Consider the following 115,343-nt stretch of genomic DNA (forward strand, 5'->3'; position numbering starts at 1 on the left):
GCAAGCACCTCCCGCACGACCTCGCTACTGCCACGCTGTGCAATTCTGTGCTGAAAACAGTCTTGCAAAGCCGCAAACATGGGGCGTTTTCCCAGACAGGATGCGAAATCGGCATAGTCAACTTCATGCGGCGACACCTCCGCAGGCAGCGAATAATGCGTGTGCCAATGCTCAAAAAATTCCTCCAGCCGTTCCGCACTGGCACCCATGGCAGCCAATGCCGTCAGGGCCATAGGGCAATGATTGGTAGTTCCCCGCCCGCCCAGGGCAAATTGACGGTTTTCATCAAGAAGGTGGCGCAGTACAGGATAGGTCGCTAAAGTTTTCATACATAGTCACCATAAAATGATTGTGTGAAAACAGTATGCAAGTTAAAGTAAACTTTAAGTCAAGGAATTTCTTCTAGAGAAAAATGACTACCAAGGCAAATAACAATCTGATCAGCATAGGTGAGTTGGCGATACGCTCCGGCATGGCTGCCAGCGCCTTGCGCTTTTACGAATCGCGCGGCCTGATCAACAGCGTGCGCAGCGGCAGTCAGCGCCGTCACTTCGCCCGGGAAGTACTGCGTCGTGTCGCCTTTATCAAGGCAGCGCAAACAGCCGGTCTGACACTGGAGGAAATAGAAAGCACCCTCGCCAGCCTGCCGGATCAAAGAACACCGACCAAACAGGATTGGGAAAAGCTCTCACGTTCATGGCAGGGCTTGATACAGAAGCGCATAGATGACCTGACCGCCTTGCGCGATCAGTTGACATCCTGCATAGGCTGCGGCTGCCTGTCACTGAAATCCTGCGCGCTGTACAATCCTGAAGACATCGCAAAAACCAGAGGTAATGGCGCCCGGTATCTGCTGGGAGACAAACCGGGCAAGCAGCAAAATTCGAAATAAATTCCGGCTTTTACTCCGTATCAGCGTCCGCCATATCCGTACTGGTACCCAGCAGGCTTTGCGCAGTATCGGACGGCAAGGCTTCCACACTTTTCAATTTACGTGTCATCTGGCGGGTTCTGACTTCTGCCTGATCGATGTTCCTGGCAGCTTTTTCCAATGCCATCTTGGTCGCGGTCAATACATCTGCAAATTTGCCGAATTCTGTTTTGACTGCCCCCAGCACTTGCCAGACTTCAGATGAGCGTTGTTCCAGCACCAGACTGCGGAAGCCCATTTGCAGGCTGTTCAACAGGGCCGACAAGGTTGACGGTCCGGAAATCGATACGCGACAGGTACGCTGCAAATCATCTGCCAGCCCTGGCCGACGCATGACTTCGGCGTACAGGCCTTCGGTAGGCAAGAACAGGATGGCAAAATCTGTCGTCAACGGTGGTGACAGATATTTTTCAGCAATCGTTTTGGCTTCGCTGCGTATGGCACGTTCCAGTTCTTTGCCAAACTGGGCTACCCCTTCTGCATCTGCCCGTTCAGCAGCATCCAGCAGACGCTCATACTGTTCTTTGGGGAACTTGGCATCAATCGGTAACCATACCGGTGCCTTGTTATCTTCTTTGCCGGGCAGCTTGATGGCGAACTCCACCCTCTCCCCTGTGCCAGGCACGGTTTCCACATTTTTTGCATACTGGTCTGGCGTCAGCATCTGTTCCAGCACCATTTCAAGTTGCACTTCACCCCAGGTGCCGCGGGTTTTGACATTCGTCAGTACCCGCTTGAGGTCACCGACACCGATAGCCAGTTGCTGCATCTCACCTAGGCCCTGATGTACCTTGTCCAGGCGATCAGATACCAGTTTGAATGATTCGCCCAGACGTTGCTCCAGTGTTGCGTGCAATTTTTCATCCACAGTCTTGCGCATCTCTTCGAGCTTGCCTGCATTGTCTGCCTGCAGTTGCTGTATCTTTTGTTCCAGCGTGGTACGGATTTCGTTCAGGCGTTGCGCATTGGATTCCGTCAGGCTTAACAAAGCCTGATTCAGACTATCACCAAAGCGTTTCAGGCTTTGCGCCTGCTCTTCCCGTCCAGCCTGTCCCTGCAAGGTGAAAGCCTGACGTATCTGTTCCAACTGTAGTGCATTGGTCTCGTTAAGCTTTACCAATTGCTGAGAAAATGCATCGACCTGCGTCTGTAAAGTCGCCCGCACTTCATTCATGCGATTGGCGTTAGATTCTGTCAGACTAAGTAGAGACTGATTCAGGACGTCACCAAAATGCTTCAGCCCTTTTGCCTGTTCTTCACGCGCCACCTGCCCCTGCAGGGTGAAGGTCTGGCGTATCTGTTCCAGTTGCTGGGCATTGGTGTCGTTAAGCTTGACCAGTTGCTGAGAAAACGCATCAATCTGGGCATTCTGAAAAGTCGCCACACTGGTCAACTGTGCAGCCAAAGCCTGCTGCAACTGAGTGAAGTTGCTACCCAGTTCCTGACGGCTGGTCTGTGCAGTCAGTTGCATCTGCTCACGCAGGGAACGCTCACTGCGCTCTTGCGTCAACTGTGCCTGCTGCTGCGTTTGCAGCAACTGGTCAAGGATGGTTTTCAGGTCAGCGGCATCACTGCCAGCTTTGCTGCGCATCAACACCAGGATAACCAGTACCATCAACACCAGCAGTGCGAGGAGAATAACGGTTTCAAACATGCTCATAAAGATTTTCGCGCCAGGGAAAAGATAGTAAAGATGAAATGGCTAGCCTGGATGATTTCGCATCCAGTCTGCGGTCTGGTAAAACGACTGCATCAAATGCAGTTTCAAGTCTTCGGCCACACCCTGATCTTCCATGGCCCAGGCCATGCAACGCAACCACTGATCGCGTTCACTGCTGGCAATCGCATACGGTAAATGACGGGCACGCAGACGCGGATGACCAAACTGTTCAATATACAGATTGGGGCCACCCATCCATCCCGACAAAAACCAATACAGCTTATCGCGTGAACCATTCATCGGTGAAGGATGCAGAGCCCGTATGCCAGCAAATTCTGGCTCCAGTTCCATCAAGTCATAAAAACGGTCAACCAGTGCCCGCAGCTTATCGGCCCCGCCGATCAATTCATATAAATTGACCTGTGCTTCTTCATTATTTTCAGTATAAGTACTCATTAACACTTCCTGCCATTCCTGCGATTCCTGCCAATCATGCCTGCAAGGCGGGTCTTTGCTGCTGCATCCACAATTGTACGGTTGGCCTTTGCCATTGCTTATGCGCAAAATTGGCCAGCTTTTCTGGTACATCGTCACCATGCATGACCAGTCTGTTGATCATCAATGCCAGGTCAAGATCGGCAATACACCATGTGCCGAACAGATTATCTGCTCCCTCTTTCAACAGCGATTCGCCAACCAAAAATAATTGTTGTGCCGCCTCTTTGGCAGCATCTGACAAGGGAGCCAGACGACTGCCATAAAAAATGACCTGGGTATTGCGTTCAACCCGTATCGGCATCAGGGCGCTGCGTAACCAGGCCTGTATTTGTCTCGCTCTTGCCCTGTCCCTGACATCCTTGGGGTACACCGTAATACCGGGAAAAACATCATCCAGATATTCGGTGATGGCGGATGACTCGGACAAGGCAAAGCCATTGTGCACCAGGGTGGGTACACGCTGCGTCAGGGATTTCGCGGCATACTCACCGGTATGCTGTGCGTTGGCATCCAGGTCTACGGTATGCACATCAAATTCGAGTCCTTTTTCATGCAGAGTCACAAAAACCGACATGGCATAAGGACTGGTAAATTGTGCATCCACGTACAGCTGCAAAGCTTGTTTTTCCATTGCAAATCCTAAAATTTTATTTTAATTGCACCATTCAGTACCATCCAGCACCTTCCAACACCAATCAGCTCTCACGCAAGCTAAGCAATGGTGGTTGATTCAGTACATTGCGCAAGCCCAGCCATCCGCCTATCGCTGCACAGGCTGCACCTATCAGCAGACCGGCCAGCCAGACGACGGGCGAGAAAGTCCATTCAAAATTGAAGCTGAAACGTGCCAGCGCCCACCCGATGGCAGAAGCGCCAGAAGCCGCCAGCGCACCGGACAAGCCACCTATCAGCAAGAATTCTATCCACTGCGCCTGTGACAATTGCTTGCGCGTTGCCCCCAGCGCACGCAGCAAAGCTGCCTCACGCATACGTACATCCTGCGAGCCGGCCAGGGCTGCGTACAAGACCAGCACGCCCGATGCCAGCGTGAACAGGAACAAAAATTCAACCGCTGTAATCACCTGATCCAGTACATCCTGCAATTGCTTGATCATGCTCCCGACATCCACCACAGTCAGGTTGGGAAAATCCAGCATGAGGCGATTGACAAAAGTCTTGTCGGATTCTGGCAGGCGGAAAGCCGTGATCCAGGTCTGCGGCGTATCCGCCATCGCCCTGGGGTTGATGATGACGAAGAAATTCACCCGCATGGAACCCCAGTCCAGCTTGCGCAAACTGGTAACGGCGGCGCTTACTTTTTGTCCGGCAACGTCAAATACCAGCTTGTCACCCAATTTCAACTTCAGGGTTTTGGCTATGCCCTCCTCAACCGAGGCTTCGGCCTGGACGGCATTTGCATCCCCCTTGCCATCATTCTTGTTCTCATCAAACCAGGCACCGGCCGTGATCTTGTTCAGGGCCGGCAATTCATTCATGGTAGACAGATTGAATTCACGTTCCACCATGCGTTTGGCCTGATCTTCGGCGTAGCTGTTACCGCCGATGGCGCGGTCGTTCACCTGTATCAGGCGACCACGTATCATAGGGTACATGAGTGGCTTGCCAAAGTTTTGCAGTCTCGCGTTGATCTCGTTTTTCTGATCAGGCTGGATATTGATGACGAACTGGTTGGGTGCATCCGCCGGTGTGGCTTTTTTCCATGCAGTGATCAGATCAGCCCGCACCACTGTGAGTAATAACAGGGCCATCAGGCCCAGTGCCAGCGACACTACCTGTATGATGCTGGCGCCTGGCCGTCTTTGCAGGGCCGTAATGGCAAAACGCCAGGCAGAATGGTTGAACACGGGGCGCAGGCGCTTCAGCGAAGACATGCCCAGCCAGGCAACCAGGGCAAATACCAGCAGGCCTGTCAAGAACCCGGCGGCTGTCATCAAGCCCAGTTTGACATCTGCAGTCTGCCACAGCAGCAAACCAATGAACATGCTTAAACCCAGCACGTAGCTGACCAGGGTCATGGCCTTGGGCGCGTCCTGCTCGCGCCGTATGACGCGGTTATGCGGCACATTGCGCAATTGCAGTATAGGGGGCAAGGCAAAACCTACCAATAGCAGCAAGCCGGTGGCAATGCCCTGGAAAGCTGGCAAAAAGTTAGCCGGTGGCAAATCCTTGGTCACCAGTTTGCCCAGCCATTCAAGCAATACATAATGTCCGGCAAAGCCCAGCGCTACACCGGCGGCACTACCCAGCAGACCCAGCATGAAAAACTCTATCAGATACATGCTGGTGACCTGATTTTGCGTAAGCCCCAGGCAACGCAGCATGGCACAGGCATCCAGGTGCCGCAGCATGAAACGCCTTGCCGCCATGGCAATGGCAACCGCCGCCAGCATGGCTGACAACAGGCTCACCAACGACAGGAACTGATCTGCCCTGTCCAGGGTGGCACGCATTTCCGGCCGCCCTGATTCCAGCGACTCCAGGCGCACGCCTTTCAGTTTTTCGGTTTCTATGCGGCCTTGCAATTCTTTCTGGTAGCTGGCGATAGCTTTGGATTCACCCGCGATCAACAGGCGGTAAGTAACGCGCGAGCCATTCTGTATCAGGTTGCTGGCAGGGATATCTTTCAGCGATATCATGGCACGTGGTGCAAAATTCATGAAGCCGGCACCGCGATCGGGTTCCGACGCTATCGTCTGGGTAACCGTCAATTGCAACTCACCCAGCTTGATTTTGTCACCCAGCTTGAGATTCAATGCCGACATCAAGGCGGGATCCACCCATGCCGTGCCGGATTGCGGCACCTCGCTGGTGGCAACTTCTGCCTCGCCCTTATTCAGTTTCAAATTGCCGCGCAAGGGGTAATCATTGCTGACCGCTTTCAGGGACACCAGCTTGGATATGGCATCGTCGCCTTTGCCTGCCAGCGCCATGCTGGGGAAAACCAGGGTTTCAGCAATCTTGAAACCGCGCTTTTCTGCCTCGACGCGCCATTCGGGATTGATGGGCTGATCTGCCCCCACCAGCAAATCCGCCCCCAGCAACTGATGCGCATCACGGTTCAGTCCGCTGCGCATGCGATCGGTAAAAAACCCGACCGAAGCCAGAGAACCAACGGCAACCATCAGCGCTATCAGCAAAAAGCGCAATTCACCGGCACGCCAGTCGCGCATCGTCATACTGAAAGAAAGTCGGAACATATTTACCTTGTAGTATTACCCTGCATCACAACCAGAACCCAGGCCACCAAGACAACAGGGCGAGTTCCGACCATCCTTTTACACTGTTAGTTCACTGTCTTTTGTACAAGACGCAGACTGTCCAGATTGCCTGATCAGCAGGCTGCGAACAGCGCTGTAAGTTCAGAAGTGGTGATCCGGATAGAAAAACTAAAGCCTTTGCTGCCAACTCTGTCGATGACATTGACAGTCATGCAGTCAGCGCCTGTGCAAAATCAGTCAGCAAGTCCTGGGTATCTTCGATACCAACAGAAACCCGGATCAGCGAATCAGCGATACCCATGCCGGCACGACGTTCCGCACCCATTTCAAAGAAAATGGTATGCGCAACCGGAATCACCAAAGTACGTGTATCACCCAGGTGCGTGGCATTGATGGCCAGCTTCAGGCGATTCAGGTAATCGAAACAGTCAATCTCGGGCTTCAGTTCAAAACTGAACAAGGCACCATAGGCACGAAACAAATCCGTCGCCAATTGATGCTGGGGATGAGAAGGCAAGCCAGGGTAATGTACCGCAGCCACCCGGGGATCCGCTTCCAACATGCTGGCCAGCGCCATGGCATTCGCGCATTCTCTGTCCATGCGCAAAGCAATCGTTTCTGCGCCCACGGCAATCTGATGTGCCGCATCTGGTGACAGTGAAGCACCAAAATCACGCAAAGCCTTGGCCCTGACCTGTGACATGCCCTGCATCTGAGCAGGCTGCTTGCGGAAATTAAGCGCAATATTCGGATAAGCAGCCCAGTCAAACAGACCTGTATCCGTCAGAGCGCCCCCTAGTACATTCCCATGGCCAGCAATGGATTTTGTCAGGGAATTGATGACCAGGCCAGCACCGACAGTTTTAGGCTGGAACAGGTAAGGCGACGTCATGGTGTTATCGACCACAAACAAAATACCCTTTTCACGACACAGATCACCGATACGCTTCAGATCGGCAATCTGGGTACGCGGATTGGCAATGGTTTCAACAAACACCATGCGGGTTGCCGGCGTCAGTGCGGCTGCGATATGTTCAACACTGGTAGCATCCACCATGGCGACGTCAACGCCTTGAGCATCAATGGTTTGCCACAGGCTATTGGTATTGCCAAATAAAAAAGAAGAAGAAACCAGGTGATCGCCCTGGCGCAACAATGCCTGAAACACTGCGCCAATAGCCGCCATGCCGGTGGCAAATGCGATACTGGCGTAACCGCCTTCCATGCCCGTGATTTTTTCTTCCAGTGCAGACACCGTAGGGTTGCCCTGGCGGCCATAACGATAGCCGGATTGCTTGTTCTGGAATACGGCTGCAAGATCACGCGCATCCTTGTAACCGTACATGACGGAACTATGGATGGGCTTATGGACAGAGCCATGCTCTATTTCTTTTTGACGATCACTGTGCAGGATGGTGGTGGTAAAGCCGTAGGTCGGTAATTCGCTCATGATGCTGGACTGAAAGTAGGAAAGTAAATCGGGTTCCCAGAGTGTAACCCATAAGCCCGCTTTTCACTCTCCAGCCCTGCAATCCGTCAAAAAATGGTGGCTATCCGGCCAAAAATGTCTCTATCAGTTCTGCCAGTTTTTCCGGCTGATCATGATGCAACATATGTCCTGCATCGAAGATCATTTCTTTTTGTAAATGTGGAATGTGTGCGAGGCGACGGTCGATTTCTATGCGCGCCTCTTCTTTCGGCCCCATCCAATGCCAGACATTGGTGTCATCCGCCTCCATCCACAATACCGGCGCAGTTATCTTTTGCCAGCATGCCATCACTTCCTCTACCCGATACAACAGCGGGCTGGTTTGTTTATGCGCCGGGTCACCCAGTATTTCCCAGCAACCGGCACTGGTTTCCTTTGCCCAGTGACCGGACAGGAAGGCGGCCCGCTCATCCGACAACCGGGGGTTGGTTTTCTGCAAGCGGGCAGCCACCTCCGCCGGGGATGCATAGGTGCGTAATTGTGGTTGATCCTGCAACTCATCCAGCCATTTCCTGTAACGGCCAGGCGCCTGTTTGGGGTGCGTGACCGGCATGCCAAAGCCTTCCAGGTTAATCAGCTTGCTGACTCTTTCCGGTCTGACGCCTGCGTACAGGCCCGCTACATTGCCCCCCATGCTATGCCCCAGCAAATTGACAGGTTCATCCTGTGAAAAATGCCGCAACAAGGCATCCAGATCACCCATGTAGTCAGGAAACCAGTAAGTATCGGCCTTCGGCGATTCGGTCAGACCAAAACCACGCCAGTCAGGGGCAATCACATGCCACTCCTGCTTCAGACACTCGACCACAAACTGGAAGGATGCCGATACATCCATCCAGCCATGCAGCATCACGATTTTGGGTGCGGCTTCCGGCCCCCAATGGCGCACATGGTATTGCAAACCACGGATATCGAGATAGGAAGAGCGTGATGGAGGAATGGAAGTGGAAGGCTTCATGGCAATTTAAATTTTTTCATCAAGAAAGACAGACAAAGGACCGCCGGGCTGTCGCAATATCAAGTAGCATGGCATGCATGTCATACAGGTATGATGCAGGATGCTACGAAGACAGCAACAATAGAACGACCGTTCGATTATTATAACGGAGACAGGATGAAGCAGTTGGACAAACGTAAAAATAGCAATGAAATTGATCACTATGCAAAGCTGTACCATGATTTCAGGTGGCAAGTTCCAGACCATTTCAATATCGCCGAAGCCTGCTGCCATCGCTGGGCCGGGCAGCAAGGGCTGATCGCCATCCTGTCAGAAGACAGCGAAGGAAATCAGCGCAGCCTCAGCTATACAGAACTGTATCAACAGGCTAGCCAGCTTTCCAATCTGCTACGTCAGGAAGGTGTACAGCGTGGCGATGTCGTCGCCTGCATCTTGCCGCAAAGACCAGAAACCGCGATCACCATCATGGCCTGTCTGCAGATTGGGGCCATCGTCATGCCGTTGTCCTTCCTGTTTGGCCCTGATGCGCTGGAATTTCGCCTTAAGCACAGCCAGGCCATAGGCATAGTCCTGGATAGCAGCGGCATCAAGGCTTTTGAAGAAATTCGCATGCAGTGCCCAGACCTGAAAACTGTCATCAGCATCGATTGCCCCGGCAACCAGGATTTACCTCCCAATATAGACTGGCACACTCACTTGCCAGCCATGCCTAAACGATGCGACATCGTGCGCACCCGCGCCAGTGATCCCGCCATTCTGATCTACACCAGTGGCACGACTGGTGCGCCCAAAGGTGCACTGATTCCTCATTCCGCCATCATCGGCAACCTGACCGGCTTTGTCGCTTCGCAAAACTGGTTTCCGCAAGAAAATGATGTGTTCTGGTCGCCAGCAGACTGGGCCTGGACAGGCGGGCTGATGGATGCCCTGCTGCCCACCCTGTACTTCGGCAAACCCATCGTTGGTTATCAGGGGCGTTTTTCTGCCGACACCGCCTACTATTTGCTGGAAAAATACCAGGTCACGAATACCTTCCTGTTTCCCACTGCCCTGAAAATGATGATGAAGGCAGATGCTGCACCAAGGGAGAAATACAAGCTGGCACTGCGCGCCATCATGAGCGCCGGTGAGGCCGTCGGCGATGCCGTATTCAACTGGTGTGAGCAGGCACTGGAAGTGACGCCTAACGAAATGTTTGGCCAGACCGAGATGAATTACATCGTCGGCAATAGCCATCAATTATGGCCGGCACGCCCCGGCAGCATGGGACGTCCCTACCCCGGCCACCGGGTCGCGGTGATTGACGATGAAGGCAAGGAAACCGCTACCGGCGTAACAGGTGAAGTAGCCATGCATCGCTACGACTTGTACGGCCATCCTGATCCGGTATTCTTTCTGGGTTACTGGAAAAATGATGAGGCCACGCGGAATAAATTTACTGGCGACTGGTGTCGCACCGGTGATCTTGCCCTGCGTGATGCCGATGGTTACCTGTGGTATCAGGGGCGAGCCGATGACATGTTCAAGGCTGCCGGTTACCGTATAGGCCCGTCCGAAATAGAAAACTGCCTGGTCAAACATGCTGCCGTTGCCAATGTTGCAGTCGTCCCCAAACCGGACAAGGAAAGAGGCAATATCGTCAAGGCATACGTAGTCTTAAGTAAGGGCTACGATGCTAGCGACGCATTGATTTCAGAATTGCAAAACCACGTGCGTGGCAAACTGGCACCGTATGAATATCCGAAAGAAATCGAATTCATTGATGCCCTGCCCATGACCACTACAGGTAAAATCCAGCGCCGCATACTGCGCTTGCGTGAAGAAGAAAGAGCCAGGCAAACAAATTAAACGCCAAATCGAAACGGGTCAGTGCTGCGCTGCAATCGTGGTACTGACCAGGCTGGCGACCTGATCTGCCACTTCGCCTATCAGTTTGCCGTACTGCGTTGAATTAAACGCAGCTCCGCCAAACACATGCTCGCGACCTATCGCCACATCACCGGCTACAGTCCTGGAAAAATCCTGCCGCGCCAGCAATATGCCCGACTGCGTATCATAAATACGGAGTTCAATTTCAATCGCCCGCGTCTTTTTTTGCGTCAATCCAAACAGATTGGTATCGATCTTTGTACCCGCATTGCGGATTTCACCCGCCACCACATACCGGCTGGCATAGGTAGCGCCCATTTGATTCAGCAGCTTGTTAGCCGGTACATCCTGTTGCCAGTCAAAAGATAAAAGATGCGGAGCTGTACGTATTTGCCATGATGTATTCTGCGCCAGCCGACGCGCCACCTCTCTGGGGAAGCCCTGCGCAATATCATCCACGTCCTGTAACTGTATCGGTTTGTTGACAGCAAAACCTGTCAGCACCACAGCGGTAGAGGGTGGCAAACCGGGACCGGCCATTTGTGCATGGGAGTGCGCAGTAAAGAATACGCCGCTTAAAGCAAGCACGATACGGTTTGCCATTGAGAGTGAGAGTGCCATTTTTTTCCCGGTCTGGAGTATTGCTACTGATTACGACAGTATTAGCAACAACTTTAAGCATCCATTACAATCAGCATTTATCAACCACGAATGACAAATGACGTCTATGAGTTCAGCCTTGAGAATCAGTTTGGTCAAATCCGGTGATGCTGAAGCGGTATTGGCCTTTGAACAGGAAAATCGCGCGCATTTTGAACAATGGATAGCCAGTCGTGGCGACGCCTTCTATCATCTGGATGAAGTACGCTCCAGCCTGCAACAGGCTCTGTACGCAGCCAGTATCAAACGGGAATTTCATTTCCTGGCCTGGCTGGATAATGAAATCGTGGGCCGCATCACCTTGCGCGGCATAGAAACCGAGCACTATCACAAAGCCATACTGGGCTATCGCTTCAGCCAGCGCCATGGCGGTAAAGGTTTTGCCACCGAAGCCGTAGTGGCCGTCGTCAGCACGGCCTTCAGCGATTTAAAGCTCAAGCGTATCGAAGCGGTCGTCATAGAAGACAATCTGCCGTCACAGGCCATCATGCGCAAATCCGGCTTTCGGGAATATGGTCATTCACATTCATCGGTGTTCCGCAATGGCGTATGGATGGATATGCTGCACTATGAATGCCTGAATCCTGCATAAGCGCTATTTTTGCGGCTCAGGACCCTGTTTTTGCAATTCATCGCAAAACGGCTGCCAGCCAGGATGAATCGGGTAATACTTCATCATCAACTGCTGCAACACATCATGTTGACGGCAACCATTTACCCGATTACCCCTGTTCTGGAGAGCAACCATGCGCCGCATTTTCCTGCAATCACTGTTACTGCCCGTCTTCTTATTCAGTGTGTCCGCTTTTGCGGATGAACAAAACCGCACGCTTCCTGCCTTTAAATCCATCAAGAGCCGCAGTGCTTTCAACCTGCAGGTAGAAGTCGGCAAGACACAATCCATACAGATCAGGGGCAATGAGAAATTTCTTGCCAGCGTGGTCACCGAAGTCTATGGCGATGAACTGGTGATTTCGTACAAGGAAAAAAATTCCATCAAGGTGTCAGACAATGCTCAGGTCATCATTACCGTACCCGAGCTGGTCCGCTTCAAAATGGAAGGTGCGGGTAAAACCACACTGAACAATATTTCCGGCTCCCACTTCACTCTGCTGTATGAAGGCGCCGGCATGCTGACCGCCAGTGGCAAAGTAAAATCTTTTACCCTGAAAGCCCAGGGTGTGGGTCTGGTAGAAGCCAAAGACCTGATCGCCGAGCAGGTTGATGCCAGCGTGGAAGGTGTGGGCGCCGTATCCGTCAACGCACGTGACAACCTGAACGCATCGGTACAGGGCATAGGCACGCTGACTTATTATGGCCGTCCGCGCAATGTCAGCAAATCGGTCGAAGGCATAGGCAGCGTGCGCGCTGCAGACTGAAGCCAAAATTATCGCGACGCCATATCCTTCAGGGCCTGCAATTCGTCATCATCAAAACCAGCCGCTTTTCTGGCTTTCAGGTTGAACGGGCCGCGCAGGGTTGGTGCCTTGTAGCGCAATGCCATTTCGGCATAGGTGTTGATGGTATCCAGCCCCTGCTGTCTGCACAGCGTCTTGTACCAGTAATTGCCTATGGCGACATGGCCGATTTCATCATGCAGGATAATGGCCAGAATATCTGCCGCTGCCTGATCACCCGCCTGAGCCAGCTTAGCCATGACGGCGGGGGTCGCATCAAGGCCACGCGCTTCCAGCGTACGTGGCACCAGTGCCAGACGCGCCAGTAAATCAGCGCTGGTTTTCTTCGCCATTTCCCACATGCTGTTATGTGCAGGAAAATCGCCATAGCAAAAACCCTGTACGCGCAAATGCGCTTCCAGCAACTGGAAATGATAAGCTTCTTCTTTGGCGACTTTCAGCCAGTCGAGATAGAACTGCCTTGGCATGGATGGAAAACGCCAGATAATATCGGCCGCCAGATTGACCGCATTCAATTCTATATGCGCCAAGGCATGAATCAGAACCGCCCGCCCCTCTACCGTAGTCATTGCCCTGCGCCCTACTTTACCGGGCGGCACCAGTTCCGGCCTGTCCATGCGGCCAGGTATACCCATTGGTTCTGCCAGCACGGCATCAAAAGCAATCACAGGTTCGGCCGGTATGGCATGAATGGCGTCACATTTACGCATGGGGTGCGGTTCAAGCAATGCGGCAAGCGCAGCCGCTCTCAATTCAGAACTCGACTCCATGCCCAGGGCGTTCAAGTCACTACTTATTTCATTGGCAAGTTTATAGGTCATATATAGCTGAAGTCAGGCAGGCGGGTGCCGGGCAGTTTACAATACGGGATTCATCAATGCGCTATTTTACGGAATAACCATGCCCATTTACCAACTTGGCGAAATTGCGCCTGATATCGATGCCTCTGCCTATATTGCCGACAGCGCCAATATCATAGGCAAAGTAAAGATCGAAACCAATGCCAGTGTCTGGTTTGATGTCACCATACGCGGCGATAATGAATTGATTACCGTGGGTGAAAACAGCAACATACAGGAAGGCTGCATTTTGCATACCGACCCTGGTTATCCTATGACCATAGGCAATTACGTCACCGTCGGCCACCAGGCCATGTTGCATGGCTGCACCATCGGTGAGGGTTCACTGGTAGGCATACAGGCCGTTATCCTGAATGGTGCAAAAATCGGCAAAAACAGCCTGGTGGGTGCAGGCGCACTCGTCACTGAAGGCAAGGAATTCCCGGACAATTCACTGATCATAGGATCACCCGCCAAAGCCGTCAGAACCCTGACGGAAGCAGATATTGCCGGTCTGCGCCGCAATGCAGACACTTATGTCCAGCGTGGACAAGCATTTAAAACACAACTGAAACGCATCGCCTGACCCGGCCACAACCATAAAGCAATGAAGCAATGACTGATACCTTACAAAAATTCATGTTCGAACACGCCGGCGTACGTGGCGAAATGGTAGAACTGAACGACACCTGGCAACAAACACTGGCACGCCACACCTACCCGCGCGCGGTACAAACCATACTGGGTGAGTTGATGGCAGCATCGGCGCTGCTGACAGCCAATCTGAAATTCAACGGCACCATGATCATGCAGATTCATGGTGATGGTCCGGTCAAATTGCTGGTGGTTGAGTGTGATGCAGAGTTGAAGATGCGCGCCACTGCCAAGCTCAGCGAGCATGCCGACATCGCCGAAGATGCCACACTGAGTGACCTGATCCATGCACATGGCCAGGGCCGCTTTGTCATCACCCTGGATCCAAATGACAAAATGCCTGGTCAACAGGCATACCAGGGCATCGTACCGCTGGATGGCGACAGCATTGCCACCGTTATCGAAAACTATATGCAGCGTTCAGAGCAACTTGACACCAAATTGTGGCTGGCAGCCGATGCGCAGGTATCGCGTGGCATGTTGTTGCAAAAGCTCCCCAAAACGGGCGGTGCCGAAGCGCAGGTTGAAGATGAAACCGAAGCATGGAACCATGCCGTCATGCTGGGCGACACCCTGAAACAGGAAGAATTGCTGAGCACCGATATCGCGACGCTCATGCACCGCCTGTTCTGGGAAGAAACCCTGCGTGTTTTCGACCCACTGCACCCACAATTTCAGTGCAACTGCACCCGCGAAAAAGTCGGCAATATGCTGAAAATGCTGGGCGAAGAAGAAGTGCGCACCGCCATCACGGAACTGGGCAAACTGGACATCAATTGTGATTTCTGCGGCAAACACTATGGCTTTGACCCCGTCGATTGCGCCCAGCTGTTTGTCGCCCCCACGGTCGCCGAAGGTACGCAAGCACCTGCCGAAATCAAACACTGATAGCACTGAAGGGCTGAAATCCAGCGCCTGATATAGACTCACATTAGCTTCACACTAGCCTGACGCCAGCCTTTGTCGTCAGGCTTTTTTGTCCGTTTTTTTGTTCGTTTTTTGTCCGTTTTTTTGTCACCAAGCAGCCTTTCTACCTGGCAAAAATCTCATCAACATCAACTATTAAACAAGTACATAAAAATAAATCTTGACCCTGACGTTATGTAAGGCTTTATAGTTTTCATCAGAAAGGAGATCAAGCATGTTACTGAAAATTGGCGAACTGGCCAGCCGCACTGGTCTGACCATACGCACACTGCATCATTACGACAAGATAGGCTTGCTGACGCCTTCGGCACGGTCCGAAGCTGGATATCGTCTATATGACCGTGCCGACATCAAAAGACTGCACCGTATTCAAGCCCTGCGTCGCCTGGACTTGTCGCTGGCGGAAGTTGCTGACGTCATCAACGGAGAAAATGCTGACCTGCAAAGTGTGATTGAACAGCAGATCACCAGCCTGCAGCAGCAAATCGCCCAAAGCATGGGATTGCACGACCGCCTGCAAGAACTGTCCACACTGTTGAAAGCCAATCAGGAACCCAATCTCGAGTACTGGCTGTCCACGCTGGAAATGATGAGCGTGATAGGCAAATATTTCAGCCGTGACGAAATCACCCACATGCGTGCGCAGGAGCAAGATCATCAGGGCATACTGGATGGTGCCATGCGCCCCCTGATTGAAACCGCCCGCGCCTTAATCGATCAACAAGTTCCACCATCCGATGCACGGGCCATGGCCATGTCCAGGGAATGGATAGCGACCATGGGCAGACTCATGCCGGATGCACATCTGCTCAACAAATTTTCCCAGATGCACAGGAATGAACCTTCGCTGCAATCATTAAGTGGCGTGGATGACGAGATGTTGGACTACATCACTTTATCGTCAATCGAAGTCCGGTATGCCATTTATCGCAAACACCTGAGTGAAGAAGAGTTGCAATATTTCCGTGCATCCTTCTTCAGGAATGCCAATGCCTGGACTCAGGTGTTTTCCGACTTGCGGCAAAAAATGGCGCAGGGGCTACCGCCAGAACATCCGGACAGCCAGGCCATCCTGGTCCGATGGCGCGTGCTGTTCATGGAAGCCTGGGGTCAGCATTTGCCGACCGTCATCAAAGTCAGGGCCATCCATGAAAAAGAACCGGAACTGGGCATGGGGGGCGGCTTGACCCCAGCCTTGCTGCGCTATGCACGCGAAGGCATGGTGATCCTGGACGCCAACAATACACAATCAAAAAATAAAAACACACGAAAAAAATAATCATGGAAACCACGCAAACAACGTCACAGACAACATCACAATCAACATCCCAGCCAGCATCCCAACCAGACGCACGCAAAGCCATTTTCAAGGATGCCAATTTTCGCTGGCTGATCGGTGGTGGCATGCTATCCATGCTGGGTGACCAGTTCACCCTCATTGCCCTGCCCTGGCTGGTACTGAAGATGAGCAATGACACGCTGATACTCGGCATCGTACTGGCCCTGATCAGCGTTCCACGTGCGCTCTTCATCCTGATCGGTGGTGCCGTGGTAGACCGTTATTCACCCAAAACCGTCATGATGCTGACCAAATACATCAACACCGCGCTACTGGGCATACTGAGCCTGCTGCTGTTTATCGGACACCTGGAATTATGGATGGTGTATGTGCTGGCGCTGGGGCTGGGCATTTCCACCGCCTTCAGCATCCCATCCGGTACATCCATGTTGCCCCGCGTAGTGCCAGGCGCGCAACTGCAATCCGCGAATGGCATCATGCTGGGCTTGCGTCAGTTCACCATGTTTATCGGCCCGGTACTGGCAGGCTTGCTGATTGCCCTGTTTGGCACACAGAATGCCGCCAGCCCGGATACGGTTAGCGATGCCCATGGTCTGGCTGCAGCTTTCCTGTTTGACTGTTTCAGTTATGCATTTTCTGCCTGGACACTGAGTAAGGTCACGATGAACACATCAGTGCCCACCAATCAGCCTGGTCAGCAGGCAGGTGGCGGAACCCTGGAGTTATTGCAATCCGTCCTGGCAGGCTTGCGCTACTGCTGGAATGAAAAGCAGTTGCGCAGTTGCTTCATTTACTGGGCGGCGATTGCTTTCTTTATCATGGGGCCAATACAGATCGCCTTGCCCGTCATGGCCAATCAGCTCAGCAATAGCGCAAGCGCGCTTGGTCTGCTGGCCGGTGCGCACGGTGCCGGTACACTGCTGGGCATGGCATTGTCAGGCATCAGACCGGGACTGCGTTTTGGCAATCTGGGTCGTACCATCCTGTTGATAGACTTCATCGTCGGCCTGCTGTTCATTCCCATGGGGCTGATCAATGCCAGCTGGCAGGGTGCCGGCATCTTGCTGGCCGTGGGCACCCTCGGTGGCTTCCTGCATGTGGCGGTATTTACCTGGATGCAAAGGCAGGTGCCGCCACAGATGATAGGCCGCGCCATGAGCATGTTCATGTTTATCTTCATGGGCATAGGCCCGGTATCCGCCGCCTTCACCGGCTGGCTGATGCGCAGCGTCACCATTCCTCAATTATTCATGAGCAGCGGTATCCTGCTGGTAGCGATAGTCTTGCTGGCGTTGCTACTCAGCCCCATGGCTGAAGTCAGTGACCGCCCCACATCGGTCTGAACACGAAACTGTCTGCCAGGGAATTACAGCCTGGTCCACATCCTTCACATCCGCCAGCGCTGACTACGGCAAAGAAAAAAGCCATCTTGCTCAAAGCAAAATGGCTTTTCATGATGCTACAAGACTGATTCAGCGCTAGTCTTGCTTATTTGTAGGCACCGCTGCCTACAAAATAATTGTCCACTTTTTCCACATAAGTCGATTTCATTTCCAGTACCTTGGTCACCGGATTTGGCCACTGATAGTCAACCCAGCCCTTGCCTTTGCTGTTGATGACAGCAATCATGTCCTTCACTACAAAACGATCGCCCACTTTCAGGTCGATGAGGTTTTTACCATTCATTTTCGGGTTATTGCCATGGCTGAGATTCACGCCATTCAAATCATATGCAAAGAGGTACAAATCACGGTCGTGGAAATCTTTGTTAGCCGTGTTGGCAAACTCAGCAAACGCTTTTTCCTTGCCGTGTTCCTTGATATAGCTGATGCCTTTTTTGACCATGGCCATCGCCTGCTCCGTGGTACCGCGCTCTTCTGCAGCCATGCCAGGAGACATGAAGCCGGTGACCAACAAACCCAACAGCAAAAATTTACTCAGGAATTTCATTTGCTTCTCCATAAAGTGGCCCGTCAAATTTGACGACCAAGCCAGATTAAGTTTGAAATTGCCTGAATGCAAGAAAGATAGATACCAAGACACAATTTGTATCAGTCCATGTAGCAATTGCGGGAAGAAGTGTGAAACTGCTTTGGCAGCAAAAGAGAACAAAGAACAATATTGCAAAAATTTAAATAATGATGCATTATTGACAATAACAATGAAATGAATAACCCCATGTAAGAGATCATCAAATTGACAGTCGCAGGGAGCATCGTTGCAAACCTATTCTGACCACCAAGCTGTTTCCCAGGAAGCTGATGTCATGAGCGGTTTCCTGCCCTGCGGTATTTTCGACACTGAAATGGCCAGCCCTGCTGACCGCTGGACAGCCTGGCGCGACAGCATTGCGGTGATGTTTGATGTCGGCTCTCCTCCCTGTGCTGAATCGCATCCCCTTTTTGCTTCAGTCAATGCCTACCATCTGGGCGCCATGGTATTTGGTGACGCCCGTTATTCACCACAAGCCTTCCAGCGTTCGCGCAAAAAAATCGCTGGAGATGGACTCGATCATTTTCTGGTTCAGTTATATCTGGAAGGTGGCTATACAGGTGAAATCAATGGCAACCACGAGATCGTCATGCGGCCTGGAGATATCTGCATTCTTGATCTGGGCCAGTCGCTGAGTACCCGCACGACCAGTTCACGCACACATACACTGGTGGTGCCGCGCAGCGCCATGGAGGCAGTGTTACCTGATGCCAGTGTATTACACGGTGCAGTGTTAAAGCGTGAAAAAATCCTGGGCAAACTGCTGGCGAATCATTTCACCTCGCTCTATCAACATTTGCCTGAAGCCAGGCAATCACAGGCAATCTCTATTGCCGATGCCGTGACCGGCATGATCGCTGCATGTTTCCGGCCCACCGCTAACGCACTCAATGTTGCGCATGGACAGATCGACATCAGCATACTAAACCTGATCAAACATCATATCGAAAAACATCTGAACGAACCATCACTCAGTCCGGACACCCTGGCACTTGCCTTTCACGTTTCACGAACGACACTGTATCGCTTGTTTGAGCCCTTCGGCGGTATTTGCACCTATATCCAGAATCGACGTCTGCAGCGAGCTTATACGGCGCTGAAGCAGGCACCAGACAAACCGCGCTGGATTTACGAAATTGCTTTTGCCTGTGGCTTCAGGGATGAAGCGCATTTCAGCCGCAGCTTTCGCCGTGCTTTCGGTATTTCGCCGCGCGATGTACGTGCGCAACAAAGCTACTGTTACTCGAATCAGACAGTTGCCCCCTGGAGTGCACACAAGAAAGAAGGTGACTATGCAGACTGGATTACCCGCCTGGTTACCCGCAACTGAACGGGGCAAGGCATAAACATGAGCGATCACTCTTCCACATGCTGCCCAATCTCGATAACCCATTTCTGATGACGGGGATCCACTCTCCCCCCCCTTGGTTCAAGAGTCAGGTTTTTGACTCTTTCATGGCCCGTACATACAAGTGCGTTGCGAACTTGCACCAGGAAAGTACCCTGAAATAGCCAGCGCTGGGTATCACTATTGCGATTTGGCGTGTTGATGCAAAGTCTCTGGTGCAATCCCTGCGCAACGTCCAGTGCGAGCCCTGTTGCGTTGTGTAACAGCATCCCTCTTTCAAAATCAGCCGTCCAGCGCTGTTTTTTGCTACCCACGTCGGGAATTGCTGTCACCAGTGATCCCGGAGCGGCACCCATGCAGGTAAATACATGATCAGTGTCAGGATTCTTGATGGCAAATACTTCACGGGTCAGCTTACAAGAAAAATTCTGATGAATTGGCGGTTTGTTTTGCCCTTGAAACGCCTGAAAAGACTGGCCACTTCCACGCGTATCCAGAGTAAAGGCTTCGCCGCTTGCCTTCTTCATGGCCAGGATGTTTTCTTCAGGATTGAAATGCAGATAGAGACGTACGGCCTGCCCCCTGTCTTGAGACATTTTAAATACAGGGCCAGATCCAGAGCCTCGTGCATAAGGGCTCTCGGTCAGATACCAGGTATGTCCTTGAATCTGAGCCGCAAGACAAACACCGAGACGAGGATTGTGACTATCGACAGCAACAATTTCCAAAGGAATTTGGTGGGGCGCAGGAACATTAAAAAAAGCAACGCCCTCGCGAACCGACCTGCCCGACAAGCGATATGCCCGCGCTGAAAAAATCGTTGAAAACATACGGATTTCGACATAGATACGTGGCCCTGCTTCCAATACGCTTACCTTGTCCATCTCCACTACCTCCATTTCAATCAACTAACTGACGGTAGTTGTTATGCATCAGCTTACGTTCAACCAGTGTGAAGGTGCTTCCTTCAGGCACATCGGGGAACAGGGTATTGAAGGTTTCGGCGGGCATGATGCCTCTGAATTCCAGAAGTAAGTTGGCGAAGTCACGGTTTAGATTTGCCGCATAATCATCGTGGTGTCGTGTATCTTCTGTCAGGATAATCTCGTTATCCAGCTTCAGCTTTGCTTTGCTGAACTCCCTGTCGAGCCTGATTATCTCGGTAACCGCTGCCGGAGATGCTATTTGCAAGTCTTGCGGTAATCTATCGAGGATGGCCTGCACCTGATGCTGACGTATCGCTCCGTCCGAATGGTCTTCCAGATGGATGCGCGTCTGATGATTCATGATATCGCGTGTCAGTTGCTCTGAGCGCTTCAGGCGATCCATCGCTTCATTCGTATCACCCGCCAATGCATTGATCACCAGTGCAGTTGCCAGAATGGCGGCAGCGGACTCTGTCACACTGCCATAAAATCCGTAAGCCCAGTAGCTGGCCGAGAAGCTCGGCGGCCAATTAACAGGGGTGTAATTGAATGCCCCTTTTCGGGAAGCCCATAAAATCCGGTTGCAGGCTTGATGACAGACACCATGTACGCCGTAGATAATACCAGCCCAGGATTGCGGACTATAGCCGCGAAATGGTTCGTCAAGACTTGCCCAGTAAGCATCCCAATCCGCTACCTTCCAGTCATCCCCTGGAAAAAGTTTAAACTGCGCCATCCCCAATGCTACCGACAAGTTGGCAGGAAGCTCCTGCCCCTGAGGTTGTGATCCTATGATCCAGGGCGACCATAATTCTGCAGGGTATACAACGCCCCTGTGGCCGCGCTCTTCTTCCCTGAGCGCAAATGAACCAAAGCAAGGCATCGCGTATGTGCTATCATTTTTTTTGGCAATGGCAAACGTATGTTGCGCAATGCCAGGGCCAATAAAATTGTAGTAACCTGCTCTAATGGTACAGTCAAAGAAATTCCCCTGGACAGTACTTTCTGGTTTATTCGACATGGTAAAACCCCCTCTGATTGAGTTAAATGCCACTCTGGTTTCGTACTTGCAATCCCGCGCTCCAAAACACCTCCAGACCTTTGTGCAGTCGTCCTGTTTATGTGTCGCCGGAACGACCTCGCACCATCCTTGATGGTTTGCCTGCTATTCCTGGCATCCTTGCCAGCGTGATGGGCAAATAGAATACAAACGCGCCGATTTGAGGATATATCAGGAATACCCCGGCCGATTTGACCCCGCGTCCCAATTTCCTGGACGTGCGTTCCATTATGCTTTGCTTGTTTTTGCACAGACATCGCAAGTCGGTTTCAAGCATTTTCCGGACTTACTTCATCAATAGAGATGTGGCAGCAAATGACCAGGTCCAAGACAGACAATCCGGAATTATCCTGGGCCCCCAAGACATGAGTGACAGGCGTGGCAAAAACAGCAAAAAACCAGAAATCAGGTACTTGCTCAGCCGCCTTACGTTTCAAATTACCAGGATGCAAGAAAAAGTACGCGTCAGGACACAAGCTGCATAGCGCTGATGTTTAACGATGGGGGGGAGATATACAGAACTGCTTTGACAGCAGGAGAAATAAATCAGAGTTGGCGAGCCTGGTCTGCGGCACTTGCGGGAAATGACTGTGGCTGCTTCGTTCCCGACCTGACCAGATTGGCCATGCCGCAATGCGCAGGGGCCCGCCAAAACGCATTATAACTGAACACCAGCAAACTTGCAGCAATTCAGTACAGGCGGACAGCGGACGGGCAAGCGGTTCTTGCTTCAAACTGCTTTTCCCCCATTTCATTCCTGCCACGCGGCATTTCGTCACATAGCTGCACAAGCCTGTTTATACTTAATAACATGATATCTACCCTGCATGTCGATCAGGGGCCTGGCACTTAACAAAAGCCCGCTTAACAAAAACCTCATTAACAAGAACCTTGGAAGAAGGATAAGTCGATGGAACTCCGTATACAGCACCTGTCAAAAAAATATGCCAATGGCGTACAAGCCCTGAACGATATCAACCTCACCATACCAGCAGGCATGTTTGGGCTGCTGGGGCCAAATGGTGCTGGCAAATCCACGTTGATGCGTACCCTGGCGACCTTGCAGGATGCCAATTCCGGCACCGCCACGCTGGACAAGATTGATATTCGTGAAAACAAAGACCAGATCAGACGGGTGCTGGGTTATTTGCCGCAGGATTTTGGCCTTTACCCCAAGGTCAGCGCCTATGATCTGCTGGATCATTTTGCCCTGCTCAAGGGCCTGGACAACCGCAAGCAGCGCAAGGAAGTGGTGGAAGCCTTGCTGCATCAGACCAATCTGTACAAGGACAGGAACAAGCATCTGGGTGGTTATTCGGGTGGTATGCGCCAGCGCTTTGGTATCGCGCAGGCATTGCTGGGCGACCCCAGGCTGATCATCGTTGACGAACCCACAGCCGGGCTGGACCCGGAAGAGCGCGTGCGCTTTCACAATCTGTTATCCGATATCGGCAGCGAAAAAATCGTCATCCTGTCTACCCATATCGTTGAAGACGTATCCGATTTATGCAATCACATGGCCGTCATCAATCAGGGCAGCGTCGTCCTGACCGGGCAACCATTGCCATTGATAGAACAGATACAGGGAAAAATCTGGAAACGGTTTATAGAAAAACCGGAACTGGCCAACTACAGACAGCAACATCAGGTCATTTCCAGCCGCCTGACTTCAGGCCGCACGCTCATTCATGTGTATGCCGACTCACAACCAGACTCTGGCTATGCACCGGTATCTGCCAATCTGGAAGATGTCTATTTTGCGGCGATGGCGGGCTTATTCTCCGCCCAGTCGACAGCAAAGACACCATCAGCAGACCTGACAGCTGTGCCGGCAGCCTGAGGAGCATCCATGTTAACGATACTTTTATTTGAACTGCGTCAAAAATGTCGCAGTCTGTCCAGCTACGTATATTTCCTGATCTTCTTCAGCCTGGCAATGTTGTGGATGGCAGCCGCTGGCGGTACCTTTGCGTCCGCCTCCATCGATTTTGGCGGCAAAGTGTTTATCAATTCACCAGTCGCTGTTTTCCAGAGCATTACCTTTCTTGCCTATCTTGGCACGAGTACAGTAGCCGCCATCATGGGCCAGGCAACACACCAGGATGTGGAACACCATACCTGGCATTTCTTTTACAGTGCACCGATTTCCAAATTTCAGTACCTGGCCGGGCGTTTTCTGGGTTCGTTGCTAAGCTTGCTGATCATCTTTTCCGGCCTGGGTCTGGGTGCCTGGCTGGGATGTTATTTGCCGGGCATAGAAGCGGTGCGACTGGGGGCCATACATCCGGCTGCTTATTTCCTGCCGTATGTGTATTCGGTCTTGCCCAACTTCATGATCTTTGGGGCGATTTTCTTTACCCTGGCCACTCTCGGCAAACGCATGATGCCGGTATATGTATCCAGCGTGGTACTGATCATAGGCTATATGATTGCGCGGTCCCTCATGCGCGATATCGACAACAAGACCCTGGCTGCCCTGCTTGATCCTTTCGGTTCCGCCGCTGTCAGCAACCTGACGGAATACTGGAGTATTGCCGACAAAAATAGCCGCCAGCTCAGTCTTGAAGGTATGTTCCTCATCAATCGCCTTCTATGGGGAGGCGCAGGTTTGATCAGTCTGGCTTTCTGCTACTGGCGCTTTGATTTCAAGGCTATTTCTACCGCAGAAAAACAAAAGAAAAAGAAAGAGAAAGAGAAAGTAAGCACACATACAGCCCCGACAAACCAGGCAATGCTGGTCAATCTGCCTAAAGTCATCCCGGTATTTTCATCTTCCAGAAACTGGAAGCTGCTACTGGCAGAAAGCTGGCTGAATTTACGCGAGTCGGTCAAGAACGTGTATTTCATCGTCGTGCTGCTGTCTGGCGTTTTATTCATGTTTGCGGTGTCCAGTTCGGTGACCAAGATGTTTGGTACATCGACCTATCCGGTAACGTATGCAGTGCTGGAATTTCTGGGCGGTACATTCAGTTTATTCATGCTCATCATCACCACTTTTTATGCGGGCGAACTGGTCTGGCGCGAGAGAGATGCGCGCATCGCCCAGTTACTGGATGCATTGCCGGTGCCGGGATGGTTGCCATTCACTGCCAAACTGTCGGCGCTCATCCTCATGCAGGGCATCATGCTGCTTGTGCTGATGGTGTGCGGCATGCTGATCCAAACCCTCAAGGGCTACACCAACTATGAAATTGGCCTGTATGTGCACCAACTGTTTCTGGTGCAATGGCCTGAATATGCGCTGATCGCGGTGCTGGCGATGTCGCTGCAAGCCATTGTCAATCACAAGTATCTGGCTTACTTTTTGATGATCGTGTATTACATTGCCTTGATCGCCCTGCCTGCACTGGGTATAGAACACCCCATGTTGCGCTATGCGACGGTGCCGTCCACCGTGTATTCCGACATGAACGGTTATGGCCATTCATTAGCGCTGTCACGCTGGTACCTGCTGTACTGGAGCGGCGCCGGCCTGATCCTGATCGCCTGTTCCTTACTGATGTGGGTACGTGGTACCACCACCGCATTCAGCCATCGTCTGCGCATGGCCAGCTTATCCATCAATGTCGGCAATAGCGGCCTGATGCTGGGTGGCACTGCACTGTTCCTGTTTGCCGGCACAGCCATTTTTTACTTTAGCAACATACTCACGCCCTACAAAAGCCAGTATGAAAAACAGGCTGAAAATGCGACATTTGAAAAGAACTATAAACAATATGCCACACAGCCACAGCCACGCATCACCGATGTCAAACTGAACGTTGATATCTATCCAGAAACCCGCACGGCGCAGATCAAAGGCGACTACCAGTTGATCAATCGCAGCAACACTGCCATCCAGGAAATTTTCATCATGGAATCGGATGATGCACGCATCATACAGATGAAGCTGGATGCCCCACATGAACCACGCATACAAGATAAAAAAGTGGGCTTTTACAGCTATCAGTTGCGCCAGGCCTTGCAACCTGGAGAAAAGCTGAAACTGCATTTTGAAATTGAATTCGCTCCAAAGAATTTCCTGGGCATGAGTTCGGGCGATACCGTCATGTACAACGGCAGTTTTTTCAACAGCACACTGACGCCGCATATAGGTTACCAACCAGCTCTGGAGCTCAGTGATGACAAGGCCAGGCGCAAACATGGGCTGCCAGAAAAAGAAAGGATGGCAGAAAGGGATGACCCGAAGGCATTAAGCAATAGCTACATCGCCAATGATGCAGACTGGATCAATTTTGATGCCGTGGTATCCACCAGCGCAGACCAGATGGCGATCGCACCAGGCAGTCTGAAGCGTGAATGGCAAGAAAATGGACGGCGCTATTATCACTACGCGCCAGAGCAGGCCATACTGAACTTCTATGCCTTTCTGTCTGGCCGCTATGAAGTCAAACGGGCACAATGGAAAGATATCGCCATTGAAATCGATTATCACAAGGGACATGCCTACAATCTTGATCGCATGATAAAGAGCGTGCAGAATTCGCTCGATTACTATACGACCAATTTTGGTCCTTATCAGCACAAGCTGGTCAGGATAGTCGAATTCCCGCGCTATGCCACGTTTGCACAGGCATTTCCGAACACCATTCCGTATTCAGAAAGCATAGGTTTCATCGCCCATGTGGATGACAAAGATCCGCTTGAAGTGGACTACCCTTTCTACGTCACTGCCCACGAAGTGGCCCATCAATGGTGGGCGCACCAGGTAATTTCCGGCAATAGCAAAGGTAGTACCGTGCTGGTTGAAACCCTGGCGCAATACTCCGCGCTGATGGTGATGAAACATACCTATGGCGAGGCCGCCATGCGCCGCTTCCTGAAATTTGAACTGGATCGCTATCTGAAAGGACGCAGCCAGGAAAGGAAGAAAGAACTGCCACTGGCATTCAATGAAAGTCAGAATTACATCCACTATGCAAAAGGCAGTCTGGCCATGTATCTGTTGCAAGACCAGATAGGTGAGGACAAGGTCAATCAGGCATTGCGTACTGTCATTGCCCAGTATGCCAACCAGGGCGCACCTTATCCCAGCAGTGCGGCACTGGTGGATGCATTGCGCAAGACTGCCCCGGCTGACAAACAGGGTCTGATTACCGATTTGTTTGAATCCATCATCCTGTTTGAAAACCGTGCCATGACAGCCACTGCCAAACCGCTGCCAGACGGACAATATGAAGTTGCTTTGCACGTCACCAGCAATAAACTGAAAGCCGACGAACTGGGTGTGGAAAAAGAAGTCCCGCTGCAAGACTGGATGGACATAGGTGTAGACGACAAGGACGGTAAACCCTTGCTGCGTGAACGCAAACTGATCAATCAAAAAGCCATGGATTTCAAAATGATCGTCAAAGGCGTACCGGCCAAGGCAGGTATAGATCCTGACAATAAATACATAGACAGAAAGCCCAGTGACAATATGATCAAGCTTGACATGTTACCGAAGTAAGTCCACTGACAGTAGCAAGTAAAGAGCTGGACATCAGTCAGCTCTTTACTTGTGCAGTACCATTCAGGCAGGCAAATACAAATAATATTATTTAATTAACAAACGAAAGTATTACGGCAAATCTACTCCAGCCCACCAGGAAAAATATTTTCAAATTGTCTTCTCATTTGAGAACTTTCAGACCAAAATACTGCCCAAGCCTGGGGTGCAATTTAAACAGCCATCAAAACAATTCCCCAGACTCCCACAGCATTTTGTCATCTATCCATCAAATAGAACTGGACGTTACGCCATGCATAAACATCTTGTCCGCAACCTGTTCGCTGTTGCACTGACCCTGCCCACCTTTGCCTTTGCCGCTCACCCAAGTGAAACCGAAGCCGATCGTTGGAATTTGAATGACATGTACCAGACCAAGGCTGACTGGGACAAGGATGCCATGACCCTGGAAGTGCAGTTAAAACAATTGCAGACTTGCAGCGGACATCTGGGCGACAGCGTGGCACGTTTCAAGACTTGCCTGGATTTGAATTCGGATATGCTGAAACGCTTTGCCCGTCTGTCCAGTTATGCATTTCAATACCGTGACCAGGATACTGGCAACAATGCCGGCATGGATCTGGGCCAGCGCTCCGATATTTTGGGCAGCAAGGTAGATGAAGCCAGTTCATTCATCCGGCCAGAAATTCTGGCCCTGGGGGATAAAAAAATCCAGGCTTTCCAGGCCAAGGAAAAGGGCTTGCGTATCTACGCCCATCAACTGGACGATATCTTGCGTTCAGGTAAGCATACCCTGGATAAAAAAGGCGAAGAAATTATCGCCACCTTTGGCATGGCAACCAATACTGCCAGCGCTGTTTACACCACCTTGTCCAATGCAGAAATGCCCTGGCCCAAGGTCAAACTGTCCACCGGCGAAGAAGTACGCATAGACCAGTCTGCCTACACCAAATACCGCGCCGCCCCGAACAGGGCTGACCGCCAGCTGGTATTCGATGCGTTCTGGGGGAAATGGAAAGAATTTGAACGCAGCTACGGCGTCACTTTTTATGAGCAATTAAAACGCGATTCTGCCTATGCCAAGATCCGCAATTATCCAGATTCGCTGACGCAGGCGCTGGACAACAATAAACTGCCAAGGGAAGTCTATGACACTCTGGTAGAGCAAACCCGTGCCAACCTGCCTACCCTGCACCGCTATTTCAAACTCCGTGCAAAACTGCTGGGCGTGCAGGATCTGCGTTATTTCGACATTTATCCACCGCTGGTATCCGGCGATTTCAAATACCCGATTGCCGAAGGCGTCAAGCTGATGCTGGAATCCGTCAAACCTTTGGGTGATGACTATACCAAAGCCATGGCAAAGGCCACCACAGAACGCTGGATGGATGTCTATTCACGTCCACGCAAGCGCTCTGGTGCCTACATGAATGGTGCAGCCTATGATGTTCATCCTTACCTGCTGCTCAATTACAATGATGATTATGAGTCAGTATCAACACTGGGCCATGAATGGGGACATGCCATGCATTCCTACCTGGCCAACAAACACCAGCCCTTCATCAGCGCAGACTACCCTACCTTCACGGCAGAAATCGCATCCACCACGAATGAAGTCTTTTTGCTTGATCACATGCTGAAAATCGCCAAGAGCGATGACGAACGTTTGCTGTATCTGGGATCAGCACTGGAAAACCTGCGCGGCACCTTCTTCCGTCAAGCCATGTTTGCCGACTTTGAACGTGAAGTGCATGCCAAGGTCGACAAAGGTGAATCACTGACTGGCGAAGCACTGAGCAAAATCTATGGTGATATCCTGAAAAACTATCACGGCGACAAAGAAGGCGTGATGAAGATAGACGATACCTATGCCATTGAATGGGCATATATTCCGCATTTTTATAACCGCTTCTATGTGTTCCAGTATGCAACATCGATTGCTGCCGGTTCCATGTTTGCAGATGAGATATTGAAAGGTCGTGCAGGTGCCCGTGACAACTATCTCAACATCCTGAAAGCAGGCGGTTCTGCCTATCCGTATGAACTGGTGAAAAAGGCTGGTGTTGATCTGGCTTCCCCCGCCCCTTACCAGGCAGTGTTTGCGCGCATGAATAAAATCATGGATCAAATCGAGGCTATCAAAGCCAAACATTAAATTCCTTTTTAGCCGAGTCATCTCACATCCCCCATTTCCATGGGGGATGCTGCCGCAATCATGACTAATCATGACTTCTTCCTGGCCTGGAGAAGCATGATGCCCAAGTACAAATGGAATACATCATGCAAAAGAAACTCCTGTTGATTGCCTTGTCCCTGCCCGGTCTGGCTTTGGCAGCGGAAGGAATGTGGACACTGGACAATCTGCCCATGAACAGACTACAGGCTGAATATGGTTTCAAACCTGGTCCGGAGTGGATAAAGAACACCATGCTGAGTTCGGTCAAACTGCCTGGCTGCTCTGGTTCTTTTGTCTCCAAAGATGGCCTGGTAATGACCAATCACCACTGTGCATCCGGCTGCATAGAGCAGTTATCGACTGCCAAACAAAACTATGTCAGCAATGGTTTCCTGGCAAGAAAACACAGTGAAGAACAGGTTTGCCCAGCCATGGAATTAAACCGGCTGGAAGACATCACCGATGTGACCGAAGATGTCCGGAAAGCGACTGCCGGCCTGGAAGGCACATCCTTCAAACAGGCACAGAACGCGATCGAAGCCACGCTGACTGCCGCCTGCGTAGGTGACGACAAGGAAAAAACCCGTTGCGACGTCGTTGACCTTTACCATGGTGGCCGTTACCACCTGTACAAATATCATCGCTATGCCGATACCCGCCTGGTATGGGCACCTGAAAAAGCCATTGCCTTCTTTGGTGGTGACCCGGACAATTTCAACTTCCCGCGCTATGACCTGGATATCGCCATGCTGCGCGTCTATGAAAACGGCAAACCGGCAGATATCAAACATTATTTCCCATTCAGCAAAAATGGTCCGCAAGAAGGTGAAATGAGTTTTGTCACAGGTCACCCTGGCTCTACCCAGCGTCAACTGACCATGGCGCAACTGATCAGCCTGCGTGATATTGGTCTGGTCGACAGCTTGCAGCATACGGCAGAATTGCGCGGTGTCGTCACCCAATACCGCAAAACCAGTCCGGAAGCGGCGCGTACTGCCGACCAGGCACTGTTTGGCATAGAAAACCGCTACAAGGCTGGCACAGGCAGGTTACAAACCCTGCTTGATCCTGAATTCATGGCGCGCCAACAGGCAGAAGAAACTGCGCTGCGTCAGTTCGTCAATTCCCGGCCAGAACTAAAAGAAAAAATCGGTGGAGCATGGGATGCGATTGCCAGGGCACAGGACAGCTATCGCCAACTGTTCAGAGTCACCAACATGACTGAAGGTGCAGAAGCCTTCAACAGCAATTATTTCCGTCTGGCGCGCATGCTGGTGCGCGCTGCCGAAGAAAAAGCCAAGGCGAATGCCGAACGCTTGCCAGAATTTATCGACACGCGCCTGCCCGCCGTACAGCAAAACCTGTTTTCCAAAGCCCCCATCTACCCTGAATTTGAAAAACTCAAACTCACACACTCTTTGACCAAAATGCGCGAAGACCTTGGTGTGGACCATGCCTTCGTCAAACAGGTGCTAGGTAAATTATCGCCAGAGCAACTGACTGATAAATTGATCGATCGCACACGACTGGCCGACGTTGAATACCGCAAAACTCTGTGGAATGGCGGCAAGGAAGCCATTGCCCTGTCGGATGATCCCTTCATCAAACTTGCATTGGCTGTCGAGGCAGAATCACGTACGTATCGCAAACGCATGGAACAGGAAGTACAGGCAATCGTGCAGAAAAATTCCGAGTTGATTGCACAGGCACGTTTTGCACAATCGGGTACCAGTGTTTATCCAGATGCCACGGCCACCTTGCGCCTGTCGTATGGAGAGGTCAAAGGCTGGGATCAGGGTGAACACAAAATCCGTCCCTTCACCAATTTTGCAGGTGCCTTTGAACGCGATACGGGTGCCTATCCATTTGCCTTGCCTGCGTCCTGGCAAGCAGCAAAGGGCAAGCTGAACTTGCAGCAGCCCTACAATTTTGTGACCACCAATGACATCATCGGCGGCAATTCCGGCAGCCCTCTGATCAATCGCAATGGCGAAATCATTGGCCTGGCTTTTGACGGCAACATCCATTCCCTGGGCGGTGCTTTCTGGTATGACGGCCGCAGCAACCGTACCGTTGCCGTGCACAGCGGTGGCATACTGGAAGCCATGGACAAAATCTACAATGCCAGGGAATTACTGAAAGAACTGACGGGCAAATAAGCCAGTATAGACAAACATATACAAACATCGGCTGGCATAAGAAAAACCCGCCGCATCAAGTTAAAACCTCGTTGTCCTCAACGGCAACGAGGTTTTTCATCTGTGCACTTCGCCACAACTTATCGTCTGTTTTGATCCTGATCAACAGCGTGCGGCCTCCTTGCTAGTAAAGTAACAAGCAAAATAGCAAGGAGGCTCGCCATGTCTGTCAGGATGATTTACCCCGCTTCACTCAGCATCATACAAGACGAGCACGAACACCTGTCGTCCGTGATACAGGGCATGCGTTACTTTGTAAGAAAAATCGAGGGTGGCGCCAATGCGCCTGATCTGAAGGTCTTCCGTGCCATGCTGTACTACATCATGGAATACCCAGAAAAGGTCCATCATCCCAAGGAAGAGCAGTATTTGTTTGCCAAAATCAAGGAAAGAACCCATCAACTGGACAATGAGCTGGATGCGCTCACTGAGCAGCATGAAAAGGGAGAATTACTGGTACACCGGCTATTCCACGCTCTGCTTGACTATGAATTTGGCGGCATGCCAGCCTTTGCCCATTTCCGTGATCTGGTCGAGCAATATGCGCAGTTTTATTTCGCCCATATGCGGGCCGAAGAAGAAAAAATCATACCTATCGCCAGACAGGTGCTGAATGATTACGACTGGAAGGAAATCGATGTAGCCTTTCTGCAAAACCGTGTACATCCAGGGGATGCCAGTGCACGCTATAAATATGAGGAATTATTTTCACTGATTGTCAATATCACACCCGCCCCTATCGGCGTGGCAGATCCACTCTGACATCACGGCATTCAGTTCCGGCGCGAAGACAAGACAATGCCACCGACAATACACGCAAAAGCCACGACATGAAACAGATGTGGTGATTCACCCAGAAAAGCAGCCGACATCAGGGCAGCGAACAAGGGTGTCAGATTATTGAAAAAGGCGGCCACATTCGGCCCTACCCGCTGCACACCCAGACCCCAGCAGCGAAAAGCAATCACCGCCGGACCAATCGCCACAAAAGCCAGTGCAGCAAACAACATGGGGTTCCAGTGTATGGTGGGCTTCATCAGCGTCCATTCTGCAGCAGAAAAAGCCGCCGACCACAGTACGCCAAAACTGACCTGCGCCAACAAAAAATCGGCCCAGTGATTGCGTAATTCACCATCGTCGCCACGCGTCAGCAACCAGCTATATAGCGACCAGGCAATGGTGGCAATGATCATGAACAGGTCGCCAGGCACCAGCCGCAAGGCCAGTAACTGCGCCAGTTCACCCCGGCTTAATACCAGCAAGACACCAGCGATGGAGATGGCCGCACCCGCCAGTTGCCAGCGCGTGACTTTGGCCTGAAAAAACAGGCTGCCGACGATCAGCATCCATACCGGCATGCTGGCCGCAACCAGTGTCACATTGATGGGAGATGAACTCTGCAAGGCCAGGTATTGCAAGGCATTGTACAAACCAACACCCAGCAAACCCAATACTGCATAGCGCTGCCAGTTGCGCCACAAAGTGCTGTCGCGCCGATAGATGCGGAAGGCCATCGGCAACAAGATTAAAAAAGCCAGCACCCAGCGTATGAAGTTGAGAGTAATTGGTGGCAGCATCTCATGAATCATGCGCCCGACGATGGCATTGCCGGACCATAGTAAGGGCGGCGTGACCAGCAGGAGTATGGTAGAAGGCGTCAGTTTATGATTCATGAATACGCAGTAAATCCAGCAATTTGACAGGCAATCAAAAACCGCCTGTAGTCGGTGATCAGTGATCTATATTCAGCAATCAACCCTCAGCATACCGCAAGCAAACAAGCTTTGCCTGCGGTCATGGCAGCGTGGACTATCGTTGCAGGCTTTCCCACACTTTTTGCAGCCGCTTGACAGACACCGGCATGGGTGTACGCAGTTCCTGAGCAAACAGCGATACCCTCAGTTCTTCCAGCAACCAGCGGAATTCCAGCAGTTTTGGGTCAGCATCCACACCAGTCTTGCGTGGATGACGCTGCCATGCCTGGGCCACACTATTCCATTCTGCCAGCAATTTCTGGTCACGCGCAGGATCGGCGCGCAGCTTGTCCATGCGTACCGTGATGGCTTTCAGATAGCGGGGAAAATGCGATAACTGAGTGAAATCATTGTCCGCAATAAAATGCTTGGTCACCAGCATTTGCAACTGTGTCTGCATATCGGCAGCCGCCTGTGCATGGGCCTTGATGCCTTGCAGCTTCTTGGGCAAGCCATGGTATTCAGCCAGTATCTGCGCAGCCGTGCGGGCAATTTCATTGGCCAGCAAATTCAACCTTGCCTTGCCTTCATCACGGCGTTTATTGAATTCACCAGAATTGGCAGGCAAAGGGCTTTGCAGGAAAGCGCTTTCTATCGCGACCTGGATAATCTGGTCACGTAATTCTTCCTGCGAACCCAGGGCCATGAATTGCATGCCCATCTGCTGCAAGCCAGGGATATTTTTTTCCAGAAACTTGATCTGCTCTTTCAATTGCAAGGCAAACAGGCGTCGCAAACCTATGCGATGTACACGAGTCGCCTCATCCGGATCATCAAACACTTCAATATGGCAATGCGTAACTTTATCCACCAGTGCCGGATAACCGATAAGTGTTTGCTTGCCCTGCTGAACTTCCAGCAATTCGGGCAGGCTGTCAAAGGTCCAGGCTGTAAGATTTTCCTGTTTTAATGCAGGTACTGCGGCGCTCGTCTGAATGCTCGCAGTCGCAGGTTTGCCAGCATTGCGGACTGACTGGTCTTCTGCGACAGCAATCTGTTTGGTCACAACTGGATTTGTATCCAACAAGGCCAGTTTCTCGGCGCTGGCAATGCGCTGAAAACTCTCGCGTGCCTGGCCACCAAATTCTGCCCGCAGACTGGCCAGGTTACGGCCCATTTCCAGTTGGCGACCATGCTCATCGACGACTTTGAAATTCATCGTCAGATGCACGGGTACAGTCTCGAATTTGAAATCCGTGGTCTTGCACAACAAGCCTTTTTGCTCGCGTATGTCGGCAATCACGGCATCAAGGAAATTGCCTTTACCAAAATCATTGCGCTCACAAAAACCACCCGCATACTCAGGAATGGGGACGCAATGACGACGTATCTTTTGCGGCAAGGATTTGATCAGCAAATGCACTTTTTCTTTGAGCATGCCAGGCACCAGCCATTCGCAGCGGTCTGCCGATACCTGATTCAAAGAAAATAAAGGCACAGTCAGGGTCACGCCATCGCGTGGACTGCCCGGCTCAAAGTGATAACTCAGTTGCAATGCCACACCCGACACCTGCATGGTCTTGGGAAACAAATCCGTTGTCACGCCTGCTGCTTCATGGCGCATCAACTCGTCCTTGTTCAGGTACAGGAGCTTGGGATTGGCCCTGGTCGCTTCTTTATGCCATTGTTCAAACAGGACTGCGTTCCAGACATCGGCTGGCAAGTGCTGATCATAAAAAGCCACGATCAGTTCTTCATCCACCAGCACATCCAGGCGACGCGATTTGTGTTCGAGGTTTTCTATCTCGCGTACCAGTTTCTGGTTATATGCGAAGAAAGGAGCGCGGGTATCAAACTCGCCTTCGACCAGGGCGTCGCGGATGAACATCTCCCGTGCTTCTGCCGGATGGGTCAAGCCATATTGCGTGCGGCGCTGACTGTATACAACCAATCCATACAGGGTGGCACGTTCAAAGGCAGATACCTGGCCGGCGCGTTTTTCCCAACGCGGTTCACCATAGGATTTTTTCAGCAGATGTTCACCGATTTTTTCCAGCCATTCTGGATTGATCTGGGCAATACAGCGTCCATACAGGCGTGTGGTATCCACCAGTTCAGCCGCCATGATCCAGCGTCCGGCTTTTTTGGCCAGAGTAGAACCGGGCCAGATATAAAACTTGATACTACGGGCACCCAGATAATGCGCTTCTTCATCCGACTTGTAGCCGATATTGCCCAGCAAACCCGTCAATAATGAAAGATGCAATTGCTCATACGTAGCTGGTGCCTCATTCAAACGCCAGCCCTGTTCCTTGACGATGGTCAGCAACTGGGAATGCACTTCACGCCATTCACGCAAGCGCATCTGGCTCAGAAAATTGGCGCGGCAATTATCTTGTAGCTGACGATTGGTTTTCTTGTGCTCGATGGCATCTTCAAACCATTTCCAGATTTTCAGGTAAGACTGGAATTCAGATTTTTCATCGGCAAATTTCTTGTGCGCCATGTCTGCCGCAGCCTGCGCTTCCATGGGGCGGTCGCGCGGGTCTTGCACCGACAAGGCAGCAGCGATGATCAGCACTTCCTGCAAGGCCTGGTTGTCACGGGCAGCCAGAATCATGCGCCCCACACGCGGGTCCAGCGGCAGTTTGGCGAGTTGCCTGCCAACCGGTGTCAACTGGTTGACTTCATCCATCGCCCCCAGTTCTTGCAAAAGCTGATAACCGTCAGCAATCGCCCGGCCTGGTGGCGGCTCGATGAAAGGAAAAGTTTCAACATCAGTCAGACGCAGCGATTTCATGCGCAAGATGACGGCAGCCAGCGATGAGCGCAAAATCTCGGGTTCGGTAAATTTTGGCCTTTGCAGGTAATCCTGTTCATCAAACAGGCGTATGCACACACCAGCCGCCACACGGCCGCAACGGCCAGCACGCTGATTGGCTGCCGACTGGGCCACCGCCTCTATCTGCAATTGTTCGACTTTATTCCTGTAACTATAGCGTTTGACACGTGCTAGGCCAGCATCAACGACATAGCGTATGCCAGGCACGGTCAGCGAGGTTTCTGCCACATTCGTGGCCAGCACGATGCGACGTGCATTCGAAGTCTTGAATACCCTCTCCTGCTCCTGCGCCGACAGGCGGGCGAACAGCGGTAAAATCTCTACATGCGGTGGATGGTGTTTGCGCAAGGCTTCGGCAGCGTCACGAATTTCACGCTCCCCCGGCAAAAACACCAGCACGTCGCCAGAACCGACACGGCACAATTCATCGACGGCATCGGTAATCGCCGTCATCAGATCGCGCTCTTTATCTTTTTCGGTATCCTGTATGGGGCGATATCGCACTTCTACCGGGTACAAACGACCTGACACTTCGATCACGGGAGCGGGTTTGGGCTCCGTCCCTCTGGTATCGGCAAAATGATTGGCAAAGCGCTGCGCATCTATCGTCGCAGAAGTGATGATGATCTTCAGGTCACGGCGCCTGGGTAATAATTGCTTCAGATAACCAAGCAGAAAATCAATATTCAGGCTGCGTTCATGCGCCTCATCGATGATGATGGTGTCATATTGCTTTAACAGCGGGTCGGTCTGCGTTTCTGCCAGCAAGATACCGTCAGTCATCAGCTTGACCGATGCGCCCTTGCTCAGGGTATCGGTAAAACGGACTTTAAAGCCTACATGCTCACCCAGCGGTGAATTCAATTCTTGCGCAATACGCTTGGCGGTAGACGACGCAGCAATCCGGCGTGGCTGGGTATGACCGATCAGGCCTTTTTGACCACGTCCCAGTTCCAGACAGATTTTGGGTAATTGTGTGGTCTTGCCTGAGCCTGTTTCACCACAGACGATAATGACCTGATGCTTTTGCAAAGCCTCGGCAATTTCTGCCCGCTTGCCGGATACCGGCAACTCTTCTGGGAAGGTGATGGGTGGCAAGACATTGCGAAAAGGTAAAACCGGCTCTTCTTTGGCTGGCGCAGCTGGTCTTTGTCGATTATTGTCCCTGCGGCTTTCTATGCCACCATTGGCACCATCGGTACGATCAGTACCACTGGCACGTTCAGGCCGCGGCCTGGCTGATTGCGGGCGCGCCCCTTGCTGTCGCCCCTGTTGCACTTTGGGAGGACGATCTTGTCCAGCGCCGCCAACATTGAGATTGAGCGGCTTGTTTTCCGGTACTTCAGACTTCGCGGTGGTCTCACGCAATTGTTGTCGAAGCTCTCGCAATCCCGATAAACCATCTATCGCACCGGGCATTGCTTTTTTGGGGGAGTTTTTAGGTGTTTGATTTGAAGACATAGCGCTGCGCATTATCCCAGATTTTTACGCTGCACAGGAAATGTTGCACTGTTTGCCATAACACTGCCACAACACTGCGATATCACTGCCGCCTCACTCCTGTCAAAACAATAATGCGAATCAGTGCGTATCGGCCTTGCAACAAGCATCAAATCATATAAATAAATCCCCTCTTTATTTATCCTATAATGAATCAAACTAGAATTTGAGACGGCGACCACCTTGAGTCTATGCAGCAGTTTGTATAGCTATCTAGTAGTCTGAAGTAGCCCGGATTCCTGTCTAAATAAAGAACCTGTTTCATCAACAAAAATGAAATACGTTTCAGTCAAAATCCAGCCGCGTGAGGATTAAAATGAAAACCTGGATTATCCTGCTCTTTGCCAGTTTGCTGACCGCCTGTGCCAGCCAGCCCAGCCAAAAATTAAGCGGTCTGCAACTAAATGATCAGGGCTTTGGCCCGGCATCGACATCCATCAATGCCGAAGATGTCATGGCGCTCAGCAAGGAAATGCATGCTTACCTGAAAAATGATATTGCTACCCAGCTACGTGGCAAATCCCCGCAAAAAGCCCTGTTTGACGCACTTTCGACCAAAGGTCAGATCAAGCTTGAATACGATGCGGAAATGACCCGCAATGCGGCACAGGCCTTCAGCGCCCGTTCCGGCAATTGCCTGTCACTGGTTCTGATGACGGCAGCACTGGCAAAAGAACTGGGTATGGATGTGCAATTTCAAAATGTACTGATGGATGAATCCTGGAGCCGTAACAACGATATTTACTTTGCGGCAGGACATGTAAATATCGTACTGGGAAACAAATCGGGATTCCGGCACTCAACCCAGGAATACAGCCAGTCCATGGTGATCGATTTCCTCCCGCCCAGGGATCTGCGTGGTCAACGTGCAGAACTGATACGTGAAGCCACCGTCATTGCCATGTACTTCAACAATCGTGCCGCCGAATCCCTGGCACAACACCAGGTCAACGATGCTTACTGGTTTGCCCGCGCCGCCCTGATGAGCGACCCTGACTTCATTGCTGCCTACAATACCCTGGGCGTGGTGTACCGCCAGCATGGCGATCTGGCTTTATCTGAAGTTGTATTCAAGCAGATTCTGAGCAAGGAAAGAGAGAACACCATGGCGCTCAGCAACCTGATCGAAGTATTGCGCAAGGCTGACCGTCTGCCTGAAGCACAACTATATGCCGACAGACTGGCAAACTTGCAACCGAATGCCCCCTTCCATTACTTTAACCGAGGCCTGGCAGCCATGGATCGCGGTGAATATGCCGAAGCCAAGGCTCTGTTCAAACGGGAAATCAAACGTGACCCGAATTATGACGAATTCCATTTATGGCTGGCACTGGCGCATTTAAAACTGGGAGAAACCCCGGATGCAATAGCAGAACTGACACTGGCGCAGGCCAACAGCACCACCCGCAAGGCCCAGAATTTATATGCCGGCAAACTGGAAAGGATCAAGGCTGCTTACCATTGATTCACTCATTAAGCACACACCAAGCCATTCAGAGCTACCCTATCAGGCACATCCTGACACCAGCTCAGGAGCCTGATTGACAACAATGTTGAATTCGACCACGTTGGATGGTCATCTGTTTTCTCGTCTCAGATTATAATTGGCGGATGGAAAATCCCGTTCAATTCGTTCAATGGCTGCGCTCGGTCGCGCCGTATATTCATGCCTTCCGTGGGAAGACCTTTGTGGTCGCCTTTCCCGGTGAGCTGGTCATGGCAGGTGCACTGCCGGTTCTGGCCCAGGATTTATCACTTTTACATGCACTTGGCATTAAAGTTGTCATAGTCCATGGCTCGCGACCCCAGGTTGCCGAGCAACTGGCCCTGCGTAATGTCGAAGGCAGCTTTCATAATGGCATACGCATTACCGATACCGCAGCGCTGGAGTGTTCGAAAGAGGCCGCCGGTGAATTGCGCCTGGATATTGAAGCCGCATTCAGTCAGGGCTTGCCGAATACGCCCATGGCACATTCTGCCATCCGCATTATTTCAGGCAACTTTGTCACGGCCAAACCGATAGGCATCGTGGGCGGGGTTGATTTCCAGTTAACGGGTATCGCCCGCAAAGTGGCGTACGACACCATCCATCGCATTCTGGATGCCGGCAATCTGGTACTGCTTGGCCCGCTGGGTTTCTCGCCCACCGGCGAAGCCTTCAATCTGACCATGGAAGACGTAGCCGTATCAACCGCCACAGCCTTACGTGCCGACAAACTGATTTTTATCACCGAAACACCAATGATGGTGGATCAGGACAATGATGAAATCCGCGAATTGTCATTCATGCAGGCCGAGCAAGAGTTAAAAGCCAACTATTTGCCGCCAGACTCTGCTTTTTATCTGGAACACGCCGTCAAGGCTTCACGTGGCGGTGTCCCACGGATACATATTGTGCCCTACAAGATGGACGGCTCGGCCCTGCTGGAATTGTTTACTCATGATGGCGTAGGCACCATGGTGTCATCAGAAAACCTGGAAAGCCTGCGCGAAGCCACGATTGAAGACGTAGGCGGCATCATCAAGCTGATCGAACCGCTGGAAGCCGATGGCACCCTGGTGAAACGTGGACGCGAGCTGATAGAGCGCGAAATCAATTATTTCTCAGTGATAGAGCATGACGGCGTGATCTTTGGCTGCGCCGCCCTGTACCCTTTCCCGTTCGAAAAAATGGCAGAAATGGCTTGCCTGACCGTCAACCCCGATGTACAAAGCCAGGGCGATGGTGAACGCATCCTCAAGCACATGGAAAAACGCGCACGCCGCGCTGGCTTCCACAGCCTGTTTGTGCTGACTACACGCACTGCACACTGGTTCCTGAAACGTGGTTTCGTCAATGCCTCATTCGATGATTTGCCCAAAGACAGGCAAAAAATGTATAACTGGCAACGCAAATCACTGGTTCTGATCAAGCAACTCTAAGACACCCTAAGCAACCACAGGTCACAGGCCGTATAATCACGCTGTTTTCGAGATTTAGCAAAAGGAGTAACACCATGGCCCGTACGGTCCACTGCATCAAATTAGACAAAGAAGCCGAAGGTCTGGATTTTCCACCGTATCCAGGTGAACTGGGCAAACGGATTTATGAAAGCGTGTCCAAAGAAGCCTGGGCTGCCTGGCTCAAGCATCAGACCATGCTGGTGAATGAAAACCGCCTGAACCTGGCCGACACCCGTGCCCGCAAATATCTGGCAACCCAGATGGAAAAGCATTTCTTTGGTGATGGTGCCGATGCTGCTTCTGGTTATGTACCGCCAACTGACTAAATGCCTGACTGACATTCATCAGCACCCAGCAAAAAGCCCGCCATAGTAAGCGGGCTTTTTGCTGGGACAAAGCTTCAAGCTGGTAAAATTAAAACTGCAAGGTTTTAACGCCTTCACTGGTACCCAGCAGGCAAACATTGGCGCCCTGCTGTGCAAACAGCCCTACGGTCACCACACCAACGATATTATTAATCGTCGCTTCCAGCGCTACCGGGTCTGCAATCTGCAAGCCATGTATATCCAAAATCATATTGCCATTGTCCGTCAACAAAGGCTGGCCATCTTTCAAACGCAAACGGGCTTCGCCACCCAGGGCATTGAGCTTGCGGGTGACGACGGCGTGCGACATCGGTATCACTTCTACCGGCAAGGGGAACCCACCCAGCTTGTCCACCAGCTTTGAGCCGTCGGCGATGCAGATAAATTTTCCAGCGACCGAGGCCACGATTTTTTCACGTGTCAATGCGGCACCACCACCCTTGATCATGGCACCCTGCGGGGTAATTTCATCCGCACCGTCAATATACACAGGCATGGAGACTACATCGTTCAAATCCAGCACGGTAATGCCATGTCCACGCAGACGTGCTGCGGTTGCCTCGGATGAGGCCACTGCCGCCTTGATCTTGTGCTTGATCTTCGCCAGTTCATCAATAAAAAAATTGGCTGTCGAGCCGGTGCCGACACCCACTATGTCATTTTCAACCACATAGGCTATGGCAGCCTGGGCCACTGCCAGTTTTAATTCATCTTGCGTCATGGTGCATTTCCATCAAAGTTAATCATTTGCCCGAATTTTACAGGACAGGCTGATCTTCTTTGCAGATTCTGGATGAAATTGCGTCAAACCGGCCACAGGGGTGCGTCTTCCATCAGCGCCACTTGCTCGCGTAATTCCAGTATGCGGTCTTGCCAATACCTTTGGCTGTTAAACCACGGGAAAGCCGCCGGAAAGGCCGGATCGCTCCAGCGCTGCGCCAACCAGGCTGAGTAATGAATCAGACGCAACGTGCGCAATGCCTCTATCAGGTACAACTGGCGGCTTTCAAATTCAAAGAAATCTTCATAGCCAGCCAGGATATCCGTCAATTGCCGCTGCATGTCCTGACGGTCACCCGACAGCAGCATCCATAAATCCTGTATGCCCGGACCCATGCGGCTATCATCAAAATCCACAAAATGTGGGCCAGCCTGTGCACCGGATTCCAGCCACAAGACATTCCCAAGATGGCAATCGCCATGCAGGCGTAATGGCTGCACGTCTCCGGCACGCTCGTAACAGCGCTGTATCCCATCGAGCGCCTGCTGACTGACACTTTCATAGGCGGGCAACAGATCAGGCGGGATAAAGTCATGCGCCAGCAGCCAGGCACGTGGCTGCACGCCAAAGGTTTCCGGATTAATAGCTGGCCGCTCGCGATAGCTGGCAAGGGCACCTACGGCATGAATACGGCCAATAAAACGCCCCAGCCATTCCAGGGTTGCGGCATCGCCGGTTTCCGGCGCACGGCCACTCTGCCTAGCAAACAAGGCAAAGCGAAAACCCTGGTAATGGCGCAGGCTGCTGCCGTCAGCCGTCTGCATTGCACCAACTACCGGAATCTCATGTTGCAATAGCTCACGCACAAAATCATGTTCTTCATTGATGGCAGTATCCGTCCAGCGCAAGGGGCGGTAAAATTTGACGACCACAGGTACATCGTCTTCCATGCCTATCTGGTAGACCCGGTTTTCATAGCTGTTCAGGGCCAGCATGCGGCCATCGCTGCGCAGACCGCTGCTTTCAACAGCGTCCAGCACCAGTTCTGGCGTCAAACCGGCAAAAGAGTCTGGGAGATTGGTATTTGTCATGTTGGCTATTGTACGTGTGCCAAAGCCTGTACGGCACAAAAGACCTGCACAGCCAGCAAACAAAGCGCTAAACTGCCGGTATTTTCAATATCCAATTCAAGAGCGATCCATGCATCTCGACGAACCCTTAAGCGACAAAGAATTCAATGAACTCGACAAATTCCTGATGTCGGACAAGGTCGGCGACGATGGCATGACCATGGACGCCCTGCACGGCTACCTGACCGCCATCGCCCTGGGGCCGGAAATGATACCCATGGCAGAATGGCTGCCACTGGTATGGGGCTTGCCGGATGCGGGTGAACCCAAGTTCAAGAATGAAAAAGAAATGCAGCGCATCACCGGTCTGGTGGCACGCTTCATGAATGAAATCCAGATCACCTTTGAAGTTGCGCCACAGGAATATGAACCGCTGTTCTGCGTCATGGAACAAAATGGCAAGGAACTGATTGATGGCGAAACCTGGGCCTGGGGCTTCTGGGAAGGCATGCAACTGCGCGAAGAAGCCTGGGAAACAGCCTGGGCATCGGAAGAAGTCGGCCCCTTGCTGCAGCCTATCTATCTGCTGGGCGCAGAAGAAATCGAAGAAGAAGAATTGAAATTCGTCGATACACCAGAAAAATGCCATGAACTGGCATTGACGCTGGAAGCATCCATCCCGACCATACGCCGTTTCTGGGCCCCCTTGCGTAAATCCGGTGTGACCACCGTCAAGCGCGATACCCCCAAAGTCGGCAGAAATGACCCTTGTCCATGCGGCAGCGGCAAAAAATACAAAGTCTGTTGCGGTGCCGATACTGATAACGAGCCCACGCTGCACTGATCAGTCCAGCACTGTTCGTCAGGCAAACACGGCGCTGGAGGGAAACCTCTAGCGCAAAACCGCCCTGCCAGCATGTCTTCATGCTATTTTTGTGTTCCTCAATTCGATGCTGGAGACCACAATGAGCTTGCAAGAACAATTCAACCAGGCACTGGCCGATTCCAAAAATCTGCCAGAACGTCCGGACAACATGACCCTGCTGAAAATCTATGCCCTGTTCAAACAAGGCAGCGGTGGCGATGCTACTGGCGATCGCCCTGGCATGACCGACTTTGTCGCCCGCGCCAAGTTTGATGCCTGGGCAGAACTCAAAGGCACCACCCAGGAAGCCGCCATGCAGCAATATGTTGATCTGATCAACGATCTCAAGGATTAAACCGCTGGGTTCAGCCAGTCTCGCGGCCTGCCTTCGGTCAGGCCAGCGATCAGATTGTCCGCAGCACGATTCGCCATTGCCCGCCGGGTTGCCTCTGAAGCACTGGCAATATGCGGTGTCAGCACCACATTTTGCAGGGTCAAAAAGTCTGGATGGAATTTGGGTTCGTTCTCAAACACGTCCAGGCCCGCTGCTGCAATACGCTGCCTGCGCAGGGCTGCGATCAAGGCCTGGTCATCGACGATACCGCCACGCGCCAGATTGACCAGGGTTGCGCCGGGCTTCATCAATTCAATTTCAGCCGCGCCTATGCAATGATGCGACGCTGGCGAATATGGCAAGACCAGCACCACATGATCGGCCTCGGCCAGCAATTCTTCCTTGCTGACATACCGGGCATGGTTCGCGTGCGCCTCCTGTTCAGCACTCAGCCGTGAACGGTTGTGATACACGACCTTCATATCAAAACCCATGGAACGCCGCGCTATCGCCTGCCCTATCCTGCCCATGCCGATAATACCCAGGGTGGCGCCATGTACATCCGCCCCCAGGAAAGAGTCATAACGCCATTTGGTCCACTTGCCAGCGCGCAGCCAGTGTTCAGATTCCGTCACCCGCCTGGCCGTCGCCATCAGCAACGCCCAGCCAAAGTCAGCAGTCGTTTCATTCAAGACTTCCGGTGTATTGCTGGCCATGACGCCATGCGCAGTACAGGCAGGCACGTCAATATTGTCGTAACCCACAGCCATGCTGGCGACCATCTTCAGATCTGGCAACTGCTGCAATAGCTCCGCATTGATTTTGGCACTGGCCGTCGCCAAGGTACCAGCCTTGCCCTTCAACTTCGCAGCCAGCTCAGCAGGTGTAAAAATCACATCATCCTGATTCGATTCGACTTCAAAGTATTCCGAAAGACGGGTCAATACTTCAGGAAAAATAGCGCGCGTAACAAGAATGGCGGGTTTCATGCATATCCTTTTAATAATAAAACAAGACGAAAACACATCCGGCTTGCTTAGAATTCACTTTAGTCGTTCTAGCATCATAAACCTTTCCTCGATTTTTCTCATTTGGCCTTGAGGCTTCGATAGATAAATTATCAAATAGACATTTTCCTCAAAACCTTCTAGATGGCAACGGAAAAGCACGGGAATTCGGCGCGCATCCTTTACGGATTGGTCAGTGGAAGAAGGAAATCCTGGAGAATGCTGGCGCGTTGTTCAACAACAGGCGTAGCCCAAGACCCACCGATGAAAGCAGCCCGGAGGATAAGCTGTACGGCGAGATTGAGTAACTGAAGAATGCCGTGAATTGCCTTAAAAAGCTGGGGTAATGAGCCAGGAAGCACGTTTGGGCTTGATTGAACACGAGCACGCAAAGCTGCTGCTGATCCGTCAATGCGAATTAGCGGACGCGCCTCTTGCGAGCGTGCACCGCCTAATTAAGGCAACAGCGACAACGAAAGGCCTCAGGAAATGCGTAGAACGGGGCAGCGCCGTGCAGTTGACGAAGTGAAAATGAAGACCGTTTAAATTATCCGGCAAAGTGTCTTGACTAATGGATTCATTTTAGTCACAATGACAAGTGACATTTTAGCAACAATCAGCTATGATCGGCACCATCTATCTGTCACGATTGGTTGTTCTGGGACCGATTACCATTAGTGTCCGGTAGCGCAGCATGATTCTTTGTTGAAGTTGCGGATATCTCGCCTCGGCCAACTTTAGTGTTTGGATCAAGAGATTGATCCTATCTACACAGTTACCTATATCGAGATCGATTGAAGGCCTCAAGGTAATAACTTTTGTAAGGGGTACAGAATGACAAATGTATCAAAATCAACAGCCACTTCTGCAATCGCAGTAAGCCGACGAAGCTGGTTCGACAAGATTTTCGGAAAGCATGACGAACTCAACGACGTATGGCGAATCAACACCTTGTTATTACCGTTGCTTGGCATCGCCATCTTCGCTGCAGGGTGCGTGGGGTGGAACGCGAACGCGGTCGGCCCCGTATTGTTGTGGGTGTTCGCGTCCCTGGCGGCAGGTGGCACTGCTGGCTTTCTCTTTGGAATACCCAAGTCGGGTATTTCAACAACCGCTCCGGCTTCTGCCAGCTCACATGCCGAAGCAGTTCCTGAAGCGACAAACACCTCCATGAGGGGAGATGCAACGCAACGAGCGCGACCCAACACAAATTTGGAAGAGGTTTCAGATTGGCTAACGAAAATCCTTGTCGGATTAACTCTGGTGAATCTCAAAGATCTGCAGACAGAGGTAGGTCGTATCAGCCTAAATGCTGCAGCGGCCATACGACCGCACCCCACCGCTTCGGATGTCTCCATCGCTACGGCGCTCGTCGTCGGGTTTGCCTTGATGGGATTTCTAGCGGCCTATTTGTACACACGACTTTTCATACAAGGCGCCATCGTTCGCTCCGACGATCAAATGGGTCAATACAGGAACGCGGTCGCGCGTGCGGAGCAGATCGGTCAGCAATCGTCCGAGTCGAACTTCGATGCTGAAGTCGCAGTTGCGGTCATTCCGTCGGCAGCCAGCTTGAGCGCCGCTCAGGATGTCGCAGATGCCGCCCCGCCGAATCGCCCCGAGCTCGTGCTGCAACCATTACGCCAATTGGCCAGCCAATATGAAATGCTACGACAGACTAAGGACTATTCCCGCGACCGAACACAGCAAATGACAGAGATCGTTAATCGAATGCGACCACACGCGATCGCTGCTGCGCCATATATAGACGAATTAATCCAAAGCACGTCGACTGGAGATCATCTGGCCGCGACGGTCATTTTGCAAATGAAGTATATGCAAGACCGTATGGAATGGCTGGTGCGACGATTGGTCGAGGAACGCGCATTTATTGGGTATCAGGCAGCAAGCGCGTTGCTCGCTCGCGTACGCGTAGCAGGAATTCCAGAATGCAAGGATATCCAGTCAGCGACGGCGAAAGCAAAAGAGGAACGGTTGCGAATGGGCGTCACTGAAAAAACGCTTGATCAGTTGATTGACAAGATTCTGGCAGTGCAATGAAGCGCCGCAATACTAAAAAAAACGTGATGTTACCTAAACTGCGTAGGCCACGCGATTTTCTACTTCCAGCAGAAAAACAGTCTTGGGCCGAGCGCCTTCGTCGTGTCCTGCTAGTGATTTCCCGTGAGCTCAAGGGGCCACCAGGAATCCACCAAGCCAATCACGATACTGTGCGCCGTACATTGATTGGCATGGGACCCGACAGCGATAAAAAGCGTAACGAATCCGGTGCCCGCATGGTTGTCAACCTTTCCTCTGTGAATGTCCCCGACTTCTGCCGTCACGGGTATAAGAATGTCTATGACCGTCAGGCGAGCCAAGTGACTGCAGCTCCACGGATATCACAACGTCGACAGCGAGTAGATCGCGCGCTGCCTATCGGGCCGACAGTCGAACCGAAGGATATTTATTATGGAGCGGTCGAGCTCGCCGGAGCCGGCATACGTTATTACGGCGATGTTTGCCTTGTCCTTAAGCCCGAGGCCGTCCCCGCATCAACCGTGATTCTGGACAGGAATTCCTTCGATGTTGATCGGCCACCTGTCATTAATCGAATCAGTTCTCAGCCGCTTAATCTCCAGGAACGTGCTCGAGCGTCGCTGTTATTATCGTGGTCGGGTACATGGGAGCGCGATCTGGCTGCGATGACGACGATTCGACTACATTCAATAGGTGCGACCAGCACACGTAGATGGACAATTGGACAAATCGCTCGCACGTTAGTAGATGACGAGGACTATCTCGAAGTGCTCAAGCAGGACAGTTTTAACGTCAACGACATTCAGGAGGCGCGGCTGTTTTCCGCCGATGTTGCCCTTGACGCCTATATCTCTACGCGGACAAGTAATGTGCGCTTTGAGGCCTTGATTTGGCGCCGTCGTCGCAATCAGGCCGAGGCCGCGCTGCGTGAGGCCGGAATTCCCGTACGTGTGGTGGGAAACCATGGCCGTGAAAGGAGCTAACAAGTGGTAGCAATGCAATCTGAACAGACCTCATCGCTTTGGCACTTCGACGCATTAGACTCGCTCGCGGGTATGGCTTTCGTGAGTCGCACAGATACGAATAGCGACAATGATAACGTCGTGTTTTTTTGCCCACCAGCCTTTCAGCCGGAATTGGTCGGTCGATCTTCTATCGCACTGGGTGCGACCCGAGGTAGCTTTCAGGGCGGACTGATCATCGAGGGCGAGGAAGTCGGTTTTCCATCGCTCGCCGCTGCCGGTGAATTCGTCCGCCGCGCTTACGTCCGGGGCTCAGCGGGGGATGGTGGCGAGCCAGATGCGGGTGGTGAACCGAAAAACTCTGGACCAGACCCGCAGGACCCCGCCCGGGAAAAATCAGAGCGACCCTCGCAAGATCCCAGCCCCGCGTTGACAGCGCTCGTTACCGATATGGTTCGTTTTCGCGAATCCGTCGCAAAGTGCAAATTTGGTGAAATCCATCCCATGGAGTGGAGCACGCCACCAACGTCCGCCACGAATATGAGGACCAGAGACATCCTGATCAGTGGTGCAGCACATATCTTCTTCGACATCTTCTATCAACGGCCTTCGATCCCATGGAACGATTTACGGCACTCCATTTTTCAATTCGGCACGATTCTCTGGACAATGGGACTGAGATTGTCGGACTTAAAAGAGCAACTCGATAGATTATATCCAGGTTTTCATGGTGGTTATTTACTGTTAAAAATACAGATTCAATTGGAACATAGATGGCGCAAGGCACCGTGGAACTTGTATAGCGCCGACCCGCTTGAAATTCTCAGCCAATTGGCGGCTCCTAACAACGTGACTAGGGTGCTGCGTCCGGACGACCTGCTGGCTTGGCTGAGCATATTCCTTGCGACCCCCGATGATGCATTGGTTGCGATGTCACCTAGCGAAGGTTTTGAGCGCGCAACTTTCGCGGCGGCAGTGATAGTCAACCAGCGAGATGCATGGCCACTTTGGCTCGAAACAGATGATCGATCGGCGGCTATCAGCAAGCTTGAGAACAAAGCATTAACTTGGCTACGAGAACACCTACCTCAAGTAGCTTACTGTAAGGCATTCGAAGTGGCGCTTGCATCCATGGGGCGTCAGCGGTAAGTTGACCACTCAAATCGCGTGGCTTTTGTACGTCGCAGGCGAAGGACGAATTAAAGAAAAATTCACTATCAGGATTAAACCTTTCAATTTTGACATGCTTCAACACGGCGGCAGCTTGGATACGATACTTCTATCACAAACAATGCGGTTACCTGAATGCCTGATAGTAGCCTGGCCTAGGGTCGAGTTATTCTTGAAACGGCCGTTGATGATTTTGATGCCGCCTTGACACGCAGGTAGAAAATTTGCGCGCACCCTTCTAAATGCCAGAAGCTCTTTTGCGTCACAGCAATAGTTTTAGACTCGGCTATCCCTTCATGCGAAATTAACTTAATAGCCACACAATGACTGAAACGCTGACATGTTGATGAATGCTTTTTTTGAACCTGTTCATTTGTACAAAAATACCTATATTCGAGCACAAGACACAAATACCAGGGCGGATTGACCTAAACACCTGTCTGAATATTCACAGAAGAATATGATGCACATCAAGGCAAATTCTGCTGCTGTCTGGCAGCATGGCACATCTGCCATGCCTGCTTGAGACCAGTACCGTCTGGAAAACCGCCACAGCAAGCCTGTATTTGCTTATGCGCAAACTATATAAGCCTGATTTGTGGGAACTGCTAAATTGCCTTAAAATACAAGGCTTTGCAGCCCTGCGCCTATTTTTGCGCTTTGGCTGTGCCTAAATATCGAATTTTAGATTGGACTGTTATGACCCACGTTGTGACCGAATCCTGCATCCGCTGCCGTTATACTGATTGTGTGGATGTGTGCCCGGTGGACTGTTTCCGTGCTGGCCCGAATTTCCTGATTATTGATCCGGATGAATGCATAGATTGCGCCGTTTGCGTCGCAGAGTGTCCTGCCAACGCCATTTTTGCAGAAGAAGACGTGCCGGCAGATCAACAGCAATTCATCAAGATCAATGCCGATCTGACACGCAAATGGCCGTCGATTACCAAGACCGTTCCACCTTTGGCAGACGCCGATGACTGGAAAGATGTCAAAGACAAATTGCAATACCTGGAAAGATAAGTATCAGGGAAATCAATACGGGCTTTTGCTAATCGGCTCAAACAAATCCGCAATATCAGGAATCATCTCGTCGTATGGAAAACAAACAAACTACTGCGGCCAATGCCGCCATTGAAGCAGATGCAGTCATCATCGGCGCAGGTCCAGTTGGCCTGTTCCAGGTGTTCGAACTTGGCTTGCTTGAAATAAAAGCACACGTTATTGATTCGCTGGCTGTCGTCGGCGGTCAGTGCGTTGAGCTGTATCCGGACAAACCGATTTACGACATCCCTGCCGTACCGGTCTGTACCGGACAGGAACTGACAGACAATCTGTTGAAACAGATAGAACCTTTTGAACCGACCTTCCATCTGGGTCAGGAAGTAACCCTGGTCGAACGCCGTGAAGATGGCCGTTTTGATCTGGAAACATCGACAGGCACACGTTTCATCACCAAAACCATTTTCATCGCTGCCGGTGTTGGTTCCTTCCAGCCACGCACTTTGAAAGTCGAAGGCATAGAAGCGTTTGAAAACAAACAGGTCTTCTACCGCGTCAAAGATCCTACCCAGTTCCATGGTAAAAACCTGGTGATCTGCGGTGGTGGTGACTCTGCCCTTGACTGGGCGCTGAATCTGGTCGGCAAGGCTGAGTCCGTGGTGGTATTGCACCGTCGCGAAGATTTCCGTGCTGCGCCTGCGTCTGTCGCCAAGATGAAAGAATTGTGCGACAACTATGAAATGCAATTGACCATAGGTCAGGTCACAGGCATCGAAACCAAAGATGATCTGCTGTCCGAAATCAAGGTCACTGGCGCCGATGGCGTGACCCGTCGCATGCCGCTGGACACTCTGCTGGTCTTCTTTGGTCTGTCACCAAAGCTCGGCCCTATCGCCGAATGGGGTCTGGACATAGAACGCAAGCAATTGAAGGTCGTGAACACTGAAAAGTTCGAGACCAATGTACCCGGCATTTTTGCGGTAGGTGACATCAATACTTACCCAGGCAAGAAAAAACTCATCCTGTCCGGCTTCCATGAAGCGGCCCTGGCTGCTTTTGGTGCTGCACCGTATATTTTCCCTGACAAGAAAATCCACATGCAATACACCACGACTTCACCAAAGCTGCACAAGATCCTGGGTGTGGAAACACCGGTTTTCGATTAAATCGACGGCCAGCCAAACAAAAAAAAGCGCAAAGAAATTTCTTTGCGCTTTTTTGTTTTTGACAGCGAATCATTGTTCACAGTTGCACTCCATACTGCAACCGCATGCCATCAATTTATCGGTACATAGGATTCTGATTCCCTGAATTGATGGGCAATCTGATTAAATTCATCCGAAATCTGCAGGAAGGCTTCCAGGATGTCCGGATCAAAATGACTGCCACTCCCCTTGCGCATGATATCAATCGCTTCCTCGTGGCTGAATGCCGGTTTATAGACGCGTTTGGAGATCAGGGCATCATACACATCTGCCACTGCCATTAAACGCGCAGACAGCGGTATGGCATCACCTGCCAGGTTTTCCGGATAGCCTGAGCCATCCCACTTTTCCTGATGCGAATAGGTAATTTCACGGGCAAACTGCAGAAACTCATTACTTTCACCCAGATAGGTCTCTACCGAAATGATGGTTTCGCGGCCATAGACGGTATGCAGTTTCATGACTTCAAACTCTTCAGACGTCAGCTTGTCCGGTTTCAGCAAGATATTGTCTGGTATGCCGACCTTGCCGATATCGTGCAAAGGCGCAGATTTATACAGTAGCTCTATATTTTCATCTGTCAGTTCAGCATGAAAACGCGGGTGATTCTGCAATTTGCGCGCCAGCGCAGCGACATAGTTTTGTGTGCGCCGGATATGGTTGCCTGTTTCATTATCGCGGGTCTCGGCCAGTGAGGCCATGGCCATGATGATGGCGTCCTGCATCTTGCCCAGCTTGCGGGTGCGGTCTTGCACCAGGCTTTCCAGATGCTTGTTCTGGTCTTGCAGCAAATGGCGTGCACGTACCAGATTAAGCTGGGTTGCCACGCGCGCCAGTACGATGGGAGGACTGATAGGCTTACTGATGTAGTCGACCGCCCCCAGGCGCAAGCCCATTTCCTCATCCTGCACCTGGCTCTTGGCCGTCAGAAAGATGATGGGTATGTCCGCCGTAGCCGGATCAGCTTTCAGGCGACGGCAGGTTTCATAGCCATCCATTTCCGGCATCATGACATCCAGCAGTATCAGATCAGGCCCGGGCAGGCTGGATGCGATCTGCAAGGCCTTCAGGCCATTGGTGGCAATCTTTATCTTGTACTGGTCTTTCAGCAAACCCGACAGCAGGGAGATATTGTCCGGCGTATCGTCGACAATCAACACTACCTGCTTCGCATTATGGTCGAACATTTCACTCATGTTTTACCCCGATTGCTAGTATCGCTTCCTGTGAAGCCGATAACTCCGGATTGATTCATCAAATCAAAGTATTTCATAACCGAGATTTTTTGCGTTGTTAGTCAACAAGTTCAGGGCTACGTCATAGTCGAACTGCCTGACTGCCCGCATGATCTGTTTATGCACATCGACGCCAAACGCACTGGCGATCATCTCTCCTGACTCTAACAGCAAGTCTACCGCCTCGCCATCGTAATCTCGCAACAAATTGCAACATTTGACCAACAGTTGCTGCATGACGTCATGGTCAACCGGTACCAGCTCAACGGCTTTCACTTCGTTTTTGTTAAGGGATTTTTCTTGCGCCAAAACCTGATCGATTGCTGAAATGGCAGCATGCAGGCGGACCTCGCAATCATCCAGCACCGGCCCCAGCACAGACAGGTCAACCTTCTCATGCAACATCAGTTCCAGCTCGGCAGCCAGTGGCTGTATCTGCTTGACGCCGATCAGGCCGGCAACGCCTTTCAGCGTGTGTGCCAGGCGCTCTGCCAGCAAATTATCGCGACTGACATACGCTGACCGCATCTGCCCCACCACACCGCGCTGATCATCACAAAAACGTGACAGCAATTCCAGATAAAAAGCCCGGTTACCCAGAGTACGACTCAAACCTTCTTCCGTGTCTATGCCATCGATATGCAGGGTACTGCCAGCGTCTTGCGCAGGCACCTGTACGATATCAAAATTACTGCCAAACACATGATCCTGGCACCAGTGCGAGATGGCCTGATACAGCTCCTTCGGATTGATCGGCTTGGGCAGATGGGCATTCATGCCAGAGGCAAAACAAAGCTCACGCTCTTCCACCATGGCATGCGCCGTCATTGCGACAATGGGCAGCACATCAAAGCGTTTGTCGGCACGAATCAGTTTGGTCGCTTCATGCCCATCCATTTCAGGCATCTGCACATCCATGAAGACCACGCCGTAATAATCCGGCCCGGCTTCACGCAGGGTATTCACGGCAATCTTGCCATTGCTGGCAACATCAACGGCGATACCTGCTGCCTCCATCAATTCCATGGCAATTTGCTGATTGATTTCATTGTCTTCCACCAGCAGCACCCGCAAATCCGTATATTTGGGTATCAGCACGCCATGCGCACTGGGGATGGCGTAACTCGTGCTGGAAAACAGCTCTACGATGCAATCAACCAGGGTCGATGCATTGACTGGCTTGGTCAGGAAACCATCGGGGATGGCAATATCGTCGCGGTAACTGACTTCTTCCATGCCATGCGCGCTGACCAATACCATCAGCGGTATCGGTTGCAGCGAGCCATCGCGCTTGAGGTAGGTGATCAGTTCAAGCCCATCCATTTCCGGCATGCGCAGGTCAGTAAATACCATACCGTAGGGACGTGTCACATTGCATTCCCGCACCGCCTGCAAGGCAGCCGCACCACTGGTGACGACGTCAATATCAACAGGCAGCTCCGACAGTATCTCCTGCAATATTTCTGCCGCAGGCAGATTATCATCCACGATCAGAATACGCATACCATTGATGGCTGCCGGTATGACCTGGCGCTGGACGATGGGTTCGGCAATACCAAACCAACCGGTAAAATGCACGCAAGTACCGACGCCGGCTTCGCTGGTAAGGGCAATTTCCCCTCCCATCAATTCGACCATGCCTTTGGAAATGGATAAGCCCAGGCCGGTACCGCCAAATTTGCGGGTCGTCGATTCATCTGCCTGGCTGAATGGCCGGAACAATTTATCCGATTGCTCTTCAGTCATACCGATGCCGGTATCACGCACTTCAAATCTGAGCTTCACCTTGCCATTCACTGCCTCCAGCAATTGACAGGTGACGAAGATTTCCCCCTTTTCGGTAAACTTGATGGCGTTATTGATGAGATTGATCAATACCTGGCCCAGGCGCAAAGGATCGCCATTCAGATAGCGCGGGATATCCGGTGGCGCACGGAAAAGAAATTCCAGGCCTTTTTCATCCGCCTTGTCAGTGGTCACTGCCGAGATATTATTGAGTACCTCATCCAGATCAAAATCAACCTGCTCCATGCTTAACTTGCCAGCCTCGATTTTTGAAAAATCAAGAATGTCATTGATGATACCCAGTAAGGAAATCCCGGCCTTGTGGATTTTATCGACATAATCTTTTTGCTTGGCATTCAAGTCTGTCCGCAATGCCAGATGGGCCATGCCTATAATCGCATTCATGGGTGTGCGGATTTCGTGGCTCATATTGGCCAGGAACATGGACTTGGCTTCTGTCGTTTCTTCTGCATGGCGACGTGCCATTTCGGCTTCTTTCAGCTCATTTTGCATATGCAGTGTCTGCAGACGTATCTGCTCTGCCATGCTTTCCTTGAGCTGGGATTCCAGCAGCTTGCGCTGCGTGATATCCGATACGAACGACAGCGTGGCTGGCCGCCCTTCCCAATCGATCAGTACGGCGGACAATTCGGCCCAGATAATCGACCGGGTAGTGTGATTCTGTATGCGGAAGTGGTAATACTGCTCCACATTTTCACCGCGCAGACGCCGGGTATGGTGATCGATCACCATCGGCCTGTCATCCGGATAAATCGCTGAAATAAAAGACAATTGTGCCAGTTCTTCGGCACTGTAACCTGTCAGGCTCTGCACGCGAGGGTTCGCAAATACGATGCGCCCATCCTGCACGACCAGGATACCTTCGGTCACATTATTGATCAGTTGGCGATAATGCTGCTCGGACTTGCTGAGATCTTCTTCCAGTTGACGGCGGGCAGAAATATCCATTACCACCCAGACCGTACCATGGGCAAGATTATTTTTATCGACTGCACGACCAGAAAAATGCACCCAGAAGATATTGCCATCACTGCGTCGCATTTTCAATTCAGTTTCGTAGGCTTCACCACGCAACACCGATTGATTGACGGCCGCACCTGATTCCAGATAGGCTTCACGCGATTCGTAGAAAGATTCCAGCGAGGCGCCCAGCACCTTGTCACGCTCAACACCGAATATCTGGCACAGCGGGGTATTCACCCATTGAACGCGGCCCTGATTATTCAGGAAGACCATACCGACGATAGAATTTTCCAGCACGGTTTCGCGCTCGGACAGCATACGCTTGAGTTCATCTTCAAGCTGCCGCCGTTCCACCATCGATCGTTCAGCCATGCGCCTGGCCAAATCCGCTTCTTTCAGTTCATTGCGGATATGCAGGGTCTGTACATGTACGCGGGTAGCCAGACCCTGGGCCTTGGCGAACAAATCAAGATACCGCTTTTGTTCGTTGTAGGCTTCTTTCCAGTCTTCCATCTCGGTGAAGATTTCTGACAATTCCTTGATGGCACGCAGTGGCATGTAGATATAGCCGTTACCACCAACTTCATCGACAGCATGTCGCAAATCACGAATGGCTTCAGGATAACGCTTGTGACGCCTGTGCAAATGTCCGCTGACCCACCAGCTATAAGGTTTCAGATGCTTGTCTTCAAAACTGCCAAGCAGGGACATGGCGGTTTCACTGAGTTTGTCTGCCTCATTCAGTTGACCACGCATGGCCAGCGTATAGGCAGCAACCGACAGACAAAAGGTGCGACTGGCAGTGTCAGAATTATGGCCGGTCTGGATATCACCTATGTAATCGGCGATGGTCTGGTAAGCCTCTTCATACTTGTCCAGCGACACCTTGCACAGGGCCAGCATGGTGGATACAAAAGGTGCCAGCCAGCGTTCAGTGGAATGAATGGCGATATCCCTGGCTTCCTGCAGCAAGACTTCTGCATCTTCGGCATTACCGCTGACGTAGAAAATTTCGCCCAGGTTGGCGGTTACCTGTGCCACCCGGTTGGGTATCTGCAGGCTGCGCGCATCGTTCAAAGCGGTATAAAAATGACGGATGGCTTCTTCGGTATACCCCAATTCCTGCGAGAGTATGCCCAGCATGTTGTACACCACAATAGAGATACGGCTGGCACGCATGCGCAAGGCTGGCACGATACGCGCATGACACAAGGCATAGGCATCCTGCACATTGCCTCGCCTGCGCCAGACGGCAATAGTGCCGAACAACGCAAATGCCATGCCTTCATGTTCATCAACCGATTCAAACAGGGTAGCGGCACGCTCAAAAACAGGTGCAGCCAATTCCAGACGGTCGTCAAAATAATCGGCAAAAGCATCGATCAAATCAGCAGCGATCAATGATGCGGGGTTACTCTTGATACTTTCCTGATGACGCATCCCGGCAGCCACTTTGCGGCCGTCCTCAGGAATATCACGCATCAGGTCCAGCGCATCAAGACAATGCTCGCGCCAGTGAATTTCTGTTAGAGAACTATCTTTACTCATTCTGCTCAGCTCTTCAGAAAGAAATCATGCCATCCCACATGGGTGTGACCAGTCATGTTGCCAGTCTTCATCTTGTCCATATTGTCTTTTATTGTCGTTACTTGTCCGCCCCGCAAATACAGGGCCAACAGGACGATACAACACTGGACACTGGACTTTTGACATTGTATTTGTATATCTACAAGACAAACTCATTTATCTGCATCTTTTCCCGCCATGTGTATCTTCGTTGGCACCAGCTCATGTGGGCGGGATTGGCAGCGACATTAAAACCTGCACATACAACACAAATTTGCCTCCGAACCGCGCAAGGCTTTCCGCTTATTTTGAAAAAATAACTTGGATTTCAACTTTTCCACAAGAAATAATTGTACATAAATCAATAATTTAACACTAATTCACAACATCAAGTTATGCAAATACTTTGGCGGGCCACAAATTTTTAAAACTGGTTTATGATGCATTGCAACAGTTTGACTTAAGTGTTTTTCTCAGCCACTACATTTCAGCGACAGCCAGGTCTGTGGCAAGAAATAATTGATGGCACCCTATTCGAAAGATTCACTATGCTTTATCAACTTCATGAGCTCAATCGTGCGTTTCTGAATCCACTGACACAGTGGGCAGAAGCCTCATCCAAACTGTTTACCAACCCTGTGTCGCCACTGGCACACACGCCTTATTCGCAGAGAATCGCAGCTGGCTATGAGTTGCTGTTCCGCCTGGGCAAAGATTACGAAAAACCGGAATTCGGCATCACCTCCACCACCATTGATGGTCAAGAGGTCGAAATTGCGCAAAGCACTGCTGTCATCAAACCTTTCTGCAAATTGCTGCACTTCAAAAAAGTGCTGAGCGACAAGGAAAAAACCAAACTCAATCAACCCAAGGTATTGCTGGTGGCACCATTGTCCGGCCATCACTCAACACTCTTGCGTGATACCGTGCGTGGCCTGCTGCCCAAGCATGACGTGTATATCACCGACTGGACAGATGCACGCATGGTGCCGCTGTCTGCCGGCGCTTTTCATCTGCATGACTATATCTACTACGTCCAGGATTTCATTCGCTTTTTGGGTCTGGGTACGCATGTCATTTCCGTCTGCCAGCCTACCGTACCGGTACTGGCCGCCATTTCGCTGATGGCAACCGCAAAAGACCCGATGCTGCCAAAGACCATGACGATGATGGGTGGCCCGATTGATCCACGCAAATCACCTACCCAGGTCAATAATCTGGCGACAGAGAAAAAATTCTCGTGGTTTGAAAATACCGTGATTTATAGCGTCCCGGCTAACTATCCTGGCTATGGCCGCAAGGTGTACCCTGGCTTCCTGCAGCACACTGGCTTCGTTGCCATGAATCCGGATCGCCATGCCCAAAGCCACTGGGATTACTATCAGCATCTGGTTCAGGGTGATGATGAATCGGCAGAACAGCATCGCAAGTTTTACAATGAATACAATGCCGTACTGGACATGCCCGCAGAATACTATCTGGAAACCATCAAGACCGTGTTCCAGGAATTCCGCCTGCCAACCGGAACCTGGGAAGTCGAGGGCAAACTGGTCAGGCCGCAAGACATCAAGAATGTCGCCCTGTTCACAGTAGAAGGTGAACTGGATGATATTTCAGGTGCCGGTCAAACCCAGGCTGCCCATGATCTGTGCAGCAGCATTCCTGCCAGCATGAAACAGGATTATGTGGCACCTGGTGCCGGTCACTACGGCATTTTCTCTGGCCGTCGCTGGCGCGATATCATCTGTCCGAAAATTGGCGATTTCATCAAGCAACACTCCTGATCGCATCAGGCAGCATTAATCCATCACAAGCAAAGCCACTGTCTGTAAAGCCAGTGGCTTTTTTGTTTGTCGGCCTGCGGCTTTCGGCGGATAATCACGGCTCTCCACCGTTTTTTTATGATGCCCGTGCCACTTTCCCTTGCCGACCAGTTAGAAAACGCATTGCCGCAAACCCAGTGCACCAAATGCGGTTACCCAGCCTGCCGCCCCTATGCAGAAGCCATTGCCGACGGCACAGCCAGTTACAACCAGTGCCCTCCCGGTGGACAGGAAGGCATACAGCGCCTGGCACATATCCTGGGCAAACCACTGATAGCACTGGACACCAGCCATGGTCATGAGCGCGAACGCCCGGTTGCGGTGATAGAAGAAGCCTACTGCATAGGCTGTACGCTGTGTATACAGGCCTGCCCGGTCGATGCCATCATCGGTGCGCCAAAGCAGATGCATACGATTATCACCGCACTGTGCACCGGCTGCGATCTGTGCGTGGCACCCTGCCCGGTCGACTGTATCAGCATGCTGCCGCTAACATCAGGAAAAACCGGCTGGGACGCGTGGAGTGCAGAGCAGGCCAGCCACGCACGCCAGCAATTTCATTTCCGGCAGCAACGCTTATTAAGAGAAAAACAGGACAATGATGAGCGACTGGCAGCCAAGGCGGCGGCCAAACTGATCGCACTGGAAGCAGAACCGGCACTCAGCCCGGAAGAAATCGCCAGCAAGGAACGCAAGAAAGCGATTATCGCTGCCGCTATTGAAAGAGCACGCCTGAAAAAATTGCAAACCCAGCCCGAGGACAATAAAGAATGAATGCGGCCAAACGTCACGCCATTTTCACCCGCCTGCAGCAACAAAATCCGCATCCAACCACTGAGCTGGAATACACGACACCGTTTGAACTGCTGATTGCCGTTTTACTGTCAGCACAGGCAACCGATGTCTCGGTCAACAAAGCCACGCGACTGCTATACCCGGTCGCCAATACCCCCGCCACGATTCATGCGCTTGGTGTGGACGGCCTGATCCCCTACATACAGACGATAGGTCTGTTCCGCACCAAGGCCAGGAACGTGATCGAGACTTGCCGCATACTGATGACTGAGCATGACAGCGAAGTTCCACGCGAACGCGAAGCACTCGAAGCCTTGCCAGGTGTGGGCAGGAAGACCGCCAATGTGGTCATGAATACCGCTTTCGGCGAGCCTACCATCGCGGTCGATACGCATATCTTCCGCGTATCCAACCGCACAGGCATTGCACCCGGGAAGAATGTCGATATCGTCGAAGAAAAATTAATGAAGTTTGTACCGGCAGAGTTCAGGCTGGATGCCCATCACTGGCTGATTTTGCATGGACGCTATACCTGCATCGCCAGAAAACCCAAGTGCTGGAATTGCATGATTGCCGATCTGTGTGAATTCAAACAAAAGACGCCGCTACCTGAAACCGTATGAAATCACCTGATACACACGCCAGGTAAGTACATCAAAACAAAGAGCCTGCATCAACAGCAATGCAGGCTCACTTCAATACTAGCCTTCCGGCAAGATCATCAGACGATCTTGCAAGCCTCATCAAAACTCAAACGTGGTGAACGTGGGAACAATTGCTGCGCATCGCCATAACCCAGATTGCAAATGAAGTTGACCTTGACACTGCTATCGGCAAAAAAAGCGGCATTGAGCTTGTCTGCATCAAAACCCGACATCGGGCCACAATCCAGACCCACTGCGCGCGCTGCCAGCATGAAGTAAGCACCCTGCAAGGATGAATTACGGAAAGCCGTCGCATCGATTGCTGCCTGATTACCGGCGAACCAGGAACGGGCATCAGCGTGCGGGAACAACTGTGGCAGTTTTTCGAAAAATTCCATATCCATGCCTATGATGGCAGTCACTGGCGCAGTTTTGGTTTTTTCAAAATTACCCTGAGAAACGCAAGCCAGGAATTTTTGCTTTTCAGCGTCAGATCTGACGAACACGATACGTGCAGGCGAACAATTGGCAGAGGTAGAACCCCACTTCATCAAATCATATATTTCCTGCAACTGCGCATCTGTTACCGGCTTGTCAAGCCAGGCATTATGTGTACGAGCAGTAGTAAACAATGTGTCAAGCGCTTCTTTGGATAACATGGGCTATTCCTTTCAAATAATGAAAGGATAATAACCGAAGTCGGTGAAAGCTTCAGGGCAGCAAAATAAAATACCTTTTACAATAGCGGCACTTACTATTTTGGACTCGTTCATGTTCACCCCCAGCCAGCACGATGTACGCCGTTTTTTTTGTGAAACCTTCCGCAAAAGCCATGAAAGCCTGGTGCTGACACCGCTGGAAATGATTGCTGCCGACTGGATTAGCCAACATCCGGAATATGCGGAAGCCCTGAGCGATGTCGAAGCCGCCCTGGAAACCGATTACAGCGTTGACCAGGGACAAACCAACCCCTTCCTGCATCTGTCCATGCACCTGTCGATTGCCGAACAGATTTCTGTGGATCAGCCACCCGGTGTCAGACAAGCATTCCAGATTCTGGCAAGGAGAAACAATTCAGAACACGAAGCCCATCATGAAATCATGGAATGCCTGGGTGAAATGATATGGAATTCACAAAGAACTGGCCTGCCACCAGATGGACAAGCGTATATTGATGCCCTGAAAAAACGCTGCAGTTAAATACCCCAGCAAAAAGGAAAGCAGCTATACAGGTTCCGAGAAAAACCGGAAGCCAATAAAAAAAGCGAAGCATCAGCTTCGCTTTTTTCATGCCTTATACAGCAAAATTACTTCAACTGATCATTCAGCAACTGCAGGATTTTCTCTGCAACAGGGGACGTATCAACCTTGCCGTCATTGCCATGTACCGATACGTGGCTGACTTCACCATTCGGCGCATTCTTCACAAGAATACGGTATTTCTGTGCATTCTTGGCTGCATCGCTGGAAGAACCAAACGAGAACAGTTTAGAGAAGAAGCCATCGCTGGCACCCTTGGTTTTGGCATCAATGTCCTGATCAATATAACGGACAAAGTACAGACCTTGTGAGCGATCCCTGTCTTCCACTGTAAAGCCGATGCGATCCAGTGCCAGACCAACCCTGCGCCATGCGCGGTCAAAGGCTTCATCCACTTCTACGTAGGTAGAGCCATCTGCCTTCAGCAATTTGGCATGAGCAACGGCTGGTGTGCCTGGTGCTGCTGCCGTTACCGCGACTTTGGCTTTTTCACCATCGGAACCCAGACGTACCATCAAACGCGACAGGAATTCAGCTTCCAGGCCCGGATCAACCGGACGTGGCGTCCAAACCGTACTGTCTTTTTGTGTACCAACCAGCACCTCTTGCGCACCGCGATGGCTGATGTAGATTTCTACTTCACCATTCGCGCCACGTTCAATGCGGGTACGGAATTTATCACGCTCACCAGTTGAATACAGCGAATCCAGCACCTTGCCCAGGGTATTACGGATAATATCCTGAGGGATTTTTGCACGGTTTTCAGCCCAGTCGGTTTCCATCACACCGGCTTCCTGGTTTTCCACATTGATGAGGAAACCCAGCTCTTGCCAGAAATCCTTCAGCTGTGGCCACAGCGCTTCAGGTGTGTCCTTGACCACCAGCCAGCGCGTTGTACCATTGCGCTCTATGCGCATGTTTTGTACTTGCTTGACAGCAATTGCGCCACTACCTGTACCGACAGCGGCCTTATTGCCTTTTTCCAGGTTGTAGCTGGATGCTGTTGCACTACTCTTGTTGGCTTCAGGGATAGAGAAACGGTTATCACGACGAATCTGAGTCAAATCTGGCGGCACCTCCAGGGATGCAGTCGTTGCCTTACTGGCACTTCTGTAATCAATGCGATTCGGTTCAAGGATGTTGCTGATTGAACTACAGCCAGTCAAACCTAGCAGCGCAACAGCGCCGATGATCCCGTTTTTAGCAACAAAGCTTTTTGCCATGTGAAAGTCCCTACGAATTATTATCAATTAAAACTGCATGAAGCAAACTGACAGGATTCCTGCCTGTTCAGGGGAGATCATTGTAATACACCTGACTCGCGCAAAGCAGCACGAACGGTTTCATGATATTGCGCAGCCATGGGAACCAGCGGCAAACGAATCCCGCTTGGGATCAATCCCATTTCAATCATCGCCCATTTCACTGGCAGAGGATTAGGTTCTACAAACAATTTATTATGCAGAGGCAGCACGCGGTTATTGATCGCAATCGCCTCCTTGAGATTACCGTTCATGGCAGCAACGCACAGCTCATGCATGGCCCGCGGTGCGACGTTGGCAGTCACCGAAATGTTACCCTTGCCACCACAGAGCATCAACGCCATGGCAGTTGCATCATCGCCAGAGAATACAGCAAAAGATTCAGGTGCCAGACGGATCAGGTCAGTGCCCCTGGCGATATTTCCAGTCGCGTCCTTGACACCGATGATGCCAGGAACCTGCGCCAGTCGCAGTATGGTTTCATTCGACATGTCGGCAACGGTTCTGCCAGGCACGTTGTATAGAATCACGGGAATATCTACCGATTCAGCAATTTTTTTGAAATGCTGATACATGCCTTCCTGGGTAGGACGGTTGTAGTATGGCACTACCTGCAGGGATGCATCCGCACCAGCCTGCTTGGCAAATTTGGTCAGGGCGATGGCTTCTTCAGTCGAATTGCCGCCCGAACCGGCGATGATAGGAATACGCTTGTTGGTATGTTCAACCGCAACACGTATCAATTCGCAATGTTCCTCTACAGAAACCGTCGGTGACTCACCAGTTGTTCCGACAATGACAATGCCATCCGTACCTTCGGCGATATGCCAGTCGATCAATTTGCGCAGACAAGGCAAATCGAGACTGCCATCTTCATGCATGGGGGTTACGATCGCAACCAGACTTCCCTGAATCTTTGTCATGTTAATGCAAGAAAAAAGTAAAACCCTGATTGTAGCGGATACGCTGATAATCTGGGCGCAAATAGCTGGAATAAGCCTTTAAACTTGTAGGAGAATGTTTCAAAGTCTGTCCAAACCCCTGGTTTTTCCGATTTTTCTGGCACAAATACGCTGGATCATGGCTGGTTTAGGCTGTTCAACATAGCCTTCTTCATAGGCAATCACATGCATTGCCACCTGGGCATTAGACCGGATTTGCGCAAGAAGTTCGCCTTGCTGTAATAAAAAGGCAGGATTTGACGGCTTGCCAAATTGTTCGTTACCGGCAGCAAAGGTTTCATAAATCAATACACCACCCGGGGCAAGGCTGCCCAGCATGGCAGGAAACAGGGGCCTGTGCAGGTAATTACAGACCACGATGGCTTCAAAAGCGTTTTCTACAAATGGCCAGTTATCGTGTTCAACCTCCGCTTCCAGATCATGCAGCATGGTGCGGGCACCAGCAGCCTCAAGCATGACGAAACCCTGACCGTCCCTGTCGAGTGCCAGTACCTCATAGTTTTTTTCAAGCAGGAACAGGCTATTCCTGCCACCACCACAAGCCAGATCCAGCACAAGCCCGGCAGGCAACAAGGCAATATGTCTTTGCAGCCAGGCAGAAGGCTCACCCATGATGCACCCCACTTAACCCAGCAACAGAAGAAACGGTGTAATCAATACCTGCAAGATCACATTGCCCGCTACCATCAGGGGCAACATCCAGTATTGCAGCAAATGCAGCAACGCCAGACCCATCACGATGAAGAAGCAATATGGTTCCACTTTGGCGAACTTATATGCCATCTGATGCGGCAGCAGGCTCAGCAAAATCTGCCCACCAGCCAGTGGCGGAATAGGGATCAGGTGGAAGGCAAACATCGCCAGATTGGTCAACACACCTGCCTGTGCCATTTGCAAAAAGAAAGCTTCTTCCACTTGCATGGTCCGCAAAATCACCGACAACAACAACAACCATGCAAAACCCATGACAAAATTGACCGCCGGACCAGAGAGAGCGATCCATTTCAGGTTTTTCTTGGGATCCCGCAACTGCCCGTAATTGATAGGCATGGGCTTGGCATAACCGAACAGGAAGGCACCGCCGGTCGCCAGATACAGCACCACAGGAATGACGATGGTGCCCAGCGGGTCGATATGCACTATGGGGTTAAAACTCAGACGCCCTTGCGCCTGCGCCGTAGTATCACCAAAGTGACGCGCCGTATATCCACGCGCTGCCTCATACAGGGTAATGGCAAAAACCACCGGCAAGGCGTAAATCAATACGGTTTGTATAAGTTCATTCATGAATAAGCTCTAAGATGTCACTGGCAAACAAAAAAAGGGGAAAAGCAGGCATTACAGACCAAACAGGGCCACGTCTCCCCTGCCCTGGCGCACCAGTTCGGGAGAATCAGCCGTCATGTCGATCACTGTGGTGGGCACCAGACTACAGGCACCACCATCAATCACCAGATCAATCAACTTCTCAAGGCGCTCGCGTATCAATTCAGGATCGGTCAAGGGCTCTGCTTCATCTGGCAAAATCAGGGTCGTACCCAGCAAGGGCTGCTTCAATTCTTCCAGCAGAGCATGGGTGATATTGTTTTCCGGCACCCGCAAACCTATGGTCTTGCGTGAAGGATGGCTAAGGCGACGCGGCACTTCCCTGGTCGCCTCCAGAATAAAAGTATACGGTCCTGGCGTTGCGGCTTTCAGCAGGCGGTACTGGCGATTATCAACTTTGGCATATTGCGCGATTTCGGACAGATCACGGCACAGCAAGGTCAGATGATGTTTTTCATCGACATTACGGATCTTGCGCAGCCGCGTTACCGCGTCCTTGTCATCCAGATGGCACACCAGCGCATAGCAGGAATCCGTAGGCAGGGCAACGATGCCGCCATTGTCGATAATCTGCGCTGCCTGCTTGATCAGCCTCAGTTGAGGATTGTCCGGATGAATTTGAAAAAATTGGCTCATAAAAATAAGAAAGGCGGTAGCTGTGCTACCGCCACTAACAGTCGTTCAATCAATCAGCGCATGTTCTGTAATGCAGCAATACGCTCTTCCATTGGTGGATGCGTGGAAAACAAAGCACCCCAACCCGGTTTATCACTGATGCCAGACGCCGCCATCGATTTCGGCAACTCCCCAGGGGCCATACCACCCAGCCTCGCCAGTGCATGTATCATAGGCTGGCGATTACCCAGCAACTGGGCTGAACCCGCATCTGCACGGAATTCGCGCTGACGCGAAAACCAGGCAACAATCATCGATGCCAGAATACCGAACAGGATTTCACACACAAAGACGGTGATCATATAGCCGATGCCGGGGCGGTCATTATCGCCATTGCGAAATACCGCCTTGTCGATTGCATAACCCACCACCCTGGCCAGGAACACCACAAAGGTATTCACCACACCCTGAATCAGCGTCATGGTCACCATATCACCATTGGCAATATGCGCAACTTCATGACCCAGCACGGCCTCGACTTCTTCCTTGGTCATGCCTTCCAGCAAACCGGTAGAAACCGCAACCAGGGCAGAATTCTTGAACGCACCTGTCGCAAAGGCATTTGGCTCGCCATTGTATACCGCAACTTCCGGCATACCAATGCCAGCCCGTTCAGACAAAGCTTTGACCGTATTCACCAGCCATAGTTCGGTTGAATTTGACGGAGTATCTATTACCCTGGCACCCGTTGACCATTTTGCCATGGGTTTACTGATCAGCAAGGAAAAAATGGCGCCTGTGAACCCGACCACCAGGGAAAACACCATCAGCGTGCCCAGTTGCAGACCGTTCGCCGTCAAAAACCGGTTAACGCCCAGCAGGGACAACACAATAGACATGACGGCCATCACCGCCAGATTAGTCAGCAAAAACAGTACGATACGCTTCATGACTCACCTCACTCAGGAAACTACATAATTCATGTCCTGCAAATAAGGCCAATCCGGGGAAATTCAAGTCATACCCATGTTTCCCAGACCGGTTTCGCCATCGATGGCAAGGCAGGCAGGCATCCAATATCAATTTCCGCATCTTGCGGGGAGTGAAAATCCGATCCGCGTGACGATAAAAACCCGTATTGCGCAGCAATTTTGGTGTATTCATCGTACTGGTCAACAGTATGACTGCCGGTGACAGTCTCAATTGCCAAACCGCCAAGATTTTTGAATTCTGTAAAGAAGGCATCAAATGCCAGCGGGGTAAGGTCATAGCGGCCGGGATGGGCGACGACCGCCACGCCGCCGGCATTGCGTATCCAGCCTACCGCATCACTCAACGTGGCCCAGCGATGTGGCACGTATCCCGGCTTGCCTTCGGCAAGGTAATGCCTGAATACATCTGACACATTGGCACTGGCCCCTATTTCAACCAGGTAACGGGCAAAATGGGAACGTGAAATCAAGTCCGGGTTACCCACATATTTCAATGCACCTTCATAGGCATTCAAAATACCGGAACGGCTGGCCAGCTCTGCTGCCATATCACGCGCCCGGCTTTCACGGCCGGAACGGGTTTTTGCCAGGCCATCCACCAGACTCTGATTGGTTTCATCAATATTCAGGCCGACAATGTGTATGGTTTTACCAGCCCAGGTAACGGAAATTTCGACGCCGGGAATGTAACGCATACCCAGATCAAGGGCAGCTGCACGCGCCTCCGGGATACCCCTGACTTCATCATGATCAGTCAGGGCCCACAACTTCACCCCATTGGATTTGGCTCGTGCAGCAAGTTGCGCAGGAGCCAGCACGCCGTCAGAAATGATGGAATGACTATGAAGATCGGCGTTGAGTTCTGAAGATAACATGATGAACAAAAAGGAAACAATGCGGGCAAGCCAGCGAACCAGGCAACCATGCAACACTCCAGCCTGTGAAGCTATTGTACTCCGGCAATCGTGATCGTGCTGCACCGCACGATCCACCTGCCCTTCCCGCTTATTTCCTTACAGCTTCATTTCCACGCGCAAGGTCCAGGTGGTGTAGGTTTTAGAGGTATTGTAATCAATACGATTCACGGTCTCTGAATTGACGATGCTGCCACTCTGGTAATCATTTGCCCGCAAATTATTGGCAGACAGACGCATTTGCAGATTAGGATTGAATTTCCACAAGCCATACAAATCCAGCTGACGCTTGATACCGGTGCTGGTAATCTGGCTATTGCTGTTTTGTATATCGTAGGCTGGTGTCCAGTTAATACTGCCACCGACAGTCAGCGGAATGCCCGTTGGGCGATAATCCAGACCAAAATTTGCGGTCTGCTTTGGTTGCTGATCAAGGCGATTATTCGGCCCCACGATATCATCCACGCTAGACCAGAAACGACTATAGTTACTGCGCACGTCAAGAGCCGGGCCATCAGGGAAAAATTCCTGCAACTGGAATTTCGCTTCCAGCTCGATGCCTTTGGTATTTGCGTGGCCGATATTTACAGGAGAAGACACCCATTTCTTGGTTAAGCCATCGGGTTGCAGCACTTCCTCAGTCTTTCTGCGTATCAGATTATTGATATCACGAACAAAGAAATTGGCACTGATGATGCCAGCACGCGTCAGATAATGCTCAAAAGCGAGATCAATGCCCTTGGATAATTCCGGCTTCAAGAATGGATTACCTGTACGGTCAGGGCGATAGTAGCTGTTCTGGTTGGAGGTGCTCGGCAAAGCAATCAAATCGTTCAACGCGGGAGCTCGATAGCTTTGAGTCAGACTAGCCCTGATCTGATCTTTACCGGCACCGGGAATACGCCAAACACCGTGCAGCAACGGGCTCCAGACACTGCTGGTATTGTCGATTGCCCGTCCGGCTGAAGTGCTGCTGGTCTTAATTCCCTCCCAACGCAAACCTGCATATGCGGAGAACTGTGGATTGATATCGAACTCATCCTGTGCGAATACCGCCAGGCGACGGGTACTGGCATCCAGATTATCACCAGATTCAGCAAACTGCGCCTTTCCATTGTCCAGCGAAATGCGCGTCTGGCTACGCTTGCCTGCCTCCATATCCCAACCGGCTGCCAAAGTATGTCCCTCACCGTAAGGCATGGTAAATTTACCGCCGGTATTGAGACTGCTGTCGCGGGTATTATTAACATCGCTGATCAGGTCAAGCTGCTTGCCGTCTTTATCAAACTGATAGCGCAAGGAATTGCTATCCATCTTGCCCAAGCCACCGCCAAATTTGATATTCAGCTTGGCATTGCCTTCAAACTTATGCTGCCAGTTGCCAAAGCCGCGCAAGAATGTTGTTTCTGCATGTGCGGATGAAGTTGCCAACGCAAAATCCCCGTTAGTGGCCGTGCGCTTCGTACCCAATGGGTCGGATGGATCGACTGTATAGTGATCGATCAAATTAACATTACTTTGCGTACTGGAATCACTACGCGAATTCATCAGGAATGGCTGCACCATCAAGGTGTCGCCATTTTCAAACTTATAATTAAAACGCGGCGTCAAATGGATGCCCGTAGTTTTTCGGTAGGTTTGATCATATTGATTCTGTATCAAGGTCTCCAAACCGTCTTTACTTTGCCCAACGGAATTGGTGTACGTACTACCATCATCGTGCTGGCGATTCTGAAAAACGGAACCACTCAAGGCATACGATAAACTACCAATTTCGCCAGGCACAGTCAGCGACACATTGGGTGCCAACCTGCCCTGTTCATAGCCCATCGATAATTTCAGATCGATATCTTTTTGCTTGTACTCTTCACGCAAGACAATATTGATGGTGCCGGCAATCGCCTGCGTACTGAATTCAGCAACAGCACCACGGATAATTTCTATACGCTCTACCTGATCCGGTGTCAGACCATCCATCGAAAAACCACGTGGTGCCCGTTCACCATTGATGAGTATCTGGGTATATCCGTTGCCCATGCCGCGCATACGGATATCACCACCACGGCCTGGACGTCCGCCTATGGTTACGCCAGGTAATCTTTTCAATACCTCACCCAGGTTGCTGTCGCCATTGCGATCCAGCTCTTCACGGCCAAAAATCATCTTGGCGGCAGTGGATTGACGACGCTCTTCCAGGTCGGTACGGCCTCCATTGATGGTTACTTTTTGAACATTATCCTTGCTGGCAGCATCTGTTTTTTTAAGTGCCGCGTTTTCCTTGGCATTCTTGTTTGGATTGGTTTCTTCTGTATTCTTTTGTGGCTCTGGCGGTGTTGATTGCGAATAGGCAAAAGGTGCGACGGAAAAAACACCCGCAATCGCCAGCGTCAAACTACTTAATTTAAATTTAGGATACATAAGTTTCAAACATATAAAAATAACGTACTGCCCTGGTGCAAGGAATTTTGCGCTCTGGGCAGATTGTATTTTTAAGCAAGGCTGAATACCAGCAATAGCCGTGCATTTATTGTATTGAAATGAAACAGGAAGGCAATTCCCGTTACTTTGCGATACCCTACGCACGCAACGGGAAATAGAGGGAATCCGGGCTTACATCACAACAGGGAAAGACCCTGATCCTAGACGGGTGCAGACGGGTGTTATGGGTATCAATATGTGCATCAATCCAATCAAATATATGATCGGATTGAATCGGATGGATTCAGGCTTTGCGAAAACGCCACAAAGCCAGCAAGCCAAATAACAGCGTAAAAAGCAATTGCACCCCAATGGCTGGCAAAGCGGCATCCAGGCCCAACCCACGCCAGGTCATGGCATCCAGACCATCGACTGCCCAGCGGGTTGGCACAATCAGGGTCAGACTCTGCAACCACTGCGGAAACATGAAAGATGGCATCCAGGCACCACTTAACATGACCATGATCAGTGTCGCAAAAACTGAAATGCCACGCGCAGCTTCCGGGGTTTTACCAAAAGCGGCGATCAATAAACCAAAACTGGCAGTCATCAAAGAAAATGAAATCGCGACGCCGACAAATCCCGGCAAGCTACCCGCGATATGCACCTTGAACACCACGACTGCAACAGCAAAAATAAAACTGATGAGAAAAAAAGCAATCAATGCACATGACAATGCGCGGGCAATCAGCAGTGTATTCAAACCTACCGGGGCAGCCAGCAGGCGATTCCACAAACCCAGGCGCCGTGCCAGCAAAACACCGATGCCGGCGTCAATCGCCATGAACAAAATAAACTGCACGCTCATACCGGCAAAGGAATGCGCATAGCCGTTGTATTTAGTGGTAACAGCATCGCCTGCGATCATCGCCTCATCTTTGGTGGTAAAAGGCATGTTTAAGCCTCCTGCTGCTGCCCCAGTCTCATTGGCAGCCTTGGGTTCTTTGCTGGCGGCATTAGTCTGATTTTGCTGACGTGACTGAAACTTTTTAAGACTGCCAAGAAAATCGTGTAACTCTGCCTTATCCGGATTTTGTTGACTGCTTTTTTCCAGTTCCTGCATGCTCTGGTCTACGAAGGCCGTCCCACTTTTACCAGAGAACATTTCAGCACTGACACTTTGCATGACCTGTTGCGTCAACATGCCTTTGACCATGGCAAGCACGGCACTCTGCGATGGATCATAAAACACCGGCAGTTCAGGTTTGTTTTTGGCGCCAAACAAGGCACCGCCAGCATGTTCGCCAAATTTTTCAGGCAGTACGATGGCGACATTGATTTTGCCTTTGAGTACCATTGCCTTGGCTTCTTCCAGTGGCATTTCCTTAACAGAAAGAGATGCTTCTTCCTTGAGCCCTTTGACTATCTTTTGACTGATAGGATGGTTGTCCTGCACGACCAATGCCACCTCTATCTTGGCTGCATCTTTTGAGCCAGCGCCGCCGGTGATAAAACCGAAGAAAGCACCTAGCAGAATGGGCATCAGCAAATTCAGCATCAAGGCGCGGCGATCTGCCATAAACAGTATCAGATCTTTCCTGATCAGTGCGAGCAAGGCGGTCATGTTTAGTCCTTAGAAAATCGCTTGAAAATTGAAACCGGCAAATGTAAAACGGCAAGGTGACACAGCAAGGTGATGCGGCAATCAGGCCGCGCATCAGTCACGCAGGCTGCGACCAGTCAGGGTTAAAAACACGTCTTCCAGATTGGTTTTGGCTGTCGCAAAATGGGTGGTTTTATATGCATGCCTGGCTAGCCAGTCCAGCAAGCCCAATGCCACATCATGCTCTACCAGTGTCACATCAAGGCGCTTGCCCTGATCTGCCAACAGTACGCTGTTCACACCATCCAGCACACTGAGCGCCGCCACATCGGCTTCACTCATTTCCCTGACCAGATCTACTGACAGGGCCGCTTTGGCAGGCAGACGCCGGTACAGGTCTGCCGGGGTTTCATTGGCAATGACTTTGCCATGATCAATGATGACGATATGGTCGGCCAGTCTTTCCACTTCTTCCATGTAATGGCTGGTATAGATCAGGGTACGACCCTGGCTTTTCAGCACTTCCAGGCTATCGAAAATGGCATTCCGGCTTTGCGGGTCGACACCAACCGTAGGTTCGTCAAGGATCAGCAATTCGGGATCATGCAATAAGGCAGCGGCGATATTCAAACGCCGCTTCATACCACCAGAAAAAGTGGATGGCTTGTCAGCGGCGCGGTCAGCCAGATTGACCAGCTCCAGTACAGCATCGCAACGTTGCTGCAACTTGCTACCCGACATGCCATACAGCGCACCAAAGAGTTTCAGATTTTCTCTGGCAGGCAGGTCGTCATACAGGGCCAGATCCTGCGGCACCAGGCCAATCTTGAATTTGACGGCATTCTTGCCCAAGCCCATGGGCAATCCATCAAGCTGCACACTGCCCTGCTCTGGCTGCAACAAACCACAAATCATGCTGACGGTGGTCGATTTGCCTGCGCCGTTTGGCCCCAGCAAGCCCAGGGTCTGCCCCCGCGCAATAGAAAAGGAAATATCATCAACAACCTTGCGCGCGCCAAAAGTCTTACTCAGATTGCGCACATCCAGCAGGGGTGTGGTCATGGCAGACATCCTTGAAGTAGTGATAAGGGATGCTGGCAATGGTAATTCATTCAATGCTTTTTCAGCAAGCACGAAGCAAAACTGTGGCTTACTGACACAATCATCTCCGACGTCAGACAAGACAGACAACCCACCAGGCGTAAAAAAACCTGCCCGTTTTAAAGACGGGCAGGTTTTTTCAGATTTTGTTGCACTTAGTCTGCGGTCGCCAGATTCAGGTTCAACTGTGAACGCAACAGGTCTTCTGGTTCTGCACGCGGGCTATTGCGTGCAGCTTCCAGCTTGTCCAGATAACCGTCGGTCACATCACCTGTGATGTAAAAACCATCAAAACAGGATGCCTCGATATTTCTCAGTGAAGGATTCACATCAGAGATGGAACGCTTCATGGCAGCGACATCCTGATACACCAGGGCATCTGCCGTGATTTCACGGCAGACTTCTTCTTCACTACGACCATAGGCGATCAATTCGCTGCGGGTAGGCATGTCGATACCATACACATTAGGGAATTGCACTGGCGGTGCAGCAGAAGCGAAAATCACGCGTTTGGCACCTGATTCACGCGCCATCTGTACGATTTCGCGGCTGGTTGTACCACGGACGATGGAATCATCAACCAGCAACACGCTCTTGCCCTTGAATTCAGAACCGATGGCATTCAACTTTTGACGCACCGATTTACGGCGTACGGCCTGACCAGGCATCATGAAGGTACGACCGATGTAACGGTTCTTGATAAAGCCTTCGCGATAATCAAGATTGAGTTTCAGTGCCAGTTCCATCGCTGAAGGACGGGAAGAATCAGGGATAGGCATGACGACATCAATTTCGCCATCGCGGAACTGGTTGCGTACTTTTTCTGCCAGGTATTCGCCCATTTTCAGACGTGTCAGGTAGACCGAAGCACCATCGATGATGGAGTCAGGGCGAGCCAGATATACGTATTCAAATGCACAAGGATTCAGGCTGGGGTTATCAGCACATTGCTGGGTATGCAGCTTGCCATCCATGTCGACGAACAAGGCTTCACCAGGTTCAACATCACGCAGGAACTTGAAGCCCAGACCTTCGAGGGCAACAGATTCGCTGGCGATCATGTATTCAGCGCCGCTTTCGGTTTGCGAAACACCGACGCACAGAGGACGGATACCATAAGGATCACGGAAAGCCAGCAAGCCATAGCCAGAGATTTGTGCGACTACGGCATAAGAGCCACGCACGCGCCTGTGCAGCATGGAAACCGCACGGAACAGGCCTTCCGGATCCAGCGAATAACCACTGGTGACTTCCTGAATCTGATGCGCGAGGATGTTCAGCAAGACTTCAGAGTCAGAATCGGTATTCAAATGACGGCGGTCATTTTTAAACAACTCTATCTTCAACTCTACTGCATTGGTCAGATTACCGTTGTGCGCCAGCACGATACCAAAGGGCGCATTCACATAAAACGGTTGCGCCTCTTCTTCACTGGTGGAGCCAGCAGTTGGATAGCGCACCTGGCCGATACCGACATTGCCCGGCAGCGAACGCATATTGCGCGTACGAAAAACGTCACGCACCAGACCATTCGCTTTATGCATGGCGAATTTATTGCCATGATTGGTCGCTATACCAGCAGCATCCTGGCCGCGATGCTGCAGCAACAGCAAGGCGTCATAAATCAATTGGTTGACGGGATTATTTGAGAATACGCCTACGATGCCACACATGGTGGACTCCTAAAAAAAACAATTAAAACTTTACGTGCCCGGATATGGATTCGGGCAATAGCGGCAGGATGGCAAGTGCAGCAGCTTCTGCTATCGGACTGAGCACAGCCCCGGTCCAGAATGCCTGCTTGGGAATGGATGTCATTCCGCATACCAATACTGCCGCCAACACCAGCACACAGCCGCGTGCCAGTCCAAACAATCCACCCAGGCCACGATCTGCCAGCGTCAAACCGCTAGCCTTGATCACGGCATCAAACGCCATGATGATCAGCGCCATAATCAGGCGCACACCGATGAACAGGGCAATAAAAGCCACGATCAGGCGTAATATCTGCCCGGGCACTGCCTCTGGCAACCAGCCAGCCAGCGTTTCACTGAAGGCATTCGCCACCACAAAAGCGACCACCCAGCTCACCAGCGACAAAATTTCCTTGATCAATCCGCGCAAGGTACTGATAACAATAGAACAAACCAGCACCAGTATGACGAGATAATCAAACAGGGTCATTGCAGATCCGGCCTAGTTCGTTGGTATGCTGGCATTGATGCCCAGCTTGCCCAGTTTGGCGCGCATTTTATCTGCTTCTTCTTTCGAGGCGAAAGGCCCGACCCGTATCCTTGTCACTTCGCCATTGGTCGTCACTATCTTTTGCGTATAGGATTTGATATCAGCGGCTTTCAGCCTGCTTTGCAATTCATCCACTTTAGCTTGCGTAGAAAAAGCACCAGCTTGCACCGTAAAGGATGACTTGGCTACAGCTTCTGCCGGTTTGCTGACTGGTGGTTTGGGCGGTGTTTTTCCTTCCAGTATGGCGAGCGCACGTGCGGCATCGTCATCAGCATTACCTGGTTTGGCAACGACTGGCTTGGTCTCTGTTTTCACTTCAGCTTTTGCAGTTGCCTGATCTTTTTCCGCAGGTTTTGCCGTAGCGGTGACAGGTTTAATCTCAGTTTTTGGCTCAGATTTGGCTTCTGCTTTGGCGACAGGTTTAGTGTCAGCCTTAGGTTCGGGTTTGACTTCCGGTTTCAATTCTGGTTTGGCCGGCTTTACGGTAGACAACTGCGCAGCCGCAGGCGGATTGCTAAGCCTTGCAGGTGGATTGGTCACCGTTGCAACGGCAGTGTTGGTTGCATTGCTTATATTGTTTGGCGTTTTATTTTTTGGCAGAGGTGCCGGCTCGATAATTTCTTCTACCGGTTCATTGGCAGCAAGATTCTTCGCCCTTGGCGTTACCACTTCGGCAGAGGCAGCTGCGTTGCCGTCAAAAGCTTTGTCTTTTGATGGAATACGGATATTCACATCATCAGCCAAAGGCTTGGGGTCAGAATCAAGAATCATCGGCAAGCCTATGATGGCTGCCAACGCCAGCGCAACTGCACCAATCAGGCGCCGCCTGGCCCGCTTTTTCTCAGGCAGGATGGGGTCATCAGTCTTGGCCTTGCGCCTGGATTCGGTCTTTTTAGTGCGCGAACGTGTCTGAATACTCTCTTCTTCGGCGCGAGAGCGGAATTCGCCACTTTCCGGAGCTTCGGAAGTTTCCTGCTTCTGTGTAAAACGCGAGAGCAAACCCATGTGCAAATTTCTGGTTAGTTAGCCAACTGGTCGATCATTAACAAACCAGTTCGCAAAAACATCAATGGAGTGCCGAACGACGGGCGCGCATCACACCTGCTACCGTCAGAAAGGATCCAAAGACCACTATTCTATCATTTTCACCCGCTTTGCTGATGGCCTCTGCATACGCCTGCTCTGGCGACTCGAAACTGGTGACCGTTTTTTCAGGATCAGCCAGTACACCGGCAGCAATCAATTTATCTTTCAGTACATCAACTGGGGCCGCTCGCGGCAAAGGCAAGGCCGTAACACACCAGTGATCCACTTTATCTTTCAATTGAGCAATCACACCATCGATATCCTTGTCCAGCATGGAACCGAATACCGCATAGGTATAGGCATGAAAACCCATATTGTCCAGATTTTGCGCCAGGGTCGCAGCCGCATGCGGATTATGCGCCACATCCAGCACCACAGTCGGACGGCCCGGCATGACCTGAAAACGGCCCGGCAAATCCACCATGACCAGGCCGGTACGCACTTCCTGCGCACCGACTGGCAATTCAAGCTTCAGGGCTTCCAGCGCGGCCAGCACGGCAGATGCATTCAGCAACTGGTTGGCACCACGCAGACTGGGATAAGCAAGCGAATTGCGGCGCTGGCTGCGACCAGCAAAATTCCATTGCTGCTTGTCGCCGTTGTAATTGAAATCACGGCCAAACAGCCACAGATCAGCACCTATGGCTTGCGCATGGTCAATCAGCGATTGCGGCGGCAAAGGGTCACCGCAAATGGCTGCCTTGCCGGGACGGAAAATACCGGCCTTTTCAAAACCTATCTTTTCGCGGGTATCGCCCAGATAATCGACATGATCGATATCAATACTGGTAACGATGGAGACATCGGCATCAATGACATTCACAGCATCCAGGCGGCCACCCAGCCCTACTTCCAGTATCACCACATCCAATTTGGCATCAGCCAGCAATTTGCAGATTGCCAGCGTAGTAAATTCAAAGTAGGTGAGCGAAATATCGCCACGTGCTTCTTCAACGGCATTGAAGGTGGAGATGAAAACATCGTCCCCGACCATTTCACCATTGATACGGGCACGCTCATTGAAATCCAGGAAATGTGGCTTGCTGTACAGGCCAACACGGTAACCAGCCTGCATTAACACTGCTTCCAGCATGGCGCAGGTAGAACCCTTGCCATTGGTGCCAGCGACCATGATGACGGGGCAATCATAGTGAATTGCCAGCTTGTTTTTGACCGCAGCAACGCGGTCCAGGCCCATATCGATTTCTTTGGAATGACGGGTTTCAAGTACGGCCAACCAGGCAGCCAGAGTGACGGGTAAATTTGTCATAAGATAAAAAAAGCCCGAACAAAAAATGCTTCGGGCTTATTGGATATTCACTATAAATCAGGAGGATACTGCTTCAGCTGGCTGGTTTTGCAACAAAGCCAGCAAACGCGCAATCTCTTCACGCATTTTGCGACGATCAACAATCATGTCTATCGCACCTTTTTGCAGCAGGAATTCGGAACGCTGGAAGCCTTCTGGCAATTTTTCACGCACGGTATTTTCAATCACGCGCGGGCCGGCAAAACCGATCAGGGCCTTGGGTTCAGCAATCACCACATCACCCAGGAAAGCGAAAGAAGCAGATACACCACCCATGGTAGGGTCAGTCAGCACCGATATGAAAGGTAATTTCTTTTCTGACAATTTAGTCAGCATGGCCGTGGTCTTGGCCATTTGCATCAGGGACAGCAAGCCCTCCTGCATACGTGCGCCACCAGTCGCAGTGAAGCACAGGAAAGGCACTTTCTGCTCCAGCGCTGCCTGTACACCACGCACGAAGCGCTCACCAACCACAGAACCCATGGAGCCACCCATGAATTCAAATTCAAAACAGGCAGCAACGACAGGCACCGCCATGATGGAACCACCCATGACGACCATGGCATCTGTTTCACCCGTGGTTTCCAACGCATCTTTCAGACGATCCGGGTATTTTTTGCTGTCTTTGAATTTCAGTGTATCAACAGGCAAGACTTCCTGGCCGATTTCATAACGGCCACCCGCATCAAGCAAGGCATCCAGACGTTCACGTGCGCCTATGCGCAAATGGTGGCTGCACTTGGGGCAAACATGGATATTGGCTTCCAGATCAGAACGGTAAAGCACCGCTTCGCAAGACGGGCACTTGACCCACAAACCTTCGGGAATCGATTTACGATTTGCAGATTCCGAGCGTTGTATACGCGGTGGTAACAGTTTTTCTAACCAACTCATGTTTTCTCCTTATGGCCGCCAGGCTATCTTTTTAACAACCCGGCATCAGGTTCATTCTGGTAAAAGAACCAGTCAGGCGCGTATTTTACTCGTCCAAAGCCTGTCTGACACCAGAAATAAAGCTTTTCACTGCAGCAACAGCATTTTCACGCGGGGTATTTTCCAGTTCCTGGATGATGCGCGAGCCTATCACCACCGCATCTGACACCGTGGAAATGGCTCTGGCAGTGACACCATCGCGTATACCAAAACCCACGCCCACCGGCACAGTGACATGCTTTTTGATACGCGGGATCATGGCAGCAACCGCATCCAGATCCAGTGCACCAGACCCGGTAACCCCTTTCAGCGATACATAATACACATAACCACTGGCAATTTTGCCAACTTGCGCAATACGCTCATCGGTCGAGGTGGGCGCCAGCAAGAAGATGGTATCCATACCCTGTTGTTGCATTTTACTTGCAAATTCTTCACATTCTTCCGGCGGATAATCGACTACCAGCACGCCATCAACCCCCGCCTCGGCAGCCCTGGCGATGAATGTGTCCTGCCCCATACGCTCTATGGGATTGGCATAACCCATGAGCACAACTGGTGTCTTTTGATTACTTTGCCGGAATTCGCGGACGAATTGTAATACATCCCGCAAACCAACTCCAAATTGCAGCGCCCTTTCAGAAGCACGCTGAATGACAGGTCCATCTGCCATGGGGTCAGAAAACGGCACGCCCAGCTCAATAATGTCGGCCCCGCCCTCAACCAGGGCGTGCATTAGCGGCACGGTTAATTCCGGCGCAGGGTCGCCTGCGGTGATAAATGGGATCAAACCTTTTTTATTGCTGGCCGCCAAAGCAGCCATGGTATTTTGAATTCTTGACATCTTGTCGGTCCTTATTTGATGCACTATCGATGCGCTATCGGCAAGGCGATGGCATCAGTCTCAATTTTTGACGGGGAAGACATGCAGGCCACATCTCAACATGCGGCCTGCATGTTGGCTCAAAGGCTAATCAGAACTTCAAGCCCGCCCGCTCGGCTACTGTATGCATGTCCTTGTCACCCCGACCGGACAGATTCGCCAGCACTATTTGATCCACGGGCAAAGTCGCTGCCAGCTTGGCTGCATAGGCCAGGGCATGACTGGATTCCAGTGCAGGAATAATGCCTTCGATGCGACAACAGTCATGAAACGCCTTGAGCGCTTCATCATCGGTAATGGTCACGTATTGCGCACGACCACTTTCTTTCAACCATGCATGCTCTGGTCCTACACCTGGGTAATCCAGCCCTGCCGAAACAGAATGGGTTTCGATGACCTGGCCATTTTCATCCTGCAACAGATAGGTGCGGTTGCCATGCAAGACGCCGGGTGAACCTGCTGTCAAAGAAGCAGAATGCTTGCCACTTTCCAGCCCCTCGCCTGCCGCTTCCACACCGATGAGCTTCACTTGTTTGTGATCAATATACGGATAGAAAATACCCATGGCATTCGAGCCACCGCCAACGCAAGCCACCACATGGTCTGGCTGACGCCCGGTTTGCTCAGGCATCTGCCACAAACATTCTTCACCGATGACGGACTGAAAATCCCTGACCATCATGGGGTAAGGATGCGGACCAGCCACCGTACCTATGATGTAAAAAGTATTATCGACATTCGCCACCCAGTCACGCATGGCTTCATTCAGCGCATCTTTCAGGGTTTTGGAACCGGATTCCACCGGCACCACGGTCGCACCCAGCAACTTCATGCGGTAGACGTTTTGCGCCTGACGCTTGACGTCTTCCGAACCCATGTAGACGACGCATTCCAGACCAAAACGGGCACAGATCGTCGCAGTGGCCACGCCATGCTGGCCGGCGCCGGTTTCAGCGATGACACGTGGCTTACCCATGCGCTTGGCCAGCAATGCCTGGCCGATGACATTATTGATCTTGTGCGCGCCGGTATGATTCAAGTCTTCGCGCTTGAAATAAATTTGCGCGCCCCCCATCAGATCAGACCAGCGTTTGGCGTGATACACAGGTGACGGGCGACCAACGAAATACTTTAATTCATTGCGAAACTCAGCCAAAAACTCAGGATCATTCTGGTATTTGGCATAGGCTTCTTTGAGTTCTGTCAGCGCATGAGTCAGAGTTTCGGACACAAAAGTACCGCCGAACTGACCAAAATGACCACGCGCATCGGGCAAATGGTATCCGGCTGACTGGTAAATTGCCTGACTGGCGATAGGTTGATGCCCGAACTGAGCATCCAGAGACTGGAGTTCTTTCATTTTCATTCCTTCAAACTGGCTTGAAAGCGATGCACTGGGTTTTACCCAAAGTGCCATCACTATTCCTGATTGTCTGCCAGACGCACTGCCGCTATAAACGCACGCACGCTGGCTTCATCCTTGATACCCTTTGCTGCTTCCACACCACTGCTGATGTCGACCGCAAACGGGCGAACCTGACTAACTGCGCCAGTCGCGTTCTGTACGCTCAAGCCACCACTTAAAACGACCCGAGGCGCGAGCTCTTTTGGAATGAGAGACCAATCAAAAACCTTTCCACTACCGCCGAACCCATCAACATAGGTATCAAGCAATAAACCACTGAATAAAGGACTAGCCTTACGATAAGACTGCTCACATTTTAGCAAATCCCCGGCTGTTGTGTCAGGTTTGACGCGATAAGCACGAATAAAAGGACGATTCACACTGGCAGCCAGGCTGGCACATTGTTCAGGCGTCTCATCACCATGAAATTGCAACAACTGCACAGGTGCCTGGCTGACGATAGCCTGCAAGCCAGCTTCATCGATATTAACGAACAAGCCTACCGACATCACAAATGGCGGAATTTCCTGCAACAGAGCACCAGCCGATTCAGCCGTGACAAAGCGTGGGCTGGGTGGATAAAACACAAACCCCAGCGCATCCGCCCCCGCCGCAACAACGGCACGCACATCTTCGACCCTGGTTAAACCGCAAATTTTGATTCTGGTTCTGGAATGCATTGACCTACCTTTGAACTTTGAGAAAGCTTACACCGTTTCAATAACTTTACCTTGATCCCTGGCGGGCGGACATAAATTTTTGGCAAAGCCTGAAAATAAAAATCGGCGGGATCAAGAAAAAACACTTCTTGATCCCGCCGATTTAGCTGTTTGGCCAACATCGGATGAAGGTCCAACGCGGCCCAATTTTGTCGCCTAGTTTCTGATCTCCAACGCGCGATTCAAACTGAGCGCGGCTATCGAGCATGCTGCACCGGACAACAGGTAGAGGCTGACATATTCCAGTCCGAAGTGTGAAGACAGCCCCAGCGCTACCAGAGGGGCAAAGCCTGCCCCGACCAGCCATGCCAGATCAGATGTCAATGCAGCCCCAGTGTAACGGTATTTGGGAACAAAATTAGAGGTCACAGCGCCCGATGCCTGTCCGTAAGACAAACCCAACACGGCAAAGCCCAGCAGAATAAAAAGATCCTGCCCAAATTCACTACCCCCCAACAAGGCTGGCACGAAACCGCTGAGCACGGCAATCATCAGTGCCAGCGCAAATAACATTTTACGACGGCCAATACGGTCGGCAATCAAGCCAGACACAACAATCCCCAGGATCATGAATATGGCGCCTATCATCTGTATTTCCAAAAACTCACTCAGCGAACGCTTGGAATAAATCGTGATCCATGACAATGGGAACACAGTGACCAGATGAAACAGTGCGTAGCTGGCCAAAGCCGCCAGTGCGCCGATGAGCAGGTTACGACCTTGTGAACGGGTCATCTCGACAATATTGGTTGGTTCCAGTTCACGCTCATCCAGCAAGTGTTTATATTCATTGGTGGAAACCAGGCGCAAGCGGGCAAATAAAGCAACTACGTTGATTGCGAACGCGACATAGAAGGGATAACGCCAGCCCCATTCGAGGAAGTCTTCATTCGATAAATTAGCGACCATGTAGGCAAATAAACCCGCAGCGATCATAAAACCCACTGGCGCCCCCAATTGCCCCAGCATTGCATACCAGCCACGCTTGTTTTCTGGCGCATTCAGCGCCAGCAGGGAAGGCAAACCATCCCAGGAGCCGCCCAGCGCTACGCCCTGCCCGATACGCAACACGGAAAGCAACACGATAGACGTTGCGCCAAGATGTGAGTATGTCGGCAGAAAAGCGATGCCAGCGGTAGATACGCCAAGCAACACGAGGGCAATGGTGAGTTTGGCTTCACGCCCCAGTCGCCGCTGGATTTCCATAAACGTCACCGTGCCGAACGGACGCGCCAAAAACGCAAATGAAAAAATCACGAAGGCATACAGAGTGCCTTCCAGTCTTTGTTCAAATGGAAAGAAAACCTGGGGAAAAACCAGCACCGAGGCCAGTGCATAGACAAAGAAGTCAAAATATTCCGAAGCTCGCCCGATGACGACGCCGATGGCGATTTCGCCGGGTGCAATTGAGGAATGATCAGATTTGGTGTTTCTGGTATTCCTGCTTTCAGTAGCTGCTGCTATATAGCTGGAACTGGCGTTGGAGGACAGTTCATTTTCATTGGTACTGATGCTGGCCATGATGGTCCCTCACATTGTCTCAAAAAATCATAGTCTGGCTCCTGTGCGATCTTCTTTTCTGATGCTTATTTGAAAACTAGGACAAAACGTCCAATCGCCAAGGCCTTTTTGTAAAGGTACATTAGCACAAATTTCTATAATCATTGACCTATCTCAATATGATTCCCTTATTTGCACGGCGCGGATTTGCTGTTTTTTCTGCAATTTTGTTGGCAGGTTGCAACACGGTGGTAATGAATCCGTCAGGCGATATCGCCTCTCAACAAAGCCATTTGATATGGGTATCTACCCTCCTGATGTTGCTGATCATCGTGCCAGTGATCTTTCTGACCATTCTTTTTGCCTGGCGTTACAGAAAAAATAATACCTCAGCAAAGTATGAGCCAGACTGGGATCACTCCACCCAGCTTGAACTCGTGATATGGGGGGCACCGCTGCTGATCATTATCGCCCTGGGCCTGATTACCTGGATCAGCACGCATACGCTGGACCCTTATCGCAAACTGTCGCGCCTGGATGAAAACCGCCCTCTTCCTGCCGATGCGAAGGTTCTGAACGTCGAGGTTGTGGCGCTGGACTGGAAATGGTTGTTCATCTACCCCGACCTAGGCATCGCCACAGTCAATGAGTTGGCGGCACCGGTGGACATGCCTGTGCGCTTTAAGATCACTGCATCCACTGTCATGAATTCCTTCTTTATTCCTGCGCTGGCTGGCCAGATCTATGCCATGCCGGGCATGCAGACAACACTTAATGCCGTGATTAACAAGCCTGGTGAATTCGATGGCTTTTCAGCCAATTACAGTGGCGCTGGCTTCTCTGACATGCGCTTCAAGTTTCATGGCATGAGTAATCAAAATTTTGATCTGTGGGTACAGGCTGCCAAAGCGAAAGCACAAACGCTGGACCGGACAACTTATCTGGCGTTGGAAAAACCAAGCCAACGTGACCCGGTACGTCACTACGCCAGTGTTGATGCAGATTTATTTCATGCCATCCTGAATCGTTGCGTCAGTGCAGGTGAAGTCTGCATGGACAAAATGATGATGAGTGATGCCAGGGCAAATGCCAAAGCTTATGCGGCATCTGATGCAAAACTGGATTTCAGCAACTTATTCACTCAAGGTCTGGAACAAGACAACGCAGCACGCGCAGCACGCCTGGCCTCCTATATTGACGCTGTAGATGCTGATATTTGCAAAGCATCTCCTCTTATCATCGGAAGTAAATAATGCAAGACCATATCGATTTGACGAAGCTCATCTTCGGCCGTCTCTCATGGGACGCGATTCCCTTTCATGAACCTATCCTGCTGGCAACCTTTGCCGCTGTTGCTATCGGTGGCATCGCAGTTCTTGCGGCGCTGACCTATTTCCGTGTTTGGGGTATGTTGTGGCGTGACTGGTTTACCAGCATCGATCACAAAAAAATCGGCATCATGTACGTCATTTTTGCGCTGGTCATGCTGCTGCGCGGCTTTGCTGATGCCATCATGATGCGACTGCAGCAAGCACTGGCGTTCGGTGATTCTGCTGGCTTCCTGCCACCACACCACTATGACCAGATCTTTACCGCGCATGGCGTGATCATGATCTTCTTTGTGGCGATGCCGCTGGTGACTGGTTTGATGAACTACGTGGTACCGCTGCAAATCGGTGCACGCGACGTGGCGTTTCCTTTCCTGAATAATTTCAGCTTCTGGATGACGGCATTTGGCGGCGGCCTGGTAATGGTGTCGCTGTTCGTAGGTGAATTCGCACGTACTGGCTGGTTGGCATATCCACCGCTGTCAGGCATCATGGCCAGTCCGGACGTAGGCGTGGATTACTATATCTGGTCATTGCAGATCGCCGGGGTTGGGACTTTGCTTTCAGGGATTAACCTGATCGCCACTATCATTAAAATGCGCGCGCCAGGCATGACGATGATGAAGATGCCTGTATTTACCTGGACTGCACTGTGCACCAACGTATTGATCGTTGCTGCTTTCCCTGTCCTGACCGCAGTATTGGGCATGTTGTCACTTGATCGTATGTTCGGCACCAATTTCTTCACCAATGATCTGGGCGGCAACGCCATGATGTATGTGAACCTGATCTGGATCTGGGGTCACCCTGAAGTCTATATTCTGGTATTGCCTGCATTTGGTATTTTCTCTGAAATCGTATCGACATTCTGTAGCAAGCGTTTGTTTGGCTATACCTCGATGGTGTATGCGACCGTGGTGATCACCATCTTGTCTTATCTCGTATGGCTGCATCACTTCTTCACCATGGGATCAGGCGCGAGTGTGAATTCCTTCTTCGGCATTACGACCATGATTATTTCCATTCCGACCGGAGCGAAGATATTCAACTGGCTGTTCACGATGTACCGTGGCCGTATCCGCTTTGAATTGCCGATGTTGTGGACCATAGGCTTCATGATCACTTTCGTCATCGGTGGCATGACAGGTGTATTGCTGGCGGTACCGCCTGCCGATTTCGTTTTGCACAATAGCCTGTTCCTGATTGCGCACTTTCATAACGTCATTATCGGTGGCGTGCTGTTTGGCATGTTTGCCGGCATTAACTACTGGTTCCCAAAAGCTTTTGGTTACAAGCTGGATGACTTCTGGGGTAAATGCTGTTTCTGGTTCTGGACCATAGGCTTCTATTTCGCCTTCATGCCCTTGTATGTACTTGGCCTGATGGGTATCACAAGACGCTTGAGCCATTTTGAAGATCCATCCTTGCAGATCTGGTTCCAGATCGCTGCTTTCGGAGCTGTCCTGATTGCCCTGGGTATCGCTTCCTTCATCGTCCAGTTGTTTGTCAGCTATAAGCGCCGTGAATCTCTGCGTGACCTTACGGGTGACCCATGGGGTGGCCGCACACTGGAATGGTCGACATCCTCCCCACCTGCTCCGTATAACTTTGCCTTCACACCGAAGGTCTATGACAACGATGCCTGGGCTGATATGAAGAGCAATCAATATGTTCGTCCAACAGATGGCTTTGTAGAGATACATATGCCCAAGAATACTGGTGCCGGCTTCATCATTGCCTTATTAAGCGCAGTGTGTGGTTTCGCCCTGATCTGGCAAATGTGGTTGCTGGCAGGCCTGGGCTTTGTTGCCATGATGGCTGCGATCATCATCCATACCTTTAATTACAAGCGCGACTATTACATCCCTGCTGCCGAAGTCATCCGTACTGAAGACGAACGCACCCGCCTGTCAGGTGTCAGCTATGTCTAATACCGCAACTTTTCCCAACGAGGGCACGAACGTGAACACCAGTGCAAGTTTCCAGGTTGGCAGGCATGCCAGCAGCGATTTTTATGTCAAGGAACATCATCCGGAAAACGGCACCCTGCTCGGTTTCTGGCTCTACCTGATGAGTGACTGCCTGATTTTCGCCTGTCTATTTGCGACCTACGCAGTATTGGGTCGCAACTACGCAGGCGGCCCTACAGGCGCAGAATTATTTGATCTGCCGCTGGTGGCCATAAATACGTCCCTGCTGCTATTGTCGTCTATCACGTATGGCTTTGCCATGCTGGAAATGCAGCGCAAACGCCTTAAAGCCACGCTGATCTGGCTTGCCGTTACCGGCTTGCTGGGCGCAGGCTTTATCAGTCTTGAACTGTATGAATTTGTGCACCTGATACACGAAGGCGCAGGTCCACAGCGCAGCGGTTTTCTGACATCGTTCTTTGCCCTGGTCGGCACACATGGCTTGCACGTGAGCTTCGGTATTATCTGGCTGATTACCCTGATGTTCCAGATCGGTCGCCATGGTCTGACGCCAGAGAATGGCAGACGTCTGATGTGCCTGTCGATGTTCTGGCATTTCCTGGACGTGATCTGGATCGGTGTATTTACCTTTGTTTATTTGATGGGAGTCTTGCCATGAGCGCACACCAGGAACACATGGCGCATGATCATCATGATGATCATCACGGACATACACACGTCGACCATGGCAGTCTGAAAAGCTATGCCACAGGATTTTTCCTGGCAGTGGTCTTGACAGCCATCCCATTCTGGCTGGTGATGGGAAAAGTCATGAACAAATCAAGCACCACAGGCATAGTCCTGCTGGTATTTGCAGCGATACAGATCGTGGTACACATGGTGTATTTCCTGCACATGAACAGCAAATCCGAAGGTGGCTGGACCATGCTGGCGCTGCTGTTCACTGGCATGCTGGTATTTATCATGATGAGCGGGTCGCTATGGGTGATGTACCACCTGAATCACAATATGATGCCCGGCATGATGCATGAATCAGAAACAAAGCCAGAATCGATTAATGCCACACCCATGTCCAGACCAGCAGCGTCATTGACACCGGTAGCCGACAAAATGAAGCCTATGCCATCCATGCAATGAATGCGCCTGGTCAAGGAATAGCGGACAAAAAGGCTGATCTGGTGTCAAAAGCAGATCAGCCCAAACATCTTGCCCGTCACTCCAATGTATTCAGACTGGCCTTCACAGTCTGCATGTTTGCGATTTTTTCAGGCTTCATTTCACTTGGCACCTGGCAAATCCTTCGCCTTCAATGGAAACTTGATCTGATAGAACGGGTTGAACAACGTGTACACGCAGCACCAGTACCCATTCCCGATTTTTCTCTATGGCCACACATCAATGCAAGCGCCGATGAATACCGTCACGTGCAGCTTGACGGCGTTTTTCTTCATGAAAAAACGGTACTGGTACTGGCCTCCACAGAATTGGGTGGTGGCTTTTGGGTCATGACTCCGCTAGAGACCACAGATCAGGCCACGGTCCTGGTCAACCGTGGTTTTATCCCGGAAAAAATGGCTGCGTCTTATCGCACAGCATCAACAAAGAATCAGGCTGACTCTTCTCGTGCCAGCACCATTCATGTCACGGGGCTATTACGCATGACAGAACCGGGCGGAGGTTTTTTGAGAAAAAATGATCCTGACGGCAATCGCTGGTATTCACGCGATGTACTTGCCATTGCAACAGCAACTGGCTTAACAAAGTCTGCCCCCTTCTTCATCGATGCCGATGCCAGTCTGGTAAACGATAAACGTGATACACAGCAAAATGACGGCTCAGCCAACACACCTGTTGCAGGCTTGACCGTGATTCACTTCCACAACAATCATTTGGTTTATGCCGCTGTCTGGTTCTTGCTGGCAGCCATGACGGCAGCAGCCTGGGCTTATGTCATCAGGGATAGAAAAAATGTCAGCAACACCAGCACAGGAAGCGCAGCATAAATCAGGCTGAAATTGCAAATTTAATATACCGCCCATGATCTGGTAGCATGTTCTGAAAAGCACAATCACCGGACATGGTAAACATGATAAAAAAAATAGTTCCATACAGCATTGGGCAAGGAATAGTGGCTAAAACCGCAACTGAAACACCCGCAAAACAGGCCGCCATTGCGATAGCCTACGAAAACTCGGCTGGTCACAAGAATATGCTGCAGCTTATTCAATTGCGCTGGCTTGCCGTGTTTGGTCAGTTATCTACCATTTTGATCGTGATGTTTGGCTTTGGCATACACTTGCCCCTGGTCAAAATGCTGGTTGTGCTGATCTGTCTGATAGGCTTCAACATAGCCAGCCATCTGCGCTGGCACGAACGCGTGTATGTGACCAATGGTGAACTTGTGTTTGCCTTGCTGATCGACGTATTCAGCCTGACTGCACAACTCTATTTTGGTGGGGGCACATCGAACCCCTTCGCTTTTCTATATCTACTGCAAGTGATTTTAAGTGCAGTCTTGCTGGAAGCCTGGTCAACCTGGATCATCGTCGTCATCACCAGTGCCTGCCTCGCCGGACTATCGCTGTTCTCTGAACCATTGTCTCTGCCGCCTGGTGAAAACGGTGGCCTGTCGCGTTTATATATCGCAGGGCTACTTATTTGCTTTATGCTCAATGCTGCCCTGCTGGTTTTCTTTATCACCCGCATAGGCCGCAACCTGCGTGCGCGAGATGTTCAACTGGCTGATCTGCACCAAAGGGCTGTGGAGGAAGATCATATCGTGCGCATGGGCCTGCTTGCTTCTGGTGCAGCACATGAATTGGGCACGCCTCTGGCGACGCTATCGGTCATCCTGGGTGACTGGCGGCGGATGCCAGAGTTCAAAAAAAACCCCGAGCTACTGGAAGAAATCAGCGAAATGGAAACACAACTGCAACGCTGCAAAAGCATCGTCAGCGGCATCCTGCTGTCTGCCGGGGAAGCGCGTGGCGAGTCTGCGGTCAAAACGACGATCAATACTTTTTTAAATGATCTCACCAAAGAATTTATATCGACCCGGACTATCGTCTCATTTGGTTTCGATAATCAGATTCAGGAAGATATTCCCATTGTCTTTGATACCGCACTCAAACAAATGGTCTGTAACGTACTCGATAATGCCCTGGAAGCCTCGCCTGAATGGCTACGCATGGAAGCCAGGCGTCATGACGATTCACTGATATTTACCGTTGTCGATCATGGGCATGGTTTTGATCCGGCCATCCTGTCACGCATAGGGGAACCATATCAATCCACCAAAGGCCGCCCCGGCAGCGGCCTGGGCTTGTTTTTTGTCGTCAATGTGGCACGCAAACTGGGTGGTCAGGTCACCGCATCCAATCGTGCAGAAGGCGGCGCCATCGTACAATTGAGCCTGCCACTTTCAGCGATCAAGCTGTAGCCGGAATTTTCCATTAAGATTGGTGTTGACGGAAAATACGCTACAGGCAATGGAATAGCACGTTGGATACGCCGTATCGAAATCACGGTTTAACTTCAGGAATTTTTTTACTATGTCAGAGAGTCGTCTGCTACTCATTATCGAAGACGATACAGCTTTTGCCCGTACGCTGGGTCGCTCGTTTGAACGGCGCGGTTACACCGTCTTGCACGCAACCAGTAAAGAAGATGCTGAAAAATTATTGTCCGACCACAGGCCTGCTTACGCTGTCGTTGATCTGAAATTGAATGGGCATTCATCCGGCTTGGCATGCGTGCAGCTTTTGCGTCAGCACAATCCCGACATGCTGATTGTCGTCCTCACCGGATTTGCCAGCATTGCGACTGCGGTGGAAGCCGTCAAACTGGGGGCTTGCCAATATCTGTCCAAACCCTCCAACACCGATGATATCGAAGCCGCCTTTGGACATATCGCTGGTACAGCAGAGGTAGAAATTACGAATCGCTCTACCTCCATCAAAAATCTGGAATGGGAAAGAATCCACGAAGTACTGGCCGAAACCGATTTTAATATTTCAGAAACAGCCCGCAGACTAGGCATGCACAGACGCACACTGGCACGCAAGCTGGAGAAGCAAAGGATTAAATAGCTGACCATAGACGCTATCTAGCAATTGCTTTTTCAAGCAATATAGCTTGAACGAACTGCACTGATTTCGATCATTTTTGAATCTTTAAAGCACGCGCTTATTTCGCAAAGCAAGTCCACTTTTGCCAAAAAGAAGTCCTTATAATCAGAGAAATAGCGAATTACAAATACAATCATTGGTTAAAATAATAATGGCTAAGTTAATTTTGAACAACTAACGCCTTCAATCTCACTATCAACATGTGAAATATCAATACAGATTCAATCAAGCTAAGTCTTTCAGCGTTTCCAGATCAATCTGCACGGAAGCATCACCAGCTGACATCCAGATTTGTCCGTCCTGTATCGTGCATTGCAACTGCATATTGCGCTGCGCGAGTTTTTCCAGCGCCTGGCTTTGCTCTGAAGGTATATTCATGACACGCAAATTCTTGGCGCGGTCAAGACGGCTGTTCATTGCCTTCCACCAGATATCACTGGCGCTGGCAAAACTGTAGACGATGACCTGTTCTGAACGGCCACAGGCTTTCAGCAAACGCCGGTCGTCCGGCTGGCCAACCTCTACCCATAACTGTATGGCATCAGTGTAATCCTTCAGCCAGATATCGGGTTCTTCAGTGTCGGATATACCCTTGCCGAATTCCAGGCGTTCTGCCGCATGAATGGCAAAGGCCAGCACACGTATCATCATGCGTTCATCGGTTTCGGATGGATGGCGGGCGATCGTCAGGTTATGGTCGGCATAATAGCCACGGTCCATGTCCGAGATATTCAGGTCTGCCTTGTAAATGATGGATTTGAGCGCCATTACTTGAACACCACCGTTTTATGGCCATTCAATAAAATGCGATGTTCAACAAAGCATTTGACGGCACGCGCCAGTACCACGCATTCAACATCACGACCGATGGCGGTCAGGGTTTCCGGTTCCATGGAATGATCGACACGCTCTACGTCCTGTTCAATGATGGGGCCTTCATCCAGGTCGCCAGTCACAAAGTGCGCCGTAGCGCCTATCAGTTTGACGCCACGTTCATGCGCCTGATAGTAAGGCTTGGCACCCTTGAAGCTGGGCAGGAAGGAGTGATGGATATTGATCGCCCTGCCCTTCAGCGCATCGCATAACTGCGGCGACAGTATCTGCATGTAACGCGCCAGCACCACCAGTTCAATATCGTTGGCAGCAACAATATCCAGTACTTTTTGTTCTTGCGCACGCTTGGCTTCTGCCGGTGCACCGGCTGCCAGAGGCAGGTGATGGAAAGGAATGTTATAACTGGCCGCCAACTGATAAAAATCGGTATGGTTGGATACGATGGCCTTGATCTCTACCGGCAACAAGCCACTTTTGTAGCGGAACAGTAAATCATTCAGGCAATGCCCAATCTTGGACACCATCAGCATCACGCGCGGCTTGTGATGCGCATCATGCAATTGCCAGCTCATCTGCATGCTGCCACCCAGCACGGCAAAGTCTTCGCGCAAGGCGCTATCGCTGACCGTATTGTCTTCCACCGCAAAATGCACGCGCATGAAGAAGGTAGCCGACTGCGCATCACCAAACTGGGCCGAGTCAATAATATTGCAGCCATGATGGGCCAGGAAACCCGATACGCTATGCACAATGCCGCGTTGATCGGGACAGGATAAAGTCAGGATATATTCTGGTCGTATGCTCATGATTTCAGTGGTATGGCCCGGATATATAGCTACCTGGGGCCGAAAACAAATTAAATTCGTAAATTTACTAACAAGCTTAAAGATTAACCGTCTATTGTCGCATGATCGGCGGCATAATTCATAGAACCTGCTTTCAATTAAATAATCACAACAAAAAGCACGTTCGTTCTAATTAATGTATAGTCACTCTTCTGACGACCCCATTTTGATTCAGGCGCATATAAACGCATATAGACGTATATATACACATTCAGGCTGGCTCAAACGCAAGCCGCATAACCTCAAGGAGACACCATGAGCACACTCAGCAACCAGCAATACCGCCTCGCAGCCCGCCCCGTCGGCAACCCCAAGCATAGTGACTGGAACTTCACCACAGAGACCGTACGCGATATCACCGACGGTGAAATTGTCGTACAAACCATTTATATCTCGCTGGACCCTGCCATGCGTGGCTGGATGAATGAAGGCAAATCCTATATCCGCCCGGTCGCCATCAATGAAGTCATGCGCGCTGGCGGCATAGGCAAAGTGGTGGCATCCAAGTCCCCAAAATTTGCGGTTGGTGATTATGTGTCTGGTGGTACTGGTGTGCAGCAATACTGGGTAGGTGCTGCCGATGACAAAACAGCTGGCTTTTATAAGGTCAGCCCTAAACTGGCCCCTTTGCCAAAATTCATGAATGCGCTGGGCATGCCTGGCATGACGGCCTATTTCGGCCTGCTGGATGTCGGTCAGCCCAAGGCTGGTGAAACAGTCGTGGTATCTGGTGCAGCTGGTGCGGTGGGCCAGACCGTAGGCCAGGTCGCCAAACAAAAGGGTTGCCGCGTCGTCGGTATCGCCGGTGGCAAGGACAAATGCGATTTCGTCGTCAATGAACTGGGCTTTGATGCCTGCATCGATTACAAATCCGGCTCAGTCAAAGATGGCTTGAAAGAACATTGCCCGAATGGTGTTGATGTCTATTTTGATAATGTCGGCGGCGATATCCTCGATACCGTACTGACACGTATCAATTTAAAGGCACGTATCATCATCTGTGGTGCCATTTCCCAGTACAACAACACGACGCCAGTCAAAGGCCCTGCCAATTACCTGTCGCTGCTGGTCAACCGCGCCCGCATGGAAGGTATAGTCGTCTTTGATTACGCCGCCCGCTATGGCGATGCCGTTACCGAGATGAGCAAATGGATGGCCGAAGGCAAATTCCACACGCGCGAAGATATCGTCAAGGGTCTGGAAACCTTCCCCGATACATTGATGATGCTGTTTGAAGGCAAGAACTTTGGCAAACTGATTTTGCAGGTCAGCGAAGAGTAAGCACCCTGCTCTATCCGGCGGACATTAGCAGCACATTCGCCACAAATAAAAAAGCAGTCATCATGACTGCTTTTTTATTTCTTGCCGCTTTTGTGCTTCTATACCAGCATCACTTCAGCCAGGGTTTTAACCAGGACAAGCCTTCCGACGTACCTGCACGTGGCCGGTATTCACAACCTATCCAGCCTTCATAGCCGAGTTCATCGAGCAAGCCAAACAAATAAGGGTAATTGACTTCACTCTGCTGATCCGGCTCGTGCCGGTCTGGCACGCCGGCGATCTGTACATGGCCAATACCGGCATGCTGGCGCGACATGTCGCGACGCAGCTTGGTGGCGACATCGCCTTCGACTATCTGGCAATGGTAAATATCAAACTGCACACGCAGGTTCTCCACCCCGATTTCCTGGCAGATTTCTTGTGCTTCATCTTGCCGGTTTAAAAAATAGCCGGGTATGTCGCGGGTATTGATGGGTTCAATCACGATGGTGATGTTATCTCTGGATGCCAGCAAGGCTGCATACGCCAGGTTGCGCAGATACACGGCGCGATGTTTTTCCCTGTCTTGTTCTGGCTGTATCAACCCGGCCATCACATGCAGCGTACGATTGCCCAAAGCACGGGCATACTCCAGCGCCTGATCCAGACCAAGCTTGAATTCTTCTTCCCGCCCTGGTATCGAAGCCATGCCACGCTCGCCCGCAGCCCAGTTGCCAGGCGGGGTATTGAACAGTACCTGCGTCAAGCCATTGTCCTGCAATAGCTTTTGCAGGTCCTGCGCCGGATAATCGTAGGGGAACAGGTATTCAACCGCAGTAAAGCCATCTTTCGCTGCAGCGGCAAAGCGCTCAGTAAAAGGCAACTCGGTATACATCATGCTGAGATTGGCAGCAAAACGTGGCATTTTTTGACTCCTTATCTTTTTGCGTAACGTTGCGCCATGACGGCACATACCATCAACTGCAATTGGTGAAACAGCATCAATGGCAATAAGACCATACCTACGGCATGGCTGGCAAATAAAACTTTGGCCATGGGCACGCCACTGGCAAGACTTTTCTTGGATCCGCAAAATACGATGGTGATCTCATCCTCTTTGCTGAAGCCAAAACGGCGACTGACAAACATGGTCAAGCCCATGATGATGGCCAGTATGACCCCGCTGATCGCCAGCAGGCTCAACAACATCAGGGGTGGCAATTGTTGCCACAAGCCCTGCACCACCGCTTCACTGAAGGCGACATACACCACCAGCAATATCGAACTCTGATCCACCATTTTCAATACGCCCGCATATTTTTCCATCCAGGCCTGCAACAGCGGCCGCACCAGTTGACCCGCAACAAACGGCAGCAATAACTGATACACGATTTTCAGCATGGCATCGATGGACGAATGGCTTTCGCCATGCGCCACCACAACCAGACTGACCAGCATGGGTGTAATGAAAATCCCCAGCATATTGCTGGCCGACGCACTGCACACGGCTGCCGGTACATTGCCACGCGCCACGGACGTAAATGCAATCGACGACTGCACGGTAGATGGCAGGACACACAAAAACAGTATGCCAACATACAGCTCAGGCGTAAGCAAGAGTAGCAGCAATGGCTTCAGGCTCAGTCCTACCAGCGGGAAAACAGCAAAGGTAAAGACCATGACCAACAGATGCAAGCGCCAGTGGGTAATACCGGCCAGCACCGCCTCGCGTGACAATTTGGCGCCGTGCATAAAAAACAGCAAGGCAATCATGCCGGTCGCCAGATGATCAAAACCGGTAGCTACAACACCTTTGGCAGGAAAAAGACTGGCCAGGGCCACAACGCAGAACAACAACAAGGTCATGTTGTCGGGTAAAAAACGGGGTCGCTTCATGATGGATGCGAAAATTCGAGTTAGAGGTTTAAGTTGGATGCCTTGATTGTACTTGAATAATGCATGCCGCCATTGCAGCATGGTGCCAGACGGTGCCACATGGTGCCACATGGTGCCAGATGGTACCGCATGGCGACAGATAGTGAACAGCGCCAACAAGACACTGCCGATTGCATTTACCCGGCTTGACGATACAATAAGCACCCACCCTGATGTCTGCCTTGCAATATAGAAAACAAGACAGAAAACACAGTCCCAGAACCTGATAAAAAATTATGCCCAATTCCCTGCATTTCCGACCAGCTACTGCTGATGATGTCAGCACCATGATGCGCATACGTCTGGAAGTAAAAGAAAATACCCTATCCAATCCCAACATCATCACACGCCAGATGTGCCTTGACTATCTGGATACGCTGGGTCGTGGCTGGGTGGCAGAACTGGATGGTGAAATCCAGGGCTTTTCTTATGCCGCCCACGGAGACAGCAGCATCTGGGCCTTATTCATCTCGCCCGAACATGAGGGCAAGGGCATGGGTAAAGTCTTGCTGAAACTGGCAGTCGATTACCTGTTTGAATTGGGTAATGACGAAGTCAAACTGGGTACCAGCCCCAACACCCGCGCCGACCGCTTTTATGCGGCCCAGGGATGGAAGCGGGGTGAAATGAAGAGTGCGACCGAAGTCGCGTATACATTAAGCAAGCGCCTTTAAGTCCCGGCAAACAGCATCAACCAGAAGTAGCTGGAACCACAGCCGGGACCACAGCCGGCACTACCGCCGGCAGATAGATATCGCAAAACTCCGCTGGCATGCGGCGTGCACGGCCACTGCTCAATTCTATGCAGACCAGGTCCCAGCGCCCCCTTAATACAGTAGCGCCGTCGCTATCGCGTATCAATTGAAAGCGCCGGTCCATGGTAAGTTTGCCATCGCTGGCAAACAGCCAGGTGGCCAGCGTCAGGGATTCGCCCAGCAGGGTTGGCAATACATAATCATATTCCCCACGCCGTATCGCCATGGCCCGGTCCAGTCTGTGATAATCGGTCAGGTTCAGGCCAAGAGCTTCTGAATGCCCCCATGCGACTTCTTCACACCAACGTACATACACGGCATTGTTGGTGTGATTCAAACCGTCGATGTCACTATCCTGCGGTGTAACAGGCCGCGTGAATGGCTGCGGATAATCCCAAATCATTACATCACTCATATATATAGATAGAGATACAGAGAAAATAAAAAAAACCGATATCTAAACCAGGGAGATCACAAGCCCAGTTCTTGCCAGATCTGGTCCACCTTCGCCTTCACTTCTGGCGTCATTTGTATGGTGGTACCCCATTCACGACTGGTTTCGCCCGGCCATTTATTGGTTGCGTCTATGCCCATCTTGCTGCCCAGGCCACTGACTGGCGAGGCAAAATCGAGGTAATCGATAGGCGTATTATCTACCAGCGTGGTATCACGCAAGGGGTCAACACGGGTGGTAATTGCCCAGATGACTTCTTTCCAGTCACGGATATTGACATCGTCATCGACTACCACGATGAACTTGGTATACATGAACTGACGTAAAAAGCTCCAGACACCAAACATCACGCGCTTGGCATGGCCGGCATAAGCTTTTTTCATCTGTACCACGGCCATGCGGTAGCTGCAGCCTTCCGGTGGCAAATAGAAATCCGTGATTTCGCTGAACTGCTTCTGCAGCAAAGGAATGAAGACTTCATTCAGGGCCACACCCAGCACCGCCGGTTCATCTGGCGGCTTGCCTGTATACGTAGAGTGATAAATCGGATCACGCCGCATGGTAATGCGGTCTATAGTAAACACGGGGAACCAGTCCTGCTCATTGTAATAGCCGGTATGGTCGCCATACGGGCCTTCCAACGCATGTTCATAGCCAGTGGGATGATTGGCATCCGGATAGATATGCCCTTCCAGCACAATTTCTGCGGATGCCGGCACACGCAACTCGCTACCTATGGCTTTGACCAGCTCGGTACGGCTGCCACGCAAGAGACCGGCGAACTGGTATTCAGACAAACTGTCTGGCACCGGCGTCACCGCACCTAATATAGTAGCCGGATCGGCACCCAGGGCAACCGCGATGGGATAAGGCTGCCCCTTATTGACGATGCCATGCTCACGAAAATCCAGTGCACCGCCGCGATGGGCAAGCCAGCGCATGATGACTTTATTACGTCCCAATACCTGCTGCCTGTATATACCCAGATTTTGACGTTTCTTATTAGGACCTTTAGTAATGACCAGACCCCATGTAATCAAGGGCGCGATATCGCCAGGCCAGCAATGCTGTATCGGCAAGCGCGCAAGATCAACATCATTGCCTTCCCAGACAATTTCCTGGCATTTGGCACCGCGCAATTCTTTCGGCGACATGTCCCAGACTGCTTTGACCAGTGAACCCAGACCCAGTATTTCCTTGAAACCTTTGGGTGGTTCCGGCTCTTTCAGGGCAGACAGCACATGCCCTATCTGGCGCAATTCACTCAGGTTTTCTGCCCCCATGCCAAGGGCAACGCGGCGCGTGGTACCAAACAGATTGCCCAGCACTGGTATGGTATGGCCAGTTGGTTTGCTGAATAAAAGAGCAGGGCCTTCTGCCCGCAAAGTGCGGTCGCAAATTTCTGTCATCTCCAAGTAAGGTGAAACTGGCAAATCGACCCGCTTAAGTTCGTTTTTTTCTTGCAATTGAGAAATAAAATCTCTCAAATCAGAATATTTCATCATTTTTCGCTTTTTTGTATCTCTACACTAGGAACACTAGCATTTTCGGCCAAGTGCTTGATTTTATTGAACTTTGCTGCGATGCAGCACATTTCATCAGACATAAAAGTAATTAAAATTCATTTTGATAGTGTTGACTTGATATAAAACCGCCCCTACAATTCGCCCAACTTGATGAAGAGGTTAATGACTTCCGCCACTTTCAATACGAAGAAAGTTTCGCCAAACGGTAACATCATTCAAGGGGATCGGGCCCCACATAACATTGTAAGGATTGTTTTCAAAAGGCGTCTGCCTTATCCCGAAAATAGTTGTTTGTCACTGGACACACCATGAACAGGTCCGACTGACCTGATTTGACAAACGGCTCCGGCGTCTTGCGATCACGCACTGTGACGAAGACGATGTTTCTGATTCGCGGTAGTAAGTAATTCACGTTTGGCTTTTAAGTAAGTTGAATGACGCATCGCGGAGATTCAGGAGGTAACATGTTTCAACGTTTTATTTTAGCAGTACAAAGAAGCAGTATCGCTTCCACAGACAAGCGTCAGACGCTTTCTCTGGTAGCACGTGACACAACAAATGGTTTTATCACTATCGTTCGCCAATTGTTTATGATGTCTGGCGTTATTGCCATGACAGTATTGGCGATGATGTTTATCAAACCGGAACTGACTGACAAATTCAAAGATCTGTCCCCTTACGCAGAAGCGGAAGAGGCAGCAGTTGCACCGGTACCGGCTCCTAATATTGCCGCCCTGATGCATGAACCAGGCAAGGCAGCAGGCAGCCCTTACCAACAAGCCGGGATGTCTGAAGAAGACTCCAAAATGCTGGGCAGCCAACGTCAGCAACAATGGGTCACCAACTGGCTGGCAAAACGCTATCGCATAGCCAACGATGCCACCAATATGCTGGTATCTGCCGCTTATCTGACAGCCAAGGAAATCAAGCTTGATCCTTTGCTGATTCTGTCTGTTATGGCGATAGAATCCGGTCTGAATCCGTTTGCGGAAAGCCCGGTCGGCGCACAGGGTCTGATGCAGGTCATGTCCAAGGTTCACCATGACAAGTTCCAGGAAATGGGTGGCGTCAAAGCAGCCCTGAATCCAGTTGCCAATATCAAGGTCGGCGCTTTGATCCTGAAAGACTATGTCACCCGTGCCGGTTCTGTCGAAGCGGGGCTGAAGATGTATGTCGGCGCTGCCGATGCAGAAAATGACTCTGGCTATGGTTCTCGCGTCCTGACTGAGTACAAACGTCTGAAAGACGTTTCTGCTGGCAAGAACGTACCTACCGTGTTCAACGCACCGGCTCCTGTAGCCCGTCCGATTGAAGCTATTGCCAAACCGGAAGCAACAGAAATCAAGGCACCTGTGGAAGCGAAAAAAGACCAGGTCGCCACGCTGTAATCCAGACAGGATTTATTGCAGCACACCTCTTCAAGTATAAAAATGCCGTCAGCGTGAAAATGCTGGCGGCATTTTTATTTGGCTATCCGCCCTGCGCTACTTCCTGACCAGGAATTTCTTCAGGCGCGCGACGGCTTCCTGCAGGTTTTCCAAAGAATTGGCATACGAAATTCTGACATGGGTATGCGCCGTCGCCGGACCAAAATCCAGGCCGGGCACAATCACCACCCCTGCCTCATTCAGCGCCTGACGTGCAAATGCATCTGCGTCATCTGAAAACGCCGAACAATCAGCATATACATAGAACGCGCCGTCAGGGGTAACCGGCACACCAAAGCCCAGTTCACGCAAGGCGGGCACGATATAGTCGCGCCTGCGCTTGAATTCTGCCTTGCGTTCTTCATAGATAGCGATGGTGGCTGGTTCAAAACAGGCCAGTGCTGCATATTGCGCCACCGATGAAGGGCAGATGAACAGGTTCTGTGCGAGCTTTTCCAATTGCGGCACGATTCTTTCCGGCACCACCAGCCAGCCCAGACGCCAGCCTGTCATATTGAAGTACTTGCTGAAGCTGTTGATGACTACGACATCATCATCGAGTGACAGGGCAGAAAACGGCGCGTCGTCATAGGACAGGCGCTGGTAGATTTCATCAACGATGGTAAAACCACCCAGTTCCTTGACGCTTGCCACGATTTTCTTCAGTTCAGCATGTTCAATCGAGGTGCCGGTAGGATTCGACGGTGATGCCAGCAAGACACCGCTGCTTTGCGCATCCCAATGCTGGCGTACGATGGCTTCCGTCAACTGAAAGCGATGTGCGGCACCACTGGCGATTAATTTGGCCTTGCCTTCAAAGGCCGCCACGAAATGGCGATTGCAGGGATAGCAGGGATCAGGCATCAACACTTCCCTGCCCGGCTCGACCAGGGCAGCACATGCCAGCAACAAGGCGGCAGAGGCACCGGCAGTCACAATAATACGGCTGGCCGGCACCTGTATGCCATAGTTACGCAGGTAATCATCGGCAATAGCCTGGCGCAGCGCTGGCAAACCCAGTGCCGATGTATATTGCAAACGGCCATCGGCCATGGCCCTGGTGGCGGCATCGATGACAGGCTGCGGTGCAGTAAAGTCTGGCTCGCCTATCCCCATATGGATGAGGTGACGCCCCTGGGCTTCCAGCGCCGCTGCCATCTTCATGAGTTCCATCACATGGAAAGGGGCAATATTGTCGAGTCTGGAGGCAAGATGATTGTGCATGCAGTATCCTGAAAAAAACTTGTTGGTGCTGTATTTATAAAAAAACCGTCTTATTCTTGAAGAAATAAGACGGCATTCACTCTATACGATAGTGCTTTCGCGCTTATTTGCCGGCAGCAACCTCGGCAGCGCGCAATTTGGAGGCCAGTTTGTCCAGCACGCCATTCACATATTTATGACCATCCAGGCCGCCAAATGATTTGGTCAGCTCTACCGCTTCATTGATGACAACGCGATAAGGGATTTCAATATGATTCTTGAGCTCGTAAGCACCAATCAGCAAAGCGGCGTGTTCTATCGGTGACAGTTCGGCAATGCTGCGGTCAATAAGGGGAGCGATTTCTTCACGCAGGGCGATGGATTGCTTGATCGCGCCGTGCAGCAGAGAATCAAAATGCTCTCTGTCAGCCTTGTCAAAACCGTGGGCTTCACGGATGTGGGCTTCAATCGAACCCGAATCTTCATTGTTCAACAACCATTGATACAGGCCTTGCAAGGCAAATTCGCGCGCACGGTGACGTGGCGAGCGGGTTTTGCTTGGATTGGCATGTTGGGATTTATTATTCATATCTTCTCTTACATTTTTTAAAGCTGGGGTGATCGTCGCAAGAACGATCAGGCATCATAGTGCACGTCTTCTGTGGCTTCTGCCAGTTCTTCCAGTGCCAGGGTGAGATTGGCCATTTCTACGGCAACGCGGGCGGCATCACGGCCTTTTTCCTGCATGCGTACTTCTGCCTGCTCATCGTTTTCGGTGGTCAGAATGGCATTTGCAATCGGGATACCGGCATCCAGACCAACGCGGGTAATACCTGCGCCAGATTCATTCGATACCAGTTCAAAGTGGTAAGTTTCACCACGGATGACAGCACCCAGGGCGATCAGGGCATCAAACTGGTTGGTTTCTGCCAGTTTTTGCAGTGCCAGTGGCACTTCCAGTGCGCCTGGTACGGTCACATGCAGGATGTCTTCGTTCAATACACCCAGCAATGACAGTTCAGCCAGGCAGGCATCCAGCAAACCCTTGCCGACGTTTTCGTTAAAGCGCGCCTGTACGATACCGACACGTACACCTGCGCCATCCAGATTTGCTTCGTAATGTCCTACTGTCATGATGTTCTTTCTTGCGCTGTAGCGCTTGATAATTGATATGGGGATGAAGGCAGCATATCAGGCCAGCGGCTTCATCACCGGCCTTTCGCTCTCATCACGGTTTGTCAGAGCAAGGCTTGTCCAAATAACCAACAACTTCCAGATTAAATCCTGTCATGGATGGCATTTTGCGTGGATTGGCCAGCAATTTCATCTTGCCAACGCCCACATCCTTCAGAATCTGTGCGCCGATACCATAGTTGCGCAAATCCATGCGAGCAGCGCGGCTGGCGGGTTTCGTTTCTGGTGTATTGAGCGCCTTGAACTGGTCAAACATCTGCTCGGCGGTTTCTTCGCAATTGAGCAGGACGATCACGCCGGAATCCGATTTCTGGACGGCGGCCATGGCTGCTGCCACGTTCCAGGAGTGCGTGGTAGCCTGGCTTTCCAGCAAATCAAGTATCGAAACCGGCTGGTGCACACGCACCAGGGCCGCTTTTTCTGGCGTGATATCGCCATGCACCAGCGCCAGATGGGCAGAGCCGCTAGGCTTGTCACGGTAAACAATCGCCTTGAAGCTGCCATGCACGGTATGCATTTCACGCTCGGCAACACGGTCAACGATGCTTTCTGTCTGGCTGCGATAATGGATAAGATCAGCAATGGTGCCGATTTTCATGCCATGTTCACGGGCAAACTCGATCAGGTCAGGCAGACGGGCCATGGTGCCGTCATCCTTCATGATTTCGCAAATCACGGATGCCGGCGTCAGGCCAGCCAGTTCAGCCAGGTCACAACCAGCCTCGGTATGGCCGGCACGCATGAGCACACCGCCCCTTTGTGCCTTCAGCGGGAAAATATGTCCAGGCTGGACGATATCGGCCGCAGTAGATTTCTTGTCAACGGCGACCTGCACGGTACGGGCGCGGTCGGCAGCAGAGATACCGGTGGTAACACCCTCTGCCGCTTCGATGGATACGGTGAAATTGGTACCAAAAGAAGTACCATTGCGACTGGTCATCATGGCCAGGTTTAATTGTTCGCAACGCTCTTCAGTCAGTGTCAGGCAGATCAGGCCACGGCCAAACTTGGCCATGAAGTTGATGGCTTCGGCGGTGACGAATTCGGCGGCCATAATCAGGTCGCCTTCGTTTTCACGATCTTCTTCATCAACCAGTATCACCATGCGGCCAGCGCGCAATTCGGCAACGATTTCCTGGGTAGTAGACATGCTCATAGGGGGAATATCCTGAACCGGGCCACCAACGCAATGACAGAAGCAATTGGCGTTGTACCACGGAATTCTCAGTGCAAATGAATGAAGTCGCTATTTTAAAGGATTTACGTCTGCTCTTCCCGTGCTTATATTGATTTATACCGGATTTCTTGCCGATATATGCTGTTTGGCACAGGTTTATTCGATTTGCACCTGGCCCTGAGCGATTTCTATTACCCGGCCACCGACCCGTATGGCTTGATCTTTTGTCACTTCAAGGTGTAAGCGGCAAGGCCGCCCCATCTGCACGCCCTGGCTAATTACCATGCTGACCGGCACCACCTGCCCCTGCGCCATCCACCAGCCGCCCAGATTGGCGCAAGCAGAACCGGTGCCGGGGTCTTCGCCAAAACCACCATCCGAGCGCGCAAAGACATAACGCGCCGTGACCTGCCTGGGCTCCGGATTGGACTCTACAGGCTCATCAAAGGCAAACACATAGGCCATTCTGCGCCCCACCCGGTTGGCTGGCCAACTTGCCAGTTGCGCACTATCCGGCTGGGCTTTAGCCACAGCGGCGGCAGATTTCAGTGGCACCAGCAATTGTTCACTGCCGGTATTTACCCAGACCGGGGCAGACAGCAAATCCGTTTCCTGCAAGCCCAGCATGGCTGCTACCTGTGCAGGTGGCAGCTCACAAGGGCGGGTCTGCACCCCACCATGCTGTACTTCGCTACGATATGGTGCCACCAAAGTCCAGATACCCTGCTGATCCAGCGCCATGGGAATAAGACCAGCCTTACATTCCAGGGCGAACTGCGTGTCGCCAGCCTGCAATTGCTTCACCACATGGGCCGTGCCCAGGCTGGGATGACCGGCAAAAGCCATTTCCATGTCCGGCGTAAAAATACGCATCCTGGCGCTGGCACCAGCCTGTTCTGGCGGCAGGATAAAGCTGGTTTCCGACAAGTTGAATTGCCTTGCCAGTAATTGCATCTCGACATCTGTCAAGCCATCTGCCTGCTCAAAGACACACAGGGGGTTACCGCCAAACTGGCTTTCAGCAAAGACATTCACCAGGCGAAAAGCATAATTTCTCATGCCATGGCCGCCTTGGCATGGGCCACATTGACTTCTGCCGGCAACAGCACATTGTTTTTCACTGCGGTCAGTTCAGCCAGGATGGAGATGGCAATTTCAGCCGGTGTCTTGCTGCCTATATACAAACCTATGGGGCCGTGCAGTTTCAACAGATCGGCATCGCTCAGATCAAATTCCTTCAGTCTTTCCCTGCGTTTGGCATTGTTGACGCGGGAACCTATGGCACCGACATAGAAAGCCTCTGACTTCAGGGCTTCCATCAGGGCCAGATCGTCCAGTTTGGGATCATGCGTCAGTGCCACGACTGCACTGCGGCTGTCGAGCTGCATGTCGAGTATCAGATCATCCGGCATGGCGTGGACGAGTTTGACGCCATCGACATGCCAGCCATTGGTATATTCTTCGCGCGGATCACAAACGATCACCTGATAATCCATGCCCAGCGCAATACTGGCCAAAAAGCGCGATAACTGCCCGGCCCCGATGATCAGCAGCCGCCAGCGCGGTCCATGCACGGTCAAGAGCAGGTCTTCGGTTGCCACCAGTTGCTGTGATGGTGAAGCAGTCTCCAGCCTGACCTCGCCAGTATGCAGATCCAGTTGCCGGGACAACAATTCATGCTGTTCCAGCCTTTGCAACAATTCGCTGATACGGCTGCGGGCAGAAAGTGGCTCTATACATAACTGTATGGTACCGCCGCAGGGCAAGCCAAAACGGTGGGCTTCGTCAGCGGTGATGCCATAGGTGACCAGTTCCGGCAGTTCACGCACGATGCCTTCGCGCTGCACCCGTTCTATCAGGTCATCTTCTATACAGCCACCGGATACCGAACCGACCACCTGCCCATTACCGCCTATCGCCAGTGTCGCCCCTTCGGGTCTTGGGCTGGAGCCCCAGGTTTTGACGACCGTAACCAGTTCACAGGCCATGCCGGCACGTATCCAGGCGTCACAGGTTTTCAATACTTCCAGGTCAATACTATCCATTGCTTCACATTCAAAATTAAGGAGCTGCTTGCCGTGCCCATGCACACACGCAGCAACATACCAGAATCTCCCCTTACCTGCAGGCCGGCAGCCACAAGATATCTGTATGACATCCGCATGACATTTAGAGGACTTGGACGAGATTCTTTGCATTACAATGCCTGCAAACTTGACGCCCCGGAGGCCACTTGTCAACAATTAAACAAAGAATAGCAGCCATACCGGAAGGTGCTGGCGCCCTGTTTTTCATACAGATTTTCGCCACCCTCGGTTTCGCCGTACTGTATTCCACCCTGGTCTTGTATGCCACCAAGAAACTGAACTTCAGTACCAGAGATGCGACGGCCATCATGGGCGTGTTTGGCGCATTCAATTATGGCCTGCACCTGTTTGGCGGGTATCTGGCTGGCCGCTTCATCAGTAACCGTAACCTGTTTGTCGGCGGCATGGTGTTGCAAGTCGTCGGTTGTGCCACCATTTCTGTAGGCACGTCCAGCATGATGTACTGGGGCCTGGCTTTCTTCCTGACGGGCAGCGGCCTCAACGTCACCTGTCTGAACCTGATGCTGACTCAGCGTTTCAAACCGGAAGACAATCGTCGCGAAAGTGCCTTCCTGTGGAATTATGCCGGGATGAATCTGGGCTTTTTCATCGGCTTTACCGCAGCTGGTTATTATCAGTTACTGGAAGATTATTCCAGCCTGTTCATTTTTGCCACCATCGGCAATTTCATGGCCATCGTGCTGGCAGCCATCAACTGGCGCGTCCTGTCTGACCTGAACACGACGCTGCTGGATGCGACACCGCGCCAGTTCCGCTGGCGTTTTCTGGTGGGTCTGCTGGTCATGGCCGGCCTCGTCCCACTGGTCGAATTCATGTTACACAGGGCAGAAGGTACGGGTGATCTGGTGATGATAATCAGCGTCATCATTGGCCTGATGCTGACTGCCCTGACCGCCATCCACAGTGATGAGCGCGAGAGCAAAAACATGTGCGCCTATCTCGTGCTGACCCTGGGTTCACTGGTATTCTGGACCTTGTACCAGATGGCGCCCATGGGCTTGCAACTGTTCGCCGTCAACAATGTGGATCGCATGGTCTGGGGCTATGAAATTGCGCCGCAATGGATACAGAACATCAACAGCTTCGTCATCATGGTTGGCGGCCCGCTGATGGCCGTGTTGTTTGACAAGCTGCGCGCACGCGGCTGGAATATTGATGTCCCGCGCCAGTTCTCTGCCGCCCTGATCTTGATAGGCATCGCCTTTCTGGTACTGCCGCTGGGTATAAAAACGGCATCCATGAATGGCCTGGTCGCCTTCAAATGGATCTTCATCAGTTATCTGTTGCAAAGCCTGGCTGAATTGCTGATCTCACCTATCGGCTACGCCATGATAGGCAAGCTGGCGCCGCGCCAGTACCAGGGCGTGATGATGGGTACATGGATGCTGATGACCGGCACGGCATCCATCCTGTCCAGCAAATTCTCGGGCCTGATACCGGAAGCGACGGAAGGCCTGCCTTCGCTGACCAACCCTACCTATAATTACATCTTCTCGGTACTGGGCTGGGGCAGCGTTGGTGTTGGCATTGTTCTGGTCGTGCTGATCCCGGTATTGCGCAAGCTGATTACCGATGGGCCTGGCCAAACTGCAAGAGCCTGACGAGTTATTCAGCAATAGGCGTGAAGCGCTGCACTTTCACGCCATTGATTTCCAGCGTTTCAAAGAACACTGCCTTGGGCCGGGTCCAGACACTGCCATCATGTGAACGATAGACGATCACCGTGCTCAAGTCAGATTCCTGGGTTGCCTCGCAGACCAGTTCGTAGATACCGCCCTTGTAGTGACGATAGCGCTGTAGTGCGGCAGTCTTGTTGGTAGCTATACTTTTGCCAGCCTTTGCTGACACGGAGGGAATCACTTCAGCTATTGGCCCGGCACTTTGCTTTTTCAGGAAAGCAGGTACTTTGGCTGCTGTCAGCTTGTTCACATCTTGCAGCAGGCGCGGGTCTATGCCATTGAAGCCATAGCGCTCACCCAATTCGGAGGCGATCCGCAGCATGAGTTTGGAAGCCACTTCAGCATCTGCTTCCGCTCTGTGGGCCGAACCTTTAAAGCGTATGCCCAGTGACGATGCCAGCGGCCCCAGCGAATAACTGTTCAGTCCCGGAAACACACGCCGTGACAGTTTCACAGAACAGATGACACCATCGTAAGCAGGCCACAGCCCCAGGCGATCACTTTCTGCCAGCAAGAATTTCTCATCAAAACTGGCGTTATGGGCTGCCAGTGCGTCGCTGCCGATAAATTCCACCAATTCCGGTATGACTTCCGAAACGGGCGGGGCATGGTCCACCATGGATTGGGTAATGCCTGTCAATTCGGTAATAAAGTAGGGTATGCGCACACGGCAATTGATCAGGGATACATAGCGATCCACAATTTCACCACCGACAATACGCAAGGCAGCCACCTCGGTCACACGACCACCCTGCTCTGGCGTCATGCCCGAGGTTTCAAAGTCAATCATCACTACTGGTTTTTCAAACATCATTTTTTTCACTGGCGGGAACTAATCAATATCAATACAATCTATTTACAGGTCGCGTCAATAAAAACATGCGAAAGCGACCTCAGAGCCTGGAACTTATGCAGCAAGCTCTGGCTCTGGAAATTTCCAGTCCCCTGACATTATTCCTGATGACCATATTGTAAACGCTGGCCGATCCGGCACAGTCTTTCCATATTCTTTGTCATCCAACAGCATTTGGCATTTCTTCATGTGTGATGCATTCATCATGCACACAGCAATGAACAGACAGCACATTGTGTTTGTTAATTATGATAAATAAAATTTTTGATTTATTTTCCCTCTCCCAGCGGGATCTATTACGTGATCTGATCTATCGCCGTTTATGGACATCGATACTGATCAGTTCTTTCGGTGCCCAGGTCACCATGCTGGCATTGCCGCTGACGGCGGCCATATTGCTGCACGCCAGTCCTTCACAGATGGGCATACTGACCTTTATGGAAATAATGCCCTTCGTCTTGCTGTCACTGCCATCCGGTGTGCTGCTGGACCGGGTGCGCAAACTGCCGGTATATATCGTTGGTGAAATCACGATATCACTGGCGGTTGCCAGTGTGCCACTGGCATGGTGGCTGGGCTATCTGGGCATGACCTGGCTGTATGTGGTCGGTTTTTTGATAGGCATGGTCAATACCACCGCCGGTTCAGCCTCGCAAATCGTGCTGACGCAAATCGTGCCGCGTGACCGCCTGGTTGAAGCCCATGCCAAAAATGCCCTGGCCACCTCCGGCGCAGAAGTCGCCGGCCCGGCAACTGCAGGGGCGCTGATCAAACTGATGGGTGCACCGCTGGCCTTGCTGGCAGATGCCCTGCTACTGCTGACATCTGCAGTGATCTTACGTGGCATCCATATCAATGAAGTACGTATGCCGAGGGAAGACGCGCATTTCTGGCGTGACCTGAAGGCTGGCCTGTCCTTTGTCACCAACAAACCCTTGCTGATCGCACTGGCAATGACGGTCGGCGGCTGGCAACTTTGTTATAACGCCGCCCTGGTAGTGCAGATCTTGTTTGCCACCCGTGAACTGGGCCTGTCGGAACAGGCGGTTGGCCTGAGTTATATGGGCATGGGCATAGGTACCATTATTGCCAGCGTGTATGGCTATCGCATCAGCCGCCGCATTGGCCCTGGCCCCTGCATGGTGCTGGGAGTTGCCGTCTGCGGTGTGGGCTGGGGCTTGCTGGCACTGGCACCGGCCAATAACTGGGGTATCGCTGCCTTTGGTTTCATGCTGATGTGTTTTTCCATTGGTGGCGTATTGATTTTTATTAACTTTCTGGCATTGCGCCAGGCGGTAACGCCAGAGGCCATGCTGGGACGCATGACCAGCACCATGCGCTGGCTGATACTGATACCGGCCGGACCCGGCGCCCTGATCGGTGGCTGGATGGGCGAACATCTGGGCCTGCGTTATTCGCTGGGTTTTGCGGGTGCCTGTGCCCTGCTGCTGGCATATATTGCAGGCAAAAACCCGGTCATCCGTGGCATTACCGCCCTGCCAACGCTAAGTAAACAGGAAGAGATGCAGCAAGTGTGATCACGGCATTGCAAATTGACGAAGAAAAGCGAGATAATGCGCGATTATTTATGTTTTTTCATCGGGCTTTTCCGGGAGACGGAAAAGTCCGGTAATTCGCCAGGCTGAAAAAATATCCGCCTTTTTCTACCTCAATTTGACAACAATACAGGTACACCAATGCCAAAAGAAATGTCAGCCTCCAGTACCAAGCCGGGGTTTAAACCATATATCCCCGATTCGGCCCAACTACCCGAAATGACCGCACGCGCCCTGATCATGGGCGTGGTGCTGGGGATGATCTTCGGTGCGTCTTCACTTTACCTGGTGCTGAAAGTCGGCCTGACGGTCAGCGCCTCGATCCCGGTTGCAGTGATCGCCATTACCCTGTTCCGCCTAAGTAATAAACTGGGTGCAAAAGACGCCACCATTCTGGAAAACAGCATTACCCAGACTGCCGGTTCTGCCGGTGAATCGCTGGCTTTTGGCCTGGGTGTGACCATGCCAGCCATCCTGATTCTGGGTTTTGACCTGGAAATCTCGCGCGTGATGCTGGTCGGCTGCCTGGGTGGTCTGCTTGGCATCTTGCTCATGATCCCCATGCGCAGAACCATGATCGTGGAAAAACACGATGAGCTGAAATACCCGGAAGGCACAGCCTGTGCCGAGGTATTGAAAGCCGCCGCAACGGATTCATCCCGCGAAGCAGCCGGTGAAAAAAATAACCCGAACGCGCTGGATGATGCCAGCAAGCGTGCCGCCATCATCTTTGGCGGCTTTGGTATCGGCCTGCTGTATAAAATCGCCAACGTCGCACTGAAAGGCTGGAAAGATACGCCCGAAGTCGTGTTTGGTGCGCCGCTCAAAGGTGGCTCACTGGGTGCTGAAGTATCACCAGAATTGCTGGGCGTCGGTTACATCATCGGCCCGCGCATTGCTGCCGTCATGGCCGCAGGTGGCGTCATGTCTTACCTGTTGCTGATCCCCATGATCAAGTTCTTTGGTGACGCATTGAGCGTACCACTGGCGCCGGGTGTCAAGCTCATCAGCCAGATGAGCGCGCATGATGTGCGTGGTGCCTACATCCTTTACATCGGTGCCGGTGCGGTTGCTGCCGGTGGCCTGATCAGCCTGGTGCGTGCCATGCCAACCATCTGGCGCAGCCTGTCGGCCGGTTTGTCTGGCCTGGGCAAGGGTGCTGCTGCCGTTGCTGCACCAGTGCGTACTGATCAGGACATCCCCATGAAATGGGTGGTCATTGGTGCCTTGGCCATCATCGCCGTCATCACTTTCGCCACACCGCTGCACATGAATTTCCTGGGTGCCTTGCTGATCCTGGTATTCGGTTTCCTGTTTGCGACTGTATCTTCCCGCCTGACGGGTGAGATCGGTTCATCTTCCAATCCCATCTCTGGCATGACAGTGGCGACCCTGCTGTTCACCTGTCTGATCTTCCTGATCATGGGCTGGACCGGTGGTCAATACTATGTCACCGCCCTGTCTGTCGGCGCTATCGTCTGTATCGCTTCCAGTAATGCCGGTACCACCTCGCAGGATTTGAAAACAGGTTACATCGTCGGTTCCACGCCACGTCTGCAACAATATGCAATTCTGGCGGGCGCGTTTTCTTCTGCGCTGATCCTTGGTCCTATTCTGTTGAAACTGAATGATTCCGGTACCGTGTATGTACCAGCAGCCCAGGTGGCACCAGCACTGGTGACCGATGCGTCCAAACTGACCGACACTGCTCAATTGCAAGGCCCGCAGGCCGAAACAGACAAAGGCACATACAAGGTCTGGCACAAGAATGACAACGTTGGTGGCCCTGCCGGCAAATACTTTGTCGACAATGCCGGCAAAGCGGTGTATCTGGTTGACCCGGGCATCAATGGTGCTTACAACAAGCGCCCTGACGGTACTGAAGTCAAGAAATATGATGCACCAAAAGCCGTGCTGATGTCTTACATCATCAAGGGCATACTGGATCGTCAACTGCCATGGACTCTGGTTCTGTTTGGCGTGATGATTGCAGTCGTACTGGAAATGGCAGGCATACCATCGCTGGCCTTTGCAGTTGGCGTGTATTTGCCACTGTCCTCCTCTGCCCCGCTGTTTATCGGCGGCATGATACGTTGGGCGGTGGACCGTCGCAATAACAAGCTGGAACACAATCAGCATCTGAGCGAAGAAGAGAAACAGGCTGCCGGTGACCGCAGTTCCGGCGTGCTGCTGTCTTCCGGCTACATCGCTGGCGGCGCACTGGCAGGTATCGTGATTGCCTTTACCGCCGGTATCCTGACAGACTTCGACAAGAAAATAGGTGATTGGGCCACGGCCAATAATCCTTTCTTTGAAGGTGCCAATGCCGATGCGCTGTCACTGATCCCTTATGTACTGATCGCTTTTGCACTGTACTGGGTCGCCCGTGAAAAGAAAGCAGCCTGAAACTGATCATCATCAGGCAGGCTGTCAGCAGTAACTGATTTGCTTTGAAGAAAAAACAAGAGTCTGGTTGCCACGTGCAGCCAGACTCTTTTTTATTGACTATCCTGTGGCGAACGGTCCATAGGAAGTACAATATCCGTCAATAATTTATACTGGAACCACCATGTCAGCACCTCACACCGCCGTCGATTGCAAGAACCAGCCCGTAGTCGTCGGTGACATCGTTCGTATCATCAACCTGGACAAGCGCTTCATCAAGAGCTTCCCGGAAGATGAACGCATCCTGATTGAATCCATGATAGGTCAGTTCTTCAAGGTCATCGATCTGGATGAAGAAGGCCAGCCTTGCGTCATCCGCGAATGGCATGACGAACGCGGCATCATGCAGACCCATGTGATCGCGCTGGATTCGGAAGATATGGAAAAAATTTGAGCAGCCGTAGCTGCCCAAGTATTTGATTTACCCCGGAAGTTTGCTGAGGCGCGATGCCTCAGCCAGGGGTGCTGTTATCAGCGGATATAGTCAAACAGCGACAGACCGGATGTCTTGACAAATGACTGCTGCGCCGCCTGCAAGGTGGTTTGTTGCTGGTTCAGTTCGGTAATGGCCTTGGCATAATCCAGATCAAGCAAGGCTGACAGATCCTGCTTGTAGGCGACACTCTTGGCATCGCCCTCACTATCGAGGTCATCAATTTCTTTCAGACTCGTACCCAGTTGTGCACGCACAGTCAGCACATTATTGAGCGACTTGTCGATATTATTATTGCCCTGCGTCAGCGCCGCATTCAGGTCTTTTTTGGCCGCAACTGTATTGGCTGGTGTATTCAATGCATTGATGATGTCAGTCACTGTCTCAAACAGATTCTGATTGCCAGGCTGCACCGAAAACTTGTCACCAGGACCAGGTGCCACGACCGGCGGGCCACCAGAATCGGTGATTTTCAAATCGATACCATCCACCGTGACGGTTGATCCACTGACATAAGGCGTCAAGGGAACAACCACGGCACCCGTGGTTTTATTGGTGACAGTAAAAGACGTGCCCAGATTATCAAAGGCGACTTCATAATTATTGCCAGTCAAACTTCCCGATGTCGCCGTGTTGATCGTGGCAGCAGCCACCGCAGCACCAACATTGGAAGGATTGGACTGCACATTGAACTGTCCGGGGGACGTGCGGATATTTTCAAAAATTGCCGTACCGGCACCGCTCAATGGCAATTGTCTTGAGGTGTCCACCTGTAAATATCTCTGGCCCTGATCACCGTTATAAGTCGCCCCACCCAGTTTTTTGGTGTACGGTGCAACAGTGGTTGAAAAGCCGGAAAACAGGTAATTGCCAGTACCATCTGTGGAATTGGCCAATCCCATCAATTGATCCAGATTACCTTGCAGTTCTTGTGCAACATAACCGCGTTCTGCATCAGAGAACGTGCCGTTACCGGCTTGAACTATCAGTGACTTGATGTTATGCAGGGTGTCAGTCACATTCGACAACACACTCTCAGATACGCTGAGATTGTTTTTGGCACTCTGCCGGTTCGTCGCAAATTGGGTATTCAGCGAATCAGACTGAGAGATCACCAGCGCACGGGCCGATGCAATCGGGTCGTCTTCTGGTGTCAACACGCGCCTGCCAGCAGCAATTTGTTGCTGGGTTTTGTTCAAGCCAACCTGAAGATCGCTGATCCTGGCACCGCCAGATTCATAAATGGTACTTGTACTGATACGCATGATAGCCTCTATCTACCCAGTTGCAACAGGGAGTCAAACAATGTACTTGCGATTTGCATCAATTTGCCTGCCGCCTGGTAAGCCTGTTGGTAGCGCAGTAAATTCGTCGCTTCTTCATCCAGATTGACGCCCGATTCAGACTGCTGTGCGGTTACCGCCTGGGTCAACAACTTGGATTCTGAATCACTGGTGATTTTTAATTGCGCTGCCTTGTTGCCAACTGCACTGACAAACTGGGCGTAAGCGCCCTGGAAAGTCGTCGTGTTGCCACCCAGGGTATTTTGTGTCTGTATGCTGCTCAGCAAAACCGCATTGCGGTTATCGCCGGAACCATTGGTATTCGGAGCAACATCAAACACATCGCCATTTGCCGGATTACCCGACAATGAAAAACTGACGCCGTTATAACTGATCGTCGCACCGGTAGCATAAGGAATTGCCGTGCCCGCCGGATATGTCGTCGATGTGCCATTATTGGTGACCGTCACATTCGCCGTGGCCGGAAAGCCAGTCAGCGTATTGCCTGCAGAATTGAAGGTCAGTCTGGTCGCGGCCACCGGCAAGGCTGGGCCCAGGGTAAACGTGTCACCATTGGCAGGTGGAGCAGCACCATCACTGACAGCAAAACTCACGCCCTTGAAACTGATGGTCGCGCCACTGGTATAAGGCACAGTAGCTGGCGGTGGATAATTGGTCGTAACCGCACCCACCTTGACCGAAACTGTCGCCCCTGCGGGGAAACCGGAGATCGTGTTAGCAGGCGAAGCAAAGGTCAGTGTGACCGGCGTCGCCAGACTGCTACCGACATACGAATCATCCGTTTTGGCTGCGCTGATGGTTGCCGTTACAGAAGTGCTGCCAGATGCAACCAGAGAATCGGCAACACCAACACTAACCTTGCCCGTACCAGTATTGGTCGTTGGAAAAGATGTCGTCACCGGCGCTGCTGCTGCCAGTTTTGCCGGATCCTTGATGGCGATGGCGATGCTGGAACCACCAGCCGCAGTCGGTCTGATCAGGAATTCATCACCGGCATTTGGTGCTGCTGCCGCAGGTGGGGGTGCCAGCTGGAAATTCACCCCATCCATCTTCAACGGTAAAGTAGCTGAAGTCTGGGTTGCACCATCAGACAGGCGGGTAATTTTGTAGTTACCGCCGATAAACTGCAGGCGATAATCGCTGGTTGTCAGCGCGCTGGCATCGGTAATTGACGCATTGATGGCGGCGGTAGAGGTATTCAGTGCACTTGGTGTCGATATCGGTGCGCCTATCGTAAAGAAATCGCCACCGACTTGCCCATTCAAATCCACACCCAGCTTTTGCTGATTATTGAATTCTGTCGCCAGACCTATCGCGATACGCCCGATGGAATTGCGGGCAACATCCAGCGTGCTGGAACGGAAATCAAACAAACCGCCGAGCTTGCCACCGGCAAAACTGTCTTCTGGCAACAAAACAGAAGTGCCATTGGACACATACGACACTTCGGAACGGCTAGGGTCCGTCAAAGACTGGCTGACGGACAGTTGATTGACCGTGCTGCCCAATACCAATGGCTGACCATTGCCGATAAATACATTGTACTTGGCACCCTGTGGCACCACGCTGACCTTGGTCAGCTTGCTTAAATCAGTAATCAGTTGATCGCGCTGATCCAGCAAATCATTCGGGCCACTGCCATTGCCAGTCACGCCCTGGGCTTTTTCAATCACGTCATTCAGATTCGCCAGTTCCGTCGCGTAACTGTTGATGGAACCAACGACCGATGAAATCTGACCGTTTACATCAGACGAAATCTGGTCCAGCCTGCCCTGCAGGCTGTTCAGACGACCCGCCAGCGATTCACCCGCCGACAAAGCAGCCTGACGTGCTGCCGCACCGGCAGTACCATTCGGGCTGGACGCCAGATTCTGAAATGCCTTGAAAAAATCCTGCAAGGCAGGTGTCACACCGGCTGTAGGGTCAGCAACCAGGTTATTGATCGAACTGATTTGAGAATAATAGACATCAGCCTGATTCTTGGCAGACTGCGACGCATTGACCTGGCCAGCCAGGAAAGAATTGTATTGACGCTGTATCTGGGTAACCGAAACACCCTGTCCAATAAATGAACCGCCCAGATTCTGAGGCGCATTGGCGGCTTGCAAAACAACCTGGCGGTTATAACCTGGAGTTGATGCATTGGCAATATTATGCCCGGTCGTCGCTATACCCAGCTGCGCCGCAGCCAGGGCCGATTGCCCAATGCCAAAAATATTTGAACCCATAATTGAACCTGCTTTTTTGCTAAGTTAGCCGCCTGTGGCGTCTGATATTTACATGCGATCAGCCTG

The 115,343-nt window shown here is 51.5% G+C and carries 96 protein-coding genes and 1 other RNA gene (1 of these 97 running past the window's edge); 42 read left to right on the forward strand and 55 right to left on the reverse strand.

The window, feature by feature from the left end; all coding sequences use genetic code 11:
- Positions 1–329, reverse strand: partial view of a questin oxidase family protein gene (locus H8L32_RS02285; RefSeq protein WP_186945532.1) — the 5' end (the start) only. The gene continues 739 nt to the left of window position 1, outside the view; 329 of the gene's 1,068 nt are visible here — the first part of the coding sequence; the start codon lies at positions 327–329; its stop codon lies off the left edge, out of view.
- An 83-nt stretch (positions 330–412) separates the two neighbouring features.
- Between H8L32_RS02285 and soxR the strand changes: the two genes are divergently transcribed.
- Positions 413–892: a redox-sensitive transcriptional activator SoxR gene (gene soxR, locus H8L32_RS02290; protein ID WP_186945533.1), complete on the forward strand. Its 480-nt coding sequence runs from the start codon at positions 413–415 to the stop codon at positions 890–892.
- Between the two features lie 10 nt (positions 893–902).
- On the opposite strand, the gene rmuC is transcribed toward soxR, so the two are convergent.
- The 6 genes from rmuC to H8L32_RS02320 all read right to left on the reverse strand — a co-directional run bounded on the left by rmuC (position 903) and on the right by H8L32_RS02320 (position 8,775).
- Entirely contained in the window at positions 903–2,591 is a 1,689-nt protein-coding gene (gene rmuC / locus H8L32_RS02295) for a DNA recombination protein RmuC (RefSeq protein ID WP_408058797.1), read from the reverse strand.
- Positions 2,592–2,633: 42 nt separating this feature from the next.
- On the reverse strand, positions 2,634–3,047 hold the full coding sequence (locus H8L32_RS02300) for a group II truncated hemoglobin (protein WP_186945534.1): 414 nt from the start codon (positions 3,045–3,047) through the stop codon (positions 2,634–2,636).
- A gap of 34 nt (positions 3,048–3,081) precedes the next feature.
- Positions 3,082–3,720 carry a glutathione transferase gene (yfcF, locus tag H8L32_RS02305; RefSeq protein WP_186945535.1) on the reverse strand — a complete coding sequence of 213 codons (639 nt, stop codon included), beginning with the start codon at positions 3,718–3,720 and terminating at the stop codon, positions 3,082–3,084.
- Between the two features lie 64 nt (positions 3,721–3,784).
- Positions 3,785–6,307: an ABC transporter permease gene (locus H8L32_RS02310; protein ID WP_186945536.1), complete on the reverse strand. Its 2,523-nt coding sequence runs from the start codon at positions 6,305–6,307 to the stop codon at positions 3,785–3,787.
- A gap of 229 nt (positions 6,308–6,536) precedes the next feature.
- Positions 6,537–7,778: a cystathionine gamma-synthase family protein gene (locus tag H8L32_RS02315; protein ID WP_186945537.1), complete on the reverse strand. Its 1,242-nt coding sequence runs from the start codon at positions 7,776–7,778 to the stop codon at positions 6,537–6,539.
- A gap of 100 nt (positions 7,779–7,878) precedes the next feature.
- Positions 7,879–8,775 (reverse strand): alpha/beta fold hydrolase, encoded by an 897-nt coding sequence (locus H8L32_RS02320; protein WP_186945538.1) that lies wholly within the window; start codon positions 8,773–8,775, stop codon positions 7,879–7,881.
- Positions 8,776–8,931: 156 nt separating this feature from the next.
- On the opposite strand from H8L32_RS02320, the gene H8L32_RS02325 reads away from it, so the two are divergent.
- The gene (locus tag H8L32_RS02325; RefSeq protein WP_186945539.1) at positions 8,932–10,623 is read left to right on the forward strand and encodes an acyl-CoA synthetase; all 1,692 of its coding nucleotides are present in this window, start codon (positions 8,932–8,934) and stop codon (positions 10,621–10,623) included.
- Between the two features lie 18 nt (positions 10,624–10,641).
- Here H8L32_RS02325 and H8L32_RS02330 read toward each other — a convergent pair whose 3' ends face one another.
- Positions 10,642–11,265 carry a flagella assembly protein FlgT middle domain-containing protein gene (locus tag H8L32_RS02330; protein WP_186945540.1) on the reverse strand — a complete coding sequence of 208 codons (624 nt, stop codon included), beginning with the start codon at positions 11,263–11,265 and terminating at the stop codon, positions 10,642–10,644.
- A 118-nt stretch (positions 11,266–11,383) separates the two neighbouring features.
- Between H8L32_RS02330 and H8L32_RS02335 the strand changes: the two genes are divergently transcribed.
- Both H8L32_RS02335 and H8L32_RS02340 read left to right on the forward strand, forming a co-directional pair.
- A complete protein-coding gene (locus tag H8L32_RS02335) occupies positions 11,384–11,896 on the forward strand; it encodes a GNAT family N-acetyltransferase (RefSeq protein ID WP_186945541.1) in 513 nt (170 codons plus the stop codon).
- Between the two features lie 154 nt (positions 11,897–12,050).
- Entirely contained in the window at positions 12,051–12,683 is a 633-nt protein-coding gene (locus H8L32_RS02340; protein ID WP_186945542.1) for a head GIN domain-containing protein, read from the forward strand.
- Between the two features lie 8 nt (positions 12,684–12,691).
- Here the strand turns inward: H8L32_RS02340 and H8L32_RS02345 are convergent, their stop codons facing one another.
- Complete coding sequence (locus H8L32_RS02345) at positions 12,692–13,543, reverse strand: ferritin-like domain-containing protein (RefSeq protein ID WP_230412026.1); 852 nt, start codon at positions 13,541–13,543, stop codon at positions 12,692–12,694.
- A 79-nt stretch (positions 13,544–13,622) separates the two neighbouring features.
- Here H8L32_RS02345 and H8L32_RS02350 point away from each other — a divergent pair, with 79 nt between their 5' ends.
- From H8L32_RS02350 to H8L32_RS02365, 4 genes are all read left to right on the forward strand, one after another.
- Positions 13,623–14,147, forward strand: a complete 525-nt coding sequence (locus H8L32_RS02350; RefSeq protein WP_186945543.1) for a gamma carbonic anhydrase family protein — start codon at positions 13,623–13,625, stop codon at positions 14,145–14,147.
- Positions 14,148–14,176: 29 nt separating this feature from the next.
- The gene (hslO, locus tag H8L32_RS02355; RefSeq protein WP_186945544.1) at positions 14,177–15,103 is read left to right on the forward strand and encodes an Hsp33 family molecular chaperone HslO; all 927 of its coding nucleotides are present in this window, start codon (positions 14,177–14,179) and stop codon (positions 15,101–15,103) included.
- A gap of 253 nt (positions 15,104–15,356) precedes the next feature.
- Positions 15,357–16,421 (forward strand): MerR family transcriptional regulator, encoded by a 1,065-nt coding sequence (locus tag H8L32_RS02360; RefSeq protein ID WP_186945545.1) that lies wholly within the window; start codon positions 15,357–15,359, stop codon positions 16,419–16,421.
- Positions 16,422–16,423: 2 nt separating this feature from the next.
- Complete coding sequence (locus tag H8L32_RS02365) at positions 16,424–17,785, forward strand: MFS transporter (protein ID WP_186945546.1); 1,362 nt, start codon at positions 16,424–16,426, stop codon at positions 17,783–17,785.
- Positions 17,786–17,930: 145 nt separating this feature from the next.
- Here the strand turns inward: H8L32_RS02365 and H8L32_RS02370 are convergent, their stop codons facing one another.
- Positions 17,931–18,392, reverse strand: a complete 462-nt coding sequence (locus H8L32_RS02370) for a cache domain-containing protein (RefSeq protein ID WP_186945547.1) — start codon at positions 18,390–18,392, stop codon at positions 17,931–17,933.
- 268 nt (positions 18,393–18,660) lie between these two features.
- Between H8L32_RS02370 and H8L32_RS02375 the strand changes: the two genes are divergently transcribed.
- Positions 18,661–19,764, forward strand: coding sequence for a helix-turn-helix domain-containing protein (locus H8L32_RS02375; protein ID WP_186945548.1), 1,104 nt, complete (start codon positions 18,661–18,663; stop codon positions 19,762–19,764).
- Positions 19,765–19,790: 26 nt separating this feature from the next.
- On the opposite strand, the gene H8L32_RS02380 is transcribed toward H8L32_RS02375, so the two are convergent.
- The 3 genes from H8L32_RS02380 to ffs all read right to left on the reverse strand — a co-directional run bounded on the left by H8L32_RS02380 (position 19,791) and on the right by ffs (position 22,418).
- A complete protein-coding gene (locus tag H8L32_RS02380; RefSeq protein ID WP_186945549.1) occupies positions 19,791–20,666 on the reverse strand; it encodes an RICIN domain-containing protein in 876 nt (291 codons plus the stop codon).
- A 16-nt stretch (positions 20,667–20,682) separates the two neighbouring features.
- Entirely contained in the window at positions 20,683–21,729 is a 1,047-nt protein-coding gene (locus H8L32_RS02385) for a hypothetical protein (RefSeq protein WP_186945550.1), read from the reverse strand.
- Between the two features lie 590 nt (positions 21,730–22,319).
- An RNA gene (ffs, locus tag H8L32_RS02390) (signal recognition particle sRNA small type) lies at positions 22,320–22,418 on the reverse strand.
- A 260-nt stretch (positions 22,419–22,678) separates the two neighbouring features.
- Between ffs and H8L32_RS02395 the strand changes: the two genes are divergently transcribed.
- The 5 genes from H8L32_RS02395 to H8L32_RS02415 all read left to right on the forward strand — a co-directional run bounded on the left by H8L32_RS02395 (position 22,679) and on the right by H8L32_RS02415 (position 32,353).
- A complete protein-coding gene (locus tag H8L32_RS02395) occupies positions 22,679–23,608 on the forward strand; it encodes an ABC transporter ATP-binding protein (protein ID WP_186945551.1) in 930 nt (309 codons plus the stop codon).
- 9 nt (positions 23,609–23,617) lie between these two features.
- Positions 23,618–27,217 carry an ABC transporter permease/M1 family aminopeptidase gene (locus tag H8L32_RS02400; RefSeq protein WP_186945552.1) on the forward strand — a complete coding sequence of 1,200 codons (3,600 nt, stop codon included), beginning with the start codon at positions 23,618–23,620 and terminating at the stop codon, positions 27,215–27,217.
- A gap of 292 nt (positions 27,218–27,509) precedes the next feature.
- Complete coding sequence (gene pepF / locus H8L32_RS02405; RefSeq protein WP_186945553.1) at positions 27,510–29,372, forward strand: oligoendopeptidase F; 1,863 nt, start codon at positions 27,510–27,512, stop codon at positions 29,370–29,372.
- A gap of 125 nt (positions 29,373–29,497) precedes the next feature.
- Positions 29,498–31,552, forward strand: a complete 2,055-nt coding sequence (locus tag H8L32_RS02410; RefSeq protein ID WP_186945554.1) for a S46 family peptidase — start codon at positions 29,498–29,500, stop codon at positions 31,550–31,552.
- Between the two features lie 201 nt (positions 31,553–31,753).
- On the forward strand, positions 31,754–32,353 hold the full coding sequence (locus tag H8L32_RS02415) for a hemerythrin domain-containing protein (RefSeq protein WP_186945555.1): 600 nt from the start codon (positions 31,754–31,756) through the stop codon (positions 32,351–32,353).
- A gap of 11 nt (positions 32,354–32,364) precedes the next feature.
- On the opposite strand, the gene H8L32_RS02420 is transcribed toward H8L32_RS02415, so the two are convergent.
- The gene (locus H8L32_RS02420; protein ID WP_186945556.1) at positions 32,365–33,264 is read right to left on the reverse strand and encodes a DMT family transporter; all 900 of its coding nucleotides are present in this window, start codon (positions 33,262–33,264) and stop codon (positions 32,365–32,367) included.
- A gap of 136 nt (positions 33,265–33,400) precedes the next feature.
- Positions 33,401–37,588, reverse strand: coding sequence for an ATP-dependent RNA helicase HrpA (hrpA, locus tag H8L32_RS02425; RefSeq protein ID WP_230412027.1), 4,188 nt, complete (start codon positions 37,586–37,588; stop codon positions 33,401–33,403).
- A gap of 355 nt (positions 37,589–37,943) precedes the next feature.
- On the opposite strand from hrpA, the gene H8L32_RS02430 reads away from it, so the two are divergent.
- The 3 genes from H8L32_RS02430 (at position 37,944) to H8L32_RS02440 (ending at position 40,896) form a co-directional block, all read left to right on the forward strand.
- Entirely contained in the window at positions 37,944–39,092 is a 1,149-nt protein-coding gene (locus H8L32_RS02430) for a tetratricopeptide repeat protein (protein ID WP_186945557.1), read from the forward strand.
- Between the two features lie 146 nt (positions 39,093–39,238).
- A complete protein-coding gene (argA, locus tag H8L32_RS02435) occupies positions 39,239–40,549 on the forward strand; it encodes an amino-acid N-acetyltransferase (RefSeq protein WP_186945558.1) in 1,311 nt (436 codons plus the stop codon).
- A gap of 74 nt (positions 40,550–40,623) precedes the next feature.
- The gene (locus H8L32_RS02440; RefSeq protein WP_186945559.1) at positions 40,624–40,896 is read left to right on the forward strand and encodes an oxidative damage protection protein; all 273 of its coding nucleotides are present in this window, start codon (positions 40,624–40,626) and stop codon (positions 40,894–40,896) included.
- An 88-nt stretch (positions 40,897–40,984) separates the two neighbouring features.
- On the opposite strand, the gene rpiA is transcribed toward H8L32_RS02440, so the two are convergent.
- Both rpiA and H8L32_RS02450 read right to left on the reverse strand, forming a co-directional pair.
- Positions 40,985–41,656 (reverse strand): ribose-5-phosphate isomerase RpiA, encoded by a 672-nt coding sequence (gene rpiA, locus H8L32_RS02445; RefSeq protein ID WP_186945560.1) that lies wholly within the window; start codon positions 41,654–41,656, stop codon positions 40,985–40,987.
- 83 nt (positions 41,657–41,739) lie between these two features.
- The gene (locus tag H8L32_RS02450) at positions 41,740–42,747 is read right to left on the reverse strand and encodes a serine/threonine protein kinase (RefSeq protein ID WP_186945561.1); all 1,008 of its coding nucleotides are present in this window, start codon (positions 42,745–42,747) and stop codon (positions 41,740–41,742) included.
- Positions 42,748–42,856: 109 nt separating this feature from the next.
- Between H8L32_RS02450 and H8L32_RS02455 the strand changes: the two genes are divergently transcribed.
- Together H8L32_RS02455 and H8L32_RS02460 are read left to right on the forward strand one after the other, a co-directional pair.
- A complete protein-coding gene (locus tag H8L32_RS02455) occupies positions 42,857–43,570 on the forward strand; it encodes a UPF0149 family protein (protein WP_186945562.1) in 714 nt (237 codons plus the stop codon).
- A 121-nt stretch (positions 43,571–43,691) separates the two neighbouring features.
- Positions 43,692–43,946, forward strand: a complete 255-nt coding sequence (locus tag H8L32_RS02460; RefSeq protein ID WP_186945563.1) for an acyl-CoA-binding protein — start codon at positions 43,692–43,694, stop codon at positions 43,944–43,946.
- Here the strand turns inward: H8L32_RS02460 and H8L32_RS02465 are convergent.
- Positions 43,943–44,914, reverse strand: a complete 972-nt coding sequence (locus H8L32_RS02465) for a 2-hydroxyacid dehydrogenase (protein ID WP_186945564.1) — start codon at positions 44,912–44,914, stop codon at positions 43,943–43,945. The genes H8L32_RS02460 and H8L32_RS02465 overlap by 4 nt on opposite strands.
- Positions 44,915–45,766: 852 nt before the next feature.
- On the opposite strand from H8L32_RS02465, the gene H8L32_RS02470 reads away from it, so the two are divergent.
- The 5 genes from H8L32_RS02470 (at position 45,767) to H8L32_RS02490 (ending at position 51,272) form a co-directional block, all read left to right on the forward strand.
- Positions 45,767–46,993: a hypothetical protein gene (locus H8L32_RS02470; RefSeq protein ID WP_186945565.1), complete on the forward strand. Its 1,227-nt coding sequence runs from the start codon at positions 45,767–45,769 to the stop codon at positions 46,991–46,993.
- Entirely contained in the window at positions 46,990–47,955 is a 966-nt protein-coding gene (locus tag H8L32_RS02475; protein ID WP_186945566.1) for a hypothetical protein, read from the forward strand. The genes H8L32_RS02470 and H8L32_RS02475 overlap by 4 nt, the downstream gene beginning before the upstream one ends.
- 12 nt (positions 47,956–47,967) lie before the next feature.
- A complete protein-coding gene (locus H8L32_RS02480; RefSeq protein WP_186945567.1) occupies positions 47,968–49,083 on the forward strand; it encodes a hypothetical protein in 1,116 nt (371 codons plus the stop codon).
- A 720-nt stretch (positions 49,084–49,803) separates the two neighbouring features.
- Complete coding sequence (fdxA, locus tag H8L32_RS02485) at positions 49,804–50,127, forward strand: ferredoxin FdxA (RefSeq protein ID WP_186945568.1); 324 nt, start codon at positions 49,804–49,806, stop codon at positions 50,125–50,127.
- A 74-nt stretch (positions 50,128–50,201) separates the two neighbouring features.
- Positions 50,202–51,272, forward strand: a complete 1,071-nt coding sequence (locus H8L32_RS02490; protein ID WP_186945569.1) for an NAD(P)/FAD-dependent oxidoreductase — start codon at positions 50,202–50,204, stop codon at positions 51,270–51,272.
- A 110-nt stretch (positions 51,273–51,382) separates the two neighbouring features.
- Here the strand turns inward: H8L32_RS02490 and H8L32_RS02495 are convergent, their stop codons facing one another.
- Together H8L32_RS02495 and H8L32_RS02500 are read right to left on the reverse strand one after the other, a co-directional pair.
- Positions 51,383–52,507: a response regulator gene (locus H8L32_RS02495; protein ID WP_186945570.1), complete on the reverse strand. Its 1,125-nt coding sequence runs from the start codon at positions 52,505–52,507 to the stop codon at positions 51,383–51,385.
- A 63-nt stretch (positions 52,508–52,570) separates the two neighbouring features.
- On the reverse strand, positions 52,571–56,863 hold the full coding sequence (locus tag H8L32_RS02500) for a response regulator (protein ID WP_186945571.1): 4,293 nt from the start codon (positions 56,861–56,863) through the stop codon (positions 52,571–52,573).
- Positions 56,864–57,429: 566 nt separating this feature from the next.
- Between H8L32_RS02500 and H8L32_RS02505 the strand changes: the two genes are divergently transcribed.
- The 3 genes from H8L32_RS02505 to nth all read left to right on the forward strand — a co-directional run bounded on the left by H8L32_RS02505 (position 57,430) and on the right by nth (position 60,122).
- Complete coding sequence (locus tag H8L32_RS02505) at positions 57,430–58,665, forward strand: polyhydroxyalkanoate depolymerase (RefSeq protein ID WP_186945572.1); 1,236 nt, start codon at positions 57,430–57,432, stop codon at positions 58,663–58,665.
- Between the two features lie 120 nt (positions 58,666–58,785).
- A complete protein-coding gene (gene rsxB, locus H8L32_RS02510) occupies positions 58,786–59,478 on the forward strand; it encodes an electron transport complex subunit RsxB (protein WP_408058798.1) in 693 nt (230 codons plus the stop codon).
- A complete protein-coding gene (nth, locus tag H8L32_RS02515) occupies positions 59,475–60,122 on the forward strand; it encodes an endonuclease III (RefSeq protein WP_186945574.1) in 648 nt (215 codons plus the stop codon). The genes rsxB and nth overlap by 4 nt, the downstream gene beginning before the upstream one ends.
- 98 nt (positions 60,123–60,220) lie before the next feature.
- On the opposite strand, the gene H8L32_RS02520 is transcribed toward nth, so the two are convergent.
- Positions 60,221–60,802: a malonic semialdehyde reductase gene (locus tag H8L32_RS02520; RefSeq protein WP_186945575.1), complete on the reverse strand. Its 582-nt coding sequence runs from the start codon at positions 60,800–60,802 to the stop codon at positions 60,221–60,223.
- A 112-nt stretch (positions 60,803–60,914) separates the two neighbouring features.
- Between H8L32_RS02520 and H8L32_RS02525 the strand changes: the two genes are divergently transcribed.
- Positions 60,915–61,343: a DUF1841 family protein gene (locus H8L32_RS02525; RefSeq protein WP_186945576.1), complete on the forward strand. Its 429-nt coding sequence runs from the start codon at positions 60,915–60,917 to the stop codon at positions 61,341–61,343.
- Positions 61,344–61,450: 107 nt separating this feature from the next.
- Here the strand turns inward: H8L32_RS02525 and bamC are convergent, their stop codons facing one another.
- The 19 genes from bamC to H8L32_RS02620 all read right to left on the reverse strand — a co-directional run bounded on the left by bamC (position 61,451) and on the right by H8L32_RS02620 (position 82,696).
- Entirely contained in the window at positions 61,451–62,626 is a 1,176-nt protein-coding gene (gene bamC / locus H8L32_RS02530) for an outer membrane protein assembly factor BamC (RefSeq protein WP_186945577.1), read from the reverse strand.
- A gap of 77 nt (positions 62,627–62,703) precedes the next feature.
- Positions 62,704–63,588, reverse strand: coding sequence for a 4-hydroxy-tetrahydrodipicolinate synthase (gene dapA, locus H8L32_RS02535; protein ID WP_186945578.1), 885 nt, complete (start codon positions 63,586–63,588; stop codon positions 62,704–62,706).
- A gap of 99 nt (positions 63,589–63,687) precedes the next feature.
- Positions 63,688–64,239 (reverse strand): class I SAM-dependent methyltransferase, encoded by a 552-nt coding sequence (locus H8L32_RS02540; protein WP_186945579.1) that lies wholly within the window; start codon positions 64,237–64,239, stop codon positions 63,688–63,690.
- Positions 64,240–64,251: 12 nt separating this feature from the next.
- Positions 64,252–64,914: a site-2 protease family protein gene (locus H8L32_RS02545; protein WP_186945580.1), complete on the reverse strand. Its 663-nt coding sequence runs from the start codon at positions 64,912–64,914 to the stop codon at positions 64,252–64,254.
- Between the two features lie 51 nt (positions 64,915–64,965).
- The gene (locus H8L32_RS02550) at positions 64,966–65,589 is read right to left on the reverse strand and encodes an L-threonylcarbamoyladenylate synthase (RefSeq protein ID WP_186945581.1); all 624 of its coding nucleotides are present in this window, start codon (positions 65,587–65,589) and stop codon (positions 64,966–64,968) included.
- 53 nt (positions 65,590–65,642) lie between these two features.
- Positions 65,643–66,518 (reverse strand): protease HtpX, encoded by an 876-nt coding sequence (gene htpX / locus H8L32_RS02555; protein ID WP_186945582.1) that lies wholly within the window; start codon positions 66,516–66,518, stop codon positions 65,643–65,645.
- 68 nt (positions 66,519–66,586) lie between these two features.
- Positions 66,587–67,435, reverse strand: coding sequence for a 3',5'-nucleoside bisphosphate phosphatase (locus H8L32_RS02560; RefSeq protein WP_186945583.1), 849 nt, complete (start codon positions 67,433–67,435; stop codon positions 66,587–66,589).
- 138 nt (positions 67,436–67,573) lie between these two features.
- Positions 67,574–69,892: a TonB-dependent receptor plug domain-containing protein gene (locus tag H8L32_RS02565; protein ID WP_186945584.1), complete on the reverse strand. Its 2,319-nt coding sequence runs from the start codon at positions 69,890–69,892 to the stop codon at positions 67,574–67,576.
- A 304-nt stretch (positions 69,893–70,196) separates the two neighbouring features.
- The gene (locus tag H8L32_RS02570) at positions 70,197–71,516 is read right to left on the reverse strand and encodes an ABC transporter permease (RefSeq protein ID WP_186945585.1); all 1,320 of its coding nucleotides are present in this window, start codon (positions 71,514–71,516) and stop codon (positions 70,197–70,199) included.
- A 93-nt stretch (positions 71,517–71,609) separates the two neighbouring features.
- Positions 71,610–72,557 carry an ABC transporter ATP-binding protein gene (locus H8L32_RS02575; RefSeq protein WP_186945586.1) on the reverse strand — a complete coding sequence of 316 codons (948 nt, stop codon included), beginning with the start codon at positions 72,555–72,557 and terminating at the stop codon, positions 71,610–71,612.
- A gap of 194 nt (positions 72,558–72,751) precedes the next feature.
- Positions 72,752–74,269: an amidophosphoribosyltransferase gene (gene purF, locus H8L32_RS02580; protein ID WP_186945587.1), complete on the reverse strand. Its 1,518-nt coding sequence runs from the start codon at positions 74,267–74,269 to the stop codon at positions 72,752–72,754.
- Between the two features lie 22 nt (positions 74,270–74,291).
- Positions 74,292–74,780 (reverse strand): CvpA family protein, encoded by a 489-nt coding sequence (locus tag H8L32_RS02585; protein WP_186945588.1) that lies wholly within the window; start codon positions 74,778–74,780, stop codon positions 74,292–74,294.
- A 12-nt stretch (positions 74,781–74,792) separates the two neighbouring features.
- Positions 74,793–75,845, reverse strand: coding sequence for an SPOR domain-containing protein (locus H8L32_RS02590; RefSeq protein WP_186945589.1), 1,053 nt, complete (start codon positions 75,843–75,845; stop codon positions 74,793–74,795).
- 61 nt (positions 75,846–75,906) lie between these two features.
- Positions 75,907–77,196: a bifunctional tetrahydrofolate synthase/dihydrofolate synthase gene (gene folC / locus H8L32_RS02595; RefSeq protein WP_186945590.1), complete on the reverse strand. Its 1,290-nt coding sequence runs from the start codon at positions 77,194–77,196 to the stop codon at positions 75,907–75,909.
- Positions 77,197–77,253: 57 nt separating this feature from the next.
- On the reverse strand, positions 77,254–78,129 hold the full coding sequence (accD, locus tag H8L32_RS02600) for an acetyl-CoA carboxylase, carboxyltransferase subunit beta (protein ID WP_186945591.1): 876 nt from the start codon (positions 78,127–78,129) through the stop codon (positions 77,254–77,256).
- 85 nt (positions 78,130–78,214) lie between these two features.
- Positions 78,215–79,012, reverse strand: coding sequence for a tryptophan synthase subunit alpha (gene trpA / locus H8L32_RS02605; protein ID WP_186945592.1), 798 nt, complete (start codon positions 79,010–79,012; stop codon positions 78,215–78,217).
- A gap of 130 nt (positions 79,013–79,142) precedes the next feature.
- Complete coding sequence (gene trpB, locus H8L32_RS02610; RefSeq protein ID WP_186945593.1) at positions 79,143–80,411, reverse strand: tryptophan synthase subunit beta; 1,269 nt, start codon at positions 80,409–80,411, stop codon at positions 79,143–79,145.
- A gap of 59 nt (positions 80,412–80,470) precedes the next feature.
- On the reverse strand, positions 80,471–81,136 hold the full coding sequence (locus tag H8L32_RS02615; protein ID WP_186945594.1) for a phosphoribosylanthranilate isomerase: 666 nt from the start codon (positions 81,134–81,136) through the stop codon (positions 80,471–80,473).
- A gap of 195 nt (positions 81,137–81,331) precedes the next feature.
- Entirely contained in the window at positions 81,332–82,696 is a 1,365-nt protein-coding gene (locus H8L32_RS02620) for an MFS transporter (RefSeq protein ID WP_186945595.1), read from the reverse strand.
- 158 nt (positions 82,697–82,854) lie between these two features.
- Between H8L32_RS02620 and cyoA the strand changes: the two genes are divergently transcribed.
- From cyoA to H8L32_RS02655, 7 genes are all read left to right on the forward strand, one after another.
- On the forward strand, positions 82,855–83,928 hold the full coding sequence (gene cyoA, locus H8L32_RS02625; protein WP_186945596.1) for a ubiquinol oxidase subunit II: 1,074 nt from the start codon (positions 82,855–82,857) through the stop codon (positions 83,926–83,928).
- Positions 83,928–85,934: a cytochrome o ubiquinol oxidase subunit I gene (cyoB, locus tag H8L32_RS02630; RefSeq protein WP_186945597.1), complete on the forward strand. Its 2,007-nt coding sequence runs from the start codon at positions 83,928–83,930 to the stop codon at positions 85,932–85,934. The genes cyoA and cyoB overlap by 1 nt, the downstream gene beginning before the upstream one ends.
- Positions 85,927–86,592, forward strand: coding sequence for a cytochrome o ubiquinol oxidase subunit III (cyoC, locus tag H8L32_RS02635; RefSeq protein ID WP_222619126.1), 666 nt, complete (start codon positions 85,927–85,929; stop codon positions 86,590–86,592). The genes cyoB and cyoC overlap by 8 nt, the downstream gene beginning before the upstream one ends.
- Positions 86,589–87,071 carry a cytochrome o ubiquinol oxidase subunit IV gene (gene cyoD / locus H8L32_RS02640; protein ID WP_186945598.1) on the forward strand — a complete coding sequence of 161 codons (483 nt, stop codon included), beginning with the start codon at positions 86,589–86,591 and terminating at the stop codon, positions 87,069–87,071. Before cyoC ends, cyoD begins: the two co-directional genes overlap by 4 nt.
- Positions 87,068–87,937 (forward strand): SURF1 family protein, encoded by an 870-nt coding sequence (locus tag H8L32_RS02645; RefSeq protein ID WP_186945599.1) that lies wholly within the window; start codon positions 87,068–87,070, stop codon positions 87,935–87,937. Before cyoD ends, H8L32_RS02645 begins: the two co-directional genes overlap by 4 nt.
- Before the next feature lie 83 nt (positions 87,938–88,020).
- Positions 88,021–89,373: an ATP-binding protein gene (locus tag H8L32_RS02650; protein ID WP_186945600.1), complete on the forward strand. Its 1,353-nt coding sequence runs from the start codon at positions 88,021–88,023 to the stop codon at positions 89,371–89,373.
- Between the two features lie 112 nt (positions 89,374–89,485).
- A complete protein-coding gene (locus tag H8L32_RS02655) occupies positions 89,486–90,022 on the forward strand; it encodes a response regulator transcription factor (protein WP_186945601.1) in 537 nt (178 codons plus the stop codon).
- Positions 90,023–90,286: 264 nt separating this feature from the next.
- Here the strand turns inward: H8L32_RS02655 and H8L32_RS02660 are convergent, their stop codons facing one another.
- Positions 90,287–90,829 carry a YaeQ family protein gene (locus tag H8L32_RS02660; RefSeq protein ID WP_186945602.1) on the reverse strand — a complete coding sequence of 181 codons (543 nt, stop codon included), beginning with the start codon at positions 90,827–90,829 and terminating at the stop codon, positions 90,287–90,289.
- Positions 90,829–91,701: a formyltetrahydrofolate deformylase gene (purU, locus tag H8L32_RS02665; RefSeq protein ID WP_186945603.1), complete on the reverse strand. Its 873-nt coding sequence runs from the start codon at positions 91,699–91,701 to the stop codon at positions 90,829–90,831. Before purU ends, H8L32_RS02660 begins: the two co-directional genes overlap by 1 nt.
- Positions 91,702–91,995: 294 nt before the next feature.
- On the opposite strand from purU, the gene H8L32_RS02670 reads away from it, so the two are divergent.
- Positions 91,996–93,021 (forward strand): NADP-dependent oxidoreductase, encoded by a 1,026-nt coding sequence (locus H8L32_RS02670; protein ID WP_186945604.1) that lies wholly within the window; start codon positions 91,996–91,998, stop codon positions 93,019–93,021.
- A gap of 109 nt (positions 93,022–93,130) precedes the next feature.
- Here H8L32_RS02670 and otnI read toward each other — a convergent pair whose 3' ends face one another.
- Both otnI and H8L32_RS02680 read right to left on the reverse strand, forming a co-directional pair.
- Positions 93,131–93,925, reverse strand: a complete 795-nt coding sequence (otnI, locus tag H8L32_RS02675) for a 2-oxo-tetronate isomerase (RefSeq protein WP_186945605.1) — start codon at positions 93,923–93,925, stop codon at positions 93,131–93,133.
- A gap of 11 nt (positions 93,926–93,936) precedes the next feature.
- Entirely contained in the window at positions 93,937–94,896 is a 960-nt protein-coding gene (locus tag H8L32_RS02680; protein ID WP_186945606.1) for a bile acid:sodium symporter family protein, read from the reverse strand.
- Positions 94,897–95,171: 275 nt separating this feature from the next.
- Here H8L32_RS02680 and H8L32_RS02685 point away from each other — a divergent pair, with 275 nt between their 5' ends.
- Positions 95,172–95,609, forward strand: coding sequence for a GNAT family N-acetyltransferase (locus H8L32_RS02685; RefSeq protein ID WP_230412028.1), 438 nt, complete (start codon positions 95,172–95,174; stop codon positions 95,607–95,609).
- Between the two features lie 16 nt (positions 95,610–95,625).
- Here H8L32_RS02685 and H8L32_RS02690 read toward each other — a convergent pair whose 3' ends face one another.
- Positions 95,626–96,093 carry an acyl-CoA thioesterase gene (locus tag H8L32_RS02690; protein WP_186945607.1) on the reverse strand — a complete coding sequence of 156 codons (468 nt, stop codon included), beginning with the start codon at positions 96,091–96,093 and terminating at the stop codon, positions 95,626–95,628.
- 68 nt (positions 96,094–96,161) lie between these two features.
- Complete coding sequence (gene ubiD, locus H8L32_RS02695; protein WP_186945608.1) at positions 96,162–97,646, reverse strand: 4-hydroxy-3-polyprenylbenzoate decarboxylase; 1,485 nt, start codon at positions 97,644–97,646, stop codon at positions 96,162–96,164.
- A 488-nt stretch (positions 97,647–98,134) separates the two neighbouring features.
- Here ubiD and H8L32_RS02700 point away from each other — a divergent pair, with 488 nt between their 5' ends.
- Entirely contained in the window at positions 98,135–99,058 is a 924-nt protein-coding gene (locus tag H8L32_RS02700) for a transglycosylase SLT domain-containing protein (RefSeq protein WP_186945609.1), read from the forward strand.
- A gap of 96 nt (positions 99,059–99,154) precedes the next feature.
- Here H8L32_RS02700 and H8L32_RS02705 read toward each other — a convergent pair whose 3' ends face one another.
- From H8L32_RS02705 to H8L32_RS02730, 6 genes are all read right to left on the reverse strand, one after another.
- Positions 99,155–100,321 (reverse strand): pyridoxal phosphate-dependent aminotransferase, encoded by a 1,167-nt coding sequence (locus H8L32_RS02705; protein WP_186945610.1) that lies wholly within the window; start codon positions 100,319–100,321, stop codon positions 99,155–99,157.
- Between the two features lie 103 nt (positions 100,322–100,424).
- Positions 100,425–100,889, reverse strand: coding sequence for a transcription antitermination factor NusB (gene nusB / locus H8L32_RS02710; RefSeq protein ID WP_186945611.1), 465 nt, complete (start codon positions 100,887–100,889; stop codon positions 100,425–100,427).
- A 47-nt stretch (positions 100,890–100,936) separates the two neighbouring features.
- The gene (gene ribH, locus H8L32_RS02715) at positions 100,937–101,434 is read right to left on the reverse strand and encodes a 6,7-dimethyl-8-ribityllumazine synthase (RefSeq protein ID WP_186945612.1); all 498 of its coding nucleotides are present in this window, start codon (positions 101,432–101,434) and stop codon (positions 100,937–100,939) included.
- A 94-nt stretch (positions 101,435–101,528) separates the two neighbouring features.
- Positions 101,529–102,650: a bifunctional 3,4-dihydroxy-2-butanone-4-phosphate synthase/GTP cyclohydrolase II gene (ribBA, locus tag H8L32_RS02720; RefSeq protein ID WP_186945613.1), complete on the reverse strand. Its 1,122-nt coding sequence runs from the start codon at positions 102,648–102,650 to the stop codon at positions 101,529–101,531.
- 177 nt (positions 102,651–102,827) lie between these two features.
- Positions 102,828–103,730, reverse strand: coding sequence for a PhzF family phenazine biosynthesis protein (locus tag H8L32_RS02725; protein ID WP_186945614.1), 903 nt, complete (start codon positions 103,728–103,730; stop codon positions 102,828–102,830).
- Positions 103,727–104,716, reverse strand: a complete 990-nt coding sequence (locus H8L32_RS02730; RefSeq protein ID WP_186945615.1) for an XdhC family protein — start codon at positions 104,714–104,716, stop codon at positions 103,727–103,729. Before H8L32_RS02730 ends, H8L32_RS02725 begins: the two co-directional genes overlap by 4 nt.
- 188 nt (positions 104,717–104,904) lie before the next feature.
- On the opposite strand from H8L32_RS02730, the gene H8L32_RS02735 reads away from it, so the two are divergent.
- A complete protein-coding gene (locus H8L32_RS02735) occupies positions 104,905–106,380 on the forward strand; it encodes a peptide MFS transporter (RefSeq protein WP_186945616.1) in 1,476 nt (491 codons plus the stop codon).
- A 4-nt stretch (positions 106,381–106,384) separates the two neighbouring features.
- On the opposite strand, the gene H8L32_RS02740 is transcribed toward H8L32_RS02735, so the two are convergent.
- The gene (locus H8L32_RS02740; RefSeq protein WP_186945617.1) at positions 106,385–107,269 is read right to left on the reverse strand and encodes a DUF1653 domain-containing protein; all 885 of its coding nucleotides are present in this window, start codon (positions 107,267–107,269) and stop codon (positions 106,385–106,387) included.
- A gap of 290 nt (positions 107,270–107,559) precedes the next feature.
- Here H8L32_RS02740 and H8L32_RS02745 point away from each other — a divergent pair, with 290 nt between their 5' ends.
- The 3 genes from H8L32_RS02745 to H8L32_RS02755 all read left to right on the forward strand — a co-directional run bounded on the left by H8L32_RS02745 (position 107,560) and on the right by H8L32_RS02755 (position 111,706).
- Positions 107,560–108,849: an MFS transporter gene (locus H8L32_RS02745; RefSeq protein WP_186945618.1), complete on the forward strand. Its 1,290-nt coding sequence runs from the start codon at positions 107,560–107,562 to the stop codon at positions 108,847–108,849.
- A gap of 171 nt (positions 108,850–109,020) precedes the next feature.
- Positions 109,021–111,273: an OPT family oligopeptide transporter gene (locus H8L32_RS02750; protein WP_186945619.1), complete on the forward strand. Its 2,253-nt coding sequence runs from the start codon at positions 109,021–109,023 to the stop codon at positions 111,271–111,273.
- 163 nt (positions 111,274–111,436) lie between these two features.
- Positions 111,437–111,706 carry a hypothetical protein gene (locus H8L32_RS02755; RefSeq protein WP_186945620.1) on the forward strand — a complete coding sequence of 90 codons (270 nt, stop codon included), beginning with the start codon at positions 111,437–111,439 and terminating at the stop codon, positions 111,704–111,706.
- A 77-nt stretch (positions 111,707–111,783) separates the two neighbouring features.
- On the opposite strand, the gene flgL is transcribed toward H8L32_RS02755, so the two are convergent.
- A complete protein-coding gene (gene flgL / locus H8L32_RS02760; protein WP_186945621.1) occupies positions 111,784–113,010 on the reverse strand; it encodes a flagellar hook-associated protein FlgL in 1,227 nt (408 codons plus the stop codon).
- Positions 113,011–113,018: 8 nt separating this feature from the next.
- Positions 113,019–115,277, reverse strand: a complete 2,259-nt coding sequence (gene flgK / locus H8L32_RS02765; protein WP_186945622.1) for a flagellar hook-associated protein FlgK — start codon at positions 115,275–115,277, stop codon at positions 113,019–113,021.
- Positions 115,278–115,343 lie beyond the last annotated feature (66 nt).

It is taken from the genome of Undibacterium hunanense (assembly GCF_014284335.1).
Classification (GTDB): Bacteria; Pseudomonadota; Gammaproteobacteria; order Burkholderiales; family Burkholderiaceae_D; genus Undibacterium; species Undibacterium hunanense.

Excerpts from the sequence above, each read along its gene's own strand:
- H8L32_RS02365 (WP_186945546.1), top strand. The coding sequence starts at position 16,424 with ATGGAAACCACGCAAACAACGTCACAGACAACATCACAATCAACATCC.
- bamC (WP_186945577.1), bottom strand. The coding sequence starts at position 62,626 with ATGGCAAAAAGCTTTGTTGCTAAAAACGGGATCATCGGCGCTGTTGCG.
- H8L32_RS02360 (WP_186945545.1), top strand. The coding sequence starts at position 15,357 with ATGTTACTGAAAATTGGCGAACTGGCCAGCCGCACTGGTCTGACCATA.
- H8L32_RS02410 (WP_186945554.1), top strand. The coding sequence starts at position 29,498 with ATGCAAAAGAAACTCCTGTTGATTGCCTTGTCCCTGCCCGGTCTGGCT.
- H8L32_RS02370 (WP_186945547.1), bottom strand. The coding sequence starts at position 18,392 with ATGAAATTCCTGAGTAAATTTTTGCTGTTGGGTTTGTTGGTCACCGGC.
- htpX (WP_186945582.1), bottom strand. The coding sequence starts at position 66,518 with ATGAAGCGTATCGTACTGTTTTTGCTGACTAATCTGGCGGTGATGGCC.
- H8L32_RS02745 (WP_186945618.1), top strand. The coding sequence starts at position 107,560 with ATGATAAATAAAATTTTTGATTTATTTTCCCTCTCCCAGCGGGATCTA.
- rsxB (WP_408058798.1), top strand. The coding sequence starts at position 58,786 with ATGCCCGTGCCACTTTCCCTTGCCGACCAGTTAGAAAACGCATTGCCG.
- H8L32_RS02400 (WP_186945552.1), top strand. The coding sequence starts at position 23,618 with ATGTTAACGATACTTTTATTTGAACTGCGTCAAAAATGTCGCAGTCTG.
- H8L32_RS02325 (WP_186945539.1), top strand. The coding sequence starts at position 8,932 with ATGAAGCAGTTGGACAAACGTAAAAATAGCAATGAAATTGATCACTAT.
- pepF (WP_186945553.1), top strand. The coding sequence starts at position 27,510 with ATGCATAAACATCTTGTCCGCAACCTGTTCGCTGTTGCACTGACCCTG.
- H8L32_RS02450 (WP_186945561.1), bottom strand. The coding sequence starts at position 42,747 with ATGACAAATACCAATCTCCCAGACTCTTTTGCCGGTTTGACGCCAGAA.
- H8L32_RS02565 (WP_186945584.1), bottom strand. The coding sequence starts at position 69,892 with ATGTATCCTAAATTTAAATTAAGTAGTTTGACGCTGGCGATTGCGGGT.
- H8L32_RS02495 (WP_186945570.1), bottom strand. The coding sequence starts at position 52,507 with ATGAGTGAAATGTTCGACCATAATGCGAAGCAGGTAGTGTTGATTGTC.
- H8L32_RS02490 (WP_186945569.1), top strand. The coding sequence starts at position 50,202 with ATGGAAAACAAACAAACTACTGCGGCCAATGCCGCCATTGAAGCAGAT.
- H8L32_RS02755 (WP_186945620.1), top strand. The coding sequence starts at position 111,437 with ATGTCAGCACCTCACACCGCCGTCGATTGCAAGAACCAGCCCGTAGTC.
- H8L32_RS02645 (WP_186945599.1), top strand. The coding sequence starts at position 87,068 with ATGAATGCGCCTGGTCAAGGAATAGCGGACAAAAAGGCTGATCTGGTG.
- flgL (WP_186945621.1), bottom strand. The coding sequence starts at position 113,010 with ATGCGTATCAGTACAAGTACCATTTATGAATCTGGCGGTGCCAGGATC.
- yfcF (WP_186945535.1), bottom strand. The coding sequence starts at position 3,720 with ATGGAAAAACAAGCTTTGCAGCTGTACGTGGATGCACAATTTACCAGT.
- H8L32_RS02415 (WP_186945555.1), top strand. The coding sequence starts at position 31,754 with ATGTCTGTCAGGATGATTTACCCCGCTTCACTCAGCATCATACAAGAC.
- H8L32_RS02480 (WP_186945567.1), top strand. The coding sequence starts at position 47,968 with ATGCAATCTGAACAGACCTCATCGCTTTGGCACTTCGACGCATTAGAC.
- H8L32_RS02455 (WP_186945562.1), top strand. The coding sequence starts at position 42,857 with ATGCATCTCGACGAACCCTTAAGCGACAAAGAATTCAATGAACTCGAC.
- cyoA (WP_186945596.1), top strand. The coding sequence starts at position 82,855 with ATGATTCCCTTATTTGCACGGCGCGGATTTGCTGTTTTTTCTGCAATT.
- H8L32_RS02670 (WP_186945604.1), top strand. The coding sequence starts at position 91,996 with ATGAGCACACTCAGCAACCAGCAATACCGCCTCGCAGCCCGCCCCGTC.
- H8L32_RS02465 (WP_186945564.1), bottom strand. The coding sequence starts at position 44,914 with ATGAAACCCGCCATTCTTGTTACGCGCGCTATTTTTCCTGAAGTATTG.
- H8L32_RS02430 (WP_186945557.1), top strand. The coding sequence starts at position 37,944 with ATGAAAACCTGGATTATCCTGCTCTTTGCCAGTTTGCTGACCGCCTGT.
- dapA (WP_186945578.1), bottom strand. The coding sequence starts at position 63,588 with ATGACAAAGATTCAGGGAAGTCTGGTTGCGATCGTAACCCCCATGCAT.
- trpB (WP_186945593.1), bottom strand. The coding sequence starts at position 80,411 with ATGAAAGAACTCCAGTCTCTGGATGCTCAGTTCGGGCATCAACCTATC.
- ubiD (WP_186945608.1), bottom strand. The coding sequence starts at position 97,646 with ATGAAATATTCTGATTTGAGAGATTTTATTTCTCAATTGCAAGAAAAA.
- H8L32_RS02330 (WP_186945540.1), bottom strand. The coding sequence starts at position 11,265 with ATGGCACTCTCACTCTCAATGGCAAACCGTATCGTGCTTGCTTTAAGC.
- rpiA (WP_186945560.1), bottom strand. The coding sequence starts at position 41,656 with ATGACGCAAGATGAATTAAAACTGGCAGTGGCCCAGGCTGCCATAGCC.
- nth (WP_186945574.1), top strand. The coding sequence starts at position 59,475 with ATGAATGCGGCCAAACGTCACGCCATTTTCACCCGCCTGCAGCAACAA.
- H8L32_RS02520 (WP_186945575.1), bottom strand. The coding sequence starts at position 60,802 with ATGTTATCCAAAGAAGCGCTTGACACATTGTTTACTACTGCTCGTACA.
- H8L32_RS02730 (WP_186945615.1), bottom strand. The coding sequence starts at position 104,716 with ATGGATAGTATTGACCTGGAAGTATTGAAAACCTGTGACGCCTGGATA.
- purU (WP_186945603.1), bottom strand. The coding sequence starts at position 91,701 with ATGAGCATACGACCAGAATATATCCTGACTTTATCCTGTCCCGATCAA.
- cyoC (WP_222619126.1), top strand. The coding sequence starts at position 85,927 with ATGTCTAATACCGCAACTTTTCCCAACGAGGGCACGAACGTGAACACC.
- H8L32_RS02395 (WP_186945551.1), top strand. The coding sequence starts at position 22,679 with ATGGAACTCCGTATACAGCACCTGTCAAAAAAATATGCCAATGGCGTA.
- rmuC (WP_408058797.1), bottom strand. The coding sequence starts at position 2,591 with ATGAGCATGTTTGAAACCGTTATTCTCCTCGCACTGCTGGTGTTGATG.
- H8L32_RS02540 (WP_186945579.1), bottom strand. The coding sequence starts at position 64,239 with ATGGGTGAGCCTTCTGCCTGGCTGCAAAGACATATTGCCTTGTTGCCT.
- H8L32_RS02590 (WP_186945589.1), bottom strand. The coding sequence starts at position 75,845 with ATGGGTTTGCTCTCGCGTTTTACACAGAAGCAGGAAACTTCCGAAGCT.
- H8L32_RS02345 (WP_230412026.1), bottom strand. The coding sequence starts at position 13,543 with ATGACCTATAAACTTGCCAATGAAATAAGTAGTGACTTGAACGCCCTG.
- H8L32_RS02685 (WP_230412028.1), top strand. The coding sequence starts at position 95,172 with ATGCCCAATTCCCTGCATTTCCGACCAGCTACTGCTGATGATGTCAGC.
- H8L32_RS02470 (WP_186945565.1), top strand. The coding sequence starts at position 45,767 with ATGACAAATGTATCAAAATCAACAGCCACTTCTGCAATCGCAGTAAGC.
- H8L32_RS02320 (WP_186945538.1), bottom strand. The coding sequence starts at position 8,775 with ATGAAGCCTTCCACTTCCATTCCTCCATCACGCTCTTCCTATCTCGAT.
- H8L32_RS02660 (WP_186945602.1), bottom strand. The coding sequence starts at position 90,829 with ATGGCGCTCAAATCCATCATTTACAAGGCAGACCTGAATATCTCGGAC.
- purF (WP_186945587.1), bottom strand. The coding sequence starts at position 74,269 with ATGTGTGGCATCGTAGGCGTATTCTCAAATAATCCCGTCAACCAATTG.
- H8L32_RS02725 (WP_186945614.1), bottom strand. The coding sequence starts at position 103,730 with ATGAGAAATTATGCTTTTCGCCTGGTGAATGTCTTTGCTGAAAGCCAG.
- flgK (WP_186945622.1), bottom strand. The coding sequence starts at position 115,277 with ATGGGTTCAAATATTTTTGGCATTGGGCAATCGGCCCTGGCTGCGGCG.
- H8L32_RS02475 (WP_186945566.1), top strand. The coding sequence starts at position 46,990 with ATGAAGCGCCGCAATACTAAAAAAAACGTGATGTTACCTAAACTGCGT.
- ribBA (WP_186945613.1), bottom strand. The coding sequence starts at position 102,650 with ATGAGCATGTCTACTACCCAGGAAATCGTTGCCGAATTGCGCGCTGGC.
- H8L32_RS02545 (WP_186945580.1), bottom strand. The coding sequence starts at position 64,914 with ATGAATGAACTTATACAAACCGTATTGATTTACGCCTTGCCGGTGGTT.
- H8L32_RS02680 (WP_186945606.1), bottom strand. The coding sequence starts at position 94,896 with ATGAAGCGACCCCGTTTTTTACCCGACAACATGACCTTGTTGTTGTTC.
- hslO (WP_186945544.1), top strand. The coding sequence starts at position 14,177 with ATGACTGATACCTTACAAAAATTCATGTTCGAACACGCCGGCGTACGT.
- H8L32_RS02620 (WP_186945595.1), bottom strand. The coding sequence starts at position 82,696 with ATGGCCAGCATCAGTACCAATGAAAATGAACTGTCCTCCAACGCCAGT.
- H8L32_RS02310 (WP_186945536.1), bottom strand. The coding sequence starts at position 6,307 with ATGTTCCGACTTTCTTTCAGTATGACGATGCGCGACTGGCGTGCCGGT.
- H8L32_RS02340 (WP_186945542.1), top strand. The coding sequence starts at position 12,051 with ATGCGCCGCATTTTCCTGCAATCACTGTTACTGCCCGTCTTCTTATTC.
- trpA (WP_186945592.1), bottom strand. The coding sequence starts at position 79,012 with ATGTCAAGAATTCAAAATACCATGGCTGCTTTGGCGGCCAGCAATAAA.
- H8L32_RS02705 (WP_186945610.1), bottom strand. The coding sequence starts at position 100,321 with ATGCACAATCATCTTGCCTCCAGACTCGACAATATTGCCCCTTTCCAT.
- H8L32_RS02380 (WP_186945549.1), bottom strand. The coding sequence starts at position 20,666 with ATGGACAAGGTAAGCGTATTGGAAGCAGGGCCACGTATCTATGTCGAA.
- H8L32_RS02525 (WP_186945576.1), top strand. The coding sequence starts at position 60,915 with ATGTTCACCCCCAGCCAGCACGATGTACGCCGTTTTTTTTGTGAAACC.
- cyoB (WP_186945597.1), top strand. The coding sequence starts at position 83,928 with ATGCAAGACCATATCGATTTGACGAAGCTCATCTTCGGCCGTCTCTCA.
- H8L32_RS02615 (WP_186945594.1), bottom strand. The coding sequence starts at position 81,136 with ATGCATTCCAGAACCAGAATCAAAATTTGCGGTTTAACCAGGGTCGAA.
- H8L32_RS02570 (WP_186945585.1), bottom strand. The coding sequence starts at position 71,516 with ATGACCGCCTTGCTCGCACTGATCAGGAAAGATCTGATACTGTTTATG.
- argA (WP_186945558.1), top strand. The coding sequence starts at position 39,239 with ATGGAAAATCCCGTTCAATTCGTTCAATGGCTGCGCTCGGTCGCGCCG.
- H8L32_RS02690 (WP_186945607.1), bottom strand. The coding sequence starts at position 96,093 with ATGATTTGGGATTATCCGCAGCCATTCACGCGGCCTGTTACACCGCAG.
- H8L32_RS02505 (WP_186945572.1), top strand. The coding sequence starts at position 57,430 with ATGCTTTATCAACTTCATGAGCTCAATCGTGCGTTTCTGAATCCACTG.
- H8L32_RS02300 (WP_186945534.1), bottom strand. The coding sequence starts at position 3,047 with ATGAGTACTTATACTGAAAATAATGAAGAAGCACAGGTCAATTTATAT.
- H8L32_RS02575 (WP_186945586.1), bottom strand. The coding sequence starts at position 72,557 with ATGACCACACCCCTGCTGGATGTGCGCAATCTGAGTAAGACTTTTGGC.
- soxR (WP_186945533.1), top strand. The coding sequence starts at position 413 with ATGACTACCAAGGCAAATAACAATCTGATCAGCATAGGTGAGTTGGCG.
- accD (WP_186945591.1), bottom strand. The coding sequence starts at position 78,129 with ATGAGTTGGTTAGAAAAACTGTTACCACCGCGTATACAACGCTCGGAA.
- nusB (WP_186945611.1), bottom strand. The coding sequence starts at position 100,889 with ATGAATAATAAATCCCAACATGCCAATCCAAGCAAAACCCGCTCGCCA.
- H8L32_RS02740 (WP_186945617.1), bottom strand. The coding sequence starts at position 107,269 with ATGTTTGAAAAACCAGTAGTGATGATTGACTTTGAAACCTCGGGCATG.
- folC (WP_186945590.1), bottom strand. The coding sequence starts at position 77,196 with ATGACAAATTTACCCGTCACTCTGGCTGCCTGGTTGGCCGTACTTGAA.
- H8L32_RS02550 (WP_186945581.1), bottom strand. The coding sequence starts at position 65,589 with ATGAGCCAATTTTTTCAAATTCATCCGGACAATCCTCAACTGAGGCTG.
- H8L32_RS02500 (WP_186945571.1), bottom strand. The coding sequence starts at position 56,863 with ATGAGTAAAGATAGTTCTCTAACAGAAATTCACTGGCGCGAGCATTGT.
- H8L32_RS02655 (WP_186945601.1), top strand. The coding sequence starts at position 89,486 with ATGTCAGAGAGTCGTCTGCTACTCATTATCGAAGACGATACAGCTTTT.
- H8L32_RS02700 (WP_186945609.1), top strand. The coding sequence starts at position 98,135 with ATGTTTCAACGTTTTATTTTAGCAGTACAAAGAAGCAGTATCGCTTCC.
- cyoD (WP_186945598.1), top strand. The coding sequence starts at position 86,589 with ATGAGCGCACACCAGGAACACATGGCGCATGATCATCATGATGATCAT.
- H8L32_RS02585 (WP_186945588.1), bottom strand. The coding sequence starts at position 74,780 with ATGACCCTGTTTGATTATCTCGTCATACTGGTGCTGGTTTGTTCTATT.
- hrpA (WP_230412027.1), bottom strand. The coding sequence starts at position 37,588 with ATGTCTTCAAATCAAACACCTAAAAACTCCCCCAAAAAAGCAATGCCC.
- H8L32_RS02315 (WP_186945537.1), bottom strand. The coding sequence starts at position 7,778 with ATGAGCGAATTACCGACCTACGGCTTTACCACCACCATCCTGCACAGT.
- H8L32_RS02460 (WP_186945563.1), top strand. The coding sequence starts at position 43,692 with ATGAGCTTGCAAGAACAATTCAACCAGGCACTGGCCGATTCCAAAAAT.
- fdxA (WP_186945568.1), top strand. The coding sequence starts at position 49,804 with ATGACCCACGTTGTGACCGAATCCTGCATCCGCTGCCGTTATACTGAT.
- H8L32_RS02350 (WP_186945543.1), top strand. The coding sequence starts at position 13,623 with ATGCCCATTTACCAACTTGGCGAAATTGCGCCTGATATCGATGCCTCT.
- H8L32_RS02650 (WP_186945600.1), top strand. The coding sequence starts at position 88,021 with ATGATAAAAAAAATAGTTCCATACAGCATTGGGCAAGGAATAGTGGCT.
- H8L32_RS02385 (WP_186945550.1), bottom strand. The coding sequence starts at position 21,729 with ATGTCGAATAAACCAGAAAGTACTGTCCAGGGGAATTTCTTTGACTGT.
- H8L32_RS02440 (WP_186945559.1), top strand. The coding sequence starts at position 40,624 with ATGGCCCGTACGGTCCACTGCATCAAATTAGACAAAGAAGCCGAAGGT.
- H8L32_RS02420 (WP_186945556.1), bottom strand. The coding sequence starts at position 33,264 with ATGAATCATAAACTGACGCCTTCTACCATACTCCTGCTGGTCACGCCG.
- ribH (WP_186945612.1), bottom strand. The coding sequence starts at position 101,434 with ATGACAGTAGGACATTACGAAGCAAATCTGGATGGCGCAGGTGTACGT.
- H8L32_RS02560 (WP_186945583.1), bottom strand. The coding sequence starts at position 67,435 with ATGTTATCTTCAGAACTCAACGCCGATCTTCATAGTCATTCCATCATT.
- otnI (WP_186945605.1), bottom strand. The coding sequence starts at position 93,925 with ATGCCACGTTTTGCTGCCAATCTCAGCATGATGTATACCGAGTTGCCT.
- H8L32_RS02750 (WP_186945619.1), top strand. The coding sequence starts at position 109,021 with ATGTCAGCCTCCAGTACCAAGCCGGGGTTTAAACCATATATCCCCGAT.